This is a genomic window from Polyangium spumosum (assembly GCF_009649845.1).
GTDB lineage: Bacteria > Myxococcota_A > Polyangia > Polyangiales > Polyangiaceae > Polyangium > Polyangium spumosum.
Genome location: NZ_WJIE01000005.1, coordinates 745,242 through 851,980 on the forward strand (window position 1 = coordinate 745,242; position 106,739 = coordinate 851,980).

General features: G+C 69.7%; 85 protein-coding genes, 4 tRNA genes and 2 pseudogenes. 37 read left to right on the plus strand and 54 right to left on the minus strand.

Annotation, left to right across the window (positions count from 1 at the left end):
- Positions 1–125: 125 nt before the first annotated feature.
- The gene (locus GF068_RS20480) at positions 126–503 is read right to left on the minus strand and encodes a helix-turn-helix domain-containing protein (RefSeq protein WP_153821085.1); all 378 of its coding nucleotides are present in this window, start codon (positions 501–503) and stop codon (positions 126–128) included.
- A gap of 73 nt (positions 504–576) precedes the next feature.
- Between GF068_RS20480 and GF068_RS20485 the strand changes: the two genes are divergently transcribed.
- The gene (locus GF068_RS20485) at positions 577–1,380 is read left to right on the plus strand and encodes a hypothetical protein (RefSeq protein ID WP_153821086.1); all 804 of its coding nucleotides are present in this window, start codon (positions 577–579) and stop codon (positions 1,378–1,380) included.
- A gap of 281 nt (positions 1,381–1,661) precedes the next feature.
- On the opposite strand, the gene GF068_RS20490 is transcribed toward GF068_RS20485, so the two are convergent.
- On the minus strand, positions 1,662–2,768 hold the full coding sequence (locus GF068_RS20490; protein WP_170319589.1) for a 3-dehydroquinate synthase family protein: 1,107 nt from the start codon (positions 2,766–2,768) through the stop codon (positions 1,662–1,664).
- A 204-nt stretch (positions 2,769–2,972) separates the two neighbouring features.
- Positions 2,973–3,046, minus strand: a tRNA-Pro gene (locus tag GF068_RS20495).
- Between the two features lie 359 nt (positions 3,047–3,405).
- On the opposite strand from GF068_RS20495, the gene GF068_RS20500 reads away from it, so the two are divergent.
- Together GF068_RS20500 and GF068_RS20505 are read left to right on the plus strand one after the other, a co-directional pair.
- Positions 3,406–4,014, plus strand: a complete 609-nt coding sequence (locus GF068_RS20500) for a response regulator (RefSeq protein WP_136930390.1) — start codon at positions 3,406–3,408, stop codon at positions 4,012–4,014.
- A gap of 87 nt (positions 4,015–4,101) precedes the next feature.
- A complete protein-coding gene (locus GF068_RS20505) occupies positions 4,102–5,619 on the plus strand; it encodes a chorismate-binding protein (protein ID WP_206079505.1) in 1,518 nt (505 codons plus the stop codon).
- Between the two features lie 7 nt (positions 5,620–5,626).
- Here the strand turns inward: GF068_RS20505 and GF068_RS20510 are convergent, their stop codons facing one another.
- Both GF068_RS20510 and GF068_RS20515 read right to left on the minus strand, forming a co-directional pair.
- A complete protein-coding gene (locus GF068_RS20510) occupies positions 5,627–6,007 on the minus strand; it encodes a hypothetical protein (protein ID WP_153821088.1) in 381 nt (126 codons plus the stop codon).
- A gap of 57 nt (positions 6,008–6,064) precedes the next feature.
- Entirely contained in the window at positions 6,065–7,387 is a 1,323-nt protein-coding gene (locus GF068_RS20515; protein WP_153821089.1) for an amidohydrolase family protein, read from the minus strand.
- Positions 7,388–7,503: 116 nt separating this feature from the next.
- On the opposite strand from GF068_RS20515, the gene GF068_RS20520 reads away from it, so the two are divergent.
- Genes GF068_RS20520 through GF068_RS20540 form a run of 5 tightly spaced genes read left to right on the plus strand, consistent with a single transcriptional unit; the run spans position 7,504 to position 14,694 of the window.
- Entirely contained in the window at positions 7,504–9,930 is a 2,427-nt protein-coding gene (locus GF068_RS20520; RefSeq protein WP_153821090.1) for a type VI secretion system Vgr family protein, read from the plus strand.
- Positions 9,927–12,596 (plus strand): DUF2169 family type VI secretion system accessory protein, encoded by a 2,670-nt coding sequence (locus GF068_RS20525; protein ID WP_153821091.1) that lies wholly within the window; start codon positions 9,927–9,929, stop codon positions 12,594–12,596. The genes GF068_RS20520 and GF068_RS20525 overlap by 4 nt, the downstream gene beginning before the upstream one ends.
- Complete coding sequence (locus GF068_RS20530; protein ID WP_153821092.1) at positions 12,589–13,635, plus strand: pentapeptide repeat-containing protein; 1,047 nt, start codon at positions 12,589–12,591, stop codon at positions 13,633–13,635. Before GF068_RS20525 ends, GF068_RS20530 begins: the two co-directional genes overlap by 8 nt.
- A gap of 10 nt (positions 13,636–13,645) precedes the next feature.
- Complete coding sequence (locus tag GF068_RS20535; RefSeq protein WP_153821093.1) at positions 13,646–14,290, plus strand: DUF3540 domain-containing protein; 645 nt, start codon at positions 13,646–13,648, stop codon at positions 14,288–14,290.
- A gap of 11 nt (positions 14,291–14,301) precedes the next feature.
- Positions 14,302–14,694 (plus strand): DUF4150 domain-containing protein, encoded by a 393-nt coding sequence (locus GF068_RS20540; protein WP_153821094.1) that lies wholly within the window; start codon positions 14,302–14,304, stop codon positions 14,692–14,694.
- A gap of 17 nt (positions 14,695–14,711) precedes the next feature.
- On the opposite strand, the gene GF068_RS20545 is transcribed toward GF068_RS20540, so the two are convergent.
- Positions 14,712–15,104, minus strand: coding sequence for an outer membrane protein assembly factor BamB family protein (locus GF068_RS20545; protein WP_153821095.1), 393 nt, complete (start codon positions 15,102–15,104; stop codon positions 14,712–14,714).
- An 87-nt stretch (positions 15,105–15,191) separates the two neighbouring features.
- Between GF068_RS20545 and GF068_RS20550 the strand changes: the two genes are divergently transcribed.
- Together GF068_RS20550 and GF068_RS20555 are read left to right on the plus strand one after the other, a co-directional pair.
- Entirely contained in the window at positions 15,192–15,641 is a 450-nt protein-coding gene (locus GF068_RS20550) for a hypothetical protein (protein ID WP_153821096.1), read from the plus strand.
- 6 nt (positions 15,642–15,647) lie between these two features.
- Positions 15,648–16,523, plus strand: a complete 876-nt coding sequence (locus GF068_RS20555; protein ID WP_153821097.1) for a S66 peptidase family protein — start codon at positions 15,648–15,650, stop codon at positions 16,521–16,523.
- Positions 16,524–16,611: 88 nt separating this feature from the next.
- Here GF068_RS20555 and GF068_RS20560 read toward each other — a convergent pair.
- From GF068_RS20560 to GF068_RS20575, 4 genes are all read right to left on the minus strand, one after another.
- A tRNA-Met gene (locus GF068_RS20560) sits at positions 16,612–16,688 on the minus strand.
- 67 nt (positions 16,689–16,755) lie between these two features.
- A tRNA-Met gene (locus tag GF068_RS20565) sits at positions 16,756–16,832 on the minus strand.
- A 132-nt stretch (positions 16,833–16,964) separates the two neighbouring features.
- On the minus strand, positions 16,965–19,220 hold the full coding sequence (locus GF068_RS20570) for an ATP-binding domain-containing protein (protein WP_338046486.1): 2,256 nt from the start codon (positions 19,218–19,220) through the stop codon (positions 16,965–16,967).
- Between the two features lie 162 nt (positions 19,221–19,382).
- Complete coding sequence (locus GF068_RS20575) at positions 19,383–21,017, minus strand: SulP family inorganic anion transporter (protein WP_153821098.1); 1,635 nt, start codon at positions 21,015–21,017, stop codon at positions 19,383–19,385.
- Between the two features lie 266 nt (positions 21,018–21,283).
- Between GF068_RS20575 and GF068_RS20580 the strand changes: the two genes are divergently transcribed.
- The gene (locus GF068_RS20580) at positions 21,284–21,685 is read left to right on the plus strand and encodes a hypothetical protein (protein ID WP_153821099.1); all 402 of its coding nucleotides are present in this window, start codon (positions 21,284–21,286) and stop codon (positions 21,683–21,685) included.
- A 138-nt stretch (positions 21,686–21,823) separates the two neighbouring features.
- Positions 21,824–22,858, plus strand: coding sequence for a GHMP family kinase ATP-binding protein (locus tag GF068_RS20585; protein ID WP_153821100.1), 1,035 nt, complete (start codon positions 21,824–21,826; stop codon positions 22,856–22,858).
- Here the strand turns inward: GF068_RS20585 and GF068_RS20590 are convergent.
- The 4 genes from GF068_RS20590 to GF068_RS20605 all read right to left on the minus strand — a co-directional run bounded on the left by GF068_RS20590 (position 22,855) and on the right by GF068_RS20605 (position 26,137).
- On the minus strand, positions 22,855–23,886 hold the full coding sequence (locus GF068_RS20590; RefSeq protein ID WP_153821101.1) for an alcohol dehydrogenase catalytic domain-containing protein: 1,032 nt from the start codon (positions 23,884–23,886) through the stop codon (positions 22,855–22,857). The two genes, GF068_RS20585 and GF068_RS20590, sit on opposite strands and share 4 nt — an antisense overlap.
- 2 nt (positions 23,887–23,888) lie before the next feature.
- Positions 23,889–25,010, minus strand: coding sequence for a D-alanine--D-alanine ligase family protein (locus GF068_RS20595; RefSeq protein WP_153821102.1), 1,122 nt, complete (start codon positions 25,008–25,010; stop codon positions 23,889–23,891).
- Positions 25,011–25,108: 98 nt separating this feature from the next.
- Positions 25,109–25,456 carry a hypothetical protein gene (locus tag GF068_RS20600; protein ID WP_153821103.1) on the minus strand — a complete coding sequence of 116 codons (348 nt, stop codon included), beginning with the start codon at positions 25,454–25,456 and terminating at the stop codon, positions 25,109–25,111.
- A gap of 72 nt (positions 25,457–25,528) precedes the next feature.
- Positions 25,529–26,137 carry a 2-hydroxychromene-2-carboxylate isomerase gene (locus tag GF068_RS20605; protein WP_170319590.1) on the minus strand — a complete coding sequence of 203 codons (609 nt, stop codon included), beginning with the start codon at positions 26,135–26,137 and terminating at the stop codon, positions 25,529–25,531.
- Between the two features lie 123 nt (positions 26,138–26,260).
- On the opposite strand from GF068_RS20605, the gene GF068_RS20610 reads away from it, so the two are divergent.
- Positions 26,261–26,512, plus strand: a complete 252-nt coding sequence (locus GF068_RS20610; RefSeq protein WP_153821105.1) for a hypothetical protein — start codon at positions 26,261–26,263, stop codon at positions 26,510–26,512.
- Between the two features lie 118 nt (positions 26,513–26,630).
- Here GF068_RS20610 and GF068_RS20615 read toward each other — a convergent pair whose 3' ends face one another.
- From GF068_RS20615 to GF068_RS47395, 16 genes and pseudogenes are all read right to left on the minus strand, one after another.
- Positions 26,631–29,906 carry a hybrid sensor histidine kinase/response regulator gene (locus GF068_RS20615; protein ID WP_153821106.1) on the minus strand — a complete coding sequence of 1,092 codons (3,276 nt, stop codon included), beginning with the start codon at positions 29,904–29,906 and terminating at the stop codon, positions 26,631–26,633.
- A gap of 69 nt (positions 29,907–29,975) precedes the next feature.
- A complete protein-coding gene (locus GF068_RS20620) occupies positions 29,976–30,791 on the minus strand; it encodes a lysophospholipid acyltransferase family protein (protein WP_153821107.1) in 816 nt (271 codons plus the stop codon).
- Positions 30,788–32,236 carry an Asp-tRNA(Asn)/Glu-tRNA(Gln) amidotransferase subunit GatB gene (gene gatB / locus GF068_RS20625; protein WP_153821108.1) on the minus strand — a complete coding sequence of 483 codons (1,449 nt, stop codon included), beginning with the start codon at positions 32,234–32,236 and terminating at the stop codon, positions 30,788–30,790. The genes GF068_RS20620 and gatB overlap by 4 nt, the downstream gene beginning before the upstream one ends.
- A gap of 107 nt (positions 32,237–32,343) precedes the next feature.
- On the minus strand, positions 32,344–33,018 hold the full coding sequence (locus GF068_RS20630) for a NuoI/complex I 23 kDa subunit family protein (RefSeq protein ID WP_153821109.1): 675 nt from the start codon (positions 33,016–33,018) through the stop codon (positions 32,344–32,346).
- A gap of 12 nt (positions 33,019–33,030) precedes the next feature.
- The gene (locus tag GF068_RS20635) at positions 33,031–34,800 is read right to left on the minus strand and encodes a complex I subunit 1/NuoH family protein (protein WP_153821110.1); all 1,770 of its coding nucleotides are present in this window, start codon (positions 34,798–34,800) and stop codon (positions 33,031–33,033) included.
- A complete protein-coding gene (locus tag GF068_RS20640; RefSeq protein WP_153821111.1) occupies positions 34,797–36,422 on the minus strand; it encodes an NADH-quinone oxidoreductase subunit G in 1,626 nt (541 codons plus the stop codon). Before GF068_RS20640 ends, GF068_RS20635 begins: the two co-directional genes overlap by 4 nt.
- A gap of 1 nt (position 36,423) precedes the next feature.
- Positions 36,424–37,638, minus strand: coding sequence for an NADH-quinone oxidoreductase subunit D (locus GF068_RS20645; protein WP_153821112.1), 1,215 nt, complete (start codon positions 37,636–37,638; stop codon positions 36,424–36,426).
- Between the two features lie 3 nt (positions 37,639–37,641).
- Positions 37,642–38,223 carry an NADH-quinone oxidoreductase subunit C gene (locus GF068_RS20650; RefSeq protein ID WP_153821113.1) on the minus strand — a complete coding sequence of 194 codons (582 nt, stop codon included), beginning with the start codon at positions 38,221–38,223 and terminating at the stop codon, positions 37,642–37,644.
- On the minus strand, positions 38,220–38,798 hold the full coding sequence (locus tag GF068_RS20655; protein WP_153821114.1) for an NADH-quinone oxidoreductase subunit B: 579 nt from the start codon (positions 38,796–38,798) through the stop codon (positions 38,220–38,222). The genes GF068_RS20650 and GF068_RS20655 overlap by 4 nt, the downstream gene beginning before the upstream one ends.
- Entirely contained in the window at positions 38,795–39,151 is a 357-nt protein-coding gene (locus GF068_RS20660; RefSeq protein ID WP_153821115.1) for an NADH-quinone oxidoreductase subunit A, read from the minus strand. The genes GF068_RS20655 and GF068_RS20660 overlap by 4 nt, the downstream gene beginning before the upstream one ends.
- A gap of 256 nt (positions 39,152–39,407) precedes the next feature.
- On the minus strand, positions 39,408–40,526 hold the full coding sequence (locus GF068_RS20665; RefSeq protein WP_153821116.1) for a tetratricopeptide repeat protein: 1,119 nt from the start codon (positions 40,524–40,526) through the stop codon (positions 39,408–39,410).
- Positions 40,527–40,739: 213 nt separating this feature from the next.
- Complete coding sequence (locus GF068_RS20670; protein WP_153821117.1) at positions 40,740–41,723, minus strand: hypothetical protein; 984 nt, start codon at positions 41,721–41,723, stop codon at positions 40,740–40,742.
- A gap of 109 nt (positions 41,724–41,832) precedes the next feature.
- The gene (locus tag GF068_RS20675; protein ID WP_153821118.1) at positions 41,833–42,828 is read right to left on the minus strand and encodes an FAD binding domain-containing protein; all 996 of its coding nucleotides are present in this window, start codon (positions 42,826–42,828) and stop codon (positions 41,833–41,835) included.
- Between the two features lie 7 nt (positions 42,829–42,835).
- Positions 42,836–45,142, minus strand: coding sequence for a xanthine dehydrogenase family protein molybdopterin-binding subunit (locus tag GF068_RS20680; protein WP_153821119.1), 2,307 nt, complete (start codon positions 45,140–45,142; stop codon positions 42,836–42,838).
- On the minus strand, positions 45,139–45,696 hold the full coding sequence (locus GF068_RS47390) for a (2Fe-2S)-binding protein (RefSeq protein WP_153821221.1): 558 nt from the start codon (positions 45,694–45,696) through the stop codon (positions 45,139–45,141). The genes GF068_RS20680 and GF068_RS47390 overlap by 4 nt, the downstream gene beginning before the upstream one ends.
- 183 nt (positions 45,697–45,879) lie before the next feature.
- Positions 45,880–46,773, minus strand: a pseudogene (locus tag GF068_RS47395) (2-isopropylmalate synthase); the annotation flags it as partial.
- 207 nt (positions 46,774–46,980) lie between these two features.
- Between GF068_RS47395 and GF068_RS20695 the strand changes: the two are divergent.
- Genes GF068_RS20695 through GF068_RS20705 form a run of 3 tightly spaced genes read left to right on the plus strand, consistent with a single transcriptional unit; the run spans position 46,981 to position 48,814 of the window.
- Positions 46,981–47,619 (plus strand): nuclear transport factor 2 family protein, encoded by a 639-nt coding sequence (locus GF068_RS20695; protein WP_170319591.1) that lies wholly within the window; start codon positions 46,981–46,983, stop codon positions 47,617–47,619.
- Positions 47,620–47,675: 56 nt separating this feature from the next.
- Complete coding sequence (locus tag GF068_RS20700) at positions 47,676–48,308, plus strand: TetR/AcrR family transcriptional regulator (RefSeq protein WP_153821121.1); 633 nt, start codon at positions 47,676–47,678, stop codon at positions 48,306–48,308.
- Entirely contained in the window at positions 48,305–48,814 is a 510-nt protein-coding gene (locus GF068_RS20705; RefSeq protein WP_153821122.1) for a cupin domain-containing protein, read from the plus strand. The genes GF068_RS20700 and GF068_RS20705 overlap by 4 nt, the downstream gene beginning before the upstream one ends.
- On the opposite strand, the gene GF068_RS20710 is transcribed toward GF068_RS20705, so the two are convergent.
- From GF068_RS20710 to GF068_RS20720, 3 genes are all read right to left on the minus strand, one after another.
- Positions 48,811–50,898, minus strand: coding sequence for a hypothetical protein (locus GF068_RS20710; RefSeq protein ID WP_153821123.1), 2,088 nt, complete (start codon positions 50,896–50,898; stop codon positions 48,811–48,813). The two genes, GF068_RS20705 and GF068_RS20710, sit on opposite strands and share 4 nt — an antisense overlap.
- A 66-nt stretch (positions 50,899–50,964) precedes the next feature.
- The gene (locus GF068_RS20715; RefSeq protein WP_153821124.1) at positions 50,965–52,083 is read right to left on the minus strand and encodes a hypothetical protein; all 1,119 of its coding nucleotides are present in this window, start codon (positions 52,081–52,083) and stop codon (positions 50,965–50,967) included.
- Positions 52,084–52,086: 3 nt separating this feature from the next.
- Positions 52,087–53,490, minus strand: coding sequence for an AAA family ATPase (locus GF068_RS20720; RefSeq protein ID WP_206079506.1), 1,404 nt, complete (start codon positions 53,488–53,490; stop codon positions 52,087–52,089).
- A 490-nt stretch (positions 53,491–53,980) separates the two neighbouring features.
- Between GF068_RS20720 and GF068_RS20725 the strand changes: the two genes are divergently transcribed.
- The 3 genes from GF068_RS20725 to GF068_RS20735 all read left to right on the plus strand — a co-directional run bounded on the left by GF068_RS20725 (position 53,981) and on the right by GF068_RS20735 (position 58,990).
- Positions 53,981–54,508: an OmpA family protein gene (locus GF068_RS20725; protein ID WP_153821126.1), complete on the plus strand. Its 528-nt coding sequence runs from the start codon at positions 53,981–53,983 to the stop codon at positions 54,506–54,508.
- A gap of 190 nt (positions 54,509–54,698) precedes the next feature.
- Positions 54,699–56,921: a S16 family serine protease gene (locus GF068_RS47090; protein WP_153821127.1), complete on the plus strand. Its 2,223-nt coding sequence runs from the start codon at positions 54,699–54,701 to the stop codon at positions 56,919–56,921.
- Positions 56,922–56,950: 29 nt separating this feature from the next.
- On the plus strand, positions 56,951–58,990 hold the full coding sequence (locus tag GF068_RS20735; protein WP_153821128.1) for a hypothetical protein: 2,040 nt from the start codon (positions 56,951–56,953) through the stop codon (positions 58,988–58,990).
- 9 nt (positions 58,991–58,999) lie between these two features.
- On the opposite strand, the gene GF068_RS20740 is transcribed toward GF068_RS20735, so the two are convergent.
- The 3 genes from GF068_RS20740 to GF068_RS20750 all read right to left on the minus strand — a co-directional run bounded on the left by GF068_RS20740 (position 59,000) and on the right by GF068_RS20750 (position 62,208).
- The gene (locus tag GF068_RS20740) at positions 59,000–60,127 is read right to left on the minus strand and encodes a hypothetical protein (protein WP_153821129.1); all 1,128 of its coding nucleotides are present in this window, start codon (positions 60,125–60,127) and stop codon (positions 59,000–59,002) included.
- A 75-nt stretch (positions 60,128–60,202) separates the two neighbouring features.
- On the minus strand, positions 60,203–61,222 hold the full coding sequence (locus GF068_RS20745; protein WP_153821130.1) for a tetratricopeptide repeat protein: 1,020 nt from the start codon (positions 61,220–61,222) through the stop codon (positions 60,203–60,205).
- On the minus strand, positions 61,219–62,208 hold the full coding sequence (locus GF068_RS20750; RefSeq protein WP_153821131.1) for a tetratricopeptide repeat protein: 990 nt from the start codon (positions 62,206–62,208) through the stop codon (positions 61,219–61,221). Before GF068_RS20750 ends, GF068_RS20745 begins: the two co-directional genes overlap by 4 nt.
- 169 nt (positions 62,209–62,377) lie before the next feature.
- Between GF068_RS20750 and GF068_RS20755 the strand changes: the two genes are divergently transcribed.
- Positions 62,378–66,067, plus strand: a complete 3,690-nt coding sequence (locus GF068_RS20755; RefSeq protein WP_240807156.1) for a serine/threonine-protein kinase — start codon at positions 62,378–62,380, stop codon at positions 66,065–66,067.
- 50 nt (positions 66,068–66,117) lie between these two features.
- Positions 66,118–67,167 carry an NAD(P)-dependent alcohol dehydrogenase gene (locus tag GF068_RS20760; RefSeq protein ID WP_153821133.1) on the plus strand — a complete coding sequence of 350 codons (1,050 nt, stop codon included), beginning with the start codon at positions 66,118–66,120 and terminating at the stop codon, positions 67,165–67,167.
- A 3-nt stretch (positions 67,168–67,170) separates the two neighbouring features.
- Here GF068_RS20760 and GF068_RS20765 read toward each other — a convergent pair whose 3' ends face one another.
- Positions 67,171–68,454: an adenylosuccinate synthase gene (locus GF068_RS20765; RefSeq protein ID WP_153821134.1), complete on the minus strand. Its 1,284-nt coding sequence runs from the start codon at positions 68,452–68,454 to the stop codon at positions 67,171–67,173.
- A 72-nt stretch (positions 68,455–68,526) separates the two neighbouring features.
- Between GF068_RS20765 and GF068_RS20770 the strand changes: the two genes are divergently transcribed.
- The 4 genes from GF068_RS20770 (at position 68,527) to GF068_RS20785 (ending at position 73,666) form a co-directional block, all read left to right on the plus strand.
- Positions 68,527–69,549 carry a hypothetical protein gene (locus GF068_RS20770; RefSeq protein WP_153821135.1) on the plus strand — a complete coding sequence of 341 codons (1,023 nt, stop codon included), beginning with the start codon at positions 68,527–68,529 and terminating at the stop codon, positions 69,547–69,549.
- Positions 69,550–69,696: 147 nt separating this feature from the next.
- Positions 69,697–69,900, plus strand: a complete 204-nt coding sequence (gene tatA / locus GF068_RS20775) for a twin-arginine translocase TatA/TatE family subunit (protein WP_153821136.1) — start codon at positions 69,697–69,699, stop codon at positions 69,898–69,900.
- Positions 69,901–69,987: 87 nt separating this feature from the next.
- Positions 69,988–73,137, plus strand: coding sequence for an MXAN_5808 family serine peptidase (locus GF068_RS20780; RefSeq protein WP_153821137.1), 3,150 nt, complete (start codon positions 69,988–69,990; stop codon positions 73,135–73,137).
- A gap of 34 nt (positions 73,138–73,171) precedes the next feature.
- The gene (locus tag GF068_RS20785) at positions 73,172–73,666 is read left to right on the plus strand and encodes a TerB family tellurite resistance protein (RefSeq protein WP_153821138.1); all 495 of its coding nucleotides are present in this window, start codon (positions 73,172–73,174) and stop codon (positions 73,664–73,666) included.
- Here GF068_RS20785 and GF068_RS20790 read toward each other — a convergent pair.
- Both GF068_RS20790 and GF068_RS20795 read right to left on the minus strand, forming a co-directional pair.
- Positions 73,663–73,926 carry a hypothetical protein gene (locus GF068_RS20790; protein ID WP_153821139.1) on the minus strand — a complete coding sequence of 88 codons (264 nt, stop codon included), beginning with the start codon at positions 73,924–73,926 and terminating at the stop codon, positions 73,663–73,665. The two genes, GF068_RS20785 and GF068_RS20790, sit on opposite strands and share 4 nt — an antisense overlap.
- Before the next feature lie 138 nt (positions 73,927–74,064).
- Complete coding sequence (locus GF068_RS20795; protein ID WP_240807067.1) at positions 74,065–74,811, minus strand: hypothetical protein; 747 nt, start codon at positions 74,809–74,811, stop codon at positions 74,065–74,067.
- Between the two features lie 269 nt (positions 74,812–75,080).
- Here GF068_RS20795 and GF068_RS20800 point away from each other — a divergent pair, with 269 nt between their 5' ends.
- The 4 genes from GF068_RS20800 to GF068_RS20815 are packed head-to-tail and all read left to right on the plus strand — an operon-like array spanning position 75,081 to position 79,684.
- Positions 75,081–76,283: a hypothetical protein gene (locus GF068_RS20800; protein WP_153821140.1), complete on the plus strand. Its 1,203-nt coding sequence runs from the start codon at positions 75,081–75,083 to the stop codon at positions 76,281–76,283.
- 23 nt (positions 76,284–76,306) lie between these two features.
- Positions 76,307–77,515: a DUF1549 domain-containing protein gene (locus tag GF068_RS20805; RefSeq protein ID WP_170319592.1), complete on the plus strand. Its 1,209-nt coding sequence runs from the start codon at positions 76,307–76,309 to the stop codon at positions 77,513–77,515.
- Between the two features lie 28 nt (positions 77,516–77,543).
- Positions 77,544–78,290 carry a hypothetical protein gene (locus tag GF068_RS20810; RefSeq protein ID WP_153821142.1) on the plus strand — a complete coding sequence of 249 codons (747 nt, stop codon included), beginning with the start codon at positions 77,544–77,546 and terminating at the stop codon, positions 78,288–78,290.
- Positions 78,291–78,301: 11 nt separating this feature from the next.
- Complete coding sequence (locus tag GF068_RS20815) at positions 78,302–79,684, plus strand: hypothetical protein (protein ID WP_153821143.1); 1,383 nt, start codon at positions 78,302–78,304, stop codon at positions 79,682–79,684.
- A gap of 58 nt (positions 79,685–79,742) precedes the next feature.
- Here the strand turns inward: GF068_RS20815 and GF068_RS47095 are convergent, their stop codons facing one another.
- Positions 79,743–82,211: a tetratricopeptide repeat protein gene (locus GF068_RS47095; RefSeq protein WP_338046488.1), complete on the minus strand. Its 2,469-nt coding sequence runs from the start codon at positions 82,209–82,211 to the stop codon at positions 79,743–79,745.
- A 172-nt stretch (positions 82,212–82,383) separates the two neighbouring features.
- A complete protein-coding gene (locus tag GF068_RS20825) occupies positions 82,384–82,803 on the minus strand; it encodes a CopD family protein (protein ID WP_153821144.1) in 420 nt (139 codons plus the stop codon).
- A 138-nt stretch (positions 82,804–82,941) separates the two neighbouring features.
- On the opposite strand from GF068_RS20825, the gene GF068_RS20830 reads away from it, so the two are divergent.
- From GF068_RS20830 to pdxA, 3 genes are all read left to right on the plus strand, one after another.
- A complete protein-coding gene (locus GF068_RS20830) occupies positions 82,942–84,390 on the plus strand; it encodes a TldD/PmbA family protein (protein WP_153821145.1) in 1,449 nt (482 codons plus the stop codon).
- Between the two features lie 62 nt (positions 84,391–84,452).
- Positions 84,453–85,193: a winged helix-turn-helix domain-containing protein gene (locus tag GF068_RS20835; RefSeq protein WP_153821146.1), complete on the plus strand. Its 741-nt coding sequence runs from the start codon at positions 84,453–84,455 to the stop codon at positions 85,191–85,193.
- Entirely contained in the window at positions 85,190–86,224 is a 1,035-nt protein-coding gene (gene pdxA, locus GF068_RS20840; protein WP_240807069.1) for a 4-hydroxythreonine-4-phosphate dehydrogenase PdxA, read from the plus strand. The genes GF068_RS20835 and pdxA overlap by 4 nt, the downstream gene beginning before the upstream one ends.
- Here pdxA and GF068_RS20845 read toward each other — a convergent pair.
- The 4 genes from GF068_RS20845 to GF068_RS20860 are packed head-to-tail and all read right to left on the minus strand — an operon-like array spanning position 86,219 to position 88,718.
- Positions 86,219–87,193, minus strand: a complete 975-nt coding sequence (locus GF068_RS20845) for a ketopantoate reductase family protein (protein ID WP_153821147.1) — start codon at positions 87,191–87,193, stop codon at positions 86,219–86,221. The two genes, pdxA and GF068_RS20845, sit on opposite strands and share 6 nt — an antisense overlap.
- Before the next feature lie 44 nt (positions 87,194–87,237).
- Entirely contained in the window at positions 87,238–87,687 is a 450-nt protein-coding gene (gene dtd, locus GF068_RS20850) for a D-aminoacyl-tRNA deacylase (protein WP_153821148.1), read from the minus strand.
- Between the two features lie 6 nt (positions 87,688–87,693).
- Positions 87,694–88,110: a hypothetical protein gene (locus GF068_RS20855; protein ID WP_153821149.1), complete on the minus strand. Its 417-nt coding sequence runs from the start codon at positions 88,108–88,110 to the stop codon at positions 87,694–87,696.
- Complete coding sequence (locus GF068_RS20860; RefSeq protein WP_153821150.1) at positions 88,107–88,718, minus strand: hypothetical protein; 612 nt, start codon at positions 88,716–88,718, stop codon at positions 88,107–88,109. The genes GF068_RS20855 and GF068_RS20860 overlap by 4 nt, the downstream gene beginning before the upstream one ends.
- A gap of 498 nt (positions 88,719–89,216) precedes the next feature.
- Between GF068_RS20860 and GF068_RS20865 the strand changes: the two genes are divergently transcribed.
- Positions 89,217–90,602, plus strand: coding sequence for a YcbK family protein (locus GF068_RS20865; RefSeq protein ID WP_153821151.1), 1,386 nt, complete (start codon positions 89,217–89,219; stop codon positions 90,600–90,602).
- Positions 90,603–90,613: 11 nt separating this feature from the next.
- On the opposite strand, the gene GF068_RS20870 is transcribed toward GF068_RS20865, so the two are convergent.
- Together GF068_RS20870 and GF068_RS20875 are read right to left on the minus strand one after the other, a co-directional pair.
- A complete protein-coding gene (locus GF068_RS20870) occupies positions 90,614–91,045 on the minus strand; it encodes a hypothetical protein (RefSeq protein WP_153821152.1) in 432 nt (143 codons plus the stop codon).
- 45 nt (positions 91,046–91,090) lie between these two features.
- A complete protein-coding gene (locus GF068_RS20875) occupies positions 91,091–91,672 on the minus strand; it encodes an HD domain-containing protein (protein ID WP_153821153.1) in 582 nt (193 codons plus the stop codon).
- Positions 91,673–91,889: 217 nt separating this feature from the next.
- On the opposite strand from GF068_RS20875, the pseudogene GF068_RS45250 reads away from it, so the two are divergent.
- Positions 91,890–92,387: pseudogene (locus GF068_RS45250) on the plus strand (Uma2 family endonuclease); the annotation flags it as partial.
- Between the two features lie 106 nt (positions 92,388–92,493).
- Here GF068_RS45250 and GF068_RS20885 read toward each other — a convergent pair.
- The 4 genes from GF068_RS20885 to GF068_RS20900 form a co-directional block, all read right to left on the minus strand.
- Positions 92,494–95,961: a UvrD-helicase domain-containing protein gene (locus GF068_RS20885; protein WP_338046489.1), complete on the minus strand. Its 3,468-nt coding sequence runs from the start codon at positions 95,959–95,961 to the stop codon at positions 92,494–92,496.
- Positions 95,958–99,209 (minus strand): PD-(D/E)XK nuclease family protein, encoded by a 3,252-nt coding sequence (locus GF068_RS47100; RefSeq protein WP_153821155.1) that lies wholly within the window; start codon positions 99,207–99,209, stop codon positions 95,958–95,960. The genes GF068_RS20885 and GF068_RS47100 overlap by 4 nt, the downstream gene beginning before the upstream one ends.
- Before the next feature lie 92 nt (positions 99,210–99,301).
- Positions 99,302–100,330, minus strand: coding sequence for an RNA 3'-terminal phosphate cyclase (rtcA, locus tag GF068_RS20895; protein WP_153821225.1), 1,029 nt, complete (start codon positions 100,328–100,330; stop codon positions 99,302–99,304).
- A gap of 5 nt (positions 100,331–100,335) precedes the next feature.
- Positions 100,336–101,562: an RtcB family protein gene (locus GF068_RS20900; RefSeq protein WP_153821156.1), complete on the minus strand. Its 1,227-nt coding sequence runs from the start codon at positions 101,560–101,562 to the stop codon at positions 100,336–100,338.
- A 152-nt stretch (positions 101,563–101,714) separates the two neighbouring features.
- Between GF068_RS20900 and rtcR the strand changes: the two genes are divergently transcribed.
- Positions 101,715–103,340: an RNA repair transcriptional activator RtcR gene (gene rtcR / locus GF068_RS20905; RefSeq protein ID WP_153821157.1), complete on the plus strand. Its 1,626-nt coding sequence runs from the start codon at positions 101,715–101,717 to the stop codon at positions 103,338–103,340.
- 25 nt (positions 103,341–103,365) lie between these two features.
- Positions 103,366–104,160 (plus strand): sulfite exporter TauE/SafE family protein, encoded by a 795-nt coding sequence (locus GF068_RS20910; protein ID WP_153821158.1) that lies wholly within the window; start codon positions 103,366–103,368, stop codon positions 104,158–104,160.
- Positions 104,161–104,169: 9 nt separating this feature from the next.
- Here the strand turns inward: GF068_RS20910 and GF068_RS20915 are convergent, their stop codons facing one another.
- Positions 104,170–104,724: a hypothetical protein gene (locus GF068_RS20915; protein ID WP_153821159.1), complete on the minus strand. Its 555-nt coding sequence runs from the start codon at positions 104,722–104,724 to the stop codon at positions 104,170–104,172.
- 241 nt (positions 104,725–104,965) lie between these two features.
- Between GF068_RS20915 and GF068_RS20920 the strand changes: the two genes are divergently transcribed.
- Positions 104,966–105,088: transfer RNA gene (locus tag GF068_RS20920), tRNA-OTHER, on the plus strand.
- 146 nt (positions 105,089–105,234) lie between these two features.
- On the opposite strand, the gene GF068_RS20925 is transcribed toward GF068_RS20920, so the two are convergent.
- Entirely contained in the window at positions 105,235–105,855 is a 621-nt protein-coding gene (locus GF068_RS20925) for an HdeD family acid-resistance protein (RefSeq protein ID WP_153821160.1), read from the minus strand.
- Between the two features lie 113 nt (positions 105,856–105,968).
- On the minus strand, positions 105,969–106,739 hold a 771-nt coding region (locus tag GF068_RS20930; RefSeq protein ID WP_153821161.1), incomplete at its 5' end, for a dioxygenase family protein.

Genomic DNA, 106,739 nt, shown 5'->3' on the forward strand with positions numbered 1-106,739 from the left:
TTGTAGACAGGAGGGGTAACCACCTCGTCGCGCGTGGAAATCCGGATCATCCATGATCCAGGTCAAGGATCCCCTACGAGGTTTTTCCGCGTTCCTTCATAAACACGTCGGCACTGATCTGGGGATCAGGAAGAGCGCGAGCCGCGGCGCGCCCGCGCGCGGGCAGGGCGTCGCTGCTTCGTCGCTCCCGCAGCTCCTCGCAGCATCGCGAGCACGACATCCCGCGCGGCGACGGGCAGCGCGCGGATGGCGGTGAGAGCCTCCTGCTCCCAGTCCTCGAGCTCGCGCTCGCCGAGAAGCTCGGCCGCGCTCACGCCGAGCCGCTCGGCGATCAGAAGAAGAACTGGGATCGAGGGGACGCGCTCGCCGCGCTCAAGGAGCCCGACGTAGTCCACGGAGACGTCGAGGTGCTCGGCCAAGACGGCCTGCGACCACCCGCGCGCGGCTCGGCACCGGCGCATCACCTCGCCGATCCTCGCGGCGATCTTCGCCTCGCTCTCCATGGCGCGGAGCAGAGATCCGCTGGCCTCCGGTTGCGACCGACCGAAAGTACGTGTATCGACGAACGGAAAGTACGTGTCTGGGGCGGCCGCCTGCTGGCCGCTCGACGAGGAGGCGAGCGCGATGGGTCCGACGGGCGGGGCAGATGGCGGTGAGGAACGTGTGGTGCTGAAGGTGGACACGGCGACGGCGCCGACGGCGCCCGCGCCCGCGCCCGCGCCGAGCCCGCGCTCAAGGCTCTGGACCTACGTCGCCGTCGTGGGCGGGCTGATCGTCGCCGCGCCCTTCGTGGTGGCCAGCCTGCACCAGCGCTCCGTCGCAGAGCAGAAGTGCGCCGGGGCGCGCAAGACCGTCGAGAACCGGATCGCGCGGGAGGACTTCGAAGAGATCGAACGGTTCGTGGCCGAGGCGGAGCGGGTCTGCGGCTCGGAGCACGAGGAGGAGATCCGGAAGCTCCAGCGGGAGATCTCCGAGAAGCGCGGCCCCGCAGAGGAGCGTCAGGCGCGCGAGGCGCAGGAGCGGAGAGCGGCGGCGGCGAAGGAGGCCGTCGCCGAGGCCGAGGCGAACGAGCGCGCCGCCGTGAAGCTCTTCCCCGAGAGGGCCAAGCACATCGACGAGTGGCTCGCGGATGCCGAGAAGGCGATCGCGCAAGGGCGTCGGGAGGACGCGCTCACGGCCGTCGTCCGGTCAGAGCAGGTGCTCGACGGGTTCAAGGGGACGAGCGTCGAGCGGTCGCCGCGCTGGCGTGAGATCGAGCGGAGGATGGCCGCGCTGCGGAAGAGGCTCGGCGTGAAGGGGGACTCGGCGAGCGCGGCGTACGAGGAGGGGATCGCGAAGGAGGTGCTGCGGCAGCTCCAGGAGGACCGGGGCGGCAGGTAGCACCGGCCCGGCGACCGCCTCACGCGCCCTCGCCAAGCGCTTCAGGTGGTCGTTGTTGACGCCGAGGTGGTCGCGAGGTGGTCGCGTTTGAGGGCGGTCGCGACCACTACCCGCGCACGCGTCTCCAGGTCTCGCCCACGCGTCTCCAGGTCTCGTGCGACCGACCTCAAGGTGAGCGAACGAACCCCGAAGGTCACGCCCACGCGTCTCCAGGTCTCGCGCGCACGTCTTCAGGTCGCGCGCGCGCGACCTCCACCTCGCGCGGACGCGCCTCTCCAGTGTCACGCCAGCGCAAACGCGTGCGCCCGGTGCGCGTCGCGGTGCGCCAGCCGCGTGATCGCCTCGCGCAGGACGTCCTCGCGTAGCTCTTGCGAGGTCACGCCTCGGCCGATGCCGCAGAGCAAGGGCACGCGCGGCGCGTGGCCGAAGGAGCGCTCGGACAGGCCGTCGAGCAAGAGGAGACGGCCCTCGGAGTCGACGTTGCCGAGCGCGTCGTGCCAGAGTCGCAAGCCGAGCCGCTCGAGCAGGCGGTGGATCGCCTCGCGGTCGGCCTCGCCGAGCGTCCTGTGGAGCGCGCCGAGCGTCGTGTCGAGCGCGATGCCCACCGCGAGCGCCTCGCCCTGGCGGATGCGGCGCTCGGTGGAGAGCTCGATCCGATCCGCCGCCCACGCCCCGAACGCGAGCGGGCCCTCGGGGCCGTAGACCTCCTCGTCCGACGTGTGGGCCGCGAGGTCCGCGTGCAGCGCCGCGCTCCGCTGGAGCAGCTCGGCGACCGCGTCACGCTCGCCCGAGGCGACGCGGTGCGCATGCGCGACGATCCAGCCGAAGAGCTGCTCGTCCCAGAGCAACGCGGCGCGTACGGCCTGGACGAGGCCAAAGACCTTCTCGCGTGTCTTCTGCGTCTCGACGAACCGGCGATCACACACCACGGCGAAGGGCGCGCGGAACGTGCACAAGAAGTCCTTCGTGCCGAACGCGTTGATCGAGCTCTTCGGCAACACCGCAGGGCCGGCCTGCGCGAGCGTGGTCGTCGGGACACGCACGACGCGCGGCGCGCTCTGCATCGTCGACGCGGCGAACCCCGCGAGGTCGAGCAACGACGCTCCGCCCACGGTGAGCAGGATCGAGCGTCGATCCAGCTCCAGCGCGTGGAAGTACGCCTGCAGGCGCGAAGGCAACGTCGCGTCGTCCTTCATGTTCTCTCCCCCGCCCTGAACGATCGGCGGAGCCACGAGATCCAGCGCGTCGTTGTGACACCGAGCATACCGCTCGATGTGCAAATTCAGCTCGGGCTGGGCAGCGAGCGCACCTCGGTCGACGATGGCGGCGACGCGGTGCCTCTGGTCGGGCTCACGCCGGACGAGGAGGTGCCGCAAGTCACGGTTCATCGGCGAGAACACGTCGCTCGTGAAGCAGACGGGGTACTCGAACGACGACGATGAGGCTCTGACTTGGACAATCACAGCGCGCTCCAGAGGTGAGCACGCGTGCATGCGGCGTACCGACCGGCCAGGCGCGATGATGGGCAGAAATGAACAATCCCCGGGAGGCGCGAGGCCTGCCGGGGACGGTTCGTGTCTCGTTGCTGCTTGTCGGGGCGAGAGGATTTGAACCTCCGACTCCTCGGTCCCGAACCGAGTGCGCTACCAGGCTGCGCTACGCCCCGAGTGCCTCCGGCTTTCGCCGTCGACGTGGGGGCGCACCATGCTCGCACAGGACGCTTCTGTCAAGTCCTGATGAGCAGAGACCGCCGTTCAGGGGACACCGCCCTGGGCGGCCTCACGTCCGCCGGGGACGTCGCCTGTGCGGAAAAATCTTGAAACGCAAGCAAAAAAAGCGATCCCGGACCGGACGGGCTCGTGTTAAAGTGCTACTGGAATCAAGGCTTGGGGGAGCCAAGGACGCCCCCAGTTCGAGATGCGGCGACTCCAGGGGGGGATTCGAGGGAAGAGCCCGGTCGGTCCGGGTGGCGCCCTCGGCGTCGACGATAGCCCCGGTCGATGTGGCCGCGAATAGGAGGATAAGGTGGCAATCGAGCTTCCGGCTGTTCGCATCCTGATCGTGGACGATGACCGAGCCATCTGCGACTACATGCAGACGTTGCTCGAGCGGGATGGTTACCAGGTCAAGACCCTGGTGGATCCATCGGCCGTGGAGGAGGAGGTCCGCACCGGCGGGTATCACCTCATCATCCTCGATCTGATGATGCCCAAGCTCGACGGGATCGAGGTGCTCAAGCGCATCCGCAAGGTCGACACCGACATCGCGGTCGTCATCTTCACGGGCTTCCCGAACCTGGAGAGCGCCGTGCAGTCGATGAAGCTCGACGCCGTCGACTACATCAAGAAGCCCTTCAACGTGGACGAGTTCCGCGAGGTGCTCGCCCGCGTGATGCGCAAGAAGGGCCTGGCGCGCACGCCCGAGGAGCAGCTGCACCGCGTCATCGGCGACACGATCCGCAACCTCCGCAAGGAGAAGGATCTGACGCTCAAGCAGATGGCCAGGCGCACCGGGCTCAGCGTCTCCCTGCTCTCGCAGATCGAGCGCGCCGAGTCGAGCGCGTCGATCTCGTCGCTCTACAAGATCGCCGTCGCCCTGGAGTCACGTATCCAGGATCTGTTCGGGCAGTACTGACGGACGCCCCGGTCACACGAGAACAAGGCGGCTCCCGAGCTTCGATCCCCGCGGCAACACGCGCTCGCTCGGTGTAACCTCTCGCGCGTGAGCCAGAGCCAGATCCTCACCCGGACCCTCGCCGCCGATCACGTCACGCCCGTCCGCGCCTACAACGCGCTGCGCGCACAATCCGCCGGTCGCTCGTCCTTCCTGCTCGAGTCGGTGCTGCCCGGCGAGCGCTGGGGGCGCTACTCGATCCTCGGCTACCGCGCGCGCACCGAGCACGCCTACCCGCCCGGCGCGAACGCGCTCGAGCTGCTCGCAGGGGACGCCTCCGAGCTCGAGGACGCCGAGGGGCTCGCCGCGCGCTTCTCGCAGGCGCTCGTGGGTTACCTCGTCTACGACGCGGCGAACGTGGCGAACGGCATCAAGCCGTGGCCCAACGAGGGGATGAGCGGGAGGCTGATGCGCGACTGCACGGTGGTCGTGTTCGACAACCTCCAGCAGACGCTCACGATCGCAGGTCGATCGAAGGGCGCGATCGATCGATGCGCGTGGGAGATGACGCACGGGCCGGAGCTCGATCCGTTGCCGTCACCCGACCCGACGCTGGAGGCGCTCTTCGCCGAGCCGAACATCGACGACGACACGTACGCGATGAAGGTCATCAAGGCGAAGCAGTACATCGAGGCCGGGGATTGCCTGCAGATCGTCCTCGGCCGTACGTTCCGCGCGCCGCTGCGGAACGCGGACGCGTTCGACGTGTACCGCGCGCTGCGGGTGCTTTCGCCCTCGCCGTACCTGTTCTTCCTGGACTTCGCGGAGACGCCGTTCGCCGAGGGGATGGCGATCGCGGGCGCGTCGCCCGAGACGATGGTGCGCGTGTCGGGCGGGAAGGTGACGCTCCGGCCGATCGCAGGGACGCGGCCACGCGGCAAGACGCAGGAGGAGGACGAGGCGCTCGAGCGCGAGCTCGTCGCCGATCCAAAGGAGCGCGCCGAGCACGTGATGCTGGTGGACCTCGCGCGGAACGACGTGGGGCGGGTGGCCGCGGCAGGATCGGTGAACGTGACGAGCGAGATGAAGGTGCAGCGCTTCTCGCACGTGATGCACCTCGTGAGCGAGGTGGAAGGGACACTCGCGCCGGACAAGTCGCCGATCGACGCGGTGCGCGCGGCGATGCCGGCAGGCACGCTCTCGGGCGCGCCGAAGGTGCGGGCGATGCAGATCATCCGCCAGCTCGAGCCAGGGCCGCGCGGGGTGTACGGCGGCGCGATCGGGTACGTGCTGCCGGATGGAACGGTCGACTTCGCGATCCCGATCCGCACGGTGATCGCACGCGCGGCCGAGTTCGAGGTGACGGCGGGCGCAGGGATCGTGGCCGACAGCGATCCGATGCGGGAGGCCGAGGAGACGCGCATCAAGGCGCGCGCGGCGCTGGCGGCGATCCGGAGCGCGCAGGACGCAGTCGAGCGGCGCGAGGCAGAGGCCGCGGCGCTGCAGAAGCGGCGCGAGGAGGCGGAGCGGAAGAAGGCAGAGGCCGCGGCGGCGGAGGCAGCAGCGGCGGCGAGCGGCGAGGGTGAGGGCGGGGGTTCGAGCGAGCCGGGCGCTTCGAGCGGATGATTGCGCGTCAGACGCGGCGCGCCCCGATACCAAAGGCCAGTCGAATGCTCGGTCGCGTCAGATAAAAGACGACCACGCCCGCGATCACGATGGCGATCCACGCGGGCCATGCCGCCGCCGGGGCCGCGGCGACGGAGATGATCGCGAAGAGGGCGTTCACGGCCTGGACGCCGAGCGTGACGACCCACGCCCAGGATCGCAGCATGAGCAGGCCCCAGGCGACGGCGAGCATGGCGATGCCCACCGCGACGTCGAGCGCGATCGCCCAGGGCGGCAGCGCCGCCCCCGTGAGGGCCGGGACGCTGGAGAGCACCGTGAGCACGCCGCTGAGCGCCATGAGCACGGCGACCGCGATGATGCCGGCCGGCCTTGTCGTCAGTTCCTTCATGACGACGAGCCGATGCAAGAGGCGCGCGACGCGCCCCTCGCGCCCGGCCGATCGCCGCTAGCTCTGGTATTCGCGGAGCACCGTCAGATCGCGGGAGACCATGCGGAACGCCGCGCGCTCGGCCTCGGCGCGGATCTTCTCCTCGTCGAGCGTCAGGATCGTCCCGTTCTCGTAGAGGAGCCTTCCAGCCACGAAGACGTGGCTGACGTCGCTGCCCTTCGCCGCGTGCACGAGGTTCGCCACGAGGTCGTGGCGGGGCACGAGGTGCGGTTTGTCGAAATTGAAGAGGACGAGATCGGCGGCCTTGCCGGCCTCGAGGACGCCCGACGAGGGAAACCCCATGGCGCGCGCGCCGGCCTGCGTGGCGATGCGGAGCGAGGCGTCGCCGGCGATGGCCTCGGCGTCGCGGCGCGCGAGCTTCTGGAGCAGCGGCAGGAAGCGGACGGCCTCCTTCATGTCCATGTCGTTGTTCGACGCGGGCCCGTCGGTCCCGAGCGCGACATTGACGCCGGCGCGCAGCAGCCGCGGCACGTCCCCCGGGCCCATCGCGAGCTTCGCGTACGTGATCGGGCAATGGGCGACCGTCGCCCCGCGGCGCGCGAGGATCGCGACGTCGTCGTCGCTCAGATAGAGCGCGTGCGCCGCGATCGTGGGCACGTCGAGCACACCCGTCTCCTCGAGCAAGCGCGTGGGCGTCATGCCGTGCGTGGCGAGCGAGCGGCTCACCTGCTCCTCGCTCTCGGCGAGGTGAATGTGCAGGCCGAGGCCCTTCTCCTTCGCGAGCGCCGCGATCTCGCGCAGGAACGCGGGCGGGCAGACGTAGGGCGAGTGCGGACCGAGCATCGCGCGGATGCGGCCCTCGGCCTCGCCGTGAAAGCGCTCGGCGAAGGCGAGCGCGGCCGGGAGATCCGCGCCGACCTCCTTGCCCGCGCCGAGGCCGAACTGGCACCACGCGAGCGACGCGCGCAGGCCCGAGGCCTCCACGACCTCGGCGACGTGGTCCATGTAGAAGTAGTGATCATTGAAGGCGACCGTGCCCGAGCGGATCATCTCGCACGCGGCGAGCAAGGCTCCGGCGCGCACTTCTTCGGGGCCGAGCGCGGACTCGGCGACCCAGACGCGCTCGTTGAACCATCGATCGAGCGGCAGGTCCTCGGCGTAGCCGCGGACGAGCGACATCGACGCGTGGCAGTGCGCGTTGAAAAATCCGGGCACGGCGACGTGATTCGCGCCGTCGATCGTCCTGTCGGGCGCGAATTCGACGGGCGCCTCGCCCACGGCGACGAGATTCGCGCCGTCGATGGCGATGGCCCCGCCCCGGATCACCGTGCCTTTTTCGTCGAGGGTCACGATGTCCACGTCCTTGATCAGCGTCTTCACGTCCCGTCCTCCTCGCCGAATCCTACAGCGAATGTTTTCCCTCCCCAAGGGCGGGAACGATGATAGTCTCGGCGCCGCTGCGAGGACTTTGGGGCGGATCCCCGGGGAGCTTTGCCATGGCTTTGACCGAACTCATCACCATCTCGTCGAGCGTGCTGCCGGACACGACGCGCGTCGTCGCATTCCGCGGCGCCGAGGCCATCTCCCGGCCTTACGAGTTCGAGATATTCCTGTCGCTCGAGGGGGAAGAGGGCGACGGGCTGGATCTCGGCGACGCGATCGGGGCGAAGGCGCAGCTCGTGATCGATCGGGCGGACGACAAGCTCCCGCCCTTCGTGTTCGCGGGGATCCTGGCGAGCGTGGAGCTCCTGCACGCGATCGAGGGCCGCTCGCTCGTGCGCGCGGTGCTCGTCCCGCGGCTATGGCTGCTCGGCCTCTCGAAGCACAGCCGCATCTTCACGAAAAAGAAGCTGCCCGAGGTGATCGAGTCGATCCTCGAGGAGAACAGCCTCTCCGGCGACGATTACGAGCTCCGGCTCGGCTCCTACGACACGGAGGAGCACATCTGCCAGTACCGGGAGAGCGACCTCGATTTCATCTCGCGCTGGATGGAGCGCGAGGGCATTTATTATTACTTCATCCACAGCGAGGACGGCGAGAAGCTCGTCATCAGCGACGGCGCGTCGTACGAGAACGACATCGTGGGCAGCCCCGTGCGGTATTACCCGCAGTCCGGGCAGGACCGGAGCGCCGGGCCCTCGTTCCGCGCGTTCACGAGCCGGCACCGCACGCTGCCGTCGATGGTCAAGCTCAAGGATTACGATTATGCCCGGCCAAACCTGACGATCGCCGGCTCGTCGCAGGTGTCGTCGAACGGCGCGGGCGAGGTGAGCCTCTATGGCGAGCGGTTCTTCTCGGCCGCGGCGGGCGAGCGGCTGGCGAAGCTCCGGGCCGAGGAGATGCTGGCGCGCGAGGTCGTCTACCAGGCGCGCGGCTCGCGCTCGCACCTGCGCGCCGGGCACGTCTTCGAGCTCGAGGAGCACCCGCGCGCCGCGCTGAACACGAAGTACCTCGCGGTCGAGGTGCGCCACCACGGCAACCAGGCCGCGGGGGCGTCGGCGTTCCAGCGCCTGCTCGATCTGGAGCACGACGAGGTGTATTACGTCGAGGTCGAGGCGATCCCGGAGGGCACGCAGTTCCGGCCCGAGTCGCGCACGCAATGGCCGCGGATCTACGGCTACGAGAATGGCACCGTCGACGGGCCGGCCGACAGCGAGTACGCCCAGATCGACGACCAGGGCCGGTATTCGGTCAAGTTCAAGTTCGACGAGACGAACCTGAAGGACGGCAAGGCGAGCACGTTCGTGCGCATGATGCAGCCGCACGGCGGCGGCATCGAGGGGTTTCACTTCCCGCTGCGCAAGGCCACCGAGGTCGTCTTCAGCTTCCTCGGCGGGGATCCGGACCGGCCGGTGATCTCGGGCGTCGTGCCGAACGCGCTCACGCCGAGCCCGGTGACGAGCGGCAATCATACGAGGAACGTGATTCAAACGGGCGGGCGGAACCGGCTGGAGCTCGAGGACAAGGCCGGGCAGCAGCGCATCACGATGTCGACGCCCTATTCGAATACCTACCTGCGCATGGGCTCGCCGAACGCGGACCACGAGCTCATCCTGCACACCGACGACAACACGCTCCTCGATTTCGGCGCGAACCACGACCTGCACGTCGGCCAGGAGGGCAGCGGGACGTGGGACGTGAAGGTCAAGGACAACTGGGTCACGCACGTCGAGACGGGTTTGCACGAGCTCTGGGTCGACGAGGGCTCGTCCGCGACCACGGTCAAAGGCGACACGATGCTTCACGTCACCGAGGGCAACCTGTTCACCGACGTGGACACCGGCGTGATGGAGACGACGGTCAAAGGCGATACCTCGCTGCAGGTCGTCAGCGGGAATTACAAGGCCGACGTCGACGCGGGCACCGCCACGGTGAACGTGAAGGGCGACACGAACGTCACGGTATCGGCCGGCAATACGAAGGTCGACACGTCCGGGACCACGGATATCCTGAGCGGCGGCTTGATCTCGATCACGTCGAGCGGGGACGACGTCAAGATCGAGGGGAACAAGGTCTCGACGACGAGCCGCTCGGACTGGTCGTGGAAGATCCTCGGCACGAAGGTGAGCTTCTCGGCCGGCAGCACGCTCGATTTCAAGCTCTCGCAGGCCACGAGCTTCACGATCGGGATGACGAACAGCTTCTTCGCGGGCATGACGAACTCGTTCACGATCTCCTCGGCGAACTCGTTCACCATCGGCAGGCAGCTCGCGGTGTTCGTCGGCGGCAAGACGGGCGTGACGGTCTCGGACGAGCTGAACCTGACCGTGGCGCAGAAGTTGTCCCTGGAGGCGGGCATGTCCGTGACGATCGCTGGCTCGATCGGCATCAAGCTGGTGCCCACGGAGATCGACCAGATGATCACGGACCTGAAGCAGGCCGCCACGAACGTCGAGCTGAAAGGCTTCAAGATCGTCATATGAAGACGCTGAAGCCCCTGCGCCTCGGGGTCCTCACGCGCCCCTTCGAGAACGAGCGCCGGTATTACCTCTCCATCGCCGTGATGGCGTTTTTCCCGTTCGATCAGCCGGAGAGGCTCCTGCCCGAGATCTCGATGTGGAAGCTCGTGGCCGACGAGCTCGGTCAGGAGGGCATCCTCGACGAGTGCATGCCGAAATCCACGGCGGAGCTGCTGCTCGGCGCGCGCGCCTTCCCGCCGAACGGGCCGAAACCCTCGTGCCACGTGCGCCTGCAAATGGAGTCGGTCGACCGGACGCTTTATGTCTTCGGCGACCGCCGCTGGACCCTCGCGGGCGTGACGGATCCCCAGCCCTTCTCGGGGCTGCCCATCACCTGGTCGCGCGCGTTCGGCGGCGAGGGTTTCGCGAAGAACCCGATCGGCAAGGGCGCAAAGCCCGTGCGCGCCGACGACGTCGAGGTGCACGAGCTGCCCAACGTGGAGAACCCGAAGCAGCTCGTCCGCTCGCCGCGAGACCGCCCCGATCCCGCGGGGTTCAGCCCGCTCGACATCTCCTGGCCACAACGCACGTCGAAGGCCGGGACGTACGACGACAGGTGGCTGAAGGAGCGTTATCCAGGGTATCCCGCCGATTTCGACTGGACGTTCTTCAACGTCGCGCCCGAGGGCCAGCGCTTCGCCGATTTCCTCCGCGGCGGCGAGGAGTTCGTCCTGGAAAACATGCACCCGCGCGAGGCCACGCTGCGCGGTCGCCTGCCGACGGGCGTCGCGCGTTGCTTCGTGGAGGTCGAGGCCGAGGGCGGGACGGAGCTCCGCGACGTGCCGACGCGTATCGACACCGTATGGCTCTTCCCGCACCACGCGCGTGGCGTCGTCATTCACCGCGGCGTCGTGCCGGTGGCCGAGGACGACGCCGCCGACGTGATCAACCTGCTCGCCGCCTACGAGGCCCCGGGCAAGAGCAAGCCCGTCGCGCATTACAAGAAGGCGATGGCCGAGCGGCTCGATCCACGCACGGCCACCTTCGCCGTCCTGCGCGACCGCGACCTCTTGCCCGAAATGCCCGAGCGAGGCGCGCACCCCGACGAGGAGGTCTCGGACATGAACGAGCTGCTCGCGTCGGAGCGGCTCGTCCTGGAGAACGCGCGGCGCGGGGCACAGAAGCGGATCGACGAATCTCGCGAGGCGATCGAGAAGAACTTCGCCGCGCACCCGGAGCTCGCCGGGCACCCGCCCGACACATCCGGCATCCCGAAGGAGCTGCCGCCGATGGCCAAGGCGACGCACGATCTGGAGGAGCTGCCGGACGTCGTGGAGAACGCGCTGAAGGAGGCGGAGGCGGCGAAGAAGAAGGCCGAGGCCGAGGCGAAAGAAATGGAAGAGCGCGCGCGGGCGCTCTGCAAGGAGCAGAACCTCGATTACGACAAACTCGTCGCCGACGCGAAGGAGAAGGACCGGAAGGCGAAGCGAAGGTTCTCCGCCAAGGCGCAGCTCGAGCATCTCGAGGAGCTCGTGAAGCTCGCCGACAACGCCGACTTCGACGCGTCCGAGATCCGGGCGGCGCTGGCCGATCCGAAGCTCGTCGAGACGCTCGTCGCGCTCGAGGAGCAGCTCAACGAGGCCTACCGGCGATTCGCGCACCACCTCGCGCCCACCGAGGCCGAGGGGGACGGGATCCTGGCGGCGGAGCTCGAGCGAGGCGCGCGGGCCGGCGAGACGTTCGCGGGGCGCGATTTCACGAATGCAGACCTGCGGGGGCTCGATCTGCGTGGCGTCGACTTCGAGGGCGCGTTCCTGGAGGGCGCGCGGCTCGTCGGGACGAACCTCACGGGCGCGAACCTGAAGAAGGCCGTGCTCGCGCGCGCCGATCTGTCGGAGGCGAAGCTCGAGGGCGCGGATCTCTCGGACGCGAACGCGGGGGGCGTCGTGCTGAAGGACGCCGATCTCACGGGCGCACGCCTCACGCGGACGGTGCTCGCCAAGGCCGATCTCACGGGCGCACGCCTGCCGGGGGCGAACCTCGACGGGACGGACCTCGGCGAGGCGCGGCTCGTCGGGACAAACCTCGAACGGGCGCGCGCCTCGAATTTGATGCTCCTCCGCGCGACGCTGGAGGACGTGAATCTGCGCGGCGCGGACCTCACGAAGACGATCTTCGTGGAGGGGAGCATGCGGAACGTCGATCTCTCGGGCGCGACGTGCGCGGGGACGGTGTTCCTCTCGACGTCGGGCGAGGGGACGCGGTTCGATCGGGCGGAGATGCGATCGGCGCGTTTCGTGAAGGAGGCGAGCTTTCCGCGGTCGAGCTTCGTCGGCGCGCGCATGGAGGGCGCCAATCTGCGAGGGGCGAACCTCGAGGGCGCCGATTTCAGCGACGCCGATCTGACGAGCGCCGACCTCTCGGAGGCGAAGCTCGAGGGGGCCCGGCTCGCCCGGATTCACGCGAACGACGCGCTGTTCGTCCGGGCGGACCTGCGGCGGGCGAACCTGGAGCAGGCCGTGATGATGCAGGCGATCCTGCAGAAGGCGCGCGTCGACGGCACGAATTTCCAGGAGGCGAACCTGTTCCGCGCGGATTTCTTGCGCATGCGCGGGGACAAACACACGAGCCTCAAAGGCGCATTCGTGAAGCGGGTGCGGAGCGTCCCGGAGCGAGGCGAGAATGGATAGGGCGGAGCTCGAGGCGCGGGTGCGGGACGGCGACGCGATCACGGACGTCGATCTCGGAGCCATGGACCTCGCGGGCGCGAGCCTCGGCGGCGGGATTTTTACGCGCGTGTGCTTCTCGGGGACGAACCTGGAGGGGGCGTCGCTGCGCGAAGGGATCTTCGACAATTGCGTGTTCGACGGGGCCCGCATGGCGCGCGCGAATTTGCGGCTCGCGGTGATCGACAAGGCGTCCATGTCGTCGACGAACCTCGCGGGCGCGAACCTCATCGGGACGAAGATCACCGGCGGATCGCAGCGGAGCTTGCAGCTCGGCGGCGCGGACCTGACCATCGCCGCCATCCTGAACGCAGACCTCTCGGGCGCCAATCTGGAGGGCGCGAAGCTCGACCGGACGACGTTCGTGGACACGGTCGTCGCGGGGATCAACCTGTCCCGATGCGCCGTCAAGCAATGCGTGCTCCTCAAGGCCGACCTCTCGGCCGCGAAGCTCGCGGGCGCGTCGTTCGACATGGCGATCTTCACGGAGGGGAGCCTGCGCGGGCAATCGCTCGCGGGGGGGAGCTTCCGGATGTGCCAGTTCGCCGGGACAGACCTCGAGGGCGTGGACTTCACCGGGGCGGACCTCACGCAATGCAACTTCAAGGACGCGCGGCTGGTCTCCGCGAAGCTCGATCGAGCGAAATGCACCCGCGCGCTCTTCGTGGAGGCGAAGCTCCACCGGGCGTCGCTCACGAAGGCGCTGCTGTCGCAATCGATCTTCATGAAGGCCGAGCTCCTGGGGGCGAACCTCGCGGGCGCGAAGGCCGACCAGTGCATCTTCAAGCGCGCGAATTGCCAGGCCACGAGGTGGAGCGAAGCCGACCTCACGTACGCCGATTTCAGCTACGCCGACGTGAGCGCGTGTGATTTCCGGGGCGCGACGCTGATGCGCGCGCTCTTCCACGCCTCGATCCAGAAGGACACGCTCTTCGGCGCCAGTCGCGCCGCCGCGCTCGCCAACGACCCCGAGATGCTCGAAGCCGAACGATTCCGGAGCTAGGAGAACGCACATGGTCGCCCCTGCCTCGATCTTGCACGAAGAACAGGTCATTCAGGAGACCGCCCGGGTCGTCGCGGACAAACCGCTGCTGCTCCGGGCCGGCAGCGTCGAATATCGCGCCGAACGCGCCGCGAGCTGCCTGCTCTGCCCCGCCGTCGGCGACGAGGTGCTCGTCGCGCTGCTGCCGGATCGGCGCGCGTTCGTGCTCGCAGTGCTGACGCGCGACGCCGCGAAGCGGAGCGAGGTGCGCGTGGACGGCGACCTCCTCATCGCCTCGAATTCGGGGCGCGTCTCGGTCTCCGGGCCGGAGGGGGTCGCCGTGGTGACGCCGGGCGACGTGGAAATGGTGGCCGGGAAGATCACGCTGCGATCGGCGGCCACGGCGCTGGCGAGCGAGGCGATCACCGTGGTCGGAAAGGCCGTGGTGATGGAGCTCGATCGGGTGAAGCTCGGCGCGCGTACGCTCGATTCGGTGCTCGAGCGCTTCACGCAGAAGGTGAAGCGCGCGATCCGCACGGTGGAGGAGACGGACCACCTGCGCGCCGAGCGCATCGATTACGCCGCGGAGAAGAGCCTCGCGGTGTCCGCCGAGAATGCGGTGGTGACGGCGCGCGAGCTCGTCAAAATGGACGGCGGCCAGATCCACCTCGGCTGAGGAGGGCACACATGTTCGCGAACACGCAGATGATGGGCATGGACCTCGGCTTCCCGGACGTGTGCCTGACGCCGACGCCGGCGCCGGTGCCGATCCCCTATCCGAACGTCGCCATGGGGCCGATGGGCGTGCCCGCCGCCTACAACATCCTCTTCGTGTGCGCACCGGCGCACAACATGGGCACGTCGATTCCGATGACGAACGGCGATAACGCGGGCGTCGCGCTCGGCGTGGCCTCCGGGATGGTGATGGGGCCTCAACGGCACCTGCTCGCGGCGTTCACCTGCCTCATCGGCGGCATGCCCGCCACGCGGATGACGAGCATGGGCATTCACAACATGACGAACTGCCCCGGGATGCGGCTCGTGCCGAGCCAGCCGAAGGTGCTCATCCTGTCGCCCTGATCAGGGCCGCGGCGGGATCAATTCCGATCGTTCGGCACCCAGCAGACGTCGCCGGAGAAGCCGAGGGAGCCGCCATACTGGCTCTCGCCCTCGCGAGCCCAGAGCCGCGCGCCGCGACCGTCGTAACACTCGATCGCGCCGCTCTTGTAGAGGAAGAGCCGGCCATTGCGGATGACGACGCCGCCCCGCGCGCCCTTGCGGGTCGGCACGCGCCAGAGGAGCTGGCCAGATTGCTGCTGGACGCAGGCGAGGAAATCGTACGCGGCGACGACCGCGACGCCCTCGGCAATCGCGAGGCGCGCGTAGATCGGGTTGCAGCCGGGGAGCGAGGTCGACCAGCGGACGGCGCCGGTCGTGGGGTCGATCGCGGTCAACGTATTGGGCTCGAGCACGAGGAGGGGCTCTTCCATGCGGCGACGTTACCACATCGGCGGAGGCCCGCGCAGCAGGCGTGGCCGCGGCAACGCGCGCCGTGTAGAGTGTCGGGGCGGAGATCGATGAAAGAGCAGAACAAGAACCGCCTCTCGACCATCACGGGTCGTTATGCCGCGCGTCAACGCGAGAAGGCCGCGCCCGACAGGTGCGCGTTCGACGCGGCCTTCGTCGAGGCGCGCGAGAGGGTCCTGCGGCCCGTGTTCGAGGACTTCGCGGCCGAGCTGCGAGCCGCCGGGCACGAGGCCATCGTCGTGGACGACGGGGCGAAGGAGACGCCGAGCATCGAGCTCGTGCTGGGGATCGGCGGGGCAAAACCGAAGGCCGAGGGGGATCGTGTCGCCTTCGTGGTCATCACGCGCCGGCCGACGCCCGAGGTGCTCGCCTATCTCGTCGTGCGGCCGCCGCCGCTCGACCTTTTGCGATACGCGTCGCCGTCGGCGATCACGGCGGGGGAGGTGGAGCAGGTGCTGATCGACGCAATCGAGCACATTTTCGCGTGCCATTCTGTCTGAGAGGCCATGCTGAAGCGAAATGCCACGATCGCCGTCGTCGCCCCCGCGGGGATCCCGCAGCTCGCCGGGGTCGCGGCCGGCGTGCGGCTCGTGAAGAGCTGGGGCTACGAGGTCGTCCTCGCGCCGAACCTGGAGAAGCAACACCATTACACCGCAGGCCCGGCCGCGACGCGGACGGAGGACCTGCTCTGGGCGCTCACGGCGGAGGGGATCGACGCCGTCTGGCTCGCCCGAGGCGGCTACGGGTGCATGCATTGCCTGCCGAGCCTGCCCAGCGAGGGGCTCGACGGGCGGCCGGTGATCGGCTGCTCGGACGCGACGGCGCTGTTTTCGGCGCTGGAGAAGACACGCAGCGGGCACCTCGTGCACGGGCCGATGCTGGAGTCGATCACGACGAAGGTGGACGAGGCGACGCGGACACGAATCCGGGCAATGCTGGCAGGCGAGGAGGTCGCGGCCATTCCGGCGACCCACTTCGCGGGGCCAGCGGACGAGGTGCGCGGGCGGGTGCTCGGGGGGAACCTGTGCGTGCTCGCGAGCCTCGCAGGGACGCCGTGGGCGCTGTCGGCCCGAGGGGCGATCGTGGTGCTGGAGGAGGTGACGGAGGTGCCCTACCGGGTCGATCGGCTGCTCACGCAGCTCCGGCTGAGCGGGGCGCTCGACGGCGCAGCGGGGATCGCGCTCGGCGATTTCACGAAGTGTGATCCGCCGGAGGGCGCCCGCTACGAGCTCACGGACGTGCTGCGCGAGGTGCTCGAGCCGCTCGGGCTGCCGGTGTGGTCGGCGCTGACGCTCGGCCACGACAAACGCAATCTGGCGTTTCGTGTCGGCGAGGAGGGCACGCTCGGGGCAGGCGGGCTCTCGCAAGAACGAAGCGCCTGAGCCACACGCAGGCCGGGGCGTCGAGGTCCAAAAAGCAAAAGGGGCCGACTCCTTTCGAGTCGACCCCTCTGGCTCCGATCTTCGGACTTGGTTGCGCGGGCAGGATTTGAACCTACGACCTTCGGGTTATGAGCCCGACGAGCTACCAGGCTGCTCCACCGCGCGTCATGTGTCGTTTTACGTGATCAACCGAGCGTGGAGGGCAGCGCCTACGGCTGACCCCACGCTCCGCTGGTTGCGCGGGTAGGATTTGAACCTACGACCTTCGGGTTATGAGCCCGACGAGCTACCAGGCTGCTCCACCGCGCGTCACGTTCGCCAAACGAAGCGGCGACGACGGGTCGGAACCTACTCCTGTCCGTGCAGGAGTCAAGCCCCTCGTGACCGTTCGATCACGCTTCCCGTCGAACGGCCGTTTTTCGGGGGTTTCCGGGGAGTTTTTCAGGCATTGAGCAGCCAGGCAGGGACGAGCGGGCTCGGCTTGCTCGTCGAGATCACCCAGAGCTGATGCGCCGCGCGGGTCGCGCCGATGTGGAGCAGGTGCCGTGACTCGTCGTCCAGCGGGTACGTCGAGCCGTTCACGTCCACGAGCACCACGTAGTCGTACTCGAGGCCCTTCACCTGCCGGATCTCGGTGACGTCCACGCCCGGGCGGAAGAGGAAGTCGAACGCTCGCACGCGGCGCAGGCTCGGGATCTCGGCCATCTTCAGCGCCTCGTAGTACGCGTCCGCCTGCTCGGGGTGGCGCGCGAGGATCGCGAGCGTGGCGCGTGGCTCGCGCGAGAAGAGCGGGCGAATCGAGTCCGCGAGGAACGCGACGGCCGCGCCCTGGCTCGGGAAATGGTGGTGCTCGACGGGCGCGCCCGTGCGCGGCGCGACGGGCGGCGTGGGATCGGCGAGCGGGCCGAGGACGTCACGGGCGAACGCGAGGACCTCACGCGTGGAGCGATACGCGATGCGCAGCGGCTCGATGTTGACCGAGTCGAGGCCGAGGTCTTCGAGCACGCGGCTCCAGTCGCGGAAGCCCGAGTCCATGAAGAGGCGCTGCGCGGTGTCACCCGCGAGCGTGACCGACTTCTGCCTGGAGACGACGCCGAGCAGGACGCCGAGATCCACGGGCGCGAGGTCCTGCGCCTCGTCGACGAAGAGGTGCTCGAAGACGTACGGCTGTTTGCCCTTCTTGAGGTCACCCTTGATGACCTGATAGGCGCGGAGCAGGAGCGCGTCGTCCTCCGGATCGAGCAGCGCGCGCTCGTCCTCCTCGATGGGCCTGTCGTCGGCGCCGAGGCGCTCGTCTTCGCCGTCCTCCTCGATGGGCTCGTCGGCGAGCGCCGCCTTGCGCTCGGCGCGATCGCCGGGGTCACGATCGAGGACCGCAGGGCATCGCTCGGCGCACCAGCGCCACGCCTGGCGGACCTTGTCGAGGCCGAACTCGGGGTCGTTCGCCTCGGCGAACGCCTTCTCGACGCTCTCCTTGTCCGTGAGCAGATCGGCCCAGAACCAGAGGATGCCGCGCGAGTCCTTGCGCGTCGTGAGGTCGAGCGCGTAGGCGCGCGCGCGCTCTTCGAGCAGGCGCAGGAGCGCCGGGTGCGTCTTGTACCGCGTGACGGCGCTCGGGGTGTTCTCCTCGACGGGCGCCTCGAGCCAGGGGAAGGCGCGCGTGCGCGCGGCGCGGGCCCACTCGGCGAAGGTCTCGACCGTGACCTGGCCGATGCCGAGCGCAGGCAAGACCTCGCTGATGTAGGCGCGGAGCGCGGGGCTGCCGACGATGACGAGCATCTTGTCGGCGGAGAAGCGCTGCCGGTTGTTGAAGGCGAGGAAGGCCATGCGGTGGACGCCGATGGTCGTCTTGCCGCTGCCCGCGCCGCCCTGGATGACCACGATGCCCGCGTCGGGCCGCGAGATGAGCTCGAACTGCCGCGGGTCGAGCAACGCGGCGATCTCGGGCAGGTGCCTGTCCTCCTTCGCCGCGAAGCTCGCGCCCGTGCCGAGCGCGCCGCGCATGTCCTCGGGGCGGACGGCCTTGCCCTGCCCGCCCGCGAGCACGACGGCGCGGGCGTCGAGCCTGCGGTAGCCGTCCTCGACGCGCACGAACACGCCTTGCGGCGCGGCGATGCGGTAGAGCTCGCCGCTCTCGATGGTGACGGTGCGCCGCGCGAGGACCTTGCCCTCGACCTCGCGGTCGCCGAAGGTCTCCTCGTACTCGGCGCCCTCTTCGTAGCGGTAATAAAGCTGGCTGATCGGAGCGTGGCGCCAGTCGACGATACGCACGCCCGCCTTGGCGTCGACGTGTGTCGTGCGGCCGATGAGGACGTCGCGGTCCTGCTTGCCGCGCTCGCGGAGGCGGAGGTGGCCGAAGTAGGGCGAGCGAGGATCGACGGGCTCGGTGACGACCTCGGCGCGGCGCGCGGCGACACCCGCGATGCGCTCCATCTGCTGCACGAGCGCGGGGACGTCCTCGAGGCGGCTCGCCGCGATCTGATCACGCAACGAGATCATCTGCGCCTCGTAGTCCTCCGTCGGCGGCGGACGCGAAGGCTTCACGGTCGCGAGGTGCTCGCGCACGCGATCGAGCAGCGCTTGCTCCTCGCGAACGATCGCGAGCTCGTCGGCGCCGCTCGTCTGCGGCGTGCTGGAGGGGTTGGCCGAGCTCGTCTCGGGGCGAAGGGGCTGCGCGGTCGTCTGCTTGGCGGTCACGTTGGATGATCCGTAAAAATGGGCGCCCGTTCGCGAGGCGACCGCGCGTTTTGACCCATCCTCCCGGGCAACGCAAGGGTTTGCCCGCGGAGGATCGTGCTTGTGCTCGAGCGGTTCGGCCGTCCGGGGAGGAGGGGACGGAGCGGAGGGAGGGCGCGTGGCTCAGGTGCGCGCGGCGAGGCGCGCGGGGCTCGGCTCGGCGACCGAACCCATCGAGGGCCTCCGCGTGTCGTCCTTCGTGCGGACGTCGCGGATCTCGACCTGGATGCCGCGCATCGCCGCGGAGACCTGGAAGTCCTCGATCACCTCGAGGATGTCCTGATCGATGAACTCGGCGCGGGCGCCGTCGATGACGACGGACGAGCCGTCGGGGACCCGCTTGAGCACGCTGATGAACGTCGCCTTGTTGAGGAAGGAGACGTCCTTCTTGAAGGTGATGACGCGCCGCTTGCCTTCCTTCGTGATGGTGAAGGCCGCGCGCATGTGGCTGCGCAGGACGAAGGCCACGCCGACCACGATGCCCGCGAGGATGCCGCGCAAGAGGTCGGTGAGGAGGATGGCGGAGATCGTGAAGGCGAACGGGATGAACTGATCCCAGCCGAGCTTGTACATCTTCTTGAAGAGCTCGGGCTTCGCCAGCTTGTACCCGGTCATCAGCAGGATCGACGCGAGGCACGCGAGCGGGATCATGTTGAGCAGCGGGGCGATGAAGAGGACGGCGAGCAGCAAGAAGAGGCCGTGGAAGACCGTCGCGCCCCGCGTCCGACCGCCCGCGTTGATGTTCGCGCTCGAGCGGACGATCACGCTCGTCACGGGCAGACCGCCGAGCAGGCCGCTCGCGGCGTTGCCGAGGCCCTGCGCGATGAGCTCACGATCGAGCGGCGTGTTGCGCTTCCAGGGGTCGAGTTTGTCCACGGCCTCGATGCTGAGAAGGGTCTCGAGGCTCGCGACGATGCCGATCGTCAGAGCGACGACGTAGACGCTCGGGTTCGAAAGCGCGTCGAAGGTCGGCACGCGGAGCTGCGAGAGCGCGCCGCTCACGCCGTCGTACGGGGGCAACGTGACGAGGTGCGACTGCTCGAGCGCGATGGGCATGCCGCCCTTGCGGAACAGGATGTTCAGCCCGGTGCCGACGAGGACGACGACGAGCGCGCCGGGGAGCCACGTGAGCTTGCGCAGCCGCTCGGTCTTCTCCCAGAGGACCAGGATGCCCATGGAGACCGCGCTGATGAGCAGCGCGCCCCGCTCGAGGCGGCCGAAGGCGTGCAGGACCATCGTGAACGTGTTCTCCGACTCGGAGACCACGAAGGACTCGGAGCCCTCCTTGTCGAGGTCGTAGCCGATGGCGTGCGGGAACTGCTTGAGGATCAGGATCAGGCCGATCGCGGCGAGCATCCCTTTGATGACGGATGACGGGATGAGGTAGACCGCCGTGCCGAGGCGCGCGACGCCGAGGATGATCTGCAGGACGCCGCCGAGCAGCACGGCGACGAGGAAGTTCTCGAAGGTGCCGAGCTTGTCGATACCCGCGACGACGATCGCCGTGAGGCCCGCCGCCGGCCCGCACACGCTGAGCGGCGAGCGGCTCAGGAGCGGAATGAGGAGCCCGCCGATCACGCCGGCCGTGAGGCCCGCGAAGAGCGGAGCATTCGAGGCGAGCGCCACGCCGAGGCATAACGGGAGCGCCACGAGGAACACGACGAGGCCCGCGGGCAGGTCGTACTTGAAGTTCGCCAGGGGGCTGAGGTTCGGCCGACCTCCCTCACCGCCGCTGCCGCTGGTCTTCGCGTTGGCCATCGTTTCCTAACTCCCTACCGCCGAGGTTGCCCCCACCCGTCCGAAGGAACGATGCGGGGTAGCGCGCGCTGTAAACCGCGGCAATCAGCGGCAGACATGCGCCGTCGGTTTTCTCCGACATGCGTCGGTTTTGTCCGACATCGAAGGATCGCACAACTCGCGTGGCGCCAACACCACTGGAGACCGTGATCCAAGGCACGCAGGTTTTTTCGAAGTTTCACAGCGGTCTTGAGACCGCGGAGCTCTGGGCTTATGGGTTTTCAAGCATGGAACGCTCCTTCTCGGATGACGCGCTTCCCCTCCACGAGCTGATCCTGCGCTCTTTCCGGCAACGGGAAGCGCTGTGGAACCTGGTGCTCGCGACGTATCGGGTGGAGCTCACGGGGCTCCTCAGCCGCGCCGCGAAGACCGGATTCGAATTCGGCGACGCAAACACGGTGATCGATCTGGCGGAGCAGATCGCGTCGGTTGCGCGCGCCGCCGATCTGTCGACGATCCGCAAAGACGCGCTCTCGCTGCGCGCCTTCGCCTCGGCCGCCCAGGACGGCGGCGAACAGGAGGAGGGCAAGGTGCTGCTCGCCGGGCTCCGGCTCATCGATCGGATCCTCGACGAGGCCAAGGAGCGCGCAAAGGCAGCCGAGCCGTCCGCGCCGCAGGTGCTGAACTAGCCGGACGAGAGGGCTCGCCGTGTCACCCTGGTGCGCACGCGTCCCCGAAGCCCCCTGGCGCAGCCCGTGCTGGAGCGCGGGGCGCGGCCGTCCGTGCCGGCGCCGCGCGCCGAGGAGCGGCACCCCCGCGCGCACCCCATGAGCACCAGCGTCGTCCCCGCGTCCTCCACCCGCCCCGCACGTTGCCCGCAGCGGCGCGCCGTCACGAGCGCGCCGATGCGCGTGTCGTTCGCCGGCGGCGGCAGCGACCTGCCGCCCTTCGTCGAGGGCCTGCCCGGGCGCGTCGTGGGCAGCGCGATCGGGCTGCGCGTGCGCGCGCTCGTCGAGCCGTTCGATCGAGGCTGGGTCCGGCTCGAGGTGCCCGTGGCAGACGAGGCGACGACGCGCCGGTGCCACGAGCCGCCGTCGAGCGAGCTCGCGTTCCGTCTGCTCGAAGCCGCGCTCGCGCGCACGGGCGTGGCGGATGGAGTGCGGCTGCGGATCGACACGGATGTCGCGCCGGGCGCAGGCCTCGGCGGGAGCGCCTCGGCCGCAGTGGCGGCGCTCTCGGCGCTGCGGTGGAGCGTGGGCGAAGTGACGGCCGAGGAGGAGCTCGCGCGCGACGCGACGGTGATGGAGCGCGAAGGGCTGTCGATCGTGTGCGGCGCGCAGGACGCGATCTTCGCGGCGTGCGGAGGGATGCTCGATCTCGCGTTCGGCGAGGCGGGGTGCACGCGTATCGATCGGATCACGCCGGACGAGGCGCTCGCGGCGGAGCTCGAAGCGGGGCTCTTGCTCGTCGACACGCACGTTCGGCGCGTGTCGGGCGAGGTGCTCGAGCAGGTCGACGCGGCGGCGGCGCTCGCGAACGTCGCGGAGCTGGTCGCGTCGGCGGCGGAGGTGGTCGAGGCGCTGCGCGAGGGATCCCTCGGGCGCGCGCTCGAAGGGATGCGGCGGAGCGCGGTGGCGAAGGTGCGGCGCGCGCCCTCGGCGAGCGCGCTGGCGACGGAGCTCGGCGAGCGGCTCGCGGGGCTCGGCGTGGAGGTGATCCGCGCGTGCGGCGCAGGCGGAGGCGGGCACGTGCTCGTGTGGGCGCCCGAGGCGCGCCACGCGGAGATCCTGCGCGCCCTTGGCCCCGCCACGGTCCGCCGGCCGGCGCTCGCGGCGCCCGGGGTGCGGATCGAGCCGGTCTAGGGGACGAGCACGACGCGGCCGAAGACGGCGCGCGCCTCGAGCAGGGCGTGCGCCTCGGCCGCGTACCGGAGCGGGAGCTTGCGATCGATGACGGCGCGGATCGCGCCTTTCGCCGCGAGGTCGAGCACGTGTTCGAGGTCCTCCCGCGTGCACGACGCCGACCCGGCGATCGTATGACCCCAAAGGATCAAGGCGCCGAGGCGGAGGGAGACCTTCGCCTGATCGATGTTGCCGACGACGACCAAACGACCGCCGCGGCGGAGCGTCTTCAGGGCCGCGCCGAAGGTGGCGCTGCCGGTGAGCTCGAGCGCGACGTCGACGAGGCCGACGCGGGCCTTGACGTCGTCCTCGAACCTGCCGTCGGGGCTGACGATGACCTCGTCCGCGCCGAGCTCCGCGAGCGCCGCGGCCTTCGCGGGGCTGCCCGTCACGGCGACGACACGCGCGCCGAGCTGCCGCGCGACCTGGATCGCCGCGGTGCCGACGCCGCCGCTCGCGCCCGTGACGACGACGGTCTCGCCGGAGGCGAGCCGCGCGCGGGAAGCCAGCGCCTGGTAGGCGACGCCCGCCGTGCACATGAGGGTCGAGGCGTCCTCGAAGGCGAGGAGCTCGGGGATCTTCACGAGCGCGCGGTGGTGCGCGACGACGAGCTCGGCGTACGCGCCGTCGACGGTGTGGCCGAAGCTCTGATAGGCACGCTCGCAGAGCAGCTCCTCGCCGCCCAGGCAACGCGGGCAGGCGCCGCAGGTGGGCCGGTGCAGGTTGGCGACGCGATCCCCGGGGGAAAAACCCGCGCGGGCCGCTCCCTCGCCGACGGCCTCGACCTCACCGGCGAACTCGTGGCCGAGGATCGTGGGCAGCTTCATCAGCGGGAAGCCGCCGCGGCGATCGATGAGATCACGGCCGCACACGGACGCGGCGCGCACGCGGACGAGGACCTCGTCGGCGCCCGGGGCGGGGTCGGGGGCGCTCGGGGACGGGACGAGTTTGTCCGGTCCACCCACCTCGCGAAGGACGACGGCGCGCATGCTCAGGTCGACGTCTTCAGCTTGCGACGGCGCTCGGCTCGCGCGAGCGCGAGGTCGATCAGGCGGGAGACGAGCTCACGCGGCGGGACGCCGCTCGCCTCCCAGAGCTTCGGGTACATCGAGATCGAGGTGAAGCCGGGCAGCGTGTTGATTTCGTTCACGTAGACCTCGCCGGTCTTCTTCGACAGGAAGAGGTCGATCCGCGCGAGCCCGGAGGCCTCGAGGACGCGGAAGGTGCGGAGCGCGAGGAGCTGCACGGCGCGGGTCTCGGCCTCGTTGAGATCGGCCGGGACGCGCGTGGTCGCGCCGCGCTCGTCGATGTACTTGGCGGCGTACGAGTAAAACCCGTCCGGGTGATCGACCACGATCTCGCCCGGGATGCTCACGATGGGCTCCTCGTCGCCGAGGACCGCGCACTCGATCTCCCGCACGCCCTCGACGCCTTGCTCGATGACGATCTTGCTGTCGTACGCGAACGCGAGGCTGATGGCGTCCGCGAGCGCCTCGTAGGTCTTCACCTTGGTCACGCCGACCGACGAGCCCAGGTTCGCGGGCTTGACGAAGAGCGGGAGCACGAGCCTCTCGCAACGCGCGAGCACCTCGCTGGGATCGCGCTCCCACGCGAGGCGACGCACGGTCTCGTACGGGACGAGGGGGAGCTCGTCCTGCGCGAGCAGCCGCTTCATCACGTCCTTGTCCATGCCCACGGCCGAGCCGAGCACGCCGGAGCCGACGTAGGGCACGCCCGCGAGCTCGAGCAGGCCCTGCACGGCGCCGTCCTCGCCCATGGGCCCGTGCAGCACGGGGAAGACCACGTCGATCGCCTGCGAGGCGCCGCCGACGGTCAGCGCGGCCTCGCCGGCGGTGCCCGGATGCGCGAGCAGCGCGACGTCGGGGGCCGACTGGTTGAGCCGCGCGAGGCGCGGATCACGCGAGGCGCCGAGCAGGAGCGCCTCCTCCTGGAGGAGCCACCGGCCCGCCTTGTCGATGCCGACGAGGACGGGATCGAACCGATCCCGATCGAGGGCCTCGACGACGTTGCGGGCCGAAAGGAGGGAGATCTCGTGCTCGGCAGAGCGACCGCCGAAGAGCACGGCGACACGGAGCTTGCGCGGGGCGCTCATGAAGGCCGCACCCTAGCAGGCCGATCGAGGGCGGTGAACTTCCGGCCGAGGTCGGCCCCGATCGAGCTGGATCACGCGGGCTCGCGCGGACGAGCTCGCTACGGCTGGGCTTCGTCGGCGACGACGAACGCCTTGCGGATCTTGTCGACCGCGACGCGCTTGAGGACGTGCCCGTCCGCGAGCTCGACGTCGACCGTGGCCACGCGCCCCTTCTGCAAGCCGACACGGGTCACGTGGATCCGCGCGCCCTTGCTGAGCGAGGCCTCGCGCAGGGTGACGTCCGCCGTGGCGACGAGGAACATGCCCACGCCGATCTCGCGCGGCTCGCCCGCCGAGGGCGTGTCCTTCGTGTCTTTCGTGTCGGCGCGGGCGACGCTCGACGTGGCCATGAGGCCACCGGAAGCCGCGACCAGGGTCAGGAGCGAAGACAGAACCCGCGCACGCATACGCCCCATCTTACGAGATTCTCGCGATCGCGGCCCGACATTTCAGGCCCTGCCGCCGGACGGACGCGGCCTTCACGGCTCCTTGGGACACCAACCATCCAGCGCCTTCTCCACGAAGAGCAGCCGGTCCTGACCCCAGAACAGAAGATCCCCGACGCGGAAACATGGCGCGCCGCAGACGCCCGCACGCTCGGCCTGCTCGGTGGCCTCCCGGAGCCGCTGCTTGATCCGCTCGTCCGCCGTCGCCGCGACGAGCGCCGCGCCGTCGAGCCCGACCGAGGTCGCGACGTCCACGAGAACGTCGTCCGCGGAGATGTCGCGATCCAGGGCCCAGTAGGCGCGGTAGAGGGCGGCGACGAGCGGACCGACGTGGGTCTCCGGCGCCGCCAGCACCATACGCAGGGGCTTGACCGTGTTCATCGGGAAACGCGAAGCGAAGCGGAACGGGACGCCCCAGTGATCGGCCCATCGATAGAGATCGGCCGTGATGAGCCGTCGCTTCGGCTCGGGCATGGCGGCGAGCGGCACGTTGGGTGTGCCGATCGCCTTGAAGAGCGCGCCGAGCAGGAAAGGCCGATACACGAGCGTGGCGCCCTTGCGCGCCGCGAGGGCCTCGACCTGCGTGGCGCCGAGGTACGCGAAGGGGCTCGAGAAATCGAAGAAGAACTCGACGCGCTTCATGGGCTCGGAGCGCGAGGTTCGACCGGGCTTCACGGCGACTCAACCCAAAACTCTTCCGTCCGCGATCAGGCCCCCAAGCCCAGCGAGGGCGCCGTGTCGGAAGGAGCGAACGGAGGAACGACGATGCGAAAGACGACGATCATGGCTCTGGCGACCCTCGGCGCGACCCTCTTCACGAGCGCGGCCTACGCGGAGCCCAAGAAGGAGAAGGCCGAGAACTACGGCTACACGTTCGACGACGACGCGCTGCTCGGGGGTGACCTCGGCGCCCAGACGGCCGTGATCAAGGTCCGGCAGAAGGGGATGCGCGACAAGCTGATCCGACCACGCGTGCAGTTCGTGAACGAGCTCCTGAAGTCGGTCGAAGCGCTCTGAGCGGCGCCCCCTCGAGACGCTCTCCTCTCCCCCACCCCACCCCGCACATCCCCTCGCATCGTCACGAAGACGCCTCCGCGCGAGCTCGATCATGCCCGCCCGCGCGGAGGCTCGTGGCTCACGTCGAGAGGGGCGGCGGCGCGGACTCGCGGTCGAGCTTGCGCGGGGACAAACTCGCGACGGTCGCGGCGAGCTCGGCGGCGTCGACAGGCTTCGGGACGTGCATCTGGAAGCCCGCGGCGAGCACACGCACGCGGTCCTCGGCGCTCGCGTACGCGGTGAGCGCCACCGCCGGGAGCGCGCCCCAGCGCGCAGGCTTGAGCGCCCGGATCTGCCGGATGAGGGCATAACCATCCTCGCCCGGCATGCCGATGTCGGAGACGAGGACGTCGGGGCGGAACTCGTCGAGCGCCGACAAGGCCGCGGCCGCGCTGCTCACGCAACGAACGACGGCGCCGCACTGGCCGAGCATCGCAGCCAGCATCTCGCGGCTGTCCTGCTCGTCGTCGACGAGCAAGAGGCGCAGGCCTTCGAGCGAAGGGAGCTCCTCGAGGCCCGTCGGCAGCGGCGTGAACCGGTCGAGGCTCGCGAGCAGATCCGGGTTCGCGCTGAGCGGCAAGAGCACCGAGAAGATCGAGCCCTTGCCCTCGCCCGCGCTGTCGGCGCGCACCGCTCCGCCATGCAGCTCGACGAGGTGCCGGACGATGGCGAGCCCGAGCCCGAGCCCGCCGTGCTTGCGCGTCGTGGTGCTGTCGCCCTGGCGGAAACGATCGAAGACGTACGGGAGGAACTCCGGCCGGATGCCCTCACCCGTGTCGCGGACCGTGACCCGCGCGTGCTGGCCCGCTCGGCCGAGCACGAGCTCGACCCGACCGCCGTGCGGGGTGAACTTGATCGCGTTCGTCAGCAGGTTCCAGACGATCTGCTGCACGCGGCTGGGATCGCCCTCGACGAGGCAACCACGCTCGAGGGTGCTCTCCAGGTGGACCGACTTCGCCGTCGCCGCGGGGCGAACGGCCTCGATGGCCGCGTTGATCGGGCCGACGAGGTCGAGCGTGCGCAGCTCGAGCCGGAGCTTGCCCATGACGATCCGCGACGCGTCGAGCAGGTCCTCGACGAGCCGGGCCTGCAGCATGGCGTTGCGCTCGATCGTCGCGAGGGCGCGCTCCTGGGAGGTGCCGTTGAGCGAGGCGGTGCGGAGCATGCGCGTCCAGCCGAGGACCGCGTTGAGCGGCGTGCGCAGCTCGTGCGAGACGGTGCCGAGGAACTCGTCCCGCATGCGCGTGGCCTCCTGCGCGTTCTGGTAGAGCCGCGCGTTCTCCAGCGCCATCGCGGCGCGATGCGCGAGCTCCTCGGCGAAAGGCAGGTCCTTCGTGGAGTACCGATCGCCGACGCGGAAGAGCGAGAGCGTGGCCGAGGCCGTGTCGCCCACGGAGAGCGGGACGACGATGGCCGAGCGCGCACGGAGCTCGCCGAATCGCCCGGCTTGCTCGGGCGAACCCACGATGCGCTCGAGCGCGGAGCCGCCGAGGTCGGCGAAGATCTCGGAGGTGCGGCTCGCGAGCACACGCGCGACGGGGCCCTCGCTCCAGCCGTCGACGGCGCCGCGGCGCAGCTCCTGCACGTCCCGCTCGAGGGCTTGATCCTCGTGGGCGACGGCGACGGTGATCGTCGTGCCGTCCTCGGAGGCGACGTCGAGCATCGCGTAGGTCGCCATCGTGGGCACGACGAGGCGGACGATCTTCTCGAGCGTGGCCTCGTAGTCGAGCGATGAGGAGAGCAGCGCGCTCGCCTCGGCGAGGAACGACGAACGGCGGGCCGCGTCCTCGGCCTCGGCGCGCGCGATCTGCTCGCGAATGAGGCGCGTCCGCTCCTCCTCGGCGCGCTTGCGCTCGCTGATGTCGCGACAGACCCCGACGAGGTAACGCGCGCGGCCCTCCTTGTCGAAGACGGGCTTGGCCGTGATCTCGATCGGGATCGTCGTGCCGTCCTTTCGAACACAAACGATCTCGCCGAGGAAGGCGCCCTGGTCGCGGATGCCGCGCAGGATGCGCGGGCCGATGCGCTCGAGCGTCTCGGCGTGCGCGAGGATCGTGACCGAGCGGCCGATGGCCTCGGCCTCGTTGAAGCCGAAGATCTGGGTGGCCTTGCCCATCCAGCGGAGGATCGTGCCGCCGAGATCGGTCACGAGGATCGCCTCGGGCATCTGCTTCAGGATCTCGTGCGAGAGGTGCACGGCCTCCTCGGCCGCGCCGGCGGAGAGCGAGGCACGATCGAGGGCGTCGGCGCAGTGCTGGGCGAGCGAGAGGATCACCCAGCGCTCGTCGTCGTCGAAGGCGCGAGGCTCCTGGAACGAGAGCGAGAGGCTGCCGACGACCTGGCCGTCGACGAAGAGCGGCACCGCCGCCCACGCATGGCTGCCGCGCACGAGATCACCGAGCGGGAGGCCCGGATAACGGGCCGCGAGATCGGCGCGCGAGCGGAGCCAGATCGGCTGCTTGATGCGCACGGCCTCGGCGACGGGCGCCTCGGTCGCCATGGAGATGCGAGGGCTGTGCGCGGGGATCACCTCGGGGTGGCCCGCGGCATGGACGATCTCGAGCTCGGTGCCGCAAGGCGACAGGCGCGCGATCGAGCACGCGCGCGCCCCGAGGACACGCGCGCCGTCCTCCACCACGCGCCGCGCGACCTCGGTCGGCGAGACCGCGCGCGAGAGCGCCGCCGTGACCTCGGAGAGCCGCCTCATCTGCGAGAGCCCTCGCTCGGCCGCCTCGAAGGCCCGCTCGCGCGCCGACCGCGCGAGCGCCGCGTCGATCGCCGATGCGCCGAGGCGAACGAGCGCCTCGATCAGCGCGCGCTCCTCGCGCGGCAGAGCCTCGCGAAACGGACCCACGCCGGCCGAGAGGACGCCGTGCGTGCGGCTCCCGACGCGCAAAGGAAAGACGATCTCGCGCAGAGCACGCGCCGCGCGAGACCGCGCCGAGGGCGCAGCGCCGTCGGCGGAGACCATCGCGACCCGCAGCGATCCACGCCTCGTCTGCGGCTCGCCGGCTTCGAGGGCCGCCCGCGCGGCGCGGCCGTGGGCCTCGGCGTCACCGTCCGGGCTACACACGTCCCAGAGGCGCTGCTCGTCGCGCAGATCCACGTGCGCCACGGCGACACGACGCAGCTCCCCCCGCTCGAGCAGATCGATCGTGCAATAGTCCGCGAGGTTCGGCACCGCGAGCCACACGACCCGCGTGAGCACCTCTTCCAGCGTCGACGCGCGCAGGAGCTCCTCGGCCGCTCGTTCGACGAAGGCGGCGCGGCGCCTCGTCCGAGCGTCGTTGATGTTCGTCACGCCCGTCTGCGCTTGATCCCGAACGCGCTCCGTCTTCGATGCATCCCCCGCCATCGTGCCCCGATCGCTCAGCCTAGCGATCGGTGAGGGCGCTCGCCACTGTGCGGGTCCCTTGCTCTCTTGTCAGGAGGAGCCTTCTCCGTCCACGTCGAGCGCGCGGCGCGCCGCGTGCACGAGGGCCTGGACCTCGGCGCGCACGCGCTCGCGTAGCTCCGCGACGTCCCCGCCGACGTCGACGATGGGCTCGCCGACGACGATGGCCGCGCGTGTCCTCGGCGCGCCGCTCACGCGGACCATGTGGTCGGCGAAGCTCTCGGAGCCAAACGACGCCGCCGCGCCCTCGTAGGCGAGGCCGACGGGGACGATCTCCGCGCCCGTGCGTTGCGCGGCGAGGAAGGCGCCCGGCTTGAAGGGTCGCACCTCGTCGCCTTCGTACGTCGTGCCCTCGGGGTAGACGAGCACCGCGCGGCCTCGCTCGATCGAGGCGGTCATGGCGCTGATCGCGGCCGCTCCGCTCTGCTTGTTCGTGCGATCGACGAAGAGCGTGCCCACGCGCCGCGCCGCGACGCCGATGACCGGCCAGCCCGAGAGGTCGGCGCGGCTCAGGATCGTGGCCTCGATGTAGGCGAGGCAGATCGGGATGTCCAAGCCGGAGCGGTGGTTCATCACGAACACGCGCCCTCGCCCTCCGGCGCCCGCGCCCGGATAGACGTCGCCTCGCTCCACGTGGGGGCCGCGGGCGATCATTTCGACCCCATACAATCGGAGGAGCGCCTCGCCGTACCGCCGGATCCACGCGTGGAGCACGGCCTGGCGCTCGGACACGGGCGAGATCGCCGTGTCGATCTCCAGCATGCCGTACATGCTGAACGTGAGGCCCACGAACGCCGCGGTGCGGCCGAGGAAGCGCCCCTTCTCCACGAGGCCTTGGCTGCTCATGCCCCGCTCCCTTCGCCGAGGAGACGCACGAGCACCGCGTTCACCGTCGCCGGATCCGCGCTGCCCTTCGTCTGCTTCATGATCTGTCCCACGAAGAACCCGAGCAGCGCCGTCTTGCCCGCGCGATACGAGGCGACCTGCTTCGGGTTCGCCTCCATCACGCTGCGCGCGATCGCCTCGATCGCTGACGCGTCGCCGAGCACGGCCATGCCGCGCTCCCGCACCACGTCGGCGGGCGCTTTGTCCGTGCCCGCCACCGCCGCGTAGAGCTCCTTCGCCTGCTTGCCGCTGATCGTGCCCGCATCCACGAGCCGCAGGATCTCCGCCACCTGCGCGGGCGTCACAGGGATCGTCGCCGAGAGCCCCGTCGTGGTCACGTCGCGCAGCACCTCGCTCTGCACGAAGTTCGCGAGCTTCACCGCGTCGGGATACGTTGCCCGCGCCTCGTCGAAGAACCACGCGATCGCGGGATGCGCGCCGAGCACGCCCGCCTGGTACGCCGTGAGCCCGAGCTCCAGCGTCCACCGCGTGCGCTTCGCGACGGGCAGCTCCGGCAGCGCTTCCTGCACCGACTCGATGAACGCCTCTTCGAGCACGAGCGGCGGCAGATCCGGCTCGGGGAAGTAGCGGTAGTCGCTCTCGTTCTCCTTGTCGCGCAGGAGATAACTCTCGCGCTTCTCCGCGTTGTAGCCGCGCGTCTGCTGACGGACCCGCTCGCCCCGCTCGACGAGGTTCACCTGCCTGCGGATCTCCACGTCGATCGCGTCGGCCACGAACTTGAACGAGTTGATGTTCTTCAGCTCGACGCGCGTGCCGAGCCGCGTCTCGCCCACCTTGCGGATCGACACGTTCGCGTCGCAGCGGAAGCTGCCCTGCTCGAGGTTGCCGTCGTTCACGCCGGTGAACATGAGGACCTCGCGCAGCCGCCGGAGGTACTCCGCCGCCTCCGCGCCCGAGCGCAGATCGGGCTCGCTCACGATCTCGATGAGCGGCGTGCCCGCGCGGTTCAGGTCCACGACGGACTCGTCGCCGACGCCGTGCAGGTTCTTTCCCGCGTCCTCCTCCATGTGGATCCGGCGGATCCCCACGCGACGCGGCGCCCCGTCCACCTCGACGTCGAGCACACCCGAGAGCGCGAGCGGCAGGTCGTACTGGCTGATCTGGTAACCCTTCGGCAGGTCCGGATAAAAATAGTTCTTCCGGGCAAACACGCTCCGGGCCTGGATCGAGCAGCCGAGGGCGAGCGACGCGCGCACCGCGAGGGCCACGGCCTCGGCGTTCAAGACGGGCAGCGCGCCGGGCAGGCCGAGGCAAACAGGGCAGGTGTGCGTGTTCGGCGGGTCGCCGAAGCTCGTGGCGCAGCCGCAGAACGCCTTCGTCCGCGTGAGAAGCTGCGCGTGCACCTCGAGCCCGATCACGGGCTCGTACGCACCGTAGGCGGTCATCGGGCGGAGTATGGCAAGCCGAAGCGCGAATGCCCCTGCTTTCCCGCCGAAAACAAAAGCCCCCTCTCCCGGAGAAGAGGGGGCTTCTGTCCGTCAGCGAATCCGGATCAGTGATCCATCTGCTCGCGCGACAGGCCGGGATGCGTCGGATCGCCCGGCTCGTGGCGCGGGTTCGCGCTCGTGCGCGAGCCGTCCCGGCCGGTGAACTCCATGAGCAGGTCCTTGCGGTAGATGAACTGCTCACGCGAGTCGTACGGCGTCGCGTGTATGCCCGTGTCCATGCGGATCGCGTCGCAGGGGCACGCCTCGACGCAGAACCCGCAGAAGATGCAGCGCAGCTCGTCGATGACGAACGTCTTCGGGTAACGCTCGTAGCCGCGCCGCTTGTCGCCCTCGGCGTACTCGCCCGCCTCGATGTGGATGCACTGCGCAGGGCAGGCAGTCGAGCAACACAGGCACGCCACGCAACGCGGCGAGCCGTCATCACGCAGCGTGAGGCGATGCAACCCGCGGAAGCGCTCCGGGTAGGGGCGCTTCTCCTCCGGGTAGCAGATCGTCGTCACGCCCTCGTTGAGGGCCTCGAGCACCGGGTCGGGCTTCTGGCCGAGCATCATCTCCTTCGTGTTCTTGAAGAAGTGACGCATGGTGATCGCCATGCCCCGGAGGAACTCCGGCAGGTAAGCCTGGACCTCGGCCGTACGGCGGGGCCGCGGGATGGCCTTGCCCTCGATGGGCTTGCCGGCCGGCTTGGTCCACGGGTTCGAGGGAGTGCGCTTCGGCATCGTTCGATCCTCTCAGGCCTGCTGAGGCTCCGGCTTGACCCCGCCCATCGCGGCCGCGAAGCGCGCCGCAGACGAGGCGAGGAACTTCTTGCGCTCGACCGGCTCGAGCAACCCGACCACGAGCGCCACGAAGCCGGCGAGCGTGGCGACGGCGACGAAGCCCTGCGTGATGTCCGCGAGGAGCTTCAGCCACGAATCCGCCGCCGGGCCCGCGTTGCGGAGCGCCAGCACGACCACGCCCGTCACCATCATGTTGGCGATGGCGAGCGGCAGGAGCTTGGTCCAGCCGAGCTTCATGAGCTGGTCGTAACGGAAGCGCGGCAAGGTCCAGCGGAAGAAGATCTGCACCCACGTGACGAAGATCGTCTTCCCGAAGAACGCGAGCGCCGAGATGATGCTCACCGCGAGGTGCGTCATCTTGTACTGGAAGAGCATCGTGTCGCCGAACGCGATCGTGATGCCGTCCGCGTGCAGGAAGGGCAGCGAGTAGCCGCCGAAGAAGAGCGCGACGAGCAGGGCGCTCGAGAAGGCGAGCTCGATGTACTCGCCCGTCATGAACATGCCCCACTTGAAGCCGGAGTACTCGAGGAAGTAACCGGCGACGATCTCGCTCTCGCCCTCGGGCTGATCGAAGGGCACGCGCTTCGTCTCCGCGCAAAGCGCCGTCAGGAACAGGATGAACCCGAGCGGCTGCACGAACACGCCCCACGCGTTCGCGCCCTGCCACACGGCCATGTCGCTCATGCGGACGCTGCCGTAGACGAGGAAGAGGCCGACGAGCGACAGGCCCATCGCCACCTCGTACGAGACCATCTGGCTCGACGCGCGCAGGCCGCCGAGGAGCGCGAACTTGTTGTCGCTCGCCCAGCCCGCGATGGCCGCGCCGATGATGCCCGTGCCCGCGATGCCGAAGATGTAGAGGATGCCGACGTTGAGGTCGATGATCTGCATCTTCACGAGGAAGCCGTTGCACGCGCCGCTCGCCGGGACCGTGGCCACGAGGTTGCCGAGGTCCGAGAAGTCGAACGTGCCGTTCCGGTTGCCGTCCGTGAAGCAGAGGTCCGGGCCGAAGGGGACGACGGCCATCACCGCGATCGCCGAGAAGACCGCCAGCATCGGCGCGAGTCCGTGCAGGATGCGGTCGGCGTTCTTCGGGATGAAGTCTTCCTTCCAGATCATCTTGATCGAGTCGGCGATCGCGTGGAGCGTGCCGGCGAGGCGCAGCGGGATCGGGCCGTCAGGCACGCGCGAGGTCGCGTAGAGCGCGACGATCAGGAAGACGCCGCCGAGCACGAAGCCCGAGACCTGCGCGGCGAGCGGCATCGACGCGGGAGGCACGAGGCGCCCCGCCACGAGGCCGAGCGCGTGCACGCCGAGGCCCGCGAAGAAGAACGATCGCGGGTCCACGTCCGCGAACATCTCCTCCGCCTTGTTGATCGCGCCGCCGCTCCGCACCTTCGCGCAGAGCACGAGCAGGCTGAACCAGCCGACGAGGATCGCGAGCTGCACGTTCACCGTGAACCGCTCGGCCGCCGCGCGGCCCGCGAGCGCGCCGAGCGACGAGAAGATCGCGAGCACGCCGAAGAGCGCAGGCGGCAGGAGCACGATCCCACGCGCCAGCATGTTCGGCAGGTGCACGACCGCGCGGTTCGGGCCCACGCGGTCCTGCACCATCGCTCCTTGACGGCGATCTGCCCACGTGCAGAGCGCCGCCATGTTCAAGAAGAACAGGAGCATGATGAGGACCTTGACGACCGAAAGGACAATCTCGACGGCACTCATGCGCTCACCTCGGGCTTCGCGGCCCGATCCGCGTCACGGCTCGGGGCGGGCGCCTCGGGCGTCATCGCCCGACGCACCTCCGCGAGCGTCTTGAAGGTCATCGCGTAGCCGAGCTCCTTGCCGAGCTTCGACACGAGCTCCCAGCCCGGACGCGCGTCGCCGCGCGCCTTGAGCGCGCGCTCGCTCTTCTGCGCGAGGCCCTGGCGGTTGACGTACGTGCCGTCCTGCTCCGCCCACGCCGTCGCGGGCAGCGCGACGTGCGCGGCGCGCGCGAGCGGCCCGTCGTGCGCGGCGATCGTCACCACGCCCTTGAGCTTCGACAGCGCGCTCTCGGCGTCCTTCGCCTCGACCTCGATCTCGGCGCCGAGCGCGATCACGAACGAGTACTTGCCCGCCTTGATCGCGTCGAAGAGCGCCGCGATCGGCTTCGGCGCGGGCGCGTTCGCGAGCTGCATGACGCCGAGCGTGTTCGGGTTCTTGTCCTCGCTCATGAGGATCTCGTCCCCGCGACCGAGCGGACGACCCGACACGTAGAGGTCCTTCGCGCCGATGAACGTCTTCGCGAGCGTGAGCAGCGCGTAGTTGTCCTCGTTCGAGTGCTGCGCGCTGAGCACCACGGCGACCCGCGCCGGATCGTCCTTGATCCCCGCGAGCTGATCCTTCGCCGCCGCGAGCGCGTCTTCGAGGCTCGCGTCCTCGCCGCCGACGAGCGCCGCGCCGAGGCGACCCTCGACCGCGCGCTTGTACGAGAGCATGCCCTCGTCGCACATCCAGTACTTGTTGACCTCTTCGTTGTCGCGCGGGCGATGCCGATGCGGCGTGTTCGTCCGCGGATCGTAGTCGAGGTAGGCGTTGCAGCCCGTCGCGCAGCCCTGGCAGATCGTGCGGGCGCTGCGGAGGAACCACACGCGCGCCTTGAAGCGGAAATCCTTGGAGGTCAAAGCACCGACGGGGCAGACGTGCTCCGTCATGAGCGTGTAGTCGTGGTCGAGCTCGCGGTCCGGCGAGACCACGATCTCGTTCAGGTTGCCGCGCTCGCGCACGCTGAGGATCGGGTCCTTGGCGATCTCGGCCGTGAAGCGGACGCAACGCGTGCACACGATGCAGCGCTCGGCGTCGTAGACGATGGTCGGCCCGAAGACGACGGCCTTCGGCTTGTGCACGACCTCCTGCTGCATGCGCTTGCCCGTGCCCTGATGCTCGAGCCAGTAGTCCTGCAGGCGGCACTCGCCGGCCTGATCGCAGATCGGGCAGTCGACCGGGTGGTTCAGGAGCAAGAGCTCCTGCACCGCGCCGCGCGCCTCCTCGACGTGATCGCTGCCCTCGGAGAGGACCTCCATGCCCGGCGCGCAGGCCTGCTGGCAGGCAGGTACGAGCTTCGGCTTGCGGGCGGGGACGTAGTCCTTTTTCTCCGGGTCCCAGCGCAGGATGTCGAGCTGCAGCGCGGGGCGGCCGGGGGGCGGCGCGACCTCCACGAGGCACATGCGGCAGTTCGCGGCGACGGAGAGGCCCGGGTGCCAGCAGTAGTGGGGGATGTCGATGCCGGCGCGGTGCGCCGCCTTGATGATGGTGTCCCCTTGCTCGAAGGGGATCTCGCGCCCGTCGATCTTGATCGTAGCCATCTCAGTGATCGCACTCCCCGCCGATCATGTTGAGGGAACCGAACGTCGGCACGACGTCCGGGATCATCAGGCCCGTGATGAGCTGCTCGAGGCCCTGCGTGGTGGCGAAGCAGGGGGGCCGGATGCGCACGCGGTAGGGCGTGCCGCCGCCGTCGGAGACCATGTAGAAGCCGAGCTCGCCGTTGCCCGCCTCGGTGTACGAGTAACACTCGCCCGCCGGGACCTTGATGCCCTCCATCACGATCTTGAAGTGCTGGATGGTGGCCTCGATGGTCGTGTACACCTCCTGCTTCGGCGGCAGGACGATGCGCGGATCGTCGATGTTGATCGGGCCCTCGTCCGGCATCTGATCGAGCGCCTGCTCGATGATCCGCGCCGTCTGCCGGATCTCCTCCTGGCGACACATGAACCGGTCGTAGTTGTCGCCCGTCGTGCCCACCGGAACGTCGAACTCCATCCGGTCGTAGACCAGGTACGGATGCGCGCGGCGCACGTCGTAGGGCACGCCCGAGGCGCGCAGCACGACGCCCGTCCAGCCGAGCGCGAGCGCGTCCTCCTTCGACATCACGCCGACGTTCTCGAGCCGGTCGAGGAAGATGCGGTTCTTCAGCAGGAGCTTCTCGCCCTCGCTGATGAGCTGCAGCACGCGCGGCACGCCCGCGCGGACCATGTCCTTGAAGTACTTCGTCGGCGGGTTCGCCATGCCGCCCACGCGGCCGAAGCTGTGCGTGACGCGCGCGCCCGTCTCCTCCTCGAAGATGTCCCAGATGATCTCGCGGGCGCGGGCGAAGTAGAGGAACGGCGTGAACGCGCCGAGCTCCATGCACATCGCGCCCGAGCAGATCATGTGGTCGCAGAGGCGCGCGAGCTCGCCGAGCACCACGCGGTAGTACTGGCAGCGCTCGGGCACCGTCACGCCGAGCATCTTCTCCACCGCGAGCGCGAAGCCCACGTTGTTCAGCATCGGCGAGACGTAGTTGCAGCGGTCGACGTAGGGGAAGATCTGCGTCCAGGTCCCCCGCTCGCACATCTTCTCGAAGCCGCGGTGCAGATATCCGATCTGCACGTCGGCCTTCTGGATCATCTCACCCGAGAGCTCGAGCACGATGCGCACCGTCCCGTGCATCGCCGGGTGGGACGGGCCCATGTTGAGCATCATCGGCTCGCTGGGCAGCTCGAGGAGGCCCTCCTCGAGGTCACGATCCAAGGGTTCCATGGCTCAGTTCGTCTCCTCGCCCCGCGGGTAGTCGTGGGTCTGTCGACCAAACGGCATGCCCTCGTCGAGGCCGAAGGGGGGGAGTTTGTCGGGGACGTTGCGCAGCTCGACGAGCGGCTGAATCTTGTCCGCCGGATAATCCTTGCGAAGCGGGTACCCGACGAACTCGGGGTACATCAGGATCCGCCGCAGATCGGGGTGACCCTTGAAGTGCACCCCGAACATGTCGAAGCACTCGCGCTCGAACCAGTTCGCGCCTATCCAGACGGACACGAGCGAGTCGATCTCCACGCCGTTCGCGTCGTCGTCGCCGATCCGCGCCTTCAGCCGGATGCGGTGGTTTCGCTCGAACGAGTGCAGGTGCAGCACCACCTCGAAGCGCGGCGTCTGCCGGCCGAGCCAGTCGACCGCCGTGAGGTCGACGAACATGTTCATCGCGCACTGCGGATCGTCCCGGAGAAACTTGGCGATCTCGAGCCACTTCTCGGGGTTCACCACCGCCGTGTCGTCGCCGAACTGCGAGTGGGTCTCGTAGATGTCGGCGCCGAACCGGCTCTTCAGGATTTCGAGGACGCGCTTGCTCATGTTGCGGTGCTCTTCTTGCCGAGCCTCACGAGGTTGCCCGCTTGCACGGTGGGATCGCGCCGCGGCTTGACGATCGCGGGCGTGCGATCCCCCCGCGCGATCTTGTCCTGCAGGAGCAAGAGGCCGTCGATCACGGCCTCCGGGCGCGGGGGGCAGCCAGGGACGTAGACGTCGACGGGGATGACTTTGTCGATGCCCGCGAGCGTCGTGTAGTTGTCGTAGAAGCCGCCGCACGACGCGCACGTGCCGAAGGCGAAGACGTACTTCGGGTCCGCCATCTGCTCGTAGATGCGCTTGAGCGCGGGCGCCTGGCGCTGGCTGATCGTGCCGACGACCCAGAGCAGGTCCGACTGGCGCGGCGAGAAGCGCGGCGCCTCGGCGCCGAAGCGCGCCATGTCGAAGCGAGGGCTCGCCATGGCCATGAACTCCATGGCGCAGCACGCCGTGATGAACGGGTACTGGAACAGCGAGTACTTCCTCGCCCAGTTCAAGAGCGCATCGAACTTCGTCGTGGCGAAGCCGGTCTCCGATCCCTCGAGGACCTGGATCGTCGTGCCAGCGCCGCCAGAGGTCATTTCTCCCATTCGAGGGCTCCTTTCTTCCAGATGTAGAGCAGCGCCACCACGAGCATGAGGATGAACGAGCCCATGGTCGCGAGGCCGATCCAGCCGAGGTTCTTGAACTCCACCGTCCACGGGTAGATGAGCACCGCTTCGATGTCGAAGACCACGAAGAGGATCGCCGTGAGGTAGAACTTGACGCTCGGCTTCACGAAGCGACCGCCCGTCGTTTCGCTCCCGCACTCGTACGGGATCATCTTCTCCGGCGTCGGGTTCTTCGGTCCGAGCAACGTGCTGATCGTGAACAAGGCGCCTGCGACGACCATCGCCACGATCAAGAGCAGGAAGAGGGGGACGTAGGTGGACATCGTTTGCTCCGGGTGCTCCGGGTGCTCCGGAGACGCGGTGTACTCCGGATGAAGGACCGACCGAAGAGGCTCTCGCGCGCCTCTCGCGATCGCTCGCGATCACGAGCGGGCGCTGCCAGGCTCCGAGACGCAGCGAAATCCGTGCGATCTCGGCACAATCGCCGCGGCTATGTAGCTTTGGGGTTCTGGGGTGTCAATTGGGCGGGGGGTTTGGGGGCGAAGCTCGCTCGCGAGCGGAACCCCATGCACGAAATGATCAGCTCTTCGCGCTCAGCACGAGCCCACGGAACGCCGTCAGCGCCGTGCCGAGCCGGGTCTCGATCTCGCGGATCTCCTCCATGAGCTCCGCGTCGGGGACGCCCGCCGTCCGGGCCTCCCGCACACACGCGAGCGCGGCCACGTACCGCTGCCGCTTCACGTACGCCTTCGCCAGGAGCGGCCAGATGAGCTTGGGCGGCGCACCGAGGCTCGCCGCGCGCCGGAGCCCGCCGATGGCCTCCCCCGCGCGCCCGTTCTCGAGCTGCGCCTCCCCGAGCCGGCGGAAGATGTCCGCCGCCGCCGCCCCATCCTGCGCGTACTGCACCGCGAGGCGCATGACCTCCTCGCCCTGGTGCTCCTCGCCGAGCTTCACGCACGCCGTGCCGAGCAGGCCGAGCCCCTTGGCGATGAGCGCGCGCGCGTCGGTCGTCAACATCTGTCCCTCGGGCGTGCGCAGGAAGATCGCAAGGGGCGCCGGACACGCGCCGAGGAGCTGCACCACGCGCGACCAATCGCCACGCTGGCTCGCCGCCTCGGCCTCCGCGACGCGCGTCAGATCGATCGCCGACCGCGAGCCGGCCGAGGCGCGCTCGAGCTCTTCACGCACGTGCGCGCGGATGCGCGCGCGGAACTCGCCGAGCTCGTAGGTCTGCTCGAGGCCGTCGCGCAGCACGAGCAGCCTCGACGTGCGACCGTCGACGTAGAGCTTGCGCAGGCTGTAGCCGAAGAGCGGCGCGAGCAGGAGGTAACGCACCCCGATGTGGAGCTGCAGCGCCTCGATGTCCGTGTCGCGCTCGGGCGGCCCGGGCGTCGCGTCCTCGGTGAGCAACGCGCCGACGAGCCGATGCCGGAAATCGGCCAGCGTCAGCCGCTGGACCTCGCTCTCTTCTTCCTCGTCGCCCGGAGGCGCGATGACGAAGTCCACGAGGGTGTTGTCGGGGTTGCGGCGGTCGACCGTGAGCGCGGTGATGCGCGCCCCCGTGATCATCGAGAAGGCGAAGAACGTCTCGCCGACGATGTCGCAGAGCGCCTGAAAGCTGCCGATCCCATCGCCGATGCGTTCGAACCAGCCGTCCGTGCGGACCGCATCGAGAGAGAAAACTCGTTCCTTCGCCATGAGCGGGAGATTGGGGAGAGTCGCACGAGCCGCGCGGGATGTCACCGCCCGTGGTCGTCGCCGCGCCCAGTGTTGCCCGTCCACCGGGTCGCCGAAAAGCCCCCTTCTACAAAGATTATTGTGGCTCTTGCCACAAACCCCCGGAAATCCTGCAGGCCCGCCCACCAATCGACGCAGAGGCCGCGAATTTTTCGCGAACCACGCGTCGCCGGATCAGGTCGCCGGGCGCGCGCTCGCCGAGGCGCGCACGTGGCGCTTCGCGCGCGCGCCGATGTTCGCCGCGTCGAAGCTCACGCTGCCGCCGAGGCTGTCGCTCGAGCCGCCCTTGTTGATGCTCGTGCCGCCCGTGCTGCCGTCCGGCTTCTGGAGCTGCGAGATGACCTCGACCATCACGATCGCGCCCGCCGCGTACGACTCGGGCAGCGTGAACTGACGGCTCGCGAGCCGCCCGCTCACGGCGCCCGCGACCGCGCTCCAGTCGCCGGCGTTGCCCGCCGACGAACGCACGACACGCACGCTCGACACGCGACCGCCGGGCGCGATGCGCACCTCGAGCGTCGCGCGCGCGACGTCGGGCGTCCCCGAGCCACGCACGACGTCGCTGACCACGCTCGCGATCGTGCCCGCGCCCGGCAGATCCAGGCCGAGCTGCCGGTCCTTCTCGCGCATCACGTCGGCGATGAGCTTGCCGGCGATCTTGCGATCGACCTCGGGCGCAGGCCCGACCGTGGTCGGCGCCGGTTTTGGTCTGCCCGCCTCGGGGATGACGCCCGGGATCGCCCACGCAGGGCCGCCGATGCCCGGGATCCCCGCGCCCACGCCGGGCACCGCAGGCGGCGGCGCGCCGTATTCGTCGGGCGCGCCGGCCGACGGCACGGCCGTGGGCACGGGATCGACCTGCTGCGGCTCGACCTGGTTCGGTTGCGCGTTCGGATCCACGGCGCGTGGATCGACCGACTCCGTCGTGCGCGGACGCGTGTCGTTCACCGCGACGGCAGGGTCCGGCTCATGCTCGGGCCGCGGTTCGTCCGGGCGCGTCGGCTCGATCAGCTCGGGCTCGATCTCGATCTCCATGCGCCGCGCCATGCCGGTCGAGATCGCGAGGATCGCGCCCTGGGGACGCGGCGCGACTCGGGCGACGACCGGGATGAAGAAATGCACCCCGGTGGCGACGAGGACGAACGGGAGAAAGCGCACCTACAAGGACCTTGGTCCGCGCGCGTCGGCGCCGCAAGGGAGGAATTTCGAGCCCGCGCGTGGATCGCACGCATGATCGCAAGACACCGCGGATCTCAGCCTTCCGCCTTCAGCCTTCGAGCCGGGCGACGGCGCGCTCGACGAGCGCGGGGACCATCTCGCGGCGCCACTCGGTGTCGTCGTCGACGTTCGGGAGGGGCTTGCACTCGGCGTAGGCGCCACCTCCGAGCTCGCGTGCGGCGACGTCGAACGGGGTCCCGGGACGGACCTTCGCGGCGGCGCGGACGCGGCGCGGGCGAGCGCCGAGCGCCGAGACCACGACGTCCGCGGCGTCGACGCGCGATGTCTCCACGCCCGAGACGTCGAGGCGCACGGCGATCGAGAGCAAGGGAAAGTCGATCGCGCCTCTGCGGCGGAGCTTCTCGAAGGTGGAGCGTCGGCCCGGGTGGCGCGTGATGGAGACACGCGTGACGAGCTCGCCCGGCTCGAGCACGGTGTTCTTCACGCCGTCGGCCACGTAGAAATCGTGGGCCTCGACGACACGCGCGCCGCGCGGGCCGACGAGGTGGATGTCGGCTTCGAGCGCGATGAGCGCGGGGGCCGTGTCGTTCGAGGCGGCGGCGACGCACCTCGATCCGCCGCGCACGACGTGGCAGACCGTGCCGTCCTTCTTGAGGCAAAAGCCCAGCGATTTGCGCCAGAAGTAGGTCTGGTTGTAGTAGCGGCAGCGCGTGTCGAGGCAGATGTTGCCGCCGAGCGTGCCCATGGAGCGGTGGTGCGGTCCGCCGACCTGGGACGCGGCCTCGGCGAGCGCGGGCGCGGCGCGGCGCACGAGGATCGAGCTCTCGATCTCGGCGAGCTTCGCGCCCGCGCCGACGACGAGTTTGTCCGCGTCGCCCTCGCGGACGAGCGAGATGCCGCGGAGCTCGTCGATGCCGGCGATGGAGACGACGTGCTCGGGCTCGGCGAGCCCCTGCTTCATGTTGGGCAGGAGGTCGGTGCCGCCGGCGAGGATGACGGCCTTGTCGCCGAGGCGCGCGAGCAAGTCGATCGCCTCGGCGAGGGTGCGCGGCCTGTGATGATCGAAGACGGGCAGCGGTAACATGGTGGCCTCACTCCGCCTCGGCTTGTTTCTTCCGCAGCGCCGCGAGCACACGCGCCGGCGAGAAGGGCAGCCTGTCGATGCGGACGCCGACGGCGTCGAAGATGGCGTTCGCGATGGCGGGGATCGACGGGTGCAGCGGGCCTTCGCCCGACTCCTTGGCGCCGAGCGGGCCCTCTGGATCCTCGCTCTCGACGATCAGCGCGTGTAGCTCGGGGACGTCGAGGCTCGTCGGGATGCGGTAGTCGAGCAGGTTCGGCCCTTTGTGCAGGCCGTCGGGGCCGATGACGTGTTCTTCGAGCAGCGCCTCGGCCGCGCCCATGTAGGCCGAGCCCTCCATCTGCCCCTCGACGATGACGGGGCAGAGGGCCTTGCCGCAGTCGTGCGCGACCCAGATGTCCTCGACGCGCACGATCCCCGTGCGCGCGTCGACCGAGACCTCGGCGACGTGCGCGGTGAACGAATACGCGGGTGAGGCGCCGATGGTGCCGCCGCGGTAGTCGCCGCCGAGCTTGGGCGTGTTGTAGTGACCGACGGCGCCGAGCGTGCCGAACTTCGCCTCCGCGAGCTGGATGGCCTCCGTGACGCTCACGCCGCGCGTCGGATCGTGCACGACGACGAGCGCGCCACGCGTGACGAGCACGCTCTTCGGATCGACCTCGAGCTTCTCGGCGACGGCGGCGACGAGCTTCTGCTTGATCTCGCGCGCGGCCATCAGGCACGCGTTGCCGTTCATGAAGGTCCCGCGCGACGAATAAGCGCCGAGGTCGACGGGCGTGAGGTCCGTGTCGCCGGAGACGACGCGCACCGAGCCGAGATCCAGGCCGAGCTCGTCGGCGACGAGGACGGCGAGCATGAGGTCGCAGCCCTGGCCGATCTCGCTCTGGCCCGAGAAGACCGTGACCACGCCGGACCTGTCGACCTTGAGCTGCACGGCGCTCTGGGGCATCGCGTTCGGGTAGATCGCGTAGTTCGTCCCGCTGATGTACGCGCTCGTCGCGACGCCGAGCCCGCGCCCCTTCGGCAGCTTGCCCCAGCGCTCTTTCCAGCCGCTCGCCTTCTCCACGGCGTCGAGGCACTGCGTGATGCCGTTCGAGGTGACGCGCAGTCCGTTCAGCGTGGTCGTGTCCGGCGGGACGAGGTTCTTCCTCCGCAGCTCGATCGGATCGAGCGCGAGCGCGCGGGCGATCTTGTCGAGCGAGACCTCGAAGGCGAAGCGCGGCTGCACGCTGCCGTGGCCGCGCTTCGGGCCGCAGGGAGGTTTGTTCGTGAAGAGGCGCGTCGAGCGGAAGCGGTAGGTGTCGGCGAACGCGGGCAGCGTGAGGAGCTGGCCCGAGTAGTAGGTGGTGACGAGGCCAAACGAGGAGTACGCGCCGCCGTCGATGAACGTGCGCGCGTCAACCCCCGTGAGCTTGCCGTCGCGCTTGGCGCCGACCTTCATGCGGATCTGCATCGGGTGCCGGCCGCGGTGCGCGTAAAACTCCTCCTCGCGCGTGTAGAGGAACTTCACGGGCCTCCCCGTGATCATCGCGAGCTTGGCCGCGCAGAACTCGAGCGAGAACGGCTCGCTCTTGCCGCCGAACGCGCCGCCGACGGGCGGCTGGATGACGCGGATGCGCGTGGGCGGGACGCGCAGGACACGCGAGAGCTCGCGGTGCAGGTAGTGCGGGACCTGCGTCGTCGACCAGACGGTGAGCAGCCCGTTCTTGTCGAGGTTCGCGATGGCGCAGTGGGTCTCGATCGGGGCGTGCGCGCTGCCCTCGTAGTAGTAGTCGCCCTCGATGACGACGTCGCTCGCGGCGAGCGCCTGGTCGACGTCGCCGAACGCGAGGTCGACCTCCTTCGAGACGTTGTCCTTGCCGCCCTTGCCGAGCCCGACCTCGGGTTTGTCGATCGCCGTCTGCAGATCGGTCGCGGCCGGCAGGACCTCGTACTCGACGTCGACGAGCTCGGCCGCTTCGTGCGCGATCCGCTCGTCGGTGGCGGCGACGGCGGCGACGGCGTCGCCGACGAAGCGCGCGCGCTCGAGGGCGAGCGGGAACTCGTCCGGCGTCCACGGGATGATGCCGAAGCGCTCGGGCATGTCCTTGCCCGTGATGACGGCGACGACGCCCGGCTTCGCGAGCGCGCGTGTCGCGTCGATGCGCACGATACGCGCGTGCGGGTGCGGCGAGCGGACGATCCGGCCCCAGAGCATGCGCGGCAGGTGGATGTCGTCGGTGTAGCGGACCTGTCCCGTCACGCGCGGCGCGAGCAACGTGCGCGTGCGGCTCCCGACGAGGCCCCGGAGGCCACTCGGCTTGTGCGCGTCCGTCATGACTGGCCTTGCCTCCCCTCGCGTGAGCTCTTCTGGTTCGAGGGCAAGGGCTCTGGCGTGTCCTCGATCCCCGGCATCCCCACGCCCCGCTCCGCCTCGCCGCGCCGGATCTTCGCCGCGAGCTCGATCGCGTCGACGATCTTGCCATAACCCGTGCAGCGGCAGAGGTTGCCCGAGATGGCGCACTTGATCTCGTCCCGCGTCGGGCGCGGGTTCCTGTCGAGCAGCGCCGTCGCGGTCATCAGCATGCCGGGCGTGCAGAAGCCACACTGCCCGCCGCCGAGGCGATCGAAGCCGTCGAGCAACGCGTCGACGTGCGGCGCGCCTTCGAGCGTCTCGACCGTGCAGACGTCCTTGCCGTCCGCCTCGACCGCGAGCGTGAGGCAAGCGAGGGTCGCGACGCCGTCCACGACGACCGTACACGCGCCGCAATCGCCCTTGTCGCAGCCCTGCTTGGTGCCGACGAGGTCGAGGTCGTAACGCAACGCTTCGAGCAACGTCCTGCGCGGCGGGACCGCGAGCGCGACGGCGCTGCCGCCGATGCGGAGGGACATCGGCACGAGCCTCTCACCAGGCGCGGGCGGCTCGATGCGCTGCGCTTCTTCGGCCTCGGCGGGAGCGCGGTAGGGGCGCACCTCGAAGCGCGCGCCGCGTGTCTTCGCGCCTGCGATCGGGTGCCCTGCGGGGATCGGGACCCGGAGCGCGCGCGAGGCGAGCTCGCAGTACTCGACGAGGCGAGCCTCGGCGACACGCGCGCGCACGCCCAGCAGGCCGAGGTTCTCGACGAGCAGCTCGAGGTTCGTGTTGCCCACGCGCTCGCCCACGCCGAGGCCGGTGCCGTGCACGCGATCGACGCCGAGGGCGGCGGCCCAGAGCGCGTTCGGCAGCCCGATGCCGCGGTCGTTGTGCCCGTGCCAGTCGAGCTCGACGTGCCTCGCGCCGAGCTCGGCGAGGGTCTGCCGCGCGAAGCCGACGAGCGCCTCGATGCCGTAGGGCGTGACGTGCCCCGTGGTGTCGCAGAGGCAGATCCGGCTCGCGCCCGCGTCGATCGCGGCCTTGTAGAGGGTGCGGAGGACGTCGGGGTTCGAGCGGGTGGTGTCCTCGGTGACGAGGCAGAAGGGCAAGCCTGCAACCCTGGCCTCGCGGGCGGCGGCGGTGATGGCGCCGAGGAGGAAGTCCGTGTCCCAGCCCTCGACGGAGAGGCGGATGGGGGAGCTGCCGATGAAGGCGTAGACCTCGATGGGGATGCCGGCGCGATCGGCGGCGCGCGCGATGCCGTGGACGTCGGAGACGACGGTGCGGGCGGCGGCGGTGGGGACGACGGCGAGCTTTTCGCGGACGATCTCGCGGCAGAGGAGGAAGCAGTCCTCGGCGTTGGCGAGGCCTGCGGCGGGCAGGCCGACGCTGACGACGTCGACGCCGATGGCGGCCATGGCGTGGAGCAGGTCGATCTTCTGCGCGGCGTCGGGCTGGAAGCCGGCGGCGCTCTGCAGGCCGTCCCGGAGGGTCTCGTCGACGACCTTCACGGGCCGCGGCCGCTCTGCGAAGCCACGCGACGCAGGGCCACCGGAGAGCGAGATCACGCGTCCCTGTCCATCAAGCGACGGGGCGCTGTCGTTCCAGTCGTACATGGGAACCCCCGAGGTGATCCGCAGTGATGAGTACCACGGAACGGGGTTCGGCCGGGATGGGGGATGCCCTCGTCGCCCCTCCGACCCTTGACACCTCACATCGGTGCCCTCTAAGTAAGTGAGCACTTGCTTGCCGGCACCTCCGGGCAGCCGATGTCGAGCAGGGCAAGCAGTCGTCCTGAAAACCCATTACGTAGAAGAGGTTCCATGAACAGCGACAGCCGTGTTCACCGTCCGCGGCGCGGGCGCACGCTCCGAGGCTCGGGAGCGAAATGCATTTCCCTCCTGGCCATTGCGCTCGTGAGCCTGTTCGCGGCTTGCGAGCCCGTGGACGAGCCGCCTGCCGAGGCGCCGCAGGGCGAGCCCGACCTCGCGTCCCTCGAAGCGCGCATCTCCGTCCTCGAGGCCAAAGAGGAGATCCGCTCGACGCTCCTCGCGTTCGCCGCCGTGGTGGACTCGGCCGATCCGGAGAGGCTCCCGGACCTGCTCCCCTCCCTCACAGACGATTTCGTGCTCGACGCCGTTGATTTCAATGGTCAGGTCCACCATTTCGAGGGCGTCGTCGAGGTGCTCACGGGCTTCGGGCCCATCATGAAAGACGCAGACGCGAACCTGATGCCGAGCGCCATCGACGTGGAGCTCGACGGGGACACGGCCTATGCGTCCTTCAAATTCGCGAACTCGGTCAAGCCTCCGCCGCAGCTCGACCTGCCCGTCGACGAAAAGGTCCTCCTCTTCGCGGCAAACTCCGCCGTGTTCCACAAAAAGAACGGCGCCTGGAAGCTCGCCTCGTTCGAGCTCCTGCATTCCCTCGCCTACCCTGGTAGCCTCGCGCCAGCCCCGTGAAATGCACCCTCCCCGGGCTTGACACGGCCTCGGATGCAAGCAATTACTAGCTTACAATGACGCGCACACGTCTCCCCGGCGCGGATCGGCGGCGGCAGATCGCCGAGGCCGCGCTGCGGATCATCGCCACAGCCGGCGTGCATCGCCTGACGGCCGTCGAGATCGCGCGAGAGGTCGGCATCGCCGACGGCAGCATCTTCCGCCACTTCGAGGACAAGCGCGCGATCGTCGCGGCGGCGGTGGACGTCTTCGAGGGGATGCTCTTGGAGGATTTCCCGCCCGAGGATCCCGATCCGCTCGAACGACTGAAGAGTTTCCTCCTCCGCCGCCTCGCGCTGGTACGCGCGCACCCGGAGATCCTGAGGCTCGCGTTCAACGACCGGCTCGTCGAGGCCGCAGGCGAGGAGGGCGCCGCGCGCGTGCAGGCATCCGTGCAGCGCTCGATGTCATTCGTCCGAGCCTGCCTCGCCGAGGCCCAGGAGAAGGGGACGATCACGTCCGCCGTGCCCGTGGACGTGATGGTCTGGGCCGTCACGGGGATCCTCCGCGGCGCCGCCTTCCAGGAAATGGCGGGAGCATCGAAGAGCCCGCCCCTCACGCCCGAGGCGCTCTGGCCCTCGATCGCGGCCTTGCTCCGCGGCCCGCCACTCCACCCGACCACGCACGAACACAAGGAACGAGCCAAATGACCTTCGTATCTCGATTGGGTGTCCTCACGCTCGTCGCCTGCGCCGCCTCCGCCTGCGCGGGCTCGCCGCCCCCCGGGGCCAAATGCGTGAGCGCCGAGGAGGCGCATCACGCGCACGACGAGCACGCGCACGAAGCAAAAGCTCCAGCGAGCGCCGCGAAGGCCGAGGGCGCGCGCGTCGATCCGCTCACGATCCCCAGGGAGGCCGGGCCGGGCGAGCCGCTCGAGGTCAAGGTTCTCCTCGACAACCCGTTCATGAAGGTCGTGATCATCACGCTGCGCGCCGGGACGGTGCTGCCCATGCATACGGCGCCCGTGCCGGTCACCATCCAGGCCCTCGCGGGCGCCGGGACGGTGCGCGCGAACGGGAGCGACACGCGAATCGATCACGAGCACCTCGTGGCGCTCTCCCCCGACGTCCCGCACGAGGTGATGCCCGACGCAGGGACCGACCTCGTGCTCCTCGTGCAGCAAATGCGCGGTGCGCCTGCGAAACCCGCGCCCTAGGCCACGGGCGGAAGCGTGATCTCGACCTGACCGATCCGGCTCACGGCCATCGTGAGCCGACCTTCGCCGATCGGAGCGGCGCGCCCTTTCTTCGCGGGCTCGCCCTCGACCTCGTAATCGAGCGTCACGCGGACGAGCGCGTCTGCCTGCGGATCGACCCACAGCTCTCCGCGCACCGAGCGCGGGGAGGCGTCTTTCATCAAGAGGCCCTTCACCATTCCCATGGCGGCCATCGCGGCCCCTTTCTGGAGCGAAGGGGCCGCCTCGCTATCGACCCGGTGGACCTCCACGCGGCGCCCGTCGAGGATATCGTGCCGCTGAAAGGTCGCGACGCTCGACGCGAACGTCAGGGGTGCAATGAGGTCGAGCGGCCACAGGGCCCAGAAGAGGCTCAGCGCCGCGACCCGCTGGCCCTCGACCACGCGATAGGCGTCATCGCCGACCATGTAGATATCGGCGTCGACGCTCCTGCCGCGCTCGGTGCCGCGGCGAATGAAATGCACCTCGTCGCCCTGGATGTCGGCGGCGAACGAGGACGTCTCCTGCGAAAAGGTCCGCTTCTTCTCGTCGAGGATCGGGCGCGTTTGCTCGACCTCGAGGTGCAGGGAGGGATAAAGGGTCGCGTACGAGGACACCTTGCCGATCGCCCGCTGGAGGTGACCGGAGCGGGTATCGACGCCGCCGTCCGGCGCGCTCGGGCCGGGGTCGAGGGACGGCGATTTCTCGGGCGGGTTCTCCGGGGACTTTTGCGCCGGCCCCTTCGGGCCGAGGTATTTGACCTTCGCGGTCGGGTGCACCTCTTTCGTCTTCTGGTCCTTGAACTTGAGGTCGCCGCCCTGGCTCATCCACTCGTCCACCACCGCCTGGCCGGTCCCCAGGAAACAGTCCAATCGGGGGCCCTTGATGTCATAACCGACGTCCGCGACCTGACGAACGCCGACGACACGACCGCTCTTCGAATCGCCGATCCACACGTAATGAAGCTTGGGGACGATGGTGAAATCACCGGCGGCCGTCACGCCCGGCGTGGGAGGAACCCTCGTGGAGCCTCCGGGATGGTCGTCCTTCTTGAACCGGGCCTTCTCCGGCGCCTCGAGCCATTGCCCCTTGAATTTCAAGGTCCCCCCATTCGTGACGTGCACGTACTTGCCGTCGCGGGCGATGCCCGTTCCCTGCGTCGCGACGCCTCTCCTGTGGAAAAGGAACCTCTTGCCGTGCTTGCCGGAGAGGCCCTGGGCCTCCACGAGCTCTCCCCCGAGCTCTTCCTCCAGGCAATAATGATAACCCGTGACCCTGAACAGGCTCTCGTACCAGGCCTCCTCGAAAGGAACGGGCAGCTCGTCCGAGCTCGCCTCCTTCGACTCCACCCGGAACGTCGCCTCGCCGCGCTCCCGCGTCTCCACGGTGAACTCCGCCTTGCCCTCGCCGTCGGTCTTCGTCTTTTTGGGCTTGATCTCGTCCTCGCTCCGGCTCGATTTCAGCTCGACGTCGACCGAATCGATCGCCTCGCCGTCCTCCTGCCGCACGACCTTCACCTCGATACGCTGCCGATAAAGGACCCGATCACCCTTCACCTGCGCGTCGGTGGGGATGATCGGCAGCTCGTCGTCGAATTTGTTCTTCGGGATCGAGAGCGACGCGTGCAGCGGCGCGACCTCGAACGTCAGGGTCTCCTCGCTCCCGGGCGCGGAGAGGGGCATGTCGACGGTCATGTTCGGGCCAAACGCCTCGGCCCTGCCCGCGACGGCCTCCCCGCGCGCCACGAGCGTCAGCGTGGGCTTCTCCTTGCCGCCGATGAGCCGCGCCGTCCCGCGAACCGGCGTGTCCAGGGTGAGGCTGCTCGTGACGGGGCCGAGATCGAGCCCGCTGCGCAGCGCGCAGGTGCCGACGAGCGCCCCCTCGCCCTCCTCGGGGATCGAGAAAACCATCGTGATGGTCACCGCCATCCGAACGCCGTTCACCTCCGCATCCCCGGTGATCGTCGCCTCCCAGCCCCCGTAAAGGCCGTCCATGCCGCGCCCGCGGGCCGTGTAGGTGATCGATCCCCTCGTCCACGTCTTGCAGAACTTGAACTTGCTCGACATGTCGCGCTCCGTGCGGGGCTCCGTACCACGAATGAGGGAGGGACGGACGGGATGTGCGGTCAGGGTCTACGTGCGCACGGGTCGAAGCGCGAGGCCCCAGGAGAGGACTTCGTCGGCGAGGGCGCGGAGATCGTGATCCTCGGCGAAATTGAAACGCTTGGCGAGGTCTTTCTCGCGAGGAACGGTCTTCATCCATGCGATCACATCGACGAGCGCACCGTCGCCGAGCTTGTCGACCACGAAGCACTTGCATTCGTCACGCTTCACGCACTTGTTTTCAGGCTTCGTGCATCGATCGCGTTCTGCTTTCTGCGCCACGTCGCGCCAGTAAATCCCTTCGTCCGCGGTCCTGGGATGCTCGACCTGGTACAGCGTGATCCCCTGCTTGAGATGAGCGTACTGAATGCACTCGCCGGATGCCGAGGACACGAGCACTTCGAGTCGCTCGACAGCGCGGACGCGGTGATCACCGTTCTTCGCACCGAAGACCTCTCGGTAAACCGAAAGCGGCACGACGGCCTCGGCCGTGCGCCTGGGGAGCAGGCGAGCGCGCTGGTACGCGGGGCGCTTGGCCGCCTCCTTTTCCAGGCCGTGATAGGACTCCCCGTGCCCACCGTCCCGATGCCGCTTGTCGCTGTCGGCAACGGCGAGCACGATCGTCCCCCTGGACGGCAGCGCGGCAAATTCACGGCCGAGCTGGGAGCCCCCTCCACCGCGGAGCGTGCAGAGCATGTCGAGGTGCTCCCAGCCCCGCATCGCGCGCCTCATCAGGCCGAGCAACTCGAAGAGCTCCGCGTCGGTCTTGTTCTCCCCGAGGAGGATCGAACGAGCGACGGCATCGAGGCTCTCGAAATCGTGCAGCGATGCTCGGATGGCGCTTCTGCCATCGGGTAGCGAACGGGCTTTGCCGTCGAAATCCGGCCCCAGGCCCAGCTCCAGATGCCAGGCCACGTCGCTGCGTAGACCGGCGATCTGCGCGTAATGCTCTTCGATGAAGCGGTTGAGCACGCGCCTGGCGCGGGGCGACCAGTCGACGGCGCGCATGCTCTCCGCGTCGCGAAGGTCGAAAGAGACGATATGGACGCCGCCGTGGTGGGCGAGTAGGAGATTCTCGATGGAGCCGTGGGAGCGCTCGTTCCCCGCGATCGCATCGGCGACCGCGGAGCCGTCGATGTGAATGAGCATGGTCTACTCGGCCGCTTGCTCGTGAACGAGGCGTTCTCCTACCGGGGAGAGGAAGCCGTAGGGCCAGTCGTGAAGCGCGCCGTTTTCGCGATATCCCGCGAGCTTGACCACGGACTCGCGCGTCTCCTCGTCGAGGTCGAAGAGGACGATCTGCACGTCTTCGGGCTTGAGTGTCCCGTCGTAAATGAGCTTTCCGAGGCCGTTGATCAGCGTCTCGCTGTGCGTCTCGACCATGATCCGCGCCTCGGGGCCGGTCTTGCGGCTCTCGATGACGGTCTCGGCGAGCATGCGGGCGAGCTTGGCCTGGTGGGCGGGGTGGAGGTGGAGTTCGGGCTGTTCGAGCGCGAGGAGGGAGGCGCGGCGGCGCTTCTTGTTCTCCGGTCGGCGATAACTCGACCAGAGAGCGACCATGAGCGGCAAGACCTCGGAATAGCCGAATCCAACGTCAACAAGGTTGACGAAACGTTTCGCGCCCTGCTCTTTGACTTGGATCTCGACGTGGATCCCAGTTCGCAGAATCCTGGCCTCGAATCCGAGCGCCTCCCGTGTGAACGCAGCAAGACTCTCTACTTCCTCTGGCATCAGAGAATAAAGAAACATCGCGAGGTTTTTGCCGTCAGGATCGACCTCGTCCACGGCGAGATTTTGAATTCGGTAGGCCCGCTCGGCTCGAACACGCAGGGGAGCAATGTATGCTACACGATGCATATACTCGGCGAGCGCCTCGTCTTGAAGTTTGATTATCATATTCTCCAGATGCCTCACCACATTGGTCATCTGGACTCGCGGTGGGCCGCCACGAGCAACATCTTCGATGGATTTTATGGCGTTTTCCGAATCGAATTCTTCAAAATCATCAGACTCATGCATTGCCAAGTAACGTATCGCGGTAGGTTTACCCAATTGGATGGTCGGCAGTAAAAAGGCGGTGCCTCCGAGTGCGAGCGACTCTTGCAGCTCCACTCGCTTTCCGTTGACCGCGAGTCCCTGCACTCGCCCCTCGTCATCCAGATGCCACAACCAACGCATTGATTCGCTGCGAAATTCGTATGCACTAATTATTGGTGTATCCCTACCCACCAGGGTGACGGCGATGTCGATCGTACCTGTAGCTTCGGTTTTCTTCGACGCCAACTTCAACCGAAACTCGAACGTCACACTCGGCTCCGTCAGCCTCTCATTCGCCGCAATCTCCAGCGACCCGAAATCCACGAACCGCTCGTGGTACCAGAGGATCGGGCTGTTCCTCGGCGTCTCCACGCTCTGCCGTAGCAACGGAAATGCCCGGAGGAACGTGCTTTTCCCCGAGCTGTTCCGACCCACCAGGACCGTGATCGGGCGGATCGGCACGAGGCCCGTGTCCGTCAGGCACCGCAGGTTCTTCACGCCGAAGGCTTCGAGGCTCACACCAGGATCGTAGCGGGCTTGGAAGGTCCCGGGAAGCAGGCGCGGCATCCATCAACCATGCGGGCGGCATCATCGACCCCGCCCACACCATCCCCCCACCCTGCCCGCACCTTCCCCGAAGCCGCCCACACCATCCATCGACCCTGCCCACGGCTTCCTCCAAGCCGCGGACACCATCCATCGACCCTGTCGACACCCTCCCGGAAGCCGCCCGCGCCTTCCTCGAAGCCGCGGACACCATCCATCGACCCTGCCCACACCATCCATCGACCCTGTCGACACCATCCCGGAAGCCGCCCACGCCTTCCTCGAAGCCGCGGACACCATCCATCGACCCCGCCCACACCATCCACCCACCCTGCCCACGCCTTCCTCGAAGCCGTCCGCAGCGTCGGGGAGGCCGTCACCTGATTGACGCGTCGCCGCATTCGTGGTCCCGTGGACACAATTGCAGGGCCGCGAACGGTCCCGACGCAGGGAGGATGATTCCGTGAGCCGAACGATGATGTCGACGATGGTGGTTGCGTTTCTCTTCGCCGTGGGTTGCGGCGGCGGCGGCAGCGCACAGCTCGAGGTGAAGACGGGCGACGACGCGCCCCCGCCGCCCGCCACCGCCGCCCCCGCCGAAGCCGCGCCCGCCGACGTGGGCGAGGCGCACTTCAAGGGGGATCACCTCGAGATCGATCACCAGATCCTGTTCGACACGGACAGCGATCACATCAAGGAAGATCAGTCGCAGAAGGTCCTCGGCGACCTCGTCACCCTGCTCAAGGCGCATCCCGAGATCGTGCACCTGAGCATCGAAGGGCACACCGATACGCGCGGGTCGGCCGAGCACAACCAGGACCTCTCCGAGCGGCGCGCCAAGGCCGTCGCGCAGTACCTCAACAACCACGGCCTGCCGAACGTCAAGATCGACGCGAAGGGCCACGGCAACACGAAGCCGCTCTGCACCGAAGACTCCGACGCGTGCCACGACAAGAACCGCCGCGTCGAGTTCCTCGTCGTGAAGGACTGACGCGCCGCCCGCCCCCACCAAATCTCTCTGGCGCGCCCCACCACGGACCCGGTAAAACCCATCCGCCCCCGCGGCGATCCACGCCCGGGCGCTGGTTGTCAGGAACGTGGCGCGTACACAGCTCCCTCTCATCGGCCTCCTCGAAGAGGCCGTCCTCCCAGGCGAAGAACGCTCTTTCACCGTCCCCGCCGTGGACACGGTCGCCCTCGTCGCGCTCGCGCGCGCCGCACGCGACGGCAAGGTCCCACCGGAGATCCTCGCGCTGACCATCACCTCCTCCGTGGAGCTGCCCTCCCTGGTCACCGGCAGGTGGGGCACGAGGTGTCGGATCGTCGCCGCAGACGAGACGTCCCTCACGCTCGCCGGCCTCAAGAGGGCCCGGCTCGTGACCGCGCGCGGAAAGGAGCCCCCGTACACGGCCGACGTGGACACGCCCGACGAGGACGAGCCCACGCCGGACACGAAGGCGCTGCTCTCCGCCGCCCACCTGCTCTTCGCCGCCCTCGACCAAGGCGCAGCGCCCGAGCCCCTGGACTTCCACGCCCCCCTGCGCTCCGCGCTCGCCGCCGCCGCGCGCGCCATCTCCGGCAAGGGCGAGCTCGCCGAGCTCACCCAGCACCCGCTCGAAGAGGGCATCCGCCGCGTCGCGCTCCTGCTCGCGGCCCGCGCCGACGGGCGACACGCCGCCTGCGAGCTCGAAGAGATGCTGCGTCAGGCGATGGCGAAACCCGAGGTGCCCAAGGCCCTGCGGCAGAAGTTGTGGTCGCAGGTCGTCGAGCTCCAGAAGCGGCTCGACCTGCACGACCCCGCGATCGCCGAGGAGGGCGACGACCTCGCGCGGCTGCAGCGCAAGCTGTCCCAGGCAGGGATGCCCAAGGCCGCGCGCGAGACGGCCAAGCGCGAGCTGCGCCTCCTGCGCGGCATGCAGTCGAACCACCACGACTACTCCACGTACACGAACCACCTCGACTTCATGGCGCGCTTGCCCTGGCAGCCAGACCCGGAGCGGCCGATCGACCTCGCCGCCGTACGCGCCGCGCTCGATCGGGGACACCACGGGCTGGAGAAGCCGAAGCGGCGCGTCGCCGAGTACCTCGCGGTGCGCAAGCTCGGCGGCGAAAACGCCTCGATGATCCTCTGCCTCGCCGGCCCGCCCGGCGTCGGCAAGACGACCATCGCCCGCGCGATGGCCGAGGCCCTCGGCCGCCCCTTCGCGCGCGTCGCGCTCGGCGGCGTGCACGACGAGAGCGAGATCCGCGGCCACCGCCTGAGCTACGTCGCCGCGTCGGCCGGCCGCATCCTCCGCGCCATCGCGCAGGCTGGCAGCGCGAGCGCGCTCGTCCTGCTCGACGAGATCGACAAGATCGGCGAAGGGCGGACGCGTAGCCCCATGGCCGCGCTGCTCGAGGTGCTCGATCCAGAACAAAACCCCCACTTCCAGGACAACTTCCTCGGCGTGCCCTACGACCTCTCGCACGTGCTCTTCGTGGCCACGGCGAACGACACGTCCCAGATCCACCCGACGCTGCTCGACCGGCTGGAGCTCTGCGAGATCGAGGGATACACGGCCGTCGAGAAGACCATGATCCTGCGGACGCACCTGCTCGATCGGCTACGCGCCGAGATCGGCCTGCCGAAGACGCCCGAGATCGAGGACGAGGCCGTCACGGCGCTCATCGACGGCCACACGCGCGAGGCCGGCGTGCGGCAGCTCCGTCACGCGCTCGCGAAGGTGCTGCGCGCGCGCGCCCTCGCGCTCGTCACGCGAAAGGACGGAGGCGCGACGGAGGCCAACGACGAGGCTGGCGCGCCGATCACCGTCGCCGAGGTCGAGGCCGCGCTCGGTCCGCCGCGCTTCACGAAGGCGAAGGCCCTCGGCGTGCTCCCCGTCGGCGTGACGACCGGCCTCTCCGTCGGACCCGGCGGCGGCTCGGTGCTCTTCGTGGAGGCCGCGACGATGCCAGGGCGCGGCGAGCTCGTGTCGACGGGCAGCCTCGGCGACGTGCTGAAGGAGTCCGTACGCGCGGCGCTCTCGCACCTGCGGGCCGAGACGAGCCGCTACGGCGTCGAGCAGGGCAAGCTCGCGTCGACCGACATCCACGTCCACGTCCCCGAGGCGGCCCTCGCGAAGGACGGCCCGAGCGCCGGGACGGCCATCTTCGCCGCGCTGGTCTCGGCCCTCTCGGGCAGGCCGGCGCCCGCAGATGCCGCGCTCACCGGGGAGCTCTCGCTCAGCGGTCGCGTGCTGCCCGTCGGCGGCATCCGCGCGAAGCTCATCGCCGCCGAGCGCGCCGGCCTCGCGCGCGTGGTGATCCCCGAGGCGAACCGCGCCGATGTCCCCGAGGACCTGCACCTCGATGTGACGTTCGTGAACACGGTCGAAGAGGTATACCGCGCGCTCTTCCCGGCGTAGGAGCGCGCTCGAAGGGAGAGGACCAGGCCATGTCGAAGAAGTATCCGCTGCTCGCGACAGCCGAAGAGATCCGCACGATCGCGCGCCGCGCCATCACGCTGATGGACGTGCTGCACGAGGGGCACGACGACGACGATGCCGCCTGGAACGATCCAGACATCCGGAGGCTCGACCACCAGGTCTTCCGCGCCGCGAAGGAGGCCATGCGCTTCTGCGCGACCGCGGCGGGCCTGCTCGGAGACGCGTCGCTCCTGCAGCTCGTCGCGCAGCTTCTCGAGGAGCAAGCCACGTGGGACGACCACGCGGACAAGGACACGGACGTCGTCGCCGAAGGGGTCGGGGAGCTGCTCCGGCGAGGCGCGCCCGTGAACGACAGCGTGGAGGCGTTCGCCGCGAGCCCGAACAACGAGATCCGCGCCGTGATCGCCGCAGGGCTGCGCCCGACGAGCGAGCGCGCCATCAAGCTCCTCGAGACGCTGGCCAAGGACCCCATCGCCGAGGTGCGCAAGCCGGCGCGGGAAGCGCTGGCCACGCGCGGAGAGCTGCCGTGGTGGGCAGGGAAGTGGCAACGAGATCCCCTCGCGCACCTGTCCGCGGACGACGCCGCGGCCCTGCGTGAGCCGATCGAGCGCATCTCGGCGATGCTCGACGAGTCGCGCTGGGCGCTCATGAAGAAGGAGCGCGAGTTCACCGACCTCGTCGCGAAGCTGCCCGACCCGATCGCCGTCGACGTGCTGGAGACGATGCTCTCGGCCGGCGGCACCTACGAGACGAGGATGCCCGCAGCGGGGGCGCATCTCCTGTCCCGCGAAGGCGGCATCGAGGCGTTCCTCCGGGTGCTCGCGGGCTGGACCAAGGGCCGCTCGTTCCACCTGACGACCGAGCACAAGGCCATGGCGACGGGGCTGTCGCACGACCGGGCCGCGGCGGTGGGCCTCGCGTTCGCGAAGTACGCGCTGTCGGCGCCGGGCGCGCTGCGCGACGAGTTTTCCACGCCCTACTTCCTGGCCGCCAGCTTCGCCGAGGACATGATGCCGCCGGGCGCGGACCTCACGCCGATCGTCGAGCTGGTCCTCGAGGCGCCCGAGGTGACGACGCGCCGATCGGATTACATCATCAGCAAGGTCGCGAGCATGCTCGGCGCGAACAACGCCAGGCCCGGGGCGCTCTCGGAGCGGCTGATCGCGGCGCGCCTGGCCGGTTATCCGGGCGCCTGGTCGCGGATGAGCGCGAGCATCGACAAGCTCCTGCAAAAGGCGCCGTTCGAGCTGCTCCGCCCCGCCGTGGAGCAGGCCTTGCGGAGCGACGACGACAAGCTCGCGCGCTGGGGGTTGCGGTGCATCCTGACGGACGCCCACGCCGCGGACACGGACGGGAGCCGGATCGAGCTCGCGGCCCGCCTCTGCGAAGACACGCGCCTCCGGGGCCTGATCACCGCCGATCCCACGCTGCTCAAGATGGCCATCACGCCGCTGCGCGCCGCGCTCCGGCGCGGAGAGCTCGCGTGCGCGGAGGCGCTCAACGTGGTCTCGACGATCTCCGAGCTCTGGGGCGGCGTCGCGCCTTCGTTCTACGCGAGGACCTTCACGGCCGGGGAGAAAGAGGCGTCGCGACGGAAGGTGCGCGACGAATATGCGGCGTTCCTCGGGCCGGAGGAGCTCCACGGCCCCGTCACCGAGGAAGAGTGGGCCGCGCTGCGCCGCGTCCGGGACGCGAGCCCTCCGGACGAATACACGGCCTGGATGCGCGTGCTCGGCGTCCTGCCGGAGGGCCCGTGGCACCCCGAGGATCGCGCGCTGCTCGATCGCGCCGTCGCGGCCTTCGCGGACGACTCGGACCTCGCGATGCCGATCTCGATGTGCCTCACCGGGAAGGCGACGGTCGACGATCTGCACATCTTCGACCGGCTGCTCGAGGGCGCCTCCGACCAGCGAGCGCTCATACGCTCCAACATGTACTCGACCCGCGAGCGGCTCGGCCTGCCCGCGAAGCCCACCGAGGGCGCGACGAAGGCCGAGGCGACGTCCGGCGGCGACTGGATGGACGAGGACGAGGAGGACGACGCCTGAAGCCCACGCTCAGCCCACGGGCGAGAGCGCCGGTTCACTCGGCGCGCGCAGGATGATCCGGCGCACGGCCTCCGGGTCGGTGATGCGCCGGAGCACAGGCTGCAAGCCCTCGGTCTCCCGCTCGCCGAACGCACCACTCGACGCGAAGGCCCGCGCCCGCGGGCCATCGAGCACCAGGAACAGATCGTTGTAGCCGCCCGCCGCAGGGCTATCGATGACGTCGACGATCCGCGTGCGCTCGAGGTGCAGCTCCTCGTCGCCGCGCTGGATGAGGACACGCCGGTTCGTCACCCAGTAACGCGTCCGCGTCTCGAGCCGCGCAGGCCGGACGATCGAGGCATACACGACGAACGCGCCCGCCGAGACGAGCAGGAGGATCGTGAGCGCGAGCGAGGTGACGAGCGCGAAGAAGGAGAGCGACTCGGGCGAGAGGCCACCACGAACGACGGTGCGCGCGGCATGCACGGCGTGGCGCGAGGAGAAGATCGCGGAGGCGAAGAGGCCGAGGCCGAGCAGGAGGCCGAGGGCCGCGCGCCCGCTCGACGGGAGCCACTTGCGAAGGCTGTCGGGCGGATGGCCCGACCAGAGGACTCGCTCGCCGTCGTCGAGGCGCTGCGCGAGCAGGCGCTGGCCGTCGCCCGCCGGGGTGGAGGGCGTGACGCCGCGGACGATGGCCCAGACACGATCCGGCGCGACGAGGCCGGTGAAGACGATGGCGAGGCGACGGCGAAGCGCGCCCGTGGGCACGGCGCGCACGAGCTCGAGGTCGCCGATGCCAGGACGCTTGGGGTCCCAATGAATGCGGGCGAAGCTGATCGCCGAGCGATCCATCATGCGGCGGTGGCGGCCGCGCTGGAGGATGACGTGGCGCTCGGTGACGACGAACTCGAGCTCGCTGCGCCACCACTTGGGCCCGTGCGCGAAGGCGACCGCGAGCACGGCCATCCACGCGGCGAAGGCGAGCAGCGCGCCCGGGCTCGATCCGAGCGCGGTGGCGACGACGACGGCCGAGGCCGTGGTGATGGCCGAGATGACGCCCGCGATCGCAGCCGCGATCTGATAGAGCACCGGGGACGTGACGGCCTTGGGGCGCCCCGCCCAGACGACCGACTCCTCGAAGAGCGAATCCCGCTTCAACCGAACGCCCTCCGCCCTGGTGACAGGGGAGCGTGGTGCTCCCTTGGGTCCGCGTAAAGGGTCACGAGAAGCTCCTCAGCGGCGACGCGCCGCCGAGAGGACACGCTCCCGCTCTTTCTTGCAGGCCTCGAGGCGAACGCGGGCGAGCGGGATCCAGCGGTCGTCGCTCGGCGCGCGTTCGAGGTAGGCCTCCCAGGACTCGACGGCCCGGGTGTAGGCGTCGGCGCGCACGGCGCCGAGGTTGCTGGCGCGCGCGCGGCTCCAGGCGCCGAGCGCCTCGTACCAGGCCTCGTCGTGCGGCGGCGAGAAGAACCAGGAAGACGCGTGGATCTTGCTGTCTCCCGGGTCGTACGCGCGCGCGAGGGCGATCGAGGCGAGCGCGCTGTCGAGGTCGCCGTCGCGATCCGTGGCGACCGCGAGGCCCCAGAGGGCAGTGACGCCGTAGTGGAACATCTCGATCGGCAGGAGCGAGCGGAGCGCGGCGCGATACCCCGCGATCGCATCCTCGAGCCGGCCCATGCCCATGTACGACTCGGCGCGGTTGGCGAGCAGGATGGCGCGGTGGTGGCCGAGCGGCTCGTGCGCGAGGGCCTCGCCATACGCCTGCACTTCCTGATCACGCTTGCCGAGGACGGCGTAGGCGATGGCGAGCTCGTTCCACGCGACGCTGGTGATCGCGGGCGGCGCGCTGCCCTTCGCGACGGTGAGGAGCACGCGGATCGCCTCCTCGAGCCGGATCGGGTTCGGCGGCTTGTTGTCCTGACCGAGCCGGCGAAGCACGTGGCCGAGGCGCACGCGCACCCGAGGATCCGCGCTCTCCGCGCCGCCCGCTTGCTCGAGGCGCTTTACCGCTTCGAGCAGGTAGACGTCCTTCATGCGCAGGAGGTCGACCGCGGCGCTCGGCTCGAACATGGGCTCGCTCTGCGCGAGGTCGTACTTGAGGAGGAGCTGATCGGCCTCGTCGAGCAGGTCGAGGCGCGAGGCGCCCGCAGGATCACGCGCCTTCATCCACACGGAAGGCGCGGCGAGCGCCTCGCGCGGAGAGGGCCACACGAGGGCGGCGAGCGCGACCGCGACGAACGCCGCGCGCTTCACGGCGCCCCCTTCGCGGCGCGAGGCGCCTTCTTCGCGGCTTCGAGCCGCGCCCGCGCCGCAGCCGCCCACGGGGTCTTGCCACCCGGACCCGCGAGGTAACTCTCCCAGAGCTTCACCGCCGCCGCGCCCTCGGCCGCGAGCGCTTCGAGGCAAGCCTTGTCCTCGGCCGCCGCGAGGTAACTCGGGCCGCCCGCGCGCAGACGCACGCCCGAAGCGCGCGCATCGGCGAGCGCCGCGTCGGCCTGCACGCGCTCGCCGTTCCGATCGAGGACGAGCACGAGCGAGAGGAGCACGTCACCCGAGAGCGCGCTCGGCGGGCGCTGGCGCGCCTCGCGCAGGTACGCCGCGGCCTCGTCGAGCGGCGAGCGCTTGGCCTCGGCGGAAGGCGCTTCGGCGGGGGCCGGCGTCGCGCGTGACGCGGCCACGGCCATGGAGACGTGCGCGGCCTCGAGCAGCACGGCGACGCGGCGATCGGCCGAGCCGAGCAGGTCGATGCGCGGCACGAGGGCGCGGTAGACGACGAGCGCGTCGTCGAGCTTGCCCGTCCGGCGCAGGACCTCGGCGAGGTCGTGCATCGTCGGCGGGTCCTCGACGCTGCGCGGATCCTTGCCACGCGCGAGCTCGAACTCCCGCGCGGCGTCGTCGAGCTTGCCGAGCGCGAGGTGCGCGCGGGCGAGGAGCACGCGCGGCGCGGCGAACCCGGGCATCACCTTCTCGGCGCCCTCGGCGGCGCTCTTCGCGGCGGCCGGATCCGAGACGAGCAGCGCCTTGGCGCGCCCGACGAGATCACAGTACCGCCCGAGCTCCGGGGCGCGCGCGAGCTCCCAGACCGTGGGGCGTCGGGACAACCCGCGACGGACGGTCGATGCGCACTCCCGAGGTCGGCCCGAGGCGGCGGCGGCGGCGACGAGGCTCGCGCCTTGTCCGCTCGAGGGAGGCGTCGGAGACGCGAGGACGATCGACGCGAGGAGGACGCTCGGGATCACGCGTCGCAGTATACCGATCGGTCGCGTGAAGCGCATCACGGCCTCCGCGCGAAAAGCGGCCGCGGACGGAGAGAAGCGCACGCATTCGTCGTGTCTTGGCCGTATCTTTCGGTCGTCTCCTCCGGCACCCTGTAGAACCAGAAAGAACGGCCTCGAAGGATTCGTCGTGATGGACGGGGACCGCTGGCTCGAGCGAGGGGCGCGCGTCGGGGACTACACGATCGAGGATCTCCTCGGTGAAGGTGGGTTCGGCGCCGTGTTCCGCGCGCGGAGCGACGCGGGCGTGCCCGCCGCGCTGAAGGTCTTCAAGACGACCGCGGCCGAGCTGACGGCCGAGCGCCTGATCAGCCAGCAAAACGAGATCGAGGCGCTGCTCAAGCTCGATCACCCGTCGCTGATCCAGCTCTACGGCTACGGGTTCGTCGAGGGCGTGGGGTTTTACCTGGCGATGGAGCTCGCGGCGGGCGAGACGCTCGACGCTTACCTCGAACGGCTGGGCGCGCTCGACACGCTGGAGGCGGTGCGGCTGATGCGCAAGGTGGCCGAGGCGCTGGCGCATTGCCACGCGCGCGGCGTCCTGCACCTCGACCTCAAGCCGAGCAACATCGTCATCGTCGATCCCCACGAGCCACGCGTGAAGGTGCTCGATTTCGGGCTCGCGACGCTGACGTCGAGCTGGCAGCCGGACGACACGCGCGTGACCGCGGGGACGGTGGGCTACATGGCGCCCGAGTGCCTGCGCGGCGGGCGCGCGCGGCCCGATCCGCGTATGGATCTCTACGCGCTCGGGACCATCCTCTACGAGCTCGTCGCCGGGAAATTGCCCTTCGAGGGTCGCGGGCAGCGGACGCTCATGATGAACCGGACCGTCGGCGAGATGGTGCCGCTGCGCGAGGTGGTCGCAGGCGCGCCGCCGGCGGTCACGGCGCTCGTCGACGAGCTCCTGGCGCAGGATCCGTCGCTGCGGCCGGGGAGCGCGGCGCAGCTCTGCGCGCGGCTGAAGGAGATCTACTACGAAACGTTGCGCGGCGAGGAGCCCTCGGCCGAGGAGCGCGGGCCGCAGAGCACGAGGGCGCCGCAGAGCGCGCGCTCGTTCTCGATGCCGCCGCGCCACAACCCGGAAGAAGCGCCCTTCGTGGGCCGCGAGAGCGAGCTGTCGCGCCTCGCCTCGCGCGTGCTCGGCACGACCTCGCGCGGCGCTTCACCCGTGGTGATCGTGGGCGACGCGGGGATCGGCAAGAGCCGGCTCGTCTCCGAGCTGCTCAACGTCGTCGAGCAGGACGGCGCGGCGGTGGTGATCTACGCGCGGTGCCGCGAGCTCAGCGCGCTCGTGCCGTATTCGCCCCTGCGCGAGGCGCTGAGCCGGCTCGCCACGGCCACGCGCCGCAAGGGCCCGACGGGCGCGCTCGTGCAGGGGGCGATCGACGCGGCGAACGACGAGGACGCGGAGCTCTTCACGGCGCTCGTGCCGGAGCTCGGCCGGGGCCTCGGCGACGCCGACGTGCGGCGGACGCTGCTCCGGCCCGCGTCGGCGCGGCGGGTGGCCGAGCTCGTGCGCAGGATGGTCACGCGGATCGCCTCGGATCTGCCGGTGCTCGTGGCCATCGAGGACCTGCACTGGGGCGACGAGGCGACGCTCGCGGTGCTGGAGATCCTGTCGGGCAGCCTCGGCGCGGCGAAGGTGTTCCTGCTCGGCACGACGAGGCCGCCGCCCCGCCTGGCCTGGCGCGGCGTGGAGCTCATGGATCTCGGCCCGCTCGATCGCGAGGAGAACGACCGGCTGCTCGCCGAGCTCGCCCGCGGCGGGGACGCGTCGATCCTGCGCGAGCTCGAGCGGCACGTGCCGCTGCTCGGCGCAGGCAACCCGCTCTTCGGCATCCAGGTGATCAAGAACCTCGAGGTCGAGGGGTTCGTCGGTCGAACCGCCTTCGGCACCTTGTGCCTCGGCTCGCGCAACCTCGCCGATTACCGCGCCCCGGCCTCGATCACCGAGGCGCTCCGCCGCAGCGTCGACAACCTCTCGCCCGACGCTCGCGAGGTGCTCGGCGTGGCCGCGCTCCTCGGCCGGACGTTCTTGCGATCGGACCTGCGCGCGCTCGGCATCTTCACGACCGGCCGCATCGACAAGGCCCTCGCGGAGGCCGAGACGCGTTGCCTCCTGCTCGACGAGCCGACGTCGACCTCGTTCGTGCACGACGTGGTGCTCGAGCAGCTCGAGCGACGCGCGGTGCGCGCCGATCTGCGCGAGCACCACCTGCGGATCGCCCGCCAGCTCGAGCGTCGCGGCGCCGATCCCGCCACGCTCGCGCGCCACCTCGAGCGCGCCGGCGAGACGCTCCGCGCCGCGGACGCCTACCTCACGGCGGGCCTGTCGGGCGCTACCAACGATCCGGGCGCAGGCCAGAATCTCCACCGCGCGATCGAGCTCGTCGCGGCCCTGCCCGCCTCGCCGGAGCAACGGCGGATCCAGCTCACGGCGACGGCCGAGCTCGTCAGCCTCCGCTGGCTGCTCGGCGGCACGGAGGAGCTGCACGAGCTCGTCGAGCGCTGCGCCGCGGACACGCCCGCGGCCTCCGCCATGCTCGGCGCCGCGCTCGCCCGCGTGCACGAGGCGCGCGGCGAGCTCGCCGAGGCGCGCGCGCATGCCGAGCGATCCATCGCGGCGGCCGGGAAAGATCCCTCGCTCGAACGGCACAGGTCCGCCGCGACGAACGTCCTCGGCCGCGTCGCCCTCGCCCGCGGCCTCGTCGAAGAAGCCACGCGCGCCCTCGCCGCGGGCTCCTCCCTCGCCGAACGCGCGGGCGACCTCGTCGAGCTCTGCCACGCGCGGAGCCTGCACGGCGTGGCCCTCGGCCAGGCCGGCGACCTCGACGGCGCCGAGCGCGAGATCCAGGCCGCCGCCGATCTCGCCGAGCGGCTCGCCGATCCTGCGCGGCTGCTCGGCGCGTGGCACGCTTGCGCGCTCTTCGCGGAGGCGCGTTACGACTGGGACCTCGGCGTGAGCTCGACGGCGCAGCTCCTCGCCTACGCGGAGGAGCACAAGCTCGGCGGCCACTACCTCTTCGTGGGCACGCTCTACGCGGGCCGTCACCAGTTCCACGTCGGGCACCTGCACCGCGCCCGCATGCTCGTCACGAACGCGCTGAACCTCGCGCGTATCGTGGGCACCACGCTCGGCCGCGCCCTCGGGCAGGCGTTCCTCGGCGACGTGCACCTCGTCGAGGGCCAGCTCGCCGACGCGCTGCTCTCGTACGAGCGGGCGATCGCGCAGGCCTCGGGCCCGAACGGCGACGAGCAGGCCGCGTGCCTCGGGCTGCTCGGGCGGATGCACGTGACGGCGCTTCGACGTGGGGATCCGGCGGAGGTTCGTCGCCTCGGGGAGGAGGCCACGTCGCGCATCGTGGCGTCGGGCCAGCGGGCGCTCCTGCTCGGCGCGTACGACCGGTTCGCGGAGTCACTCGCCGAGGTGCGGCTCGGCGAAGACGCGGCGTCCATCCGCGCGAGGCACGACGCGCTCGCGAGCTCGCTCGGCGCGGCGGGCGGCGGCTTCTGGCCGCGGATCCCGGACCTCGACGCGCGCGCGGCGGGCATGCGCGCGCGCGACTACTGGCGGAGCAAGCAGGCCAAGAGCCGGACCTCGGGCGAGTGGCAGTTGCCCGTGCAGGCGGTCTCGCCGTCGCGGCTCTTGACGACGCGCGGCGCGGTGACCTCGACGGCGCAGGTGATGCCGAGCCGAACCGTGCTCGCGCCGCCGACGGCGGGGCTCGAACGGACGGCGCCGCGCACGGGGCTGCTCGAGGCGCTCGCGACCGTGGAGGGGTTTGTCCCCGCGCTGTTCGAGGGAGACGCGGGCACGTAGCCCGAGCCCCTGCCGTTGCCGCGCCTGGCCTTTGCGTGTAGGCAGAGCGGATGATTCGAGCTCACGGCTACGCTGCGCAAAACGCCAAATCTCCCCTCGTGCCGTTCACGTTCGAGCGGCGCGACCCGGGCGACCACGACGTCGTGATCGAGATCCTCTATTGCGGGATCTGCCATTCCGACATTCACCAGGTCCGCAACGAGTGGGGCAACTCGACCTACCCCATGGTCCCGGGCCACGAGATCGTCGGCCGCGTGTCTGCCAGGGGCAAGGGCGTCACGAAGTTCCGCGAGGGCGACCTGGTGGGCGTCGGTTGTTTCGTCGATTCGTGCCGCGAATGTGGGAGCTGCAAGGAAGGCGAGGAGCAGTTCTGCACGGGCGGCGCCACGTTCACGTACAACGGGACGGAGCGGGACGGGAAGACGCCGACGTTCGGCGGCTACTCCAGCGTCCTCGTGACGAACGAGGACTACGTCCTCCGCGTGCCCGAGGGCCTCGACCTCGCGGCCGTGGCGCCGCTGCTCTGCGCGGGGATCACGACCTACTCGCCGCTCCGGCGCTGGAAGGCGAGCCAGGGGCAGAGGGTCGGCGTCGTCGGCCTCGGCGGGCTCGGGCACATGGGCGTGAAGTTCGCCGCGTCGTTCGGCTGCGAGGTCACGGTGATCAGCACCTCGGCGCGGAAAGAGGCCGACGCGCGCAGGCTCGGCGCGAGCCATTTCCTCGTGAGCACCGACCCGAGCGCGATGGCCAAGGCGATGGGCTCGTTCGACTTCATCCTCGACACCGTGTCGGCGAGCCACGACATCAACGCGCTCCTCGGCCTCCTGCGCCGCGACGGCACGCTCGTGCTCGTGGGCGCGCCGGACAAACCCCTCGAGATCGCGGCGATGGGCCTGATCTTCGGGCGCAAGACGATCGCGGGCTCGCTCATCGGCGGCATCCGCGAGACCCAGGAGATGCTCGATTATTGCGGCGAGAAGGGGATCGTCTCCGACGTGGAGGTCATCCCGATGCAGCAGGTCGACGCGGCGTACGATCGGACCGTGAAGGGCGACGTGCGTTATCGCTTCTCGATCGACATGAAGAGCCTGTCGACCTGAAGCTCAGCCAAACGCGTCTTTGAGCACGATCGTCTCGTCCCGCCTCGGCCCCACCGACACCAGGAACACCGGCACGCCGATCTCGGCTTCGAGGTACCGCACGTAGTCCTGCGCGGCCTGGGGCAGCTCGGCCATCGTCCGCGCCTGGGAGAGCGCCTCGCGCCACCCGGGCCGCTTCTCGTACACGGGCCTCGCCTTCCCGACGTGCCGGATCGGCAGCTCCGTCGTGCGCCCCTCCGGCGTGTCGTACGCGACGCACACCTCGATCGTGTCGAGCCCGCTGAGCACGTCGAGCTTCGTCACGGCGAGCCCATCGAGCCCGTTCACCCGCGCCGCGTACCGGAGCGCCGGCAGATCGAGCCACCCCGTCCGCCGCGGCCGGCCCGTCACCGAGCCGAACTCGCCTCCCGCGACCCGCAGCCGATCGCCGAGATCCCCCGCGAGCTCCGTCGGGAACGGCCCCTCGCCCACGCGCGTCGCGTACCCCTTCGTGATCCCGAGGACCCGATTGATCCGCGTCGGCCCCACGCCCGCGCCCACGCACGCGCCGCCGGACACGGCCGACGACGACGTGACGAACGGGTACGTCCCGTGATCCAGGTCGAGCAACGTCCCCTGCGCGCCCTCGAACATCACGCGCTCGCCCTTCTTGATCGCCTCGTCCGCGAGCCTCGCCGTGTCCGCGATGAGCGGCACGATCCGCGGCGCGAGCGCGCGCAGCTCCGTCATCATCGCGCTGACGTCCGGCATCTCGCCGCCGAGCGCGCGCACCACCGGGCTCCACGCGCTCGACGCCCGCGCGAGCTTCTGCTCGAGGTCGGCCATGTCCGCGAGGTCGCCGACGCGGATCCCGCGGCGCGCCGCTTTGTCCTCGTAACACGGCCCGATCCCGCGCTTCGTCGTGCCGATCTTCTGCCCGTCCGTCGCGGCCGCCTCGCGCAGGCCGTCGACGAGCCGGTGGTACGGCAAGATCAGGTGCGCGAGGTCCGAGACGAAGAGCCGCCCGTGCGTCGCGTGCCCCTTCGATTCGAGCACGTCGAGCTCCGACACGAGCACGGCCGGATCGACCACCATGCCTTGCGCCATGATGCAGCGCGCCTTCGGCCGGAGGATCCCGCTCGGCACGAGCCGCACGACGATCTTGTCGTCGCCCACGACGAGCGTGTGCCCAGCGTTCGGCCCGCCGGCGAAGCGGACGACGACGTCCGCGCTCTCCGTGTACAGGTCGACGATCTTGCCTTTTCCCTCGTCCCCCCACTGGGCGCCGACGATCACGACCGCGGACATCCGGCCTCCTTGCGTGCTGATCGGTCCGTCACGAGCCCGAACGTTAGTACACTCGCCGCGGACGTCCCACCCATGAGCCGCTCGATCGTCTCGATCCCGCCGGGGCTCCGCCTCCTCGCGCTCCCGACGCTCCGGGACGCGTCGCTCGTGGCCGCGCTCGTCGCCTCGGTCTCGCTGCTCGCGGGCCTCGTACGTTTGATGCCGCTCTTGCTCGCACCAAGCGTGCCCGCGAGGCTCGGCTTGCCGTTTGCCCGCGCCGCGCTCGCCGTCTCGCTCGAGGTCGCGTTCGTCGTGGCCCCTGCCCTAGGCGCGGCCCTCGCGGCGGCTCGGCTCGTCGATCGGGGCGAGGCCCGCGCCGTCTTCGCCCTGGGCGCTTCTCCGCGTTCCCTCGTCGCGTCTGCCCTCCCCGTCTGGCTCCTCGCCTTCGCCCTCTCCGGGCTCGCCTCGCTCGCGTGGGGCCTCGAGGCCGAAGCGCCTGGCCGCCTCGCCGCTCGCCTCCTCGTGGATGGCCGCGCCGCCTGCGTCGATTTTGCTGCCCGGGACCCTCGCTCTCCGCATGCCGCGACCGTCCCGCTCGCCGACGCCACCTGGATCTGCTTGCCCGGCGAGCCTCCGCGCCTCGTCATGAGCCCCTCGCTCCTCGGCGGATCGGCGCTCGCGGCTCGCTCGATCGAGCTCTCCGCCGACACCACGTCCCTCGTGGCCGACGACCTCGTCCTCGCCTTGCCCTCGAACGAGACGACCGGCCCCATGACCGTCCGTGTCGGCCGTGCCTCCGTGCGGGGCCTCTTGCCCCTCGGCCGCCCGTCGAACCTCCGCGCGCCCGTGCGCGCTTGCCTCCTCGGCTCGACCGCTCTCTCGAGCGCCCTCTTTGCGAGCCTCTCCGTGCTCGCCTTTGGCCTCGGCGGCCGCGCGCTTGCTCTTTTCGTCGGGCTCTCTGGCCCGGCGCTCGCGCTGCTCGTGTTTTCGGCGCTCGAACGTGAAAAGAGCCCGCTCTCCGCCTACCTGATCGTCCCTGCGCTCGGCTCGCTCGGTCCGCTCCTGGCGGCCCGCTTCGCGTGGCATCTGCCTTCACGCCGCTCGCTGCGCGCATGACGAAAGTGGACGGCGGATCCAGCGCCCCTCGCCCGCATCGCTCACGATCCTACGGCTTTGGCCTCCATTGCCGGAGCGGCCCGAGGGTGGTACGGGTGTTGGAGTGGACGCGGGAAGCCCGATGCTTCCCCGGGCAGGAGCACGACCATGGGCCGATTGAGCATCACCGAACTCCTTCTCATCCTGGGCGTCGCTCTGCTCTTGTTCGGCGCCGGCCGCATCGCCGACATCGGCAAGGGCCTCGGCGAGGGCATCAAGAACTTCAAGAAGGGCATCAAGGACGAGGGCGAACCGCCGCCGAAGCAGCTCCCTAAGAAGGAAGACGAGGGCGGCGAGAAGACCACGTCCTAGGCGCGAAGGCCCCGCGATCTTTCTTCGCGGAACGGTCTTTCTGCGTGGTCGACGTGGACGCCGTGACGCCTATACTCGAGGAATCGTATGAAGATCCTCGAGCGACTCGGGAAGATCGGCATCGCGTTTGCTTCGTTCGCCATCGCCGCGTTTTTCGCGGTGCAGTTCGGGGCGGGCGGCCTGTGGCGCGGCTTCGAGCCCGCGCTCGCCGTGACGGGCAGCGGCCCCGCGGCGAAGGCGCCCTACGATCTGACGCGCCTCGAAGCCGTCAACGAGACGCTCAAGCTCATCCGCGACAAGTACGTCGAGCCCGGACGGGTCAAGCCGAAGGAGATGCTCCTGTCGGCGCTGAACTACGTCCAGCGTGACGTCGCCCAGGTGATCGTCGTGAACGACGATCCGAACGAGGTGACCGTCCGCGTCGAGACGGCCGAGAAGAAGTTCCGGATCGACAACGTGCAAGGGCCCTGGGACGTCTCGGCGCGCCTGCGCGAGGTCTTCGCGTTCCTCCAGAAGAACCTGCGCGGCACCGAGGTCGATCTGCGCGAGGTCGAGTACGCGGCGTGCAACGGCATGTTGCACACGCTCGACCCGCACTCGGTGTTCTTGAGCCCCGAGGCCTACAAGGAGATGAACCTCTCCACGTCGGGCCATTTCGGCGGCCTCGGCATCGTGATCTCGATCCGCGATCAGGTCCTCACCGTGATCAACCCGATGCCGGAGACGCCGGCGAGCCGGTCGGGGATCAAGCGCCACGATCGGATCGTCAAGATCAACAACGAATCGACGCTCAACATGCCGCTCGACGACGCCGTGCGGCGGCTGCGCGGCGACCCCGGGACGAAGGTCACCGTGTGGGTCACGCGTGACGGCGAGCAGGGCTGGCAGACGCCGAAGCCCTACGAGCTCGTGCGTGAGGTCATCAAGGTCCGCTCGATCGAGTCGCGACCGCTCGAGGCCTCGGGCGTCGGCTACGTGCGCATCAAGAACTTCCAGGCGACGACGGCGACGGAGCTCGAGCTCGCGCTCGACGACCTGCGCAGCAAGGGCTCGCTGAAGGGCCTCGTGCTCGATCTGCGCGGCAACCCTGGCGGCTTGCTCGATCAGGCCACGCGCGTCGCCGACAAGTTCCTCGCCGACGGCGTCATCGTCTCGACCGTTGGCGCCTCCGAGGGCCGCGACGAGAAGAAGGCCAAGAGCCCGGGCACCGAGCCGACCTATCCCATCGTCGTGCTCGTCAACGGCTCCTCCGCGAGCGCGAGCGAGATCGTCGCGGGCGCGCTGAAGAACCACAATCGCGCCGTCATCGTCGGCTCGACGACGTTCGGCAAGGGCAGCGTGCAGCTCGTCTTCCCCGACGTCACGCCGGAGAAGGCCGCGCTCAAGCTCACGATCGCGCAGTACCTCACGCCCGGCGACGTCTCGATCCAGGGCGTCGGCGTCACGCCCGACATCGAGCTCGATCCGATGACGGTCGACGAGCTCGAGATGGATCTCACGATCCAGAAGGACGGCCTGCGCGAGCGTGACCTCTCGGCGCACCTGACGAACGGCAAGGCCCAGACGGGTTCGAAGCCGCGTGAGGTCGTGCGCTACCAGCTCACGAGCGCCGAGCGCGAGGAGATGCGCGAGCGCGGCGGCGAGACCGACGACGACTTCCGCGTCGACTTCCCCATCCGCTTCGCGCGCGACCTCGCCCAGCGTTTGCCTGCCGGCGCGGCGCGTAACGCGCAGATCGACGCCGCGCGTGACCACATCGAGAAGGTCCGCAAGGACGAGCTCGACAAGGTCGCCGCGGAGCTCTCGAAGCTCGGCTACGACTGGTCCGACGCGCCGTCCGACAGCGCGCAGGGGCCGGCGAAGAACGAGCTCGAGGTGAAGGTCGAGACCGACCGCCCGAACAACGAGGTCACGGCGGGCGAGCCGATGAACATCTCGGTCACGGTGAAGAACAACGGCAAGCAGCCGATCTACCGGCTGCGCGCCGCCACCGAGAGCGACAGCGGCTACCTCGACGGCAAGGAGCTCGTCTTCGGCAAGATCGCCCCCGGCCAGAGCAAGACCGCGAAGGCGCCGCTCGGCTGGTGCGAGGTCGAGGGCCGCAAGATCGGCTCGACGAAGCCGCGCCTCGCCAACCAGAAGCGCGTCTGCAAGATCCCGATGGACGCGCTCAGCCGCGCCGACGGCGTGAAGGTGAAGTTCGAGGCCGCGGGCGGCTTCGAGCCCGCGACGGCCGAGATCCGCCCGACGATCCGCGCCCTCGAGCGCCCGCTCTTCCAGTACGCCTACCAGATCGTCGACGACCGCAGCGGCAACGGCGACGGCCGCGTCCAGCGCGGCGAGGGCGTCTCGATGTACCTGACCGTGAAGAACGTCGGCAAGGGCCGCTCGTTCGAGACGCAGGCGAACATCGCGAACCTCTCGGGCGAGGGCCTGCTCCTGCGCGCGGGGCGGTTCGACATCTCGAACATGAACCCGGGCGACGTGCGCAAGGTGGTCTTCACCTTCGACGTGCAGCCGGAGCTGCAGGACACCGAGGCCACGCTGAGCCTGTCCGTCGGGGACCGCGACCTGCGCGAGGTCGCGACCGAGAAGGTGAAGATCCCGGTCGGCAGCCCGGTCGCGATCACCAAGACCTCGGGCACGGCGAAGGCGGGCCCGCAGGGCGCCACGTTGCGCGCGACGCCCGACCCGAACGGGCTCGTCTTCGGCCGCTTGAAGGCCGGCGAGACCGTGGCGATCACGGGCAAGGCGGGCGAGTTCTACAAGGTCGACCTCGGCTCGAGCCGCTTCGCCTTCGTGCCCGTGGCCGAGGCTGCGCAGGGCGGCAGCCCCTCCGCGGCGCCGGCGTACGAGGACGTCTACTCGAAGGCGCCGCCCACGCTCGAGGTGAACGCCGCGGCGATGGCCACGCGTGACGACAAGGTGAAGATCACGGGCGCCGCCTCCGACGGCGAGCGCTTGCTCGATCTCTACGTCTTCGTCGGCTCGCGCAAGCTCTACTACAAGTCGAACCGCGACGGCGTCGACCCCAAGAAGGCGGCGTTCGAGTTCGACGCGCCGCTCCGGCCGGGCGTGAACATCATCACGGTCGTGGCGCGTGAGAACCCGGACACGACGACGCGCCGCACGCTCGTCGTGCGCAAGGACGCGTCCGACGGCTCGATCCTGAAGACGCCGAAGACGGACGACCCCGTCGCCGAATGGCTCGGCGAGGCGGCGCTGCCCGAGGATTGACCCCCGAGAATCACCCCGAGTACGTTGGTCTGTCGTGGGACTCCTAGCCTGGCTCGGCCTCAAGCGAGGGGACACGTATCCGAACGTGGATGCGCTGCTCGCGGAGTTGCGCCGCGCGCTGCCTGACGACGAGAGCGTCGTGCTTCGTTACATCGCTGCGGTGGTCGTCTTGCTCGGCAAGGTCGCGGGTGCCGACGCGGACGGCCGCCTCACCGAGAACGAAGAGCAGACGCTCCGCAGCTCGCTCGCCCACATCAACGGTTTGTCCTCCGACGCAATCGAGGCCCTCACGCGCGCCCTGAAGGGCAAGCTGCCGGAGCTGCGCGACGAGGAGCTCGCGCTCTGCGTGCGTGAGCTGAAGACGCTCTGCGATGGCCGCGAGCGCGTCGAGATCCTTCGATTGCTGGCCAAGGTCGCGGCGGCGGACGGGAGGCTCTCGCCCGCCGAGCGCGCGGAGCTCCACAACGTCGCCGCGGACCTCGGCGTGCCGGAGAGCGAGCTCGCGGCCGTCGAGGAAGAGATCGCCTAACGCTTCGTGCGTTCCTTCATCGCCGTGAGGGCGACGAACAGGACAAACGTCACGGCCCCGCCGACCGCGACGAACATCCCCGCGTTGAACACGTAGTGCAGGTCGCGCGCTCCGCCGAGGCCCATCACGAAGATGCCGAACAGCGCGAGTCCGGCGCCGATCACGGGATCGGGCCCCTCCGCTTTCCTCGTGTCGAGCGTGGCCCCGGCACTCTCCTCGTCGCCGCCGGCTCCGTGCAGCCCGTCCGCGCTCTCGTCCATGCGCACCTTCCTTGCTCGTCTCGAGTCTAGCGCAGACTCGGCGGCAGACGAAGCGCTGGCGGCGCGAGCGGCCCGGCCGAACGTTGGCTCACGTGTCTGCCGCTTCTGCCTCGTTCGGCGTTCGCTCGTCCTTCTGGATCACTCGTAATCTTCGAAATCGGAGCGGGCGACCTGCGGCTCGCTGCCCGTCTTCGACTCGACCACGTGGCCGACGTTCAGGACCTCGGCGCGATAGATGACCGAGCCGTCCTCGGCGGCGATCTCGCCGGAGAGGTCGCCCCAGGGGAACTTTTCGCTGACGACCGTGGTGAGCGTGGCCTTCTTGTCGCCGATCTTCACCCGGAAGCTCGTGCGCTTCGCGGGCAGCATGTCGTTGCCCATCACGGCGACCACGTGCTCGGAGCCGAGGGACTCCTCGTTCTCGTCGGCGACGACCATCGTCTTCGCCATGAGCGCCTCGTATTCGTCGACGCTGGCCGCGACGAGCTTGCCTTTTTCGATACGCGAGACGGAGAGCACCTCGCCGCGCGTCGCGGGCGCGTCGGAGAGCTTCACGCGCAGCTCGCTCGTCGTCTTGCCTTCCTCGAGGATGAAATCGATCACGAGGGCGCCCTTCTCGCGGGCGACGACGCGCTCGGTGAGCGTGACGGGCGCCTTCTGGAAGCTGCCCGAGAATCGATAGACCACGTAATCGCCGACCTCGCGGCGTCCCGCCTCGACCGGCTCCTCCTTCGCCTCGACCTCGGCCTTCGCGACCGCTTCTTTTTGCGGGGCGACGGCGACGGCCTCGGCCTTTTTCGGGGCGAGCGCTTGGGTCTGGACCGCGGCTTTGCCGCAGCCCATGGCGAGGAGCGAGACGAGGGCGGGGAGCAGGATCCGATTCATGCGCTTCGGGTACATCCGCCCGGCCGATCGGGACCAGTTTTGTGCAATCAAAAACCGCCGCGGGTTGGGCCCCTCGACCTGGTTCATCGTTGATCCACCCTGGGGCATCATTCATCCATCCGCCCGCAGTCCGGACGGCGCCCTGGGCGCGTTCGTACGGCTCGGGTGCAAACGCACAGAGGGAGCGGATGGCGCAGGCCGTGCATGACAAATTGGGGCTTCTCGCCGCTCCGCGACTCGGCCATTCTCTTCTCATGGGCATGCTTGCGATGATGAAACCGAAACAGCAATACTTTCGAGCCATTGCGATCGGCCTCGGCGCGCTCGCCGCCCTGGCCTCGGCGATCGCGGCGGGTTGTGTCGAGGCGCCCTCGGGGCTCGCGCCGGGTCCGACGGGCGGCGGCAACGTATCGGATGCCGGCGTCGAGGCCGGGCCCGTCATCATCAACGGCCGGGACCTGTTCGATTCCATGCAGGCCGATCTCATGAGCGCTTGTGGCCTCTGCCACGACGTCGCGGGCCTCGCCGACACGCCCTTCCTCGCCGGGCCGGACCGTTACCAGTCGTTCGTGAGCTGGCCGGGGATCGTGTCCACGCAGCCCGAGAACAGCCTTTTGCTCACGTATGCAATGTCGGGCAAGGGGCATAGCGGGACGAACCTCGATTCGGCGTCGCTGAAGGACACGCTCCTGCCCAAGGTCAAGGCGTGGCTCGCCCAGGAGGCGCAGAACTTCACCCAGCCGCCTCCGGCCGCGGGCCCGTACATCGATCCCTTCGCGCCCATCATGGGATTCAATGCCATCTATCTCGGCGCGCTCGGCGCCGAATTCGAGGGCATGGCCGTCACGTTCCAGGCCGAGCTGCTCGCCGAGACCACGCTCGAGCTCACGAACATCGAGCTGCACCCGACCTCGAAGACGGGCTTGAAGATCGTGCACCCGCTCTGGGTCGTGCACCCGCTCGGAAAGGATCCGAACCCGGATCCGGTCGACAGCTTCTCGAACGTGGACACGATTTACGCGGCGGGCGAATCCGGCGAGCTCGGGCCGGGCACGCTCGTCCTGGTGAACTGGTCGAGGGACGCGAAGCTCTCGCTCGCGTTCGAGACCATCGAGAAGTACGAGCCGGCGTCGCCGGACGCGGGCGACGGCGGGCCCACGGGCGGCTGCAAGGACGTCGCCTCGTTCGACGCCAACGCGCGGCAGCCCCTCCAGGTCTGCCTGAATTGCCACGGCGGCGGCAATGGACAGGCCGTGGCGGCGGTCGACATGACGGCGCTCTCGAGCGACTCGGCGAAGGCGTGCGGGCAGATCAAGAATCGCGTCAACCCGAACGATCCGCCCGCGAGCCAGCTCTTCATCACCACGAATCCCGACGGGAATGCCGCCCATCCGTTCAAGTTCGGCGGGCAAAGCGGCGCGTTCAACACCTTCCGCAATAGCGTATCGATCTGGATCGCGGCGGAGAAATGAAGAGGACGAAAGGTAGGCGGCCCATGAAGCGGACCAGAATGCTCACCTTGCTCGCCGCGATCGCGGCGGGCGCGTGCTCGAGCTCGGGGCCCAGTAGCCTCGAGCCGCCGTCGGGAGGCGACACGACCGGCGGGGACAACAACAATCCGGGCGGCGGCGGGACGGCCGGGGGCGACCCCGACGCGCCTCCGATCCCGGACAAAACCGTGCTCGACGACCGGGTCACGAGCTACACGGAGGCGCTGCGCACGGCCTCGCTCAAGCTCGTGCGGAACCTGCCGACGCTGCAGCAGATCAAGAACGTCGAGAATGCGACGGATCAGCGCGCGGCCTACGAGGCGGAGATCGACGCGATGCTCGCCGATCAACGCTTCACCTCGCGCATGATCAAATGGTGGCAGGACACGATGCGCCAGGGCGGCGGCGCGCAGGACGGCAAGCCCAGCCGCAACACCGCGCCCGTCTTCGCGACGCGCGTGATGGTCGAGGAGAGGCCCTACACGGATCTCTTCACGGCCACGACGAACACCTGCCCGACGTACGACGGCGCGACGAACACGTTCACCGACGGCGATTGCAACAACGGCGTCGGCGCGCACGCCGGCGTGCTCACGAACCCCGGCGTCATGATGCAGTTCTACGGCAACATGGCGTTCCGGCGCGTGCGCTGGGTGCAGGAGATCTTCGTCTGCACGAAGTTCCCCGCCGAATACGCGGCCGAGCCGACGACCGTCAAGGGCGCCGATTACACGGGTCCCTGGCCGTTCGAATCGGTGGCGACGAGCCCGATCGATTTCCAGGACACGTCGTCGGTCGTCTGCGCGAACTGCCACGTGACGCTGAACCGCGTCGCGCCGCTCTTCGCGAATTTCGACATGAACGGGCAATGGGCGAACAACAGCCAGGTCGAGACGCCGACCGTGCCCGATCCGCAGCAGACCGTGCTCTCGCACTGGCTCCGGGACGGCGAGAGCACGGCCTGGCGCTTCGGCGAGCCCGTCGCCGACCTGCCCGCGCTCGGCCAGGCCATGGCCAAGGACCCGGACGTCCACGATTGCGCCGTGGCGCGCATGTACAACTTCGCGATGTCGAAGGAAGACATCGTCTCGGACCTCGCGACCGTCCCGCCGGAGGTGCTGAAGCCCTACGTCGACGACTTCCTCGCGAATGGAATGAACCTGAAGAAGACGCTGCGCACGATCCTGCTCAGCGAGGACTTCACCAAGTTCTAGGCGCATGCGGAAAGAAAGGAGAGAGACCATGAATCGTTTCATCTCGATTTTCACCCGCGGCGCGCCCCTGGCCCTCGCCGCGGGCCTCTTCGCGACGGCCTGCGTGGAGCAGCCCCCGTCGGACAACCTCTCGCGCCCCGCGCCCGTGATCGACGACCCGACCACGGATTTCGAGAATCAGCCCGGCGTCTTCGCGGGCGACGAGGACAACACGCACAGCCACATGGGTGACCTCGGCAATGGCGTGTACAAGGACCCGTTCGAGGTGCTCGCGCAGCGCCAGGAGGAGGGCCCGCCGGAGGTCCGCACGCGCCTGCATTCGTGTCAAAAATTGCAGAATGCGGCGCTGCAGAACGTGCTCGTCTCGCTCGGCGTGAACATCGACGCGACGTCCGACGTCCCCACCGCGGGCCAGCTCTACAAGGGCGGCACCGGCGCGCTCGGCGCGGCGAGCTACGACGCGCGCGTCGGCGAGGCGATCGTGTGGAGCGCAGCCGGCGCGGCGAAGCTCTTCGACATCTTCGTGCAAGCGGCGCCCGAGATCATCACGAACCTGCCGAACGTCGAGCAATGCAAGGTCGACGGCGTCGGCGTCGAGATGTTCGACGCGAACGACCAGTGCAACAAGGACGCCATCAGCTGCATCATGGGTCGCCCGGCGACCGACTCGCACGTCGCGATCTGCAACAAGGTCGTGACGAGCGCCTCCACTGTGGAAATGGGCAAGCGGATCGCGGTCGGCACGATGATGGCCGCGGCGCATTCGTGCGAGTGACGGAGGAGACCATGGTCGACGATAGGCTCAAGAACCTCCAAGGCAACGCCCGGCGCAACTTCCTGCGCTGGACCACCGCAATGGGCGCCGTCCTCGCGCTCGATCGCGCGAAGGTGCTCGACGTGATCGCCGACTCGGCCGGCACCGCCATGGCCGACGACGCGTGCGCCGCGACGAACCGCAGCGTGCACCTCGTGGCCGGCGACGGCGGATTCGCGTGGTTCCAGCTCCTCTGGCCCCACGTGCAGATCGCCAAGGCGAACAACGACAATTTCGCGTTCCACGCCTTCGGCCAGACCGAGGACGCGACGGACACGGACAAACCATTCGTCTACGCCCCCGAGACCCCCTGGAAAGCGCGCGACAAGCGATTCCGCATCTCGGCCTTCATGGCCGGGACAAACCAGACGCACACGCCGACGCCCGGCTCTGCCGCGACGCTCGGCAATGGCGTCAGCATGCTCGCCGCGGCGGCGGCCATCCAGCGACAAACCCCCTCGCTCTTGCCGGTCATCGCGATCAACCCGCTGAACTTCGGCGCCGCCCCGGGCGCGCCGCAGGTCGCCACGGTCGGCAATGCGGGCGGCATGGTCGATCTCTTCGACAGCGCGGCGTCGCGCGAGACGCTCAAGGTCGAGGAGGACGCGGCGCTCTTCGAGGCTTATTACAAGGCGTTCGTCGGCCTGAACTCCGCCGCCGGCCGCCCGACGTGGGCGCGGCAGCTCCGCGTCGGCAAGACGAGCGCGAACTTCCTCGGCAAGAACCTCTCGGCCCAGCTCCGGCCCACGGCCGACGACCTCGTCCGGTACAACATCGGGCAAGGCACGCCGAACCGCCTCGCGGAGATCGGCCGCGCCTTCATCACGACGGCGCGCGCCTTCAAGCTCGGCCTCACCCAGAGCGTGATGATGCCGGCGATGCGCGACGACCCGCACGGCGCGTTCAATGACATGAACAACCTGCGCAATACGGTCGCCCAGCTCGGCAAGATGTTCGACGAGTTCATGAACGACCTCGCGGCCATCCCCGACCCGGTCTGCACGTCGCGCTCGCTCGCCGACAACATCGTCATGACGGTGCACGGCGACACGCCGAAGAACCCGCGCGCCCGCGGCGGCTGGCCGGACGGGACGCCGAACAACTCGAACTGGCTCTACGTGATGGGCAATGGCTTCACGAAGACGGGCTGGTTCGGCGGCGTGAACGCCGACGGCAGCACGGACGGCTTCGACCCCACGACGGGCGAGAACGTGCCGGGGCAGCAGAGCAACGCGACCAGCGCGGCGGCGGGCGCGGCCGTGGCCTTCGCGATCGCCAAGGGCGACATGCGCCGGGTGCAGGACTTCTACACCGGTCCGAGCATCAAGGGCATCGTGAACGAAAACCCGGTTTGAAGGAAAACGGGTCCAACGAAAAGGGCTCCCGGGAGAACCGGGAGCCCTTTTTTTCTTTTCAAGGCATCTTGCCTTTGCTGGTGCTCAGCAAATCGTCGAACGCGAGATCGAAATCGTCGCCGAGCAGCTCCGCGCCGACCGCCTTCGCCTGCTTGGCGGGGGCCGGGTTCGGCTCCAGGCGGCGGATACGGTCCTGCACGCCGCCGCGCGGATCCTTGTAATTGGCGTCGAGCTGCGAGACGCGCTTGAAGTAATAGAGCGCCTGCTCCGGGTTTTTCCGGGCCTCGTACGCGTCCGCGAGCTCGTAGGCGAGCGCGAGCTCCTGCTCCTTCGTCTTCTGCCGCGCCTCGAGCCCGCGCAGGAACGCGTCGATCGCCGCGTCCACGTTGCCGAGCTGCAGGTGGATCATGCCGATCAGCGAGCGACACACGCATTCGCGCGACGGGTCCCGCGCCGCGACGTCGAATTCGCCGATCGCGTCCGTGTACATGCCCATGTCGCGATACGCGACCCCGAGATCGTAATGCGTGGCCGCGTCGGCGTCCGAGATCTGCGCCTGCACGCCAGCCTTGAATTGCTGGAAGATCGTGTCGACGTTGACCCCGGGGAACTCGGCCGGCGCTCCCGCGGCTTCAGGTGCGATCTCCAGGTCGTTGATCATGTCCTGGATCTCTTTGAAGTCGTCGGGGTACTCGCTCTTCTTCGTGAGGATGCCGCTGCCGCCGCCCGGCAAATCGGGCACGAACGACGGCCGCTCCATCTGCTCGAGCTCGGCGCGCTTGAAGAGCAGGAGCGGGTGGTTCGGCAGGTACGCGAGCTGCTCGTCGAGCAAGGCGCGCGCGTCCTCGAGCATGCCTTCGTTCGCGTAGGAGTCGATCTTCTCGAGGATGTCCTCGTTCAGCGTGTACCCCGTCCGGCTCTGCGACGGCGGAGGCACGTGCTGGTGCGGCGGGTACTGCGGCGGCGGCGGGTACTGCGGCTGTTGCGCGTACTGCGGCTGCTGCGCGTAGACCTGGTGCTGCTGCGCCGGGACGCCCGCGAACGGATCGTCGATGTCGGTAAAGCCCGGCTGCTGCGGCGCGTGCTGCTGCTGCTGCGCGTAAGGATACCCCGGCTGCGGCTGCGGCTGCGGCCGCGGCTCCTCGACCTGGTAGCCGAGCGTGCGCAGCATCTGGATCGCGTCGGGCTGCATCGGGTCGATGAGCCGGATCTCGTCGAGCAGCTCCGCCGCCTTCTTCACGTCGCCGTCGACGGAGAGGCGCTGCGCGAAGATGAGCATCTGCCGGATCGCGCCGTCCTGGTCGCCGGCCTCCATGAGCACGTCGCAGAGCCGCCCGCGCAGATCGTGCGAGCTGGGCGCCATGGCAACGCCGTCGCGGAGGATCGCGATCGCCGAGGCGAAGTCGTACTGGCTGCGGTACGCCTCCGCTTGCTGGAGGATCTGCCGCGCGCGCAGGGCCTCGTCGTCGTGATGCGAGGGCTGCAGCGGGACGGGCGGCACCGAGGAGGCGGGGATGTCCTCCTCGAGGAACTCCTCCTCCTGCACGACGATGACCGAGTCTTCGGTCTCTTCCTGCTGCTTGCGCGCCGGCGCGGGGCGCTGCGCCGCGAGCTGCCGGACCACGTCGTCGTTCGGCGCGCGCTGGAGGAGCACGTCGACGAGCTGGTTGAACTCGTCGTTTTTCTTCGCGTCCTTCGCGAGGCGCGCCGCCTCCTTCAGGACCTCGGTCGCCTTCGGACCCTGGCCGAGTTTGTCGAACGCCCTCGCGAGCAGGCCGAGGGTCTCGAGGTCCTTCGGGTTCTCCTTGAACGAGATCTGCAGCTTCGCGAGCGCGGTCATCGCGTCGGTCTGCTGCGCGCGCTCGAGGTACATCTTGGCCGCGATCTTGGCGTACTTGCCGTCGGCCTTGATCGTGAGCAGCCGGTCGAGGACCTTCAGCGCGTCGTCGCGCCGGCCCATCTTGACGAGGACCTCCGCCGCCTGACCGAGCTGCGCGATCGCCGCGGGCGTGTCCTTCAGCCGGCTGTACGCCTCGGCGAGGCGCAGGCGCGGCACGGGGTTGTGTGGGTCGAGGTCGACGACCTTCTTCAGCGGCTCGATCGCCTCGCGATCCTTGTTCGCCTTGTGGAGCCTGCTCGCGATGTCGTCGTACGTCGCGGCCGCGTCGCTCGTGAGCCCGAGCTGCGTGTAGAGCTCCGCGAGGCGCGGCAAGACCCAGCCGAAGCGCTCGAGGAGCTTCGGCGCGCGCTTGTCGATGATCTCCAGGATCTGCCGGTAGACGCGGATCGCCTTCAGCGGCTCGGGCGGCTTCTGCTCGATGTAGAGCCGCGCCACGACCTCGTACGTCTCGATGGCCTCGGGGTACTGCTCGATCTTGAGGTGGCAGTCACCGATCTTGAGCAGGACCCGAACGTCCTTCGGATCTTCGGCAATGAGCTTCTGGAACTCGGCGATCGCTTTGTCCCAGCGCTTTGCTTCGACGAACTTCTGCGCTGCTCGGAGCACCTTGTCGCGATCGACCGCCACGGCGATGGGATTCTCCTCGAGAGAGCGACCCTGGACGAAGGCACCGCGAGAGGTCGCGCCCTTCGTCCACGATTCATCATCTTACGGAACCACGACCCGCACAAGCACGGTCGCGTCGGAACCGGTGGCCGGGACCAAAAACCGTCCGATCCCGCTGGATCCTGGCCGGTCTTCAGCTCGGCAGCTTGAAAATCGCGAAGAAGGCGGCGATCACCGCCGACACCGCGAGGATCACCGCCATCATAGCAGTCGGCCCGGCGTCCTGCACAGTTCCGCGCGCGAGCTTCTTCGCACGGCCGCCGATCACGTGGTGGATGCCGATCACCAGGAGCGCGAAGAGCAGCTTGCCGTGCATCCAGTGCGTCTCGACGAAGTAGTAACGCGTGGTCATGAGCAGCCGCGCGAGGCCCGTCACGAACGCGAGCACGAACGCCGGCACGCTCAGCGTCCGGTAGATCCGCTCGCCGAGCGCGCCACGAACCTTCGCGTCCGTCCCGCCTGCCGTGAGGACGAACGCGACCGCGAGGATCGAGCCGATCCAGACGAGGTTGCCCGATACGTGGAGCCACAAGAGGGCGAGCTGTCCGTTCATCGTGGACTCGCGTTAGCCCGTCGCCCGAGCGACGTCGACTTTTCTGCGCCCGAGGGCGCGAGATCCCGCACGATGAGGCCGGATTTCCTCGGCCGTCGGCTCGACCGACCTTACCGCGCGCTCTACATTGGGAGGCCCATGACCAGAAGCGCTGCCTATCGTGCCCCGTTCGCGCCGGGCGGGGACAACGAGATCGACGCCGACCTGTGCGGGCGGCTCCTCGCCGTCGCGCTCTCCAAGGGCGGCGAGTACGCCGATCTGTTCTTCGAATACCGCGCCGGCGGCGGCTTCTCCTTCGACGAAGGCATCCTCAAGGCCGCCTCGCGCGGCGTGTCCATGGGCGTCGGCGTGCGCGTGCAGCGCGGCGACGCGACAGGCTACGCCTACACCGAGGATCTCTCGTGGGAGTCGATGAAACGAGCGGCCGAGACCGCCGCGCAGATCGCCACGAGCTCGGGCGGAACGACACACGTGCTGCCGAGGTTCCGACCCCTGCCGGATCGCTACAACGTGCCTCTCGTCTCGCTCGACGTGCCCGGCATGGAGAAGCGCGCGTTGCTCGAACGAGCGAGCGCCGCGGCCCACGCCGAAGGCCCGCACATCGTGAAGGCGGAAGCGAGCTTTTCCGAGGAGATCCGCGAGATCCTCCTGGCCACGAGCGACGGCGTGATGGCCCATGACGTGCAGCCGCTCTTCCGCTTCGGCGTGCGCGCGATCGCGGAGCGCGACGGCAAGCGCCAGGAAGGTTCGAGCGGAGGCGGCGGACGAACGACGCTCGCGGCGTACTTCGCCGATCACTCGCCCGAAGAGCACGCCCGCGAGGCCGCGCGGCAGGCGGCGACGATGCTCGACGCCGAGGAGGCGCCGGCGGGCGAGATGAACGTGGTGCTCGCGCCCGGCGACAGCGGCATCCTCTTGCACGAGGCCGTGGGCCACGGGCTCGAGGCCGACTTCAACCGGAAGGGCACCTCGAACTACGCCGGCAAGGTCGGCGAGTCGGTCGCGAGCCCGCTCTGCACCGTAGTCGACGACGCGACGCTGCTCTCCTCGCGCGGCGCGATCAACGTCGACGACGAGGGCAACGAGCCCGGCCGGAGCGTGCTCATCGAGAACGGCACGCTCGCCGGCTACATGCACGACCGACTCTCGGCCAAGCACTACAAGCTCGAGCCGACGGGCAACGGGCGACGTGAGAGCTTCGGCGCCGCGCCCCTGCCGCGCATGACGAACACCATCCTGCTCGCGGGACCGCACGATCCGGAGGAGATCGTTCGAAGCGTCAAGCGCGGCGTCTTCGCCAAGAAGTTCGGCGGCGGCCAGGTCGACATCTCGAACGGCGACTTCGTCTTCTCGTTGACCGAGAGTTACCTCATCGAGGACGGCAAGATCACGCGGCCGCTCAAGGGCGTGAACCTCATCGGCAACGGCCCCGACGTGCTCGGCAAGGTGACGATGCTCGGCACCGACCTCGCGATCTCCGACGGCATCTGGACGTGCGGCAAGGACGGCCAGAGCGTGCCCGTCGGCGTCGGATGTCCGACGATCAAGATCGACAAGATCACCGTGGGCGGGACCAAGATCGGCTGACGGCGCGGCGCGGCGGCCTCGTGCTTGCCGCGCCGCAGCACGAGCTTTATAGCGACCAGCGCATGTCGCGCCGCGCGTCGTTCATCGTCATCGTCGGGCACGGCCCCGACCTCGAGCGCGAGGAAGGCGCGGCGAGCGTGCTGCGAGGCCTCGGCGCGAGGGTGCGTCTGCTCGATCTGTGGGACGAACCTTATCGTTGCTTCGAGCGCGAGGAGGACGAGGCGCGCGTGATCCTCGTGGAGACGCCGGAGCGGCCGGACCTCGCGGCCTCGGCGCTGCGCGCGCTCCGGCGCGAGCCGCGGCTCGCGGGCGTGCCGGCGATCGCGTCGGTCTCGGTGGCGCAGGTGGGGCGGCTGGATCCCGCGAGCGGCTTCGACGATTTCGTCCTCTCGCCGTACGTGCCGGTGGAGCTCTACGCGCGCATCCGCAAGGCCGAGTGGCAAAAGAGCGAGTTTGCGACGGAGGAGCGCGTGAAGGTGGGCGCGCTCGTCGTCGATCGATCGGCGCACGAGGCGTGCATCGACGGCCGCAACGTGCCGCTGACGGCGAAGGAGTTCGCGCTGCTCTCGTACCTCTGCGAGAAGCGCGGCAAGGTGGTGTCACGCGACGAGCTGCTCGTGAAGGTGTGGGGAGCGCGCTACGAAGGCGGGCCCCGCACGGTCGACATCCACGTGCGCCGGCTGCGCTCGAAGCTCGGCAGCGCGCTGCCGCTCGTGACGCTGCGCGGCGCGGGCTACAAGCTCGAGGCGCCGGACGGGGCGAACACGAGAGCACCCGAGCTCGGGAGGGTGATCGTCGCATGAAGCGGGTGACGGTCGCGATGAGCGTGGGTTGTCCGAGCGGGATCGGCCCGGAGGTCGCGGTGCACGCGGCGGCGCACGCGGACGCCGAGGCGCGTTGCCTGCTCGTCGGCGACGAGGAGACGCTCCGGCGCGCGGCGCGCGCGAGCAAGATCGCGCCCGCGAGGTTCCGGGTCGTGAAGAGCGCGGAAGAGGTCGAGACGATCGAGCTCGGCGAGATCGGCGTGTGGGGCCCGAGCACGAAGCTCTCCGCGCCGGCGCGGCCGGGAGAGCCCGATCACGAGGCGGGCGCGGCCCAGCTCGCGTGGGTGAACGAGGCGCTCGCGCTCGTGCAGGACGGCACGGCCGAGGCGCTCGTGACGGGCCCGGTGTCGAAGCTCGCGATCGCCACGAGCGGCGCGCCGGGCGCGGAAGGTTTTTCGGGACATACGGAGCACCTCGCGGCGCGGCTCGGGGCGCGGGAGGTGGTGATGGCGTTTCGCGCGGCGAACATCACGACGGCGCTCGTCACGACGCACCTCGCGCTCGCCGAGGTCCCCGCGGCCGTGACGTCGGAGGCGGTGGCGACGAGCTGTTACTGGCTCGTGCGGCTTCTCCGATCGCTCGGCTTTTCGGCGCCGCGCGTGGCCGTGGCGGCGCTCAACCCGCACGCGGGTGAGGGCGGGATGCTCGGGACCGAGGAGGAGACACGTATCCGGCCCGGGATCGTACGAGCCGAGGAGCGGCTCGCCGCGGAGGGGCTCGCCGCCGCGCTCGTGGGGCCGATCGGCGCCGAGACGGCGTTCCGCAAGCAAGCGGCGGGGGCCTTCGACGGGGTCGTGGCGATGTACCACGATCAAGCGACGATCCCGTGCAAGCTCGTGGGCTTCGGCGAGGCGGTGAACGTGACGCTCGGCCTGCCCGTGATCCGCACGAGCGTCGATCACGGGACGGGTTACGACATCGCCGGCACGGGCAAGGCCGATCCACGCGGGATGGAGAGCGCCCTCTCGCTCGCGCTCACGCTCGCGAAGGCCCGGGCCCGAGGGTCATGACCTGCCGAGCCGCTCCATGAGGTGATCGAGCTGGGGCATGTCGAGGCCCTGCTCGCGGCCGAGCGCGCGGATGCTCTCGCCCATGGCGAGGTGCTGGGCGTGCAGCTTGGGGCCGAAGTGACGCTCGACGAAGCGCACGGTCTCGGGGGCGAGGCGGCGCGCGAGGGCGACGCCGGGCTTGAGGGTGTACGGACCGACGAACCGCGTGAGCACGTGCGCCCACGGCGCGACCTTGCCGAGCTTCTTGGCGAGCGCCTCGCACTCCCTGGAGGCGGCGAGCGCGGTCTCGAGCAGGTCCTTGTCGTGGAGCACGCCGTCGATGCCGGAGCCCGCGTCGATCGCCGCGATGAGCGGGAAAAACGAGACGGTGCTGGCGGCGTTGAGCGAGGCGACGTCAGGCTCGAAGCGCGTGGGCAGGCCGCCGTTCGTGAGGCGCCTGGCGAGGACCTCGAGCGTGTCGCGCGAGAGCGAGTGCGCGGGGCCCGAGGCGTCGTCGTCGAGCAAGGTGGAGGCGATGCCGGTCGACCAGTACCGAACGACGCCACGATCGTCGACGTCGTCCACGTACCCGGCGACGCCCGGCATGGCGCTGACGACGCGCCGCCCGACGGCCCTCTCCAGCGCGGCGAGCTGCGGCGGCAGGAGGGGCGTGAGCACGACGAGCGGCACGGCCGGGCCCTTGCGGAGCGCCTCGGCGAGCGGATCGTCCTCGTTTTGGCGCAGGCGATCGAGCTGATCGAAGCGCACCGCGAGCAGCACGAGCGTCGCGTCTTCGGGGATCGCCTCGATGCGCCGCGGGTGTTCGACGGCGTCGCGGCGCTTGTCCCCGTTCACCTGCTCGACGACGAACGCGTACGTCTCCGAGAGGCGGGAAGGCCGCACGACGAACGAGACCTGCACCCCCGCCGAGGCGAGGTGTGCGCCATAAATGCGCCCGAGCGCGCCCGCTCCGAAGACGATCACGTGCATGGTGACCCGTTACGTACAGCCGGGGGCGGCACGTGGGAAGACGATCAGAAGAGGCGGCGCGAATCGAGGAGGATCGTGACGGGTCCGTCGTTCTCCACGAAGACACGCATGTCGGCGCGGAAGCGCCCGGTCTCGACGGGTACGCCGCCCTCGCGAGCGGCCTCGACGAAGCGGTCGTAGAGCGCCTCGGCGGCCGCGGGCTCCATCGCGCCGTCGAAGCTCGGGCGCAGGCCGCGGCGAACGTCGCCGAAGACGGTGAACTGGCTGATGACGAGCAACGCGCCGCCGACGTCGGCGAGCGCGCGGGTCATCTTGCCGCGCTCGTCCGGAAAGACGCGCAGGCCCACGACCTTGCTGACCACGTAGTCGAGGTCGGCCTGCGTATCACCCTTCTCCGCGCCGACGAACGCGACGAGGCCGAGGCCGATGCGGCCCGTGACCTCGCCGGAGACCTCGACGCGGGCCGAGAGGGCGCGCTGCACGACGGCGCGCATGATCGATCAGCCGAGGCCGAGCTCTCGCGTGAGGCGGCTCGTGATCGCGAAGTACGTGCTGCGGTCGTAGGGCTTGTTCAGGATGTGGAAGTCTTTCCGGACGAGCCCGACGCATCCGAAGCAGTACGTGCACTCGGTGCAGTCGACGGAGCGGACCACGTAGGAGCACTGGGTGCAGCGCTCGCACGCGACGCAGTGGTTGCAGCGCACGAGGTCGCGCGAGCTCCGGCAGTGCGTGCTGTCCGAGCAGCGCTGCGAGTCGACGCAGTAGTGGCAACGCGCGAGCGCCTTCGAGTTCTTGCAGAACGTGCAGTCGACGCAGCGCTCGCACCCGGTGCACTGCACGCAGCGCTCGTTCTCGGTGCGGGTCTCGTGGGCCTGGGCGAGCTTGCGCAGCTCGGCCTCGAACTCGGCTTTGTTCATTGTGCGGACTGATTTTGCGTGTCGGGCCGGCCGCTCACCTGCCTGCGGAGCTGGGCGGCGGCGTCGCGGGTGGACTCGTCCTCGGCGAACTCCTCGATGCGACGCAGGCGCGACTCGAGCACGGCGCGGCGCTTCGGCAGCTCGCCGACGAGGAGCGAGGAGAGCGAGGAGAGCGCCTCGCGCACGCGTGACTCGTCGCTGTGCTCGAGGAGCTTCAGGTGCACGTCCTGGTCGTCGGGGAAGTTGAAGCCAGCGCCGAGGAACTCGTTCGCGGCCTTCGTGATGTGCGGGCGCCCCTCGGCGCCGAGCAGCTTCGCGAGGAGCCTCTGGCGCTCGGTGGCGCGCGGATCACTCTGCGGAGGCGGCGCGAGCACGATGCGGCCCGGCTTCGGGGTCGTGTCGCGGCCGTTCTTGCCGCTCTTGCCGTTCTCGGCGGGCTCCGGGTCCTTGCGCGGCGCGAAGAGCGCCTCGAGCGCGGCGCGATGCTCCTTCGCGACACGGCTGTCCTGGGTGCTCGCGCCGTTCCGGTTCGTGCTGCCGGCCTTGGGGGCCCGCGCGAACGGCGCGAGCTCGGGGTTGTGCCAGACCTTGGTCTCGTCTTTCCGCATCCGCCGCATAAATTCGTCCTTGCTGCCGCCGGAGGGGAGATGGCTTGGCAGTGCTCGCGGTTCTTGGGTCCCGGACTCGTGAGCCCGGAGGCAACGTTCGTGCTCGACGTGTGCCCTCGTGGCGTGCTGAAGCTTCGCTTGCCTTCGCTTGCTTCGTGAACACGCGCGGGGCGCTCCGTCGCGGCGTTGCCCTTCTGGTTCTCCAAGAACGCTGGTCTGCTCGAGCCGACCTTTCCCCCGGTGCGGGCCTACTACGCGGGCGCCCCGGTGACATTCCTCCCGCCGCCGTCCGAGCGACGGGACGTGCCACGTACAGGGCGACGTCCGCGCCATCGAGGCGCGCATGGCGTCGCGATGGGTGCCCCACCTCTACCACAGGCACCCGTGGAAGCCTCAGAAAATTAGGCCCTCGCACCCACCCCATGACACAAGGCGAGACACCGGCGCACCCACCGTCCGTCCGCATGGAGGGATGGGCGTCGGTGGAGAGCACGACACATGGTCAGCGGTCGTTACGGTCGGATCAGGCGTAGGGTTGCGTCCACGCTCGCGGCGCTGTTGACGCTCGCGGCGCCCTTCACCTTCGGCGAGGCGTTCGCCGCCGAGGAGGCCCCGGCGCCGAAGGCCGCGGAGCAACCCAAGAAGGCGGAGAAGGCGCCCGAGAAGCCCAAGAAAGCCGCCGCCGCGCCGAAGAAGCGCAAGGGCCGCCGCAAGCCGCCGCCGAAGCGCATGGTCGAGGCCACGCCGAAGACGGCCGCGTCGCAGAACAAGGCCGCGTCGACCAAGCGCAAACCGGAGAGCGCCACGAAGTTCGCCAAGCAAGAAAAAGGCGCGACCACGACCGCGGCCACGAAGGCGGCGAGCACGAAGGGCGCGACCACGACCGCGACCACGAAGAGCGCGGAGACGAAGAAGAAGGCCACGGGCGCGGCGGGCGTGTCGCGCACGAAGAAGGCGAAGGCGCAAACGCCGAGCAAGAAGCGCAAGGGCACGAAGAAGGCGCAAGCCGAGGCCGAGCGTCCACCCTGCTTCGCGCCGGCGGTGTCCGTCGATCGGAACGGCCTCGAAGGCGAGGCGTTCTCGCTCGTCGACTGCAAGGGCAAGGTGCTCGATGACGCGCGCGCGCGTCTCAGCGTGCTCGCGCGCCCCTGGGGCACGCCGCGGCCCGAGCTGCCGAAGAAGCCCGAGCCGCGCGCGGGCAAGCAGGGGAAGGCGAGCTCGACCAAGGGCAAAAAAGGTCAGGAAAAACAGGCGCGCGCAGAGCTCGCCTCCGGGGAGATCGCGCCGAACGTGCGCCTGCTCGATCCGGGGCTCCTGTCGCGGGTCGAGGCGATCGCGAAGCACTTCCCGGGCAAGGGCATCTCGCTCGTGAGCGGCTACCGCCCGAAGAGCCAGGGCAGCCTGCACCAGAGCGCGCGCGCGCTCGACCTGCGCGTCACGGGCGTGTCGAACGAGGAGGTCGTCGCGTTCTGCAAGACGATCACGGACACGGGCTGCGGCTACTACCCGAACAGCTCGTTCGTGCACGTGGACGTGCGCGCGCCGGGCACGGGGTCTGTGACCTGGATCGACGCGTCGGGCCCAGGAGAAGCGCCGCGTTACGTGAGCCAGTGGCCCCCGCCGCCCGAGCCGCCCGCGGACGCGACGACGACGTCGCCCGTCGACGAGGCCGACGCGGCGATGGAGGAGCAAACCAAGGAAGAGCCGGCCGCGAAGGAACAACCGGCCGCGAAGGAACAACCGGCCCCGCTGAACCCCACGGCCAAACCGCCCGCCGAGAAGGACGAGGACGAGAAGGAAGCCGACCCGCGCGACCCCGTGCCTCCTCCGAAGAAGGCCGAGGCGCCGCCGCCCCCCGCGGCCGCCTCAGCGCCGACGCGATAACATCCCGTGCTTCACGGCGCGGGCGCCTCGACCGGGAACCGGATCTGCGCCAGCACCGAGAGTTTGTCCGGCGCCGCGATGGCCTTGCCGCCGAGCGCGCGCGCCACGCACGTCGCCGCGTCCCCCTTCGCCGCGGGATCGCGGATCACGCCCTGCTCGACGCGGAACGCGACGTCCAGCGCCTCGCCGCGTCTCCCTGCCTCGACGACGTCCGGGCAGAGCTCGACCGCGGCGTGCAGGGCCGCGCCGAGCACCGGGACGAGCGGATCGATGTTCGTCCCTTTGGTCACGGCGACGGCGATCTCATAGTCCGGCATTCCGCGCTTCGTCGCCATCCGGAGCCCGACCGGCTCGCCGTACTCGATTTCGGGCGCGGCCGGCTCCGAGCGGCACGCGCTGCCGAGCAGGCCCGCCGCCAGGAGAAAGCCGAACATCTTCTTCATGCCCCGCACATAACACGGACGGCGGCCTCCCCGGGACGCGCGGACTCAAGCCGAACGATGTTCGAGCGAGGACGGGCCGGCGGGCGCGGCGACGACCTCGACGAACGCGCGCTCGAACTCGTCGATCAATGGATGCGGCGGCAGGCGGACGATGCGCTCGCGTATGGCGCGAAAGCCGGCGATCTGCGTGTCGCGGCCGCGGCGGAACATCGGCCAGGGGTCGCCGTGTGTCGTCGCGCAGACGACGATCGATTGGAAGTTGTCGATCTTGTCGGCAATGGTGATGGCCTGGGCGTCCCAGGGGTTCTTCATGAATTGCTCGAGATAACGCTGCTTGCGCTCCTCCCAGGCGTGGGACTTCGCCGGCTCGGTCACGGCGAGCACGAGATCGGCGACGCGGCGCCCGAAGAGCCGCGTGATGTCCTCGGCCGTCGCGCCGGTGTCCTCGATGGCGTCGTGCAGCGCCCCCGCCGCGATGACCTCTTCATCGAAGCCATGCTTGGCGAGCAGCACCGCGACGCCGGCCAGATGGCTCATGTACGGCACGTCGACGCCGGGGTACTTGCGCTTCTGTCCCCGATGCCAAACCGCCGCCTGATCGAGCGCTCGCTTGAGGAGGGGCGTCATGCCTGGAATCTAGTGCCCAAGAGGCGCCTCGGCGAGCGCCGCGAGCGCACGTCGCGAGAACTTCCTCGTTTTGTCAAGTCAGGGCGAAGCCTGCGCGCCCGCTTCCGGCGCCCGAGCCCGCTTTGCCGGAAGCGCCGCGCATCCACGGCCGACGCTGGGGGCGTGGTAAGGTGGGCTCATGCGAGCCGCGACCGCAGAGGTGCTTCCCAAGGAGCCGATGACGCTCGACGAGTGGGCGGACCTCGACGAGGACGAGCCGGGAGAGCTCGTCGATGGGCAGCTCACGGAGGAGGAAGTGCCAAACAACGCCCACGAGCTCGTCGTCGCGTGGTTCATCTGGGCGCTGCGCACGTGGGCCATGCCGCGGCGGGCCCTGGTGTTCGGCTCGGAGCACAAGCTGGGCGTGTCCGAGACGCGAGGCCGCAAGCCCGACGTGTGCATGTACGCGCCCGGCGAGCGCCTCGGTCCGCGCGCTTCGCTCTCGCGGAAGCCGCCCCTGATGATCCTCGAGGTCATCTCCATGCGCGGCCGCGACGTGCGGCGCGATCGAATGGACAAGGCGAACGAGTACGCTCGCTTCGGCGTGCGCTGGTACTGGCTGCTCGATCCCGAGTCGCGCGTGCTGGAGATGTGGGAGCTCGGCGCCGACGGGCGCTACGTGCGCGCGCTCGTCGCGAGCGACGGAACCGTCGAAGCGCCGGCCTTTGATGGGCTCACGCTGGATCTCGACGCGCTCTGGCGCGAACGGGACGCGTGCCTGCCAGACGAAGAGGACGACGAGACCAGCGGCGAATACCCGATGCTCGACGCGAGCGGCGCCATCAAACACGCAGGAGCAAAGCCTCGCACGCCTCCCCCGTCGCCCGCCCGATCGCCGTCGCGTAAAGCGACACCTGCCGCCGATAGACCGGCCCCGCGCGGTCGATCTCGCGGTCGGTCTTGAAATCGACCACCGTCCAGCCGCTCGGCTCGCGAAACGCGAGGTCGACGATGCCCTCGATCAACGTCCCGTCCTCGGCCCTCAGGCAAAGCGGCGTCTCCCGCCGACATTCGCCGCGCGCATCGGCCGCGCGCGCCCTCTCGATCACCGGATGCGCGAGCGCACGGACGACCGAGCGCACCGCCGCCGCCTCCTCGGCCTCCGTCGCGCCGAAGAGCCGACCCGCGAGCGCCGCCGCCCCCTCCACCACGCCACGATCGGCCGAGAGCGGGACCTGCGCGAGCACGGCATGCACGAGCTCGCCGAAACGCGCGCCCCCCGGACGACCCGCCTCGCGACCCACGTCGACGATCGGCACGTCGAGCGCGGGCGCCTCCGTGGAGGTCTCCGCCCGCTCCGTGACCGTCTGGATCGTGTAAAGCGCACGCGCGCCGCGCTCGCGATCGGCCGCGCGTTCGCGCGCCCAGCGGCGGTACGTCTCCAGGTCCTCTTCCACGCGGCCGACGGGCGCGTCCTTGCGGAGCATGTCGTCGCGGCGCACGCCGAACGCAGGCTCGCGCTCGAGGTCGAGGCGCGTCACGTCCCACCACACGACCGCGTGACCCCCGGGCAAACGATATCCGCCCGCGCGGACCGTCTCCGGCCCCGGCGTGGCGCCCGGCGGCCGCGAGAGGACCGTGTCCTCGCCGAACGACGGGCAACCAGGCGCCACATCGGGCGAAGGCCGCGCGCCCGATGGAGGCGCGATCGCCGCGTGGATCGGGCCGATCCACGACTGCTCGGGGAAACGCGGGGCGTCGCCGACGGCAGGCACGACGACGAGGTCGCGCGCGCGCGTCGCCGCCACATACACGAGCCTCGTGCCCTCGGCCTCGTCGCGGCGCATTTCGAGCGCCTCGTACTCCACGAGATCCCAGGGCGCGACGCTGCCGAGGCGGAGCGCGCAGAGCGAACGCGAGGCGTCGACGTAGCGGCTCACGGCTTGCGCGCCGAGGCGCGCGGTGACGTCGGCGAGCACGACGACCGGGAACTCGAGGCCCTTCGCGCGATGCGCCGTCATGATCCGCACGCCGTCGCCGCCCTCTTCGAGGACCGGCGCTTCGGGCGCGCGGCCCCGCTCGGCGTCCTCTTCGAGGTGCTCGACGAACGCGCGGAACGACGTGCCACCCGAGGCCTCGTACGCGCGGCCGAGCTCGGCGATGTGCAGGACGTTCGCGAGGGCGCGTTCACCCGAGGGGCGCAGGGCGAAGCCCACGCAGGCGCGCGTGGCGTCGCAGAGCTCGGCGACCGTGCTCTCGATGGGGCGCGCGTTTCGACCGGCTGCGAGCCTCGCGAGCAGCGAGAGCGCGGCGCCGATCGGGGCGAGGTGCGGCGGGAGCGGGGCCTCGGGGATCTTTTGAGGTGAAAGCTTTCCGTAGGTGAAGCGGTACTCGAGCAGCGCCTCGTCGCCGACGGCGAAGAGCGAGCCGCGCAGCGTGGCGAAGACGGCGAGCTCGTCGTCCGGCCTCTCGATCGCGCGCAGCGCCGCGAGCATGGTCTCGACCTCCTCGCGGGCGTAAAACGATTTGCCGCCGACGAGCACGTGCGGGATCCCGCGCGCCTCGAGGGCCTCGACGTAGGCGCGCGTGACGTCCTCGCCGTGGCTCTCGAAGCGGCGGAAGACGAGGCAGATGTGGCGCGGCGCGAGGGGGACGAGCTCGCCTGGTTGATCGCGCTCGGTCACCTTCCAGCCGCTCTCGTGGAGGAGCCAGTCGAGGTACGCGCCCACGGCGGACGGCACGCTCTCGGCGACCGCGGCCGAGGTGAGCCGCTGCTGGCCGTACGGCTGGGGCACGGGCACGCACACGATCGACGGCTGCCCCTCGATGGGCTTTCGCGCGGGCCGGAGCGGCACGTAACGCGCGGAGAGCGCCGCGCGATCGCCCACCATGACGGGCGCGAACGCCGCGTTCACGAGCCGCTGGATGTCGGGGACCGATCGGAAGCTCGTGCTGAGCTCCACGAAGAGCGCGCCACGCGTGACGACGAGCTCCTTGACCTCCTCGTAGACCGAGAGGTCGGCCCTGCGAAAGCGGTAGATCGCCTGCTTCGGATCCCCGACGAGGAAGAGTTTTCCTGGGACGGGCTGGACGTCGCGATAGGCGCGGACGCTCGGATCGTCGGCCGCGAGCAGCATGAGGAGCTCGGCCTGGAGGGGGTCGGTGTCCTGGAACTCGTCGACGAAGATGCAGCGGTAACGCGACTGGAAGGCGCGGCGCACCTCGCCCTGATCCCGCACGAGGTCGCGCGTGCAGACGAGCAGGTCCTCGAAGTCGAGCGCGCCCACCTCGGCCTTGCGCGCCTGGTAGGTCGCGACGAGCGCGCCGAGCTCCTCCTGCAGGAGCGCCGCGAGATCGCCGTCGGCCGCGCGCTGGAACGCCTCGAGCGAGGCGGCGAGCGCCGCGTGTGCCTTGAGCAGATCGGCCCGCGTCGTGTGCGCGCCGTAGCGTGAACCCGCGCCGCGGCGCGGGCGCATGAAGTCGCGTTGTCGGCAGAGGGCGCAGAGCTCGGCCTCGATCTCGTCGCGGTCCCAGCGGTGCTCGCCCTCGGCCCGGAGGCGCCGGACGAGCACGCGCGCCGGCTCGGTGTCGCGGTGCAGCGGATCGTTTCCGTGGAGCGCGCCCTCGCTCGCCTCGGCGAAGGCCGACATCTCCGCGAGGATCGCGTCGATGGCGCGGTCGCGATCGAAGGGCGGGCGCCTCCAGCGCGCCGTGAAATGACGCCAGGCGATGAGCTCCTGTCCAGCGCGGCGCAGCCGCTCGATCGGCCCGGGGCCGTGCTCTCGCCTGCGCAGGAGCCTTCGAACACCCTCGGGCGGGCGACCGAGGATCTGCTCGAGCCACCGGCTGAACGCCTCGCCGTAGCGACGATCCGCCTCGGCCTCGGTCATCACGCGGAACGCCGGATCGACGCCCGCCTCCACCGGGCGCTCGCGCAAGAGGTCCGCGCAGAACCCGTGGATCGTGCTGATCCGCGCCTCTTCGAGGTGCGCGAGCGCCCGCTCCAGGTTCGCGCGTGGCCCCTCGTCGGAGGCGAACCTGCGCGCGCGCTCGATCCCGCTGCGAAGCCTGAGCTTGAGCTCGCCGGCGGCCTTCTCGGTGAAGGTGACCGCGACGATCTCCTCGATCTCCGCGCGCCCCTCGGCGAGCACGGCGACCATGCGGAGCACGAGCTCGGTCGTCTTGCCCGTGCCCGCCGCGGCCTCGACGATCATCGTGCTGCCGAGCGCGCCGCGGATGAGCGCGCGCGCCTCGGCGTCCGCGAGCCCCTCGGCGCGCGTGGATTCGAAGGGGACGACCTCTCCCGTCACGGATCACCTCGGAGCGCCCGCAGCCGCGAAAAGAGCGCGCCGCCGTCGAGCGAAGCCTCGTCCTTGCGCGCCGCGCGCCTCTCCTCGTGCGGCCCGCACACGAGCCTGTAGCCGCACGTGTCACACGCGCCCGGCCGCGGCGCCGGCGGGAAAAACCCTTTGTCGATCGCCTCGTCGACGAGCTCGAGCACCACGATCGCCTTCGCGCGCGCCGCCTCGTCGAGCTCGATCACGTGCTCGGCGTATCCGCCGCGCGTGGTGCAGAACGACAGACTCGCGTCCTCCACCGGCTCCTTCCACACCGCCTCGTACGCGAGCCCGTACAGCACCGGCTGCAGCACCTCACCGCCGCCGATCACGAGCCCGGGTTTGGCGAAGTTCGCCCCCGTCTTCACGTCGGTGACGCGCGCGTGCCCCGTCGCCGCGTGCCGCTCGACCACGTCGATCGCGCCGTGCAGCAGGAACCGCCCGTCGATGAGCGCAGCCTCGGCCACGCTGCGAGGATCCTCGTGCTCGTGCGGCGGCAGCCCGAAGGCGAGGTCATAACGCACCGGCCAGACGAGCCAGCTCTGATCGGCCACGCGCGCGAGCCACGCATGAAGCTCCACCCGCGCGCGCTCGATCTCGTCGCGGAACACGCTCTCCACGGGCGGCAGCGTGCGCTCCTCGTGCTCGCGCGCCGCCGCGTCGAGCCGCTCGTCGAGCACGGCCTCGGCCCGCGACAAACCCTCCGGTCCAAACGGCAGCGACCCTTCCCGCTCCAGCGCCGCGAGCGTCTCGGCCTGCACGCGGTGGAAGAGCACGCCGCGCGAGATCGGATCGAGCCTGTCGGGCGAGCCTCGCCGCTCGCGCGCCGGCAGCCTGTGGATCGCCGCGAGCAAGAACCGGTACGGGCACGCCGCGAACTTCTCGAGCGCCGTCACCGCATACGGCCGCGCGCAGAGCCGGCTCGCCGTGAGCATCGCCGCCGTCGCCGCCGTCTTCCGCACGATGCCGTCGTGGTGCGTGACGGGTTTGTCCCACCGCGCCGAGCGTGCCCGGAGCGATCGCGCGAGGTGCGGGTTCAGGTCGAGCAGATACTGCGCGCGCCCCGCCGCGTCGGCTTGCTCGCCTCCATGCAGCAGGCGCCCCAGCATCGCGAGGTCGTGCTCGGCGTCGTCGATCGCGTCCTCGGGCTGCGCGGGCGCGGGCCACGCGAGGCGCGCGCCCGACGCGCTCGCGGCCTCCCTCTCGAGCGCGTCGTGATCGGGCAGGGTCCCCGTCGTCGCGCGCCGCACGTCGAGCCCGTAAAACGAAGGCACGCGTGGCCTGCCCGCGGCCACCTCGACGCGTGGATAGGACAGGTGCACCCGCTCCCGCGCGGCGCCCACCGACAAACGCAGGAGCAGCCGCTCGTTCCGGCTCCGATCGGCCTGCGTCCGGAGCGCCTTCGAGATCACCCGCCGGTCCAGGTCGAGCAGGATCGGGTCCTCGCGCGGCGCCTCCGGGAAGAGGCGCTCGGCGAGGCCGGGGACGAACACCACCGCGAACGATCGACCTCGCGCGAGCTCGGGCGTCCCCACGAACACCGCGCCGTACCGCCTCCCCGACGGCGGCGTGATCCGCGCGCCGAGCCGTCCGTCGAGCACGCGCCGCACCTCGTCGAACGACACCGCGGGCAGCTCCGCCATCGGCGCGAGCTCGGCGAGCGCGGCGAGCACGTCCTCGGGCTCGTCCAGCGCCATGCCCGCGAGCTTGCCGAGCTCCTCGATCCACACGCCCCAGCTCCCGCGCTCCGGCAGCGCCGCGAGCGCCTCGACGAGCGGCAATGCGAACCGCTTGAGCTCCGAGAGCGCCTCGATCTCGCGCTCCACGGTCTCGATCCGCGGCGAGCTCGGATCTCGCCGCCGGAGCAGCGCGAGCTCTCGATCGAAGGCGCGCCCGAGCGCCACGAGCCGCTCGGCCCAGCGCTCCTTTCGCCCGACGATCGAGGCCTTCGTGAGCAGACGCTCCCATCCGATCGGCGCGGATCGCGAGGGCACACGCGCGCCCTCTCGGGCCTGCGCCTGCTCCCTTCGCATCCGCTTCGCCGTTGGTTCACCTTCGAGCAGCGCGCCGAAGAGATCCGCCCGCGGCAGGTCCGAGCGCGGCGCGGCCTCTGCCGTCGTGATCTCCTTCGGCATCGGCGCGAGCGACAGGTACTCCGCGAACCGCCGAGGGGAGAGATCCTCGGCGCGGCAGGCGAGCAGCGCCAGGAACGCGCGCCCCGAAGGATCCGGCCGCGCCGCTCCGATCGCGAGATGCGCGGGGATCTTCGCGCGACGCAGCGCGCTCTCGAGCAGCGCCGCGTACGTGTCGGGCGCGCGCAAGAACACCGCGATGTCGTCGAAAGGCACGCCCCGCCGCGCCTCCGCGAGGATCCGCCGCGTGATCTCCACGCACTCGCGACCCTCACCCGGCGCCGAGAAAAACGACACGTCCTCGCCCGCCTCCGCGGCCGAGAGCTCCGCCGCGGCGAACAGGTATTGATGCAGCCGCGACAGGGACGAATGTGATCGCTCGCTCCGATCCGTGATCACCTCGCTCGCGAGCGACGCGAGCACCTCGACGGCTCGATCATCCCCCGTCGGCGCCGTGGCGAACGCGACCTCCGCCGCGGCCACGATCTCCGCGACGAACCTCTCCTCGAGCCTCGACGCGATCGGCACGTCGAGCAGGAGCAGCCGCGCCCTTCGGATCTCGCTCGCCTCGCGCACCGCCGCCGTCGCCGCGGCGAGCACCTCCGCGCGGTCGGCGATCCGCGCCCGCTCCCGCTGCTCGTCGTACCTGCGCGCGAGCTCCCGCAGATCGCGACTTCGTGGATCGTCCCCTCGGATCTCCTCGGGACCGATGCCCTCCACGCGCAGCTCGCTCAGCGTCGCGGCCAGTGTGCCCGCGAAGCTCGGCGTCCGCGCGACCGGCGCGAAATAGCCGAGCGCGCCCTCTTCGAGCGCGCTCGCGACGGCCCGCGCGACCACCGCCTCCACGCCGAGCGGCGTCGCCGGCGCGAGCCTCCGCCGCGCGAGCTCCGGCGCGGCGAGGCGCGCCGCGAGTTGCCCCAGCGTCAGCCGGTGCAGCCCGAAGATCGCGCCACGCTTTCCGCCCACCCGCGCCGCGAGATCGAGCGCCGCCCCGCGTGACGGACCGACCAGGAGCGCGATCGCATCGGCCTTCCCCTCCCCGAGGAAGACCTCCGCGGCGGAGAGCCGCTCCTCGCTTCGGGGGGACACGAGCAGACGCAGCACAGGCCCGTCATGCCCGCGTGCGGCCGCGTTGTCGAGCGTTCCCTTCCGCGCCGCGCTCCGCCGCCTGAACTCGCTCGTTATCGCCGCGCGCCTTCCACCTCGATCACGCACTCCTCCGCGCCACGCTCGTCCAGCCGCACCTCCGTTCCCAGGAAGGTCCGGATCACCTCGACTTGCGTCCGCGTGTGACCCGACGGCGCGAGCGTTCGAAACGCCCCGCCTTGCCCGAGCGCCATCGGCAAGAGCAGTTGGTCCGCGAGGTGCTCGCCGACGGGAACGCCTGCTTCGAGGTATCGCTTCACCTCCTTCGCGAGCTTCTCGGCCACCACCTCCGCGCGCACCCCGCGCTCGCCGAAGGCCGTGAAGACCTCGGTCACGTGGTTGCTCTCCACATCAGCCACGAGCGCGTTTCCCGGCCCCGGGCTGTTCTTCACGACCTCGGGCCGCGCGCACGCCGGGTCCCACGGCACCTCGGCGAGGAACGCTTCGACCTCGCGCACCCCGACCGAGCCCGGGATCTGCGACACGATCGCGCGGAGCTGCGTCCTTTGCACCTCGCCTCGATCGAGCAGCGAGAGCCCGGCGAGCTTCGTGTTCCCCTCGATGGAGACCTCCACGCGGCCTCCGCCGGCCGGGTAAAACCCGTACGACACGAGCCGCGCCGACACCTTCGCGCCCATCTTGCGCACGATGGGCAAAAACGCGCGCTCCACGAAGTCGAAGGGCGGCGCCATCGGGTTGTGCGTCCCGCCCTCGAACACGAGCGACGAGCTCCCCTCGCTCACGAGCAGCGCGGGCAGCACCGTCTGCAAGACGAGCGTCGCGCTCCCCGCGCTCCCGATCGCGAATCGGTACGATCCGTGCCGCACCACGCCCGGCTTGAACACGAGCTCGCGCGACCCGATCGCGTCGCCCGTGACCTCCGCGCCGCTCACCTCCGCGGCTGCGCGAACGGCCACGAGGTGTTGACGCATGAGCCCCGGCTTCGATCGCTTCGCGCGGATCGAGTGCACCCGGAACGCCTGACCCGTCACCATCGACAGGGCGAGCGAAGAGCGCAGGATCTGTCCTCCGCCCTCGCCCGTCGATCCATCCAGCACGAGCATCGCCTTCACCCCTTCACGCACACCACTTGCCGCAGCGTGCGCACGACCTCGACGAGATCGCGCTGCGCCTCCATCACGTCGTCGATCGACTTGTACGCGCCGGGCGTCTCGTCGATCACGTCCTCGTCCTTGCGGCACTCGATCCCGGCCGTCATGCGCGCGTGGTCCTCGAGCGTGAACGCCCGCTTCGCCGCCGCGCGCGACATCTTGCGACCCGCGCCGTGGCTACACGAGCAGAACGACTCGCGGTTCCCGAGGCCGCGAACGATGAAGCTCTTCGCGCCCATGCTGCCCGGGATGATGCCGAGCTCGCCCTCGCCCGCGCGCACCGCGCCCTTGCGCGTCACCCACACGTCCTTGCCGAAGTGGTGCTCCTTCGACACGTAGTTGTGGTGGCAGTTCACGGCCTCGTTCACGAGCTCGAACGGCGGCAGGAGCCCCGTCTTTCGCGCGGCCATGATCGTCGCCTCCATCATCAACGCGCGGTTCGTCCGCGCGAACTCCTGCGCCCACGCGAGCGCGCGCCAGTACGAGCCGAACGTCTCGCTCCCATCCGGGATGTAGGCGAGGTCCGCGTCCGGCAGGTTGATGAACCACCGCTTCATGTCCTTCTTCGCGAGGTCGATGAAGTGGCTCCCGATGCGGTTTCCCACGCCGCGCGAGCCCGAGTGCAGCATGAACCACACGTGGTCGCGCTCATCGAGGCAGACCTCGATGAAATGGTTCCCCGTCCCGAGCGTCCCGAGGTGACCGATCGACGTCCCGCGCCCGATCGTCGGGTTTTCCTTCACGATCGCCTCGTACGCCGGCGCGAGCAGCGCCCACGCCTTCTGCACGCGCTCGGGCGCGTCGCCCCACGCGCCGCGGTCGCCGGGCGCGCCGCCGTTCGTGCGCCCGTGCGGCACGGCCGCCTCGATCGCGCTGCGGATCTCCTTCAAATCGTCGGGGAGATGCGACGCCGTCAGCGTCGTCTCCACTGCGATCATCCCGCAGCCGATGTCGACGCCCACCGCGGCCGGGATGATCGCGCCGCTCGTCGCGATCACGCTCCCGACCGTCGCGCCCTTGCCCGCGTGCACGTCGGGCATCACCGCGACCCACTTGTGGAGGAAGGGCAGGCTCGCGAGGCGCCGCAGTTGCGCCTCCGCCTCGCTCTCGAACGGCACGCCGCGCGTCCAGGCCTTGATGGGCACGCCGGCGGTCTCGAACGTCAGGTGGGTCGTCTCGTTCATCGTCGTTGCCTTTCACGTCACGGGTGGACGCGGACCGGAAGAGCACGCCGCGTGCCTGGCTCTGGAAGCCCTTCTTCGCGCCCCTTCATAGACGGCTGGATAAAGTGCGATACGTGGAGCGAAAATCGTGCTACTTCGTCGCCCAACGTACCATGTCTTCGCGCCCCCTCGTCGTCTTCGGCATCCTCGGCACCTCGCTCGACGCGGGCAAAGGCCCTGCGCGCTGGGAGAAGTGGCGCCCCACGGTCGCGCTTTGCCAGCACGAGGACCTGCTCGTGAGCCGCCTCGTCCTGCTCGCCGAGCCCCGCGCGGGCGACCTCGCCTCGCAGGTCGAGGAGGACGTCCGCCACGCCTCCCCCGACACGATCGTCGAGCGAATCTCGGTCACCTGGAAGGACGCCTGGGATTTCGAGGAGGTTTATGGCTCCCTCCACGACATCGCCCACGCGTACCCCTGGAAAAGCGAACGCGAGGATTACCTCGTCCACCTCACGACGGGCACGCACGTCGCGCAGATCTGCCTCTTCCTTCTCACGGAGGCCCGGTATTTCCCCGGCCGCGTCATTCAAACCTCCCCGCCCCGCAAGGAGGGCCGCGGCGGGCCGGGCACCTATACCGTCGTCGACCTCGACCTCTCCCGGTACGATCGTATTGCCTCGCGCTTCTCCCGCGAGCGCCGCGAGGGACAGAGCTTCCTCAAGGCTGGCATCGACACCAAGAATGCCTCCTTCAATCGCCTCATCGAGCGCGTCGAGGAGGTCGCCAAGGCCTCCCGCGCCCCCATGCTCCTCATGGGCCCCACGGGCGCCGGCAAGAGCCAGCTCGCCGCGCGTATCTACGAGCTCAAGAAGGCCCGCCGCCAGATCGGGGGCGAGTTTGTCCCGGTAAACTGCGCCACGCTCCGCGGCGACGCGGCCATGGCCACGCTCTTCGGGCACAAGAAGGGCGCGTACACCGGCGCCGTCGCCGATCGCCCGGGCCTCTTGCGCAAGGCCGACGGCGGCCTCCTCTTCCTCGACGAGATCGGCGAGCTCGGCCTCGACGAGCAGGCCATGCTCCTCCGCGCGATCGAGCAAAAGGCGTTTTATCCCGTCGGCGCCGACCAGGAGGTCAAGAGTGATTTCCTCCTCATCGCCGGCACGAACCGCGACCTCGGCGCCCGGGCCGCGCGCGGCGATTTCCGCGAGGATTTATACGCCCGTATCAACCTCTGGACCTTCCGCCTCCCGGCCCTCTGCGAGCGGCCCGAGGACATCGAGCCGAACCTCGATTACGAGCTCGAGCTCGCCGCGCGCCTGCTCGGCGTCAACGTCACCATGAACCGCGCCGCGCGCGAGGCCTTCCTCGATTTCGCCGTCTCTCCGCGCGCCCTCTGGAGCGGCAATTTTCGCGACCTCAACGCCTGCGTCACCCGCATGGCCACGCTCGCGCACGGCGGCCGCATCACGAAGGAGATCGTCGCCGAGGAGATCGAGCGACTCGAGCTCTCCTGGACGAGCGGCCGCGTTCACTTGCAGAGTGGCGTGTCCGGCTCCGGCGGCGTCCTCGTCGAGGTCCTCGGCCCCGCGGCCTCCGCGAAGCTCGATCGATTCGATCGCGCGCAGCTCGAGGAGGTCCTGCGCGTCTGCCGCGCCTCGCGCACCCTCAGCGAGGCGGGCCGCGTGCTCTTCGCCGAGTCGCGCAAGGAGCGCACCTCCGTCAACGACGCCGATCGATTGCGCAAATACCTCGCCCGCTTCGGCCTCGACTGGCACGCGGCGAGCGGGCGCTCGGCTTGAACCGGCCCCCCGAGGACATTTCCCCATGCCGCTCGTCTCCCAGGACCTCGGTTTTTCCGGACAGCACCCGCTCGCCCTCGCCGCCCTCTTTTGCGTGGGCCTCCTGGCTTCGGCGATCAACGCCGTCGCCGGCGGCGGCTCCCTCCTCTCCTTTCCGGTCCTCGTCGCGCTCGGCGTCCCCCCGCTCGCGGCGAACGCCACGAATTCGGTGGCGCTCTGGCCTGGCTCGCTCGCCAGCGCGTATGGCTTCCGCGACCAGCTCTCGAGGACGAAGCCGCATTTGCGATACCTCACCCTCCCCACCGTGACGGGCGCCCTCCTCGGCGCGTGGCTGCTCACGCACACGCCCCAGCGGCTCTTCGATTTCGTCGTCCCGCTCCTCGTCCTCCTCGCCACGCTGCTCCTCGCCTTCCAGGGCCGCATCCGCAAGGTCGTGCTCGGCAAAAAGACGCGGGTCCCCGCCGCGCTCGGGGTCTTTTTGCAATTCCTGGTCGCCGTCTACGGCGGGTATTTCGGGGCCGGCATGGGCATCGTGATGCTCGCGGTCTTCGGCCTCTTCATCGAGGGCACGCTGCACGAGCTCAACGCCATGAAGGCCTGGCTCGGCGTGGCCATCAACCTCGTCGCCTCGATGTTTTTCCTCGGCGAGGGCCTGCTCTGGCTCGTGCCGGGTTTCTCCGTGATGGCCGGCGCGATCGCGGGCGGCTACCTCTCGGCGCGCCTCTCGCAGCGCATCGACCCCGACAAACTGCGCCGTGCCGTCGTGGCCCTCGGCTTCGTCATGACGGCCTGGTTTTTCCGGGCCGCATTCCAGGCCTGATCGACCTTCCTACTGCAATGCGCGCACGAGCGCCGCGGCCCGCGCTCGCACGTCCTCGCTCGGATCGTCCTCTGCCATGGGCTCGGCGATCCCTGCGAATTCGCGCCACCGCGCCTGCTCCATCGCGTAAACCGCGGCCCTTCGCACGCTCGCGTCGCGGTGATTCGCGAGATCCCCGAAGCAGCCGAAGAGCTCCGCGTCGAACGTGGCCTCGGCCGTCACGGCGAGCTTGTAGGCGGCCCAGATCCCCTCGGCCTCGGTCTTCGCGTCGCTGCAAAGCGCGATGATCTCGGCGCGCTCGTAGACGGGCAGGCTGCGCCGGACGAGCTCGATCGTGGCGGCGGCGCCCGGCCCCTCCACGTCGAACCACCGGAGCCCGAGCCGGTGATCGTCCACGTAACGGATACGGCAGTCGCTCGCGGGCGTCGCCCACTCGTAGACGAGGGGCTGATGTTCGAGCGGCTCGATCCGGTTCCACAGGAACCACTGCCCCGCGGCGAACTGCCGGACCACGTCCGTCCCGACCCCATCCTTGAGCAGAAGCCGCCTCGCCTGCGTCGTCACGTCAATCCGCCTCCGAGCGCCGATGGTACAGAGCGCGCCCGGGACGTCAATCCCGGCGCCCGAAGCGGGCGTGGTTCCGTGGACGCGCCTTCTGGATAGACTTTATCCGCCAGGATAACCTCCTCCTTCGAGCCCGGGCCTTTCTTTGCGAGGCGGGCCACCAGATCCGGGCGAAATCGGGCGTTTGGGGGGTGGCTGGGGGCTTGGCACGGCGGCTGCTTCAGGGGAGGACGACGCAGACGCCAGGATAGCTCAGTGGTAGAGCACGTAAATACCTTGGCCGGTTTTCTCCGGTGACGGCAGTGATGGCCAGGGTTACTTCCATTAGAGGACGTGGTCGCGGGTTCGAATCCCGCTCCTGGTACCGCGGAGGGCTCGGGTTCCCCCTCGTTCCCTCCGCGCGCAAGCCCTCCGGGCAGTGAGGCACGCGGTTCCTTCGTTTTGGGTACGAAAAAGACCCCGCGGCCAGTTTTCTCCCGGAGAGCGAGCGCTTCTTTCGGTGCGCGCGCGTCAAGGCCGCGCCGTCGTCGTCAGCCGCCCCGCGCCGCCGACGCTGCCCGCGCCGAGGCCGATGAGGACCATCGAGGTCCCGCCGAGCAGCAAATCGATCCCGACGAGCAATCCGAGCGCCCACGCGGCCGTGCTCGGCCAGCCCGCGAAGATGAGCACGCCGAGCGCCAGGGAGACGAGGCCGTCAAAAAACAGCCAACCCCAGGCGGGGATATGGCGGTTCTGCACGGCCCGGAAGAGCTTGACCACGCCGTTTGCCGCGAAAAACGCGGCGAGCGTCAAGGTCAGGGTCACCGTGCCCGTCACCGGGAAGGCCACCACGAGGAGGCCGGCGACCACGAGCAAGACCGCGCTGACGAGCGACCACGACGCGCCTCGCCAGCCGCGGGCCCGGACCGCGTGAAACCCCTGGAAGAGGCCCGCGAGCGCCATGACCCAGCCGATCACGAGCGCGGTGAGCAGCGAGGCGAGCAGCGGCATGAGAATCAAGAGAACGCCGAGCACCATGAACGCCGCGCCGAGCCCAAAAAACCAAGCGCGGTTTCTCCGCACCACGTCGTCGACGAGCCCGGCCGCCGTCATGCGGGTCCTGTCGACCGGCCCTTCCGGAGGTTGCATCATGGGGGTAACCCTCCTTTTCTGCGCGGAAGCAGGGTGCCACCCGCGGACGGTGTCAAGGAGGTCGCTCTGCGCGAGGCAGCTCGGGCGACGACAATGGCAGGCGGTCGCTCGGCTCAGGGCCCCGGAGGCGGGCCGCCCGGGCCGCCCATTCCACCGGGCGCCTGGCACAACGTATCCGCGAGGGAAGAGCGAATGACGAGGGTCTTCCAGGCGAGCAACGCGCCGTCCGCCATCTTCTCGGTCTTCAGCGTGTAATCGGGCGCGGCTTCCGCCGAGATCACCGAGTCGTTCTCGTTCGTCGTGTCTCGCGCGCCCCGATCCTTGTAAATGGGCTGCGTCGCGATGATCTCGTCGGCGAGCTCGTCCGGGAAGAAGAGCTGGGACGTGACGTATTCCATTCCCCCCACGCGCACCGTGAAGTGGATGTGGATCGTCCGGCCCGAATACCAGCCCGGGAAGCAGGAGTCGAAATCGACCCGGCCGTTCGCGTCGGTGGTCTGCACGCCGCGGAACCAGCGCTTCGCGAGGGCCTCGGCGTCGTTCAACGTGCACATCGCCACGGAGTCGTTGCCCGAATAGAGGCCCGTCGCGGACGTGTGCCAGACATCGACCTCCGCGCCATCGATGGGCTTGCAGGACTCGTCGACGACCCGCAGTGCGAGACGCATGGGCAGGCCGGGCGTCCCCTCGCTGATGTCTTTCCGGACAATCGTTTCGGCATAACAAGGCCCGAGCGTCATCCCGCAGACGAGCGCGCACGCCGCGCCCGGATCGTCGGTGAACGGATCCGGATAATCGCCGGACATCGAGGCCGTGCCGCCCGTGGCCCAGTCGCCCGCGCCGCCGCCGCCCGCGCCGCATGCGCCGCCCGCGCCGCCCGCGCC

Bases quoted from the DNA above. Each gene is read 5' to 3' on its own strand.
- GF068_RS20480 (WP_153821085.1), bottom strand. From the start codon at position 503: ATGGAGAGCGAGGCGAAGATCGCCGCGAGGATCGGCGAGGTGATGCGC.
- GF068_RS20490 (WP_170319589.1), bottom strand. From the start codon at position 2,768: ATGAACCGTGACTTGCGGCACCTCCTCGTCCGGCGTGAGCCCGACCAG.
- GF068_RS20510 (WP_153821088.1), bottom strand. From the start codon at position 6,007: ATGAAGGAACTGACGACAAGGCCGGCCGGCATCATCGCGGTCGCCGTG.
- GF068_RS20520 (WP_153821090.1), top strand. From the start codon at position 7,504: ATGGCTTTGACCGAACTCATCACCATCTCGTCGAGCGTGCTGCCGGAC.
- GF068_RS20525 (WP_153821091.1), top strand. From the start codon at position 9,927: ATGAAGACGCTGAAGCCCCTGCGCCTCGGGGTCCTCACGCGCCCCTTC.
- GF068_RS20530 (WP_153821092.1), top strand. From the start codon at position 12,589: ATGGATAGGGCGGAGCTCGAGGCGCGGGTGCGGGACGGCGACGCGATC.
- GF068_RS20535 (WP_153821093.1), top strand. From the start codon at position 13,646: ATGGTCGCCCCTGCCTCGATCTTGCACGAAGAACAGGTCATTCAGGAG.
- GF068_RS20540 (WP_153821094.1), top strand. From the start codon at position 14,302: ATGTTCGCGAACACGCAGATGATGGGCATGGACCTCGGCTTCCCGGAC.
- GF068_RS20545 (WP_153821095.1), bottom strand. From the start codon at position 15,104: ATGGAAGAGCCCCTCCTCGTGCTCGAGCCCAATACGTTGACCGCGATC.
- GF068_RS20550 (WP_153821096.1), top strand. From the start codon at position 15,192: ATGAAAGAGCAGAACAAGAACCGCCTCTCGACCATCACGGGTCGTTAT.
- GF068_RS20555 (WP_153821097.1), top strand. From the start codon at position 15,648: ATGCTGAAGCGAAATGCCACGATCGCCGTCGTCGCCCCCGCGGGGATC.
- GF068_RS20575 (WP_153821098.1), bottom strand. From the start codon at position 21,017: ATGGCCAACGCGAAGACCAGCGGCAGCGGCGGTGAGGGAGGTCGGCCG.
- GF068_RS20580 (WP_153821099.1), top strand. From the start codon at position 21,284: ATGGAACGCTCCTTCTCGGATGACGCGCTTCCCCTCCACGAGCTGATC.
- GF068_RS20585 (WP_153821100.1), top strand. From the start codon at position 21,824: ATGAGCACCAGCGTCGTCCCCGCGTCCTCCACCCGCCCCGCACGTTGC.
- GF068_RS20590 (WP_153821101.1), bottom strand. From the start codon at position 23,886: ATGCGCGCCGTCGTCCTTCGCGAGGTGGGTGGACCGGACAAACTCGTC.
- GF068_RS20595 (WP_153821102.1), bottom strand. From the start codon at position 25,010: ATGAGCGCCCCGCGCAAGCTCCGTGTCGCCGTGCTCTTCGGCGGTCGC.
- GF068_RS20600 (WP_153821103.1), bottom strand. From the start codon at position 25,456: ATGCGTGCGCGGGTTCTGTCTTCGCTCCTGACCCTGGTCGCGGCTTCC.
- GF068_RS20605 (WP_170319590.1), bottom strand. From the start codon at position 26,137: ATGAAGCGCGTCGAGTTCTTCTTCGATTTCTCGAGCCCCTTCGCGTAC.
- GF068_RS20610 (WP_153821105.1), top strand. From the start codon at position 26,261: ATGCGAAAGACGACGATCATGGCTCTGGCGACCCTCGGCGCGACCCTC.
- GF068_RS20615 (WP_153821106.1), bottom strand. From the start codon at position 29,906: ATGGCGGGGGATGCATCGAAGACGGAGCGCGTTCGGGATCAAGCGCAG.
- GF068_RS20620 (WP_153821107.1), bottom strand. From the start codon at position 30,791: ATGAGCAGCCAAGGCCTCGTGGAGAAGGGGCGCTTCCTCGGCCGCACC.
- gatB (WP_153821108.1), bottom strand. From the start codon at position 32,236: ATGACCGCCTACGGTGCGTACGAGCCCGTGATCGGGCTCGAGGTGCAC.
- GF068_RS20630 (WP_153821109.1), bottom strand. From the start codon at position 33,018: ATGCCGAAGCGCACTCCCTCGAACCCGTGGACCAAGCCGGCCGGCAAG.
- GF068_RS20635 (WP_153821110.1), bottom strand. From the start codon at position 34,800: ATGAGTGCCGTCGAGATTGTCCTTTCGGTCGTCAAGGTCCTCATCATG.
- GF068_RS20640 (WP_153821111.1), bottom strand. From the start codon at position 36,422: ATGGCTACGATCAAGATCGACGGGCGCGAGATCCCCTTCGAGCAAGGG.
- GF068_RS20645 (WP_153821112.1), bottom strand. From the start codon at position 37,638: ATGGAACCCTTGGATCGTGACCTCGAGGAGGGCCTCCTCGAGCTGCCC.
- GF068_RS20650 (WP_153821113.1), bottom strand. From the start codon at position 38,223: ATGAGCAAGCGCGTCCTCGAAATCCTGAAGAGCCGGTTCGGCGCCGAC.
- GF068_RS20655 (WP_153821114.1), bottom strand. From the start codon at position 38,798: ATGACCTCTGGCGGCGCTGGCACGACGATCCAGGTCCTCGAGGGATCG.
- GF068_RS20660 (WP_153821115.1), bottom strand. From the start codon at position 39,151: ATGTCCACCTACGTCCCCCTCTTCCTGCTCTTGATCGTGGCGATGGTC.
- GF068_RS20665 (WP_153821116.1), bottom strand. From the start codon at position 40,526: ATGGCGAAGGAACGAGTTTTCTCTCTCGATGCGGTCCGCACGGACGGC.
- GF068_RS20675 (WP_153821118.1), bottom strand. From the start codon at position 42,828: ATGTTACCGCTGCCCGTCTTCGATCATCACAGGCCGCGCACCCTCGCC.
- GF068_RS20680 (WP_153821119.1), bottom strand. From the start codon at position 45,142: ATGACGGACGCGCACAAGCCGAGTGGCCTCCGGGGCCTCGTCGGGAGC.
- GF068_RS47390 (WP_153821221.1), bottom strand. From the start codon at position 45,696: ATGTCCCTCCGCATCGGCGGCAGCGCCGTCGCGCTCGCGGTCCCGCCG.
- GF068_RS20695 (WP_170319591.1), top strand. From the start codon at position 46,981: ATGAACAGCGACAGCCGTGTTCACCGTCCGCGGCGCGGGCGCACGCTC.
- GF068_RS20700 (WP_153821121.1), top strand. From the start codon at position 47,676: ATGACGCGCACACGTCTCCCCGGCGCGGATCGGCGGCGGCAGATCGCC.
- GF068_RS20705 (WP_153821122.1), top strand. From the start codon at position 48,305: ATGACCTTCGTATCTCGATTGGGTGTCCTCACGCTCGTCGCCTGCGCC.
- GF068_RS20710 (WP_153821123.1), bottom strand. From the start codon at position 50,898: ATGTCGAGCAAGTTCAAGTTCTGCAAGACGTGGACGAGGGGATCGATC.
- GF068_RS20715 (WP_153821124.1), bottom strand. From the start codon at position 52,083: ATGCTCATTCACATCGACGGCTCCGCGGTCGCCGATGCGATCGCGGGG.
- GF068_RS20735 (WP_153821128.1), top strand. From the start codon at position 56,951: ATGTCGAAGAAGTATCCGCTGCTCGCGACAGCCGAAGAGATCCGCACG.
- GF068_RS20755 (WP_240807156.1), top strand. From the start codon at position 62,378: ATGGACGGGGACCGCTGGCTCGAGCGAGGGGCGCGCGTCGGGGACTAC.
- GF068_RS20760 (WP_153821133.1), top strand. From the start codon at position 66,118: ATGATTCGAGCTCACGGCTACGCTGCGCAAAACGCCAAATCTCCCCTC.
- GF068_RS20765 (WP_153821134.1), bottom strand. From the start codon at position 68,454: ATGTCCGCGGTCGTGATCGTCGGCGCCCAGTGGGGGGACGAGGGAAAA.
- GF068_RS20770 (WP_153821135.1), top strand. From the start codon at position 68,527: ATGAGCCGCTCGATCGTCTCGATCCCGCCGGGGCTCCGCCTCCTCGCG.
- tatA (WP_153821136.1), top strand. From the start codon at position 69,697: ATGGGCCGATTGAGCATCACCGAACTCCTTCTCATCCTGGGCGTCGCT.
- GF068_RS20780 (WP_153821137.1), top strand. From the start codon at position 69,988: ATGAAGATCCTCGAGCGACTCGGGAAGATCGGCATCGCGTTTGCTTCG.
- GF068_RS20790 (WP_153821139.1), bottom strand. From the start codon at position 73,926: ATGGACGAGAGCGCGGACGGGCTGCACGGAGCCGGCGGCGACGAGGAG.
- GF068_RS20795 (WP_240807067.1), bottom strand. From the start codon at position 74,811: ATGAATCGGATCCTGCTCCCCGCCCTCGTCTCGCTCCTCGCCATGGGC.
- GF068_RS20800 (WP_153821140.1), top strand. From the start codon at position 75,081: ATGATGAAACCGAAACAGCAATACTTTCGAGCCATTGCGATCGGCCTC.
- GF068_RS20805 (WP_170319592.1), top strand. From the start codon at position 76,307: ATGAAGCGGACCAGAATGCTCACCTTGCTCGCCGCGATCGCGGCGGGC.
- GF068_RS20810 (WP_153821142.1), top strand. From the start codon at position 77,544: ATGAATCGTTTCATCTCGATTTTCACCCGCGGCGCGCCCCTGGCCCTC.
- GF068_RS20815 (WP_153821143.1), top strand. From the start codon at position 78,302: ATGGTCGACGATAGGCTCAAGAACCTCCAAGGCAACGCCCGGCGCAAC.
- GF068_RS20825 (WP_153821144.1), bottom strand. From the start codon at position 82,803: ATGAACGGACAGCTCGCCCTCTTGTGGCTCCACGTATCGGGCAACCTC.
- GF068_RS20830 (WP_153821145.1), top strand. From the start codon at position 82,942: ATGACCAGAAGCGCTGCCTATCGTGCCCCGTTCGCGCCGGGCGGGGAC.
- GF068_RS20835 (WP_153821146.1), top strand. From the start codon at position 84,453: ATGTCGCGCCGCGCGTCGTTCATCGTCATCGTCGGGCACGGCCCCGAC.
- pdxA (WP_240807069.1), top strand. From the start codon at position 85,190: ATGAAGCGGGTGACGGTCGCGATGAGCGTGGGTTGTCCGAGCGGGATC.
- GF068_RS20845 (WP_153821147.1), bottom strand. From the start codon at position 87,193: ATGCACGTGATCGTCTTCGGAGCGGGCGCGCTCGGGCGCATTTATGGC.
- dtd (WP_153821148.1), bottom strand. From the start codon at position 87,687: ATGCGCGCCGTCGTGCAGCGCGCCCTCTCGGCCCGCGTCGAGGTCTCC.
- GF068_RS20855 (WP_153821149.1), bottom strand. From the start codon at position 88,110: ATGAACAAAGCCGAGTTCGAGGCCGAGCTGCGCAAGCTCGCCCAGGCC.
- GF068_RS20860 (WP_153821150.1), bottom strand. From the start codon at position 88,718: ATGCGGAAAGACGAGACCAAGGTCTGGCACAACCCCGAGCTCGCGCCG.
- GF068_RS20865 (WP_153821151.1), top strand. From the start codon at position 89,217: ATGGTCAGCGGTCGTTACGGTCGGATCAGGCGTAGGGTTGCGTCCACG.
- GF068_RS20870 (WP_153821152.1), bottom strand. From the start codon at position 91,045: ATGAAGAAGATGTTCGGCTTTCTCCTGGCGGCGGGCCTGCTCGGCAGC.
- GF068_RS20875 (WP_153821153.1), bottom strand. From the start codon at position 91,672: ATGACGCCCCTCCTCAAGCGAGCGCTCGATCAGGCGGCGGTTTGGCAT.
- rtcA (WP_153821225.1), bottom strand. From the start codon at position 100,330: ATGCTCGTGCTGGATGGATCGACGGGCGAGGGCGGAGGACAGATCCTG.
- GF068_RS20900 (WP_153821156.1), bottom strand. From the start codon at position 101,562: ATGAACGAGACGACCCACCTGACGTTCGAGACCGCCGGCGTGCCCATC.
- rtcR (WP_153821157.1), top strand. From the start codon at position 101,715: ATGTCTTCGCGCCCCCTCGTCGTCTTCGGCATCCTCGGCACCTCGCTC.
- GF068_RS20910 (WP_153821158.1), top strand. From the start codon at position 103,366: ATGCCGCTCGTCTCCCAGGACCTCGGTTTTTCCGGACAGCACCCGCTC.
- GF068_RS20925 (WP_153821160.1), bottom strand. From the start codon at position 105,855: ATGATGCAACCTCCGGAAGGGCCGGTCGACAGGACCCGCATGACGGCG.